At 60.3% G+C, this 115,343-nt stretch carries 102 protein-coding genes and 1 pseudogene (2 of these 103 running past the window's edge); 51 read left to right on the top strand and 52 right to left on the bottom strand.

What is annotated here, in order from left to right:
• A protein-coding gene (locus tag KCG45_RS09655) for a hypothetical protein (protein WP_218317037.1) crosses the window boundary here: on the bottom strand, positions 1-312 show its 5' portion. Its footprint begins 429 nt before the window's first position; only the first 312 of its 741 coding nucleotides appear in the window; its start codon is at positions 310-312; its stop codon lies off the left edge, out of view.
• Between the two features lie 167 nt (positions 313-479).
• A complete protein-coding gene (locus KCG45_RS09650) occupies positions 480-692 on the bottom strand; it encodes a hypothetical protein (RefSeq protein ID WP_218317036.1) in 213 nt (70 codons plus the stop codon).
• A gap of 399 nt (positions 693-1,091) precedes the next feature.
• On the opposite strand from KCG45_RS09650, the gene KCG45_RS09645 reads away from it, so the two are divergent.
• The gene (locus KCG45_RS09645; protein ID WP_218317035.1) at positions 1,092-1,955 is read left to right on the top strand and encodes a queuosine precursor transporter; all 864 of its coding nucleotides are present in this window, start codon (positions 1,092-1,094) and stop codon (positions 1,953-1,955) included.
• On the opposite strand, the gene KCG45_RS09640 is transcribed toward KCG45_RS09645, so the two are convergent.
• From KCG45_RS09640 to KCG45_RS09590, 11 genes are all read right to left on the bottom strand, one after another.
• Positions 1,946-3,529, bottom strand: a complete 1,584-nt coding sequence (locus KCG45_RS09640) for a Ppx/GppA family phosphatase (protein ID WP_218317034.1) — start codon at positions 3,527-3,529, stop codon at positions 1,946-1,948. The two genes, KCG45_RS09645 and KCG45_RS09640, sit on opposite strands and share 10 nt — an antisense overlap.
• Entirely contained in the window at positions 3,526-5,733 is a 2,208-nt protein-coding gene (locus KCG45_RS09635; RefSeq protein WP_218317033.1) for an RNA degradosome polyphosphate kinase, read from the bottom strand. The genes KCG45_RS09640 and KCG45_RS09635 overlap by 4 nt, the downstream gene beginning before the upstream one ends.
• 142 nt (positions 5,734-5,875) lie before the next feature.
• The gene (gene virB11 / locus KCG45_RS09630) at positions 5,876-6,904 is read right to left on the bottom strand and encodes a P-type DNA transfer ATPase VirB11 (protein ID WP_218317032.1); all 1,029 of its coding nucleotides are present in this window, start codon (positions 6,902-6,904) and stop codon (positions 5,876-5,878) included.
• 24 nt (positions 6,905-6,928) lie between these two features.
• Positions 6,929-8,062: a TrbI/VirB10 family protein gene (locus KCG45_RS09625; protein WP_255548115.1), complete on the bottom strand. Its 1,134-nt coding sequence runs from the start codon at positions 8,060-8,062 to the stop codon at positions 6,929-6,931.
• A 37-nt stretch (positions 8,063-8,099) separates the two neighbouring features.
• Positions 8,100-8,909 carry a TrbG/VirB9 family P-type conjugative transfer protein gene (locus KCG45_RS09620; protein ID WP_218317031.1) on the bottom strand — a complete coding sequence of 270 codons (810 nt, stop codon included), beginning with the start codon at positions 8,907-8,909 and terminating at the stop codon, positions 8,100-8,102.
• Positions 8,906-10,099, bottom strand: a complete 1,194-nt coding sequence (locus KCG45_RS09615) for a TrbL/VirB6 family protein (RefSeq protein WP_218317030.1) — start codon at positions 10,097-10,099, stop codon at positions 8,906-8,908. The genes KCG45_RS09620 and KCG45_RS09615 overlap by 4 nt, the downstream gene beginning before the upstream one ends.
• Complete coding sequence (locus KCG45_RS09610) at positions 10,096-12,543, bottom strand: VirB4 family type IV secretion/conjugal transfer ATPase (RefSeq protein WP_218317029.1); 2,448 nt, start codon at positions 12,541-12,543, stop codon at positions 10,096-10,098. The genes KCG45_RS09615 and KCG45_RS09610 overlap by 4 nt, the downstream gene beginning before the upstream one ends.
• 41 nt (positions 12,544-12,584) lie before the next feature.
• Positions 12,585-12,869, bottom strand: a complete 285-nt coding sequence (locus tag KCG45_RS09605) for a VirB3 family type IV secretion system protein (protein ID WP_218317028.1) — start codon at positions 12,867-12,869, stop codon at positions 12,585-12,587.
• 9 nt (positions 12,870-12,878) lie between these two features.
• Positions 12,879-13,190, bottom strand: coding sequence for a TrbC/VirB2 family type IV secretion system protein (locus KCG45_RS09600; protein ID WP_218317027.1), 312 nt, complete (start codon positions 13,188-13,190; stop codon positions 12,879-12,881).
• 42 nt (positions 13,191-13,232) lie between these two features.
• Entirely contained in the window at positions 13,233-13,811 is a 579-nt protein-coding gene (locus KCG45_RS09595) for a lytic transglycosylase domain-containing protein (RefSeq protein ID WP_369410772.1), read from the bottom strand.
• A 342-nt stretch (positions 13,812-14,153) separates the two neighbouring features.
• A complete protein-coding gene (locus KCG45_RS09590) occupies positions 14,154-14,552 on the bottom strand; it encodes a tetratricopeptide repeat protein (protein ID WP_218317026.1) in 399 nt (132 codons plus the stop codon).
• 326 nt (positions 14,553-14,878) lie between these two features.
• On the opposite strand from KCG45_RS09590, the gene KCG45_RS09585 reads away from it, so the two are divergent.
• Positions 14,879-16,438 carry a beta-helix domain-containing protein gene (locus tag KCG45_RS09585; RefSeq protein ID WP_218317025.1) on the top strand — a complete coding sequence of 520 codons (1,560 nt, stop codon included), beginning with the start codon at positions 14,879-14,881 and terminating at the stop codon, positions 16,436-16,438.
• A gap of 120 nt (positions 16,439-16,558) precedes the next feature.
• On the top strand, positions 16,559-19,261 hold the full coding sequence (locus tag KCG45_RS09580; protein ID WP_218317024.1) for a TonB-dependent receptor domain-containing protein: 2,703 nt from the start codon (positions 16,559-16,561) through the stop codon (positions 19,259-19,261).
• Positions 19,262-19,306: 45 nt separating this feature from the next.
• On the opposite strand, the gene KCG45_RS09575 is transcribed toward KCG45_RS09580, so the two are convergent.
• Positions 19,307-20,329, bottom strand: coding sequence for an aldo/keto reductase (locus KCG45_RS09575; RefSeq protein ID WP_218317023.1), 1,023 nt, complete (start codon positions 20,327-20,329; stop codon positions 19,307-19,309).
• Between the two features lie 441 nt (positions 20,330-20,770).
• On the opposite strand from KCG45_RS09575, the gene KCG45_RS09570 reads away from it, so the two are divergent.
• On the top strand, positions 20,771-21,025 hold the full coding sequence (locus KCG45_RS09570) for a cold-shock protein (RefSeq protein ID WP_218317022.1): 255 nt from the start codon (positions 20,771-20,773) through the stop codon (positions 21,023-21,025).
• A gap of 116 nt (positions 21,026-21,141) precedes the next feature.
• On the opposite strand, the gene KCG45_RS09565 is transcribed toward KCG45_RS09570, so the two are convergent.
• The 4 genes and pseudogenes from KCG45_RS09565 to KCG45_RS09550 all read right to left on the bottom strand — a co-directional run.
• Entirely contained in the window at positions 21,142-21,396 is a 255-nt protein-coding gene (locus KCG45_RS09565; protein ID WP_218317021.1) for a hypothetical protein, read from the bottom strand.
• Between the two features lie 108 nt (positions 21,397-21,504).
• Entirely contained in the window at positions 21,505-22,023 is a 519-nt protein-coding gene (locus KCG45_RS09560) for an SET domain-containing protein-lysine N-methyltransferase (RefSeq protein WP_218317020.1), read from the bottom strand.
• A gap of 10 nt (positions 22,024-22,033) precedes the next feature.
• Positions 22,034-22,237 (bottom strand): hypothetical protein, encoded by a 204-nt coding sequence (locus tag KCG45_RS09555; protein WP_218317019.1) that lies wholly within the window; start codon positions 22,235-22,237, stop codon positions 22,034-22,036.
• Between the two features lie 250 nt (positions 22,238-22,487).
• Positions 22,488-22,655, bottom strand: a pseudogene (locus KCG45_RS09550) (SDR family oxidoreductase); the annotation flags it as partial.
• A 98-nt stretch (positions 22,656-22,753) separates the two neighbouring features.
• Between KCG45_RS09550 and KCG45_RS09545 the strand changes: the two are divergent.
• Positions 22,754-24,376, top strand: a complete 1,623-nt coding sequence (locus tag KCG45_RS09545; protein ID WP_218317018.1) for a PQQ-dependent sugar dehydrogenase family protein — start codon at positions 22,754-22,756, stop codon at positions 24,374-24,376.
• Between the two features lie 316 nt (positions 24,377-24,692).
• Here the strand turns inward: KCG45_RS09545 and KCG45_RS09540 are convergent, their stop codons facing one another.
• The 3 genes from KCG45_RS09540 to KCG45_RS09530 form a co-directional block, all read right to left on the bottom strand.
• Positions 24,693-25,439, bottom strand: a complete 747-nt coding sequence (locus tag KCG45_RS09540; RefSeq protein ID WP_218317017.1) for an SDR family NAD(P)-dependent oxidoreductase — start codon at positions 25,437-25,439, stop codon at positions 24,693-24,695.
• A 43-nt stretch (positions 25,440-25,482) separates the two neighbouring features.
• Positions 25,483-25,986, bottom strand: coding sequence for a hypothetical protein (locus KCG45_RS09535; RefSeq protein WP_255548114.1), 504 nt, complete (start codon positions 25,984-25,986; stop codon positions 25,483-25,485).
• Positions 25,987-26,191: 205 nt separating this feature from the next.
• Complete coding sequence (locus KCG45_RS09530) at positions 26,192-27,334, bottom strand: acyl-CoA dehydrogenase family protein (protein WP_218317016.1); 1,143 nt, start codon at positions 27,332-27,334, stop codon at positions 26,192-26,194.
• A gap of 234 nt (positions 27,335-27,568) precedes the next feature.
• On the opposite strand from KCG45_RS09530, the gene KCG45_RS09525 reads away from it, so the two are divergent.
• Both KCG45_RS09525 and KCG45_RS09520 read left to right on the top strand, forming a co-directional pair.
• Positions 27,569-28,909, top strand: a complete 1,341-nt coding sequence (locus tag KCG45_RS09525) for a DUF418 domain-containing protein (RefSeq protein WP_218317015.1) — start codon at positions 27,569-27,571, stop codon at positions 28,907-28,909.
• Positions 28,910-29,039: 130 nt separating this feature from the next.
• Positions 29,040-29,642, top strand: coding sequence for a hypothetical protein (locus tag KCG45_RS09520; protein WP_218317014.1), 603 nt, complete (start codon positions 29,040-29,042; stop codon positions 29,640-29,642).
• 78 nt (positions 29,643-29,720) lie between these two features.
• On the opposite strand, the gene KCG45_RS09515 is transcribed toward KCG45_RS09520, so the two are convergent.
• The 4 genes from KCG45_RS09515 to KCG45_RS09500 all read right to left on the bottom strand — a co-directional run bounded on the left by KCG45_RS09515 (position 29,721) and on the right by KCG45_RS09500 (position 33,491).
• On the bottom strand, positions 29,721-30,536 hold the full coding sequence (locus tag KCG45_RS09515) for a ferredoxin--NADP reductase (RefSeq protein WP_218317013.1): 816 nt from the start codon (positions 30,534-30,536) through the stop codon (positions 29,721-29,723).
• 142 nt (positions 30,537-30,678) lie between these two features.
• Positions 30,679-31,374, bottom strand: coding sequence for a 4-helix bundle domain-containing protein (locus tag KCG45_RS09510; protein ID WP_218317012.1), 696 nt, complete (start codon positions 31,372-31,374; stop codon positions 30,679-30,681).
• A 2-nt stretch (positions 31,375-31,376) separates the two neighbouring features.
• Entirely contained in the window at positions 31,377-32,411 is a 1,035-nt protein-coding gene (locus tag KCG45_RS09505) for a Fe(3+) ABC transporter substrate-binding protein (protein ID WP_218317011.1), read from the bottom strand.
• Between the two features lie 60 nt (positions 32,412-32,471).
• On the bottom strand, positions 32,472-33,491 hold the full coding sequence (locus KCG45_RS09500; RefSeq protein ID WP_255548113.1) for an ABC transporter ATP-binding protein: 1,020 nt from the start codon (positions 33,489-33,491) through the stop codon (positions 32,472-32,474).
• An 89-nt stretch (positions 33,492-33,580) separates the two neighbouring features.
• On the opposite strand from KCG45_RS09500, the gene KCG45_RS09495 reads away from it, so the two are divergent.
• The 5 genes from KCG45_RS09495 to KCG45_RS09475 all read left to right on the top strand — a co-directional run bounded on the left by KCG45_RS09495 (position 33,581) and on the right by KCG45_RS09475 (position 39,062).
• On the top strand, positions 33,581-35,206 hold the full coding sequence (locus tag KCG45_RS09495; RefSeq protein ID WP_218317010.1) for an ABC transporter permease: 1,626 nt from the start codon (positions 33,581-33,583) through the stop codon (positions 35,204-35,206).
• A gap of 86 nt (positions 35,207-35,292) precedes the next feature.
• The gene (locus KCG45_RS09490; protein WP_218317009.1) at positions 35,293-36,294 is read left to right on the top strand and encodes a magnesium chelatase ATPase subunit I; all 1,002 of its coding nucleotides are present in this window, start codon (positions 35,293-35,295) and stop codon (positions 36,292-36,294) included.
• Positions 36,291-37,982, top strand: coding sequence for a magnesium chelatase subunit D (locus KCG45_RS09485; RefSeq protein WP_218317008.1), 1,692 nt, complete (start codon positions 36,291-36,293; stop codon positions 37,980-37,982). The genes KCG45_RS09490 and KCG45_RS09485 overlap by 4 nt, the downstream gene beginning before the upstream one ends.
• On the top strand, positions 37,979-38,875 hold the full coding sequence (gene bchO / locus KCG45_RS09480) for an alpha/beta fold hydrolase BchO (protein ID WP_218317007.1): 897 nt from the start codon (positions 37,979-37,981) through the stop codon (positions 38,873-38,875). The genes KCG45_RS09485 and bchO overlap by 4 nt, the downstream gene beginning before the upstream one ends.
• Positions 38,876-38,888: 13 nt before the next feature.
• Complete coding sequence (locus KCG45_RS09475; protein WP_218317006.1) at positions 38,889-39,062, top strand: hypothetical protein; 174 nt, start codon at positions 38,889-38,891, stop codon at positions 39,060-39,062.
• A 3-nt stretch (positions 39,063-39,065) separates the two neighbouring features.
• Here KCG45_RS09475 and KCG45_RS09470 read toward each other — a convergent pair whose 3' ends face one another.
• Both KCG45_RS09470 and crtD read right to left on the bottom strand, forming a co-directional pair.
• Positions 39,066-39,890 carry a carotenoid 1,2-hydratase family protein gene (locus KCG45_RS09470; RefSeq protein WP_500794279.1) on the bottom strand — a complete coding sequence of 275 codons (825 nt, stop codon included), beginning with the start codon at positions 39,888-39,890 and terminating at the stop codon, positions 39,066-39,068.
• 14 nt (positions 39,891-39,904) lie between these two features.
• The gene (gene crtD, locus KCG45_RS09465; protein WP_369410770.1) at positions 39,905-41,476 is read right to left on the bottom strand and encodes a 1-hydroxycarotenoid 3,4-desaturase CrtD; all 1,572 of its coding nucleotides are present in this window, start codon (positions 41,474-41,476) and stop codon (positions 39,905-39,907) included.
• A 254-nt stretch (positions 41,477-41,730) separates the two neighbouring features.
• Here crtD and KCG45_RS09460 point away from each other — a divergent pair, with 254 nt between their 5' ends.
• The 9 genes from KCG45_RS09460 (at position 41,731) to pufM (ending at position 50,219) form a co-directional block, all read left to right on the top strand.
• Positions 41,731-42,723: a methyltransferase gene (locus KCG45_RS09460; RefSeq protein WP_255548112.1), complete on the top strand. Its 993-nt coding sequence runs from the start codon at positions 41,731-41,733 to the stop codon at positions 42,721-42,723.
• A gap of 129 nt (positions 42,724-42,852) precedes the next feature.
• Positions 42,853-43,788, top strand: coding sequence for a chlorophyll synthesis pathway protein BchC (gene bchC / locus KCG45_RS09455; protein WP_218317003.1), 936 nt, complete (start codon positions 42,853-42,855; stop codon positions 43,786-43,788).
• Positions 43,785-44,774 (top strand): chlorophyllide a reductase iron protein subunit X, encoded by a 990-nt coding sequence (locus KCG45_RS09450; protein WP_218317002.1) that lies wholly within the window; start codon positions 43,785-43,787, stop codon positions 44,772-44,774. The genes bchC and KCG45_RS09450 overlap by 4 nt, the downstream gene beginning before the upstream one ends.
• A gap of 96 nt (positions 44,775-44,870) precedes the next feature.
• Positions 44,871-46,319 carry a chlorophyllide a reductase subunit Y gene (gene bchY / locus KCG45_RS09445; RefSeq protein ID WP_218317620.1) on the top strand — a complete coding sequence of 483 codons (1,449 nt, stop codon included), beginning with the start codon at positions 44,871-44,873 and terminating at the stop codon, positions 46,317-46,319.
• Positions 46,316-47,785: a chlorophyllide a reductase subunit Z gene (bchZ, locus tag KCG45_RS09440; RefSeq protein ID WP_218317001.1), complete on the top strand. Its 1,470-nt coding sequence runs from the start codon at positions 46,316-46,318 to the stop codon at positions 47,783-47,785. The genes bchY and bchZ overlap by 4 nt, the downstream gene beginning before the upstream one ends.
• A 141-nt stretch (positions 47,786-47,926) precedes the next feature.
• Entirely contained in the window at positions 47,927-48,079 is a 153-nt protein-coding gene (pufB, locus tag KCG45_RS09435) for a light-harvesting antenna LH1, beta subunit (RefSeq protein ID WP_190786688.1), read from the top strand.
• A gap of 86 nt (positions 48,080-48,165) precedes the next feature.
• Positions 48,166-48,360, top strand: coding sequence for a light-harvesting antenna LH1, alpha subunit (gene pufA / locus KCG45_RS09430; protein WP_190786687.1), 195 nt, complete (start codon positions 48,166-48,168; stop codon positions 48,358-48,360).
• Between the two features lie 97 nt (positions 48,361-48,457).
• Entirely contained in the window at positions 48,458-49,294 is an 837-nt protein-coding gene (gene pufL, locus KCG45_RS09425) for a photosynthetic reaction center subunit L (RefSeq protein WP_218317000.1), read from the top strand.
• A 1-nt stretch (position 49,295) separates the two neighbouring features.
• The gene (gene pufM, locus KCG45_RS09420; RefSeq protein WP_218316999.1) at positions 49,296-50,219 is read left to right on the top strand and encodes a photosynthetic reaction center subunit M; all 924 of its coding nucleotides are present in this window, start codon (positions 49,296-49,298) and stop codon (positions 50,217-50,219) included.
• A 156-nt stretch (positions 50,220-50,375) separates the two neighbouring features.
• On the opposite strand, the gene KCG45_RS09415 is transcribed toward pufM, so the two are convergent.
• From KCG45_RS09415 to KCG45_RS09385, 7 genes are all read right to left on the bottom strand, one after another.
• The gene (locus KCG45_RS09415) at positions 50,376-50,630 is read right to left on the bottom strand and encodes a hypothetical protein (RefSeq protein WP_218316998.1); all 255 of its coding nucleotides are present in this window, start codon (positions 50,628-50,630) and stop codon (positions 50,376-50,378) included.
• A 58-nt stretch (positions 50,631-50,688) separates the two neighbouring features.
• On the bottom strand, positions 50,689-51,171 hold the full coding sequence (locus KCG45_RS09410) for a TspO/MBR family protein (protein WP_218316997.1): 483 nt from the start codon (positions 51,169-51,171) through the stop codon (positions 50,689-50,691).
• Positions 51,172-51,181: 10 nt separating this feature from the next.
• The gene (locus KCG45_RS09405; RefSeq protein WP_218316996.1) at positions 51,182-52,378 is read right to left on the bottom strand and encodes a geranylgeranyl diphosphate reductase; all 1,197 of its coding nucleotides are present in this window, start codon (positions 52,376-52,378) and stop codon (positions 51,182-51,184) included.
• A complete protein-coding gene (locus KCG45_RS09400) occupies positions 52,375-53,748 on the bottom strand; it encodes a BCD family MFS transporter (protein ID WP_218316995.1) in 1,374 nt (457 codons plus the stop codon). Before KCG45_RS09400 ends, KCG45_RS09405 begins: the two co-directional genes overlap by 4 nt.
• Positions 53,748-54,650 carry a chlorophyll synthase ChlG gene (gene chlG, locus KCG45_RS09395; protein WP_218316994.1) on the bottom strand — a complete coding sequence of 301 codons (903 nt, stop codon included), beginning with the start codon at positions 54,648-54,650 and terminating at the stop codon, positions 53,748-53,750. Before chlG ends, KCG45_RS09400 begins: the two co-directional genes overlap by 1 nt.
• Before the next feature lie 215 nt (positions 54,651-54,865).
• Complete coding sequence (gene ppsR / locus KCG45_RS09390) at positions 54,866-56,296, bottom strand: transcriptional regulator PpsR (RefSeq protein WP_218316993.1); 1,431 nt, start codon at positions 56,294-56,296, stop codon at positions 54,866-54,868.
• Positions 56,297-56,308: 12 nt separating this feature from the next.
• Positions 56,309-57,220 (bottom strand): cobalamin B12-binding domain-containing protein, encoded by a 912-nt coding sequence (locus tag KCG45_RS09385; protein ID WP_218316992.1) that lies wholly within the window; start codon positions 57,218-57,220, stop codon positions 56,309-56,311.
• A 241-nt stretch (positions 57,221-57,461) separates the two neighbouring features.
• Here KCG45_RS09385 and bchF point away from each other — a divergent pair, with 241 nt between their 5' ends.
• Genes bchF through hemA form a run of 14 tightly spaced genes read left to right on the top strand, consistent with a single transcriptional unit; the run spans position 57,462 to position 73,010 of the window.
• Complete coding sequence (bchF, locus tag KCG45_RS09380) at positions 57,462-58,010, top strand: 2-vinyl bacteriochlorophyllide hydratase (protein ID WP_218316991.1); 549 nt, start codon at positions 57,462-57,464, stop codon at positions 58,008-58,010.
• Positions 58,007-59,299, top strand: coding sequence for a ferredoxin:protochlorophyllide reductase (ATP-dependent) subunit N (locus tag KCG45_RS09375; protein ID WP_218316990.1), 1,293 nt, complete (start codon positions 58,007-58,009; stop codon positions 59,297-59,299). The genes bchF and KCG45_RS09375 overlap by 4 nt, the downstream gene beginning before the upstream one ends.
• 3 nt (positions 59,300-59,302) lie before the next feature.
• The gene (gene bchB, locus KCG45_RS09370) at positions 59,303-60,871 is read left to right on the top strand and encodes a ferredoxin:protochlorophyllide reductase (ATP-dependent) subunit B (protein WP_218316989.1); all 1,569 of its coding nucleotides are present in this window, start codon (positions 59,303-59,305) and stop codon (positions 60,869-60,871) included.
• Complete coding sequence (locus tag KCG45_RS09365) at positions 60,861-64,487, top strand: magnesium chelatase subunit H (protein WP_439648926.1); 3,627 nt, start codon at positions 60,861-60,863, stop codon at positions 64,485-64,487. The genes bchB and KCG45_RS09365 overlap by 11 nt, the downstream gene beginning before the upstream one ends.
• 16 nt (positions 64,488-64,503) lie before the next feature.
• Positions 64,504-65,400 carry a ferredoxin:protochlorophyllide reductase (ATP-dependent) iron-sulfur ATP-binding protein gene (gene bchL / locus KCG45_RS09360; protein WP_218316988.1) on the top strand — a complete coding sequence of 299 codons (897 nt, stop codon included), beginning with the start codon at positions 64,504-64,506 and terminating at the stop codon, positions 65,398-65,400.
• Complete coding sequence (gene bchM, locus KCG45_RS09355) at positions 65,400-66,119, top strand: magnesium protoporphyrin IX methyltransferase (protein WP_218317617.1); 720 nt, start codon at positions 65,400-65,402, stop codon at positions 66,117-66,119. The genes bchL and bchM overlap by 1 nt, the downstream gene beginning before the upstream one ends.
• Positions 66,116-67,579, top strand: a complete 1,464-nt coding sequence (locus KCG45_RS09350) for a BCD family MFS transporter (RefSeq protein WP_439648917.1) — start codon at positions 66,116-66,118, stop codon at positions 67,577-67,579. The genes bchM and KCG45_RS09350 overlap by 4 nt, the downstream gene beginning before the upstream one ends.
• Positions 67,580-67,625: 46 nt before the next feature.
• Complete coding sequence (gene puhA, locus KCG45_RS09345; RefSeq protein ID WP_218316987.1) at positions 67,626-68,426, top strand: photosynthetic reaction center subunit H; 801 nt, start codon at positions 67,626-67,628, stop codon at positions 68,424-68,426.
• Positions 68,417-69,115, top strand: coding sequence for a photosynthetic complex putative assembly protein PuhB (gene puhB, locus KCG45_RS09340; RefSeq protein WP_369410769.1), 699 nt, complete (start codon positions 68,417-68,419; stop codon positions 69,113-69,115). The genes puhA and puhB overlap by 10 nt, the downstream gene beginning before the upstream one ends.
• The gene (gene puhC / locus KCG45_RS09335) at positions 69,112-69,594 is read left to right on the top strand and encodes a photosynthetic complex assembly protein PuhC (protein ID WP_218316986.1); all 483 of its coding nucleotides are present in this window, start codon (positions 69,112-69,114) and stop codon (positions 69,592-69,594) included. The genes puhB and puhC overlap by 4 nt, the downstream gene beginning before the upstream one ends.
• On the top strand, positions 69,594-69,911 hold the full coding sequence (locus KCG45_RS09330; protein ID WP_218316985.1) for an O2-dependent cyclase accessory protein: 318 nt from the start codon (positions 69,594-69,596) through the stop codon (positions 69,909-69,911). Before puhC ends, KCG45_RS09330 begins: the two co-directional genes overlap by 1 nt.
• Positions 69,908-70,969, top strand: coding sequence for a magnesium-protoporphyrin IX monomethyl ester (oxidative) cyclase (gene acsF / locus KCG45_RS09325; RefSeq protein WP_218316984.1), 1,062 nt, complete (start codon positions 69,908-69,910; stop codon positions 70,967-70,969). The genes KCG45_RS09330 and acsF overlap by 4 nt, the downstream gene beginning before the upstream one ends.
• Positions 70,963-71,766 carry a putative photosynthetic complex assembly protein PuhE gene (puhE, locus tag KCG45_RS09320; RefSeq protein ID WP_218316983.1) on the top strand — a complete coding sequence of 268 codons (804 nt, stop codon included), beginning with the start codon at positions 70,963-70,965 and terminating at the stop codon, positions 71,764-71,766. Before acsF ends, puhE begins: the two co-directional genes overlap by 7 nt.
• A gap of 23 nt (positions 71,767-71,789) precedes the next feature.
• Positions 71,790-73,010: a 5-aminolevulinate synthase gene (hemA, locus tag KCG45_RS09315; RefSeq protein ID WP_218316982.1), complete on the top strand. Its 1,221-nt coding sequence runs from the start codon at positions 71,790-71,792 to the stop codon at positions 73,008-73,010.
• A 111-nt stretch (positions 73,011-73,121) separates the two neighbouring features.
• On the opposite strand, the gene KCG45_RS09310 is transcribed toward hemA, so the two are convergent.
• The gene (locus tag KCG45_RS09310; RefSeq protein ID WP_218316981.1) at positions 73,122-73,715 is read right to left on the bottom strand and encodes a plastocyanin/azurin family copper-binding protein; all 594 of its coding nucleotides are present in this window, start codon (positions 73,713-73,715) and stop codon (positions 73,122-73,124) included.
• Positions 73,716-73,964: 249 nt separating this feature from the next.
• Here KCG45_RS09310 and KCG45_RS09305 point away from each other — a divergent pair, with 249 nt between their 5' ends.
• Complete coding sequence (locus KCG45_RS09305) at positions 73,965-74,759, top strand: DUF1499 domain-containing protein (protein ID WP_218316980.1); 795 nt, start codon at positions 73,965-73,967, stop codon at positions 74,757-74,759.
• 4 nt (positions 74,760-74,763) lie between these two features.
• Here the strand turns inward: KCG45_RS09305 and KCG45_RS09300 are convergent, their stop codons facing one another.
• Genes KCG45_RS09300 through eda form a run of 5 tightly spaced genes read right to left on the bottom strand, consistent with a single transcriptional unit; the run spans position 74,764 to position 80,635 of the window.
• Positions 74,764-75,369 carry a CDP-alcohol phosphatidyltransferase family protein gene (locus KCG45_RS09300; protein WP_218316979.1) on the bottom strand — a complete coding sequence of 202 codons (606 nt, stop codon included), beginning with the start codon at positions 75,367-75,369 and terminating at the stop codon, positions 74,764-74,766.
• Between the two features lie 12 nt (positions 75,370-75,381).
• Positions 75,382-76,716, bottom strand: coding sequence for a NupC/NupG family nucleoside CNT transporter (locus KCG45_RS09295; protein ID WP_255548110.1), 1,335 nt, complete (start codon positions 76,714-76,716; stop codon positions 75,382-75,384).
• The gene (locus KCG45_RS09290; protein WP_218316978.1) at positions 76,680-78,818 is read right to left on the bottom strand and encodes a dihydrolipoyl dehydrogenase family protein; all 2,139 of its coding nucleotides are present in this window, start codon (positions 78,816-78,818) and stop codon (positions 76,680-76,682) included. The genes KCG45_RS09295 and KCG45_RS09290 overlap by 37 nt, the downstream gene beginning before the upstream one ends.
• A gap of 45 nt (positions 78,819-78,863) precedes the next feature.
• Positions 78,864-79,985 carry an FAD-dependent oxidoreductase gene (locus tag KCG45_RS09285; RefSeq protein WP_255548109.1) on the bottom strand — a complete coding sequence of 374 codons (1,122 nt, stop codon included), beginning with the start codon at positions 79,983-79,985 and terminating at the stop codon, positions 78,864-78,866.
• 11 nt (positions 79,986-79,996) lie between these two features.
• Positions 79,997-80,635, bottom strand: a complete 639-nt coding sequence (gene eda, locus KCG45_RS09280) for a bifunctional 4-hydroxy-2-oxoglutarate aldolase/2-dehydro-3-deoxy-phosphogluconate aldolase (protein WP_218316977.1) — start codon at positions 80,633-80,635, stop codon at positions 79,997-79,999.
• A 268-nt stretch (positions 80,636-80,903) separates the two neighbouring features.
• Between eda and KCG45_RS09275 the strand changes: the two genes are divergently transcribed.
• The 3 genes from KCG45_RS09275 to KCG45_RS09265 are packed head-to-tail and all read left to right on the top strand — an operon-like array spanning position 80,904 to position 85,200.
• Positions 80,904-82,691 carry an ABC transporter transmembrane domain-containing protein gene (locus KCG45_RS09275; RefSeq protein WP_218316976.1) on the top strand — a complete coding sequence of 596 codons (1,788 nt, stop codon included), beginning with the start codon at positions 80,904-80,906 and terminating at the stop codon, positions 82,689-82,691.
• Positions 82,688-83,731, top strand: a complete 1,044-nt coding sequence (locus KCG45_RS09270) for an HlyD family secretion protein (protein ID WP_218316975.1) — start codon at positions 82,688-82,690, stop codon at positions 83,729-83,731. Before KCG45_RS09275 ends, KCG45_RS09270 begins: the two co-directional genes overlap by 4 nt.
• A gap of 2 nt (positions 83,732-83,733) precedes the next feature.
• Complete coding sequence (locus KCG45_RS09265; protein WP_255548108.1) at positions 83,734-85,200, top strand: TolC family protein; 1,467 nt, start codon at positions 83,734-83,736, stop codon at positions 85,198-85,200.
• A gap of 15 nt (positions 85,201-85,215) precedes the next feature.
• Here the strand turns inward: KCG45_RS09265 and KCG45_RS09260 are convergent, their stop codons facing one another.
• Genes KCG45_RS09260 through KCG45_RS09240 form a run of 5 tightly spaced genes read right to left on the bottom strand, consistent with a single transcriptional unit; the run spans position 85,216 to position 89,985 of the window.
• Complete coding sequence (locus KCG45_RS09260) at positions 85,216-85,800, bottom strand: nucleotidyltransferase family protein (protein WP_218316974.1); 585 nt, start codon at positions 85,798-85,800, stop codon at positions 85,216-85,218.
• Positions 85,793-86,737 carry an XdhC family protein gene (locus KCG45_RS09255; protein ID WP_369410768.1) on the bottom strand — a complete coding sequence of 315 codons (945 nt, stop codon included), beginning with the start codon at positions 86,735-86,737 and terminating at the stop codon, positions 85,793-85,795. The genes KCG45_RS09260 and KCG45_RS09255 overlap by 8 nt, the downstream gene beginning before the upstream one ends.
• Before the next feature lie 19 nt (positions 86,738-86,756).
• Positions 86,757-87,215: a c-type cytochrome gene (locus KCG45_RS09250; protein ID WP_218316973.1), complete on the bottom strand. Its 459-nt coding sequence runs from the start codon at positions 87,213-87,215 to the stop codon at positions 86,757-86,759.
• 25 nt (positions 87,216-87,240) lie between these two features.
• Entirely contained in the window at positions 87,241-89,490 is a 2,250-nt protein-coding gene (locus tag KCG45_RS09245) for a xanthine dehydrogenase family protein molybdopterin-binding subunit (protein WP_218316972.1), read from the bottom strand.
• A 3-nt stretch (positions 89,491-89,493) separates the two neighbouring features.
• Positions 89,494-89,985, bottom strand: a complete 492-nt coding sequence (locus KCG45_RS09240; RefSeq protein ID WP_218316971.1) for a (2Fe-2S)-binding protein — start codon at positions 89,983-89,985, stop codon at positions 89,494-89,496.
• 87 nt (positions 89,986-90,072) lie between these two features.
• Here KCG45_RS09240 and KCG45_RS09235 point away from each other — a divergent pair, with 87 nt between their 5' ends.
• On the top strand, positions 90,073-90,411 hold the full coding sequence (locus KCG45_RS09235) for a tRNA-binding protein (RefSeq protein ID WP_218317612.1): 339 nt from the start codon (positions 90,073-90,075) through the stop codon (positions 90,409-90,411).
• Here the strand turns inward: KCG45_RS09235 and KCG45_RS09230 are convergent.
• The 3 genes from KCG45_RS09230 to KCG45_RS09220 all read right to left on the bottom strand — a co-directional run bounded on the left by KCG45_RS09230 (position 90,408) and on the right by KCG45_RS09220 (position 97,187).
• Positions 90,408-92,372, bottom strand: coding sequence for a tetratricopeptide repeat-containing sulfotransferase family protein (locus KCG45_RS09230; protein ID WP_218316970.1), 1,965 nt, complete (start codon positions 92,370-92,372; stop codon positions 90,408-90,410). The genes KCG45_RS09235 and KCG45_RS09230 overlap by 4 nt on opposite strands.
• Before the next feature lie 78 nt (positions 92,373-92,450).
• Positions 92,451-95,111, bottom strand: a complete 2,661-nt coding sequence (locus tag KCG45_RS09225; RefSeq protein WP_218316969.1) for a TonB-dependent receptor — start codon at positions 95,109-95,111, stop codon at positions 92,451-92,453.
• 351 nt (positions 95,112-95,462) lie between these two features.
• Positions 95,463-97,187 (bottom strand): BCCT family transporter, encoded by a 1,725-nt coding sequence (locus tag KCG45_RS09220; protein ID WP_218316968.1) that lies wholly within the window; start codon positions 97,185-97,187, stop codon positions 95,463-95,465.
• Positions 97,188-97,436: 249 nt separating this feature from the next.
• Between KCG45_RS09220 and gdhA the strand changes: the two genes are divergently transcribed.
• Positions 97,437-98,792: an NADP-specific glutamate dehydrogenase gene (gdhA, locus tag KCG45_RS09215; protein WP_218316967.1), complete on the top strand. Its 1,356-nt coding sequence runs from the start codon at positions 97,437-97,439 to the stop codon at positions 98,790-98,792.
• 32 nt (positions 98,793-98,824) lie between these two features.
• Here gdhA and KCG45_RS09210 read toward each other — a convergent pair whose 3' ends face one another.
• From KCG45_RS09210 to KCG45_RS09200, 3 genes are all read right to left on the bottom strand, one after another.
• Complete coding sequence (locus tag KCG45_RS09210; RefSeq protein WP_369410767.1) at positions 98,825-100,036, bottom strand: Nramp family divalent metal transporter; 1,212 nt, start codon at positions 100,034-100,036, stop codon at positions 98,825-98,827.
• A 3-nt stretch (positions 100,037-100,039) separates the two neighbouring features.
• Positions 100,040-103,681 (bottom strand): hydantoinase B/oxoprolinase family protein, encoded by a 3,642-nt coding sequence (locus tag KCG45_RS09205; RefSeq protein WP_218316966.1) that lies wholly within the window; start codon positions 103,679-103,681, stop codon positions 100,040-100,042.
• Between the two features lie 155 nt (positions 103,682-103,836).
• Entirely contained in the window at positions 103,837-104,508 is a 672-nt protein-coding gene (locus KCG45_RS09200; protein WP_218316965.1) for an OmpW/AlkL family protein, read from the bottom strand.
• Positions 104,509-104,676: 168 nt separating this feature from the next.
• On the opposite strand from KCG45_RS09200, the gene KCG45_RS09195 reads away from it, so the two are divergent.
• The 10 genes from KCG45_RS09195 (at position 104,677) to KCG45_RS09150 (ending at position 114,828) form a co-directional block, all read left to right on the top strand.
• Positions 104,677-105,468, top strand: a complete 792-nt coding sequence (locus KCG45_RS09195; protein WP_218316964.1) for a helix-turn-helix domain-containing protein — start codon at positions 104,677-104,679, stop codon at positions 105,466-105,468.
• A complete protein-coding gene (gene ccoN / locus KCG45_RS09190; RefSeq protein WP_218316963.1) occupies positions 105,468-107,123 on the top strand; it encodes a cytochrome-c oxidase, cbb3-type subunit I in 1,656 nt (551 codons plus the stop codon). The genes KCG45_RS09195 and ccoN overlap by 1 nt, the downstream gene beginning before the upstream one ends.
• Positions 107,124-107,134: 11 nt before the next feature.
• Positions 107,135-107,899 (top strand): cytochrome-c oxidase, cbb3-type subunit II, encoded by a 765-nt coding sequence (gene ccoO / locus KCG45_RS09185; protein ID WP_255548107.1) that lies wholly within the window; start codon positions 107,135-107,137, stop codon positions 107,897-107,899.
• Positions 107,896-108,060: a cbb3-type cytochrome c oxidase subunit 3 gene (locus tag KCG45_RS09180; protein WP_218316962.1), complete on the top strand. Its 165-nt coding sequence runs from the start codon at positions 107,896-107,898 to the stop codon at positions 108,058-108,060. Before ccoO ends, KCG45_RS09180 begins: the two co-directional genes overlap by 4 nt.
• Positions 108,050-108,985, top strand: coding sequence for a cytochrome-c oxidase, cbb3-type subunit III (gene ccoP, locus KCG45_RS09175; protein ID WP_218316961.1), 936 nt, complete (start codon positions 108,050-108,052; stop codon positions 108,983-108,985). Before KCG45_RS09180 ends, ccoP begins: the two co-directional genes overlap by 11 nt.
• On the top strand, positions 108,972-110,546 hold the full coding sequence (gene ccoG / locus KCG45_RS09170) for a cytochrome c oxidase accessory protein CcoG (RefSeq protein WP_218316960.1): 1,575 nt from the start codon (positions 108,972-108,974) through the stop codon (positions 110,544-110,546). The genes ccoP and ccoG overlap by 14 nt, the downstream gene beginning before the upstream one ends.
• Positions 110,543-110,995, top strand: a complete 453-nt coding sequence (locus KCG45_RS09165; RefSeq protein WP_218316959.1) for a FixH family protein — start codon at positions 110,543-110,545, stop codon at positions 110,993-110,995. The genes ccoG and KCG45_RS09165 overlap by 4 nt, the downstream gene beginning before the upstream one ends.
• Positions 110,992-113,127: a heavy metal translocating P-type ATPase gene (locus tag KCG45_RS09160; RefSeq protein WP_218316958.1), complete on the top strand. Its 2,136-nt coding sequence runs from the start codon at positions 110,992-110,994 to the stop codon at positions 113,125-113,127. Before KCG45_RS09165 ends, KCG45_RS09160 begins: the two co-directional genes overlap by 4 nt.
• Complete coding sequence (ccoS, locus tag KCG45_RS09155; RefSeq protein WP_218316957.1) at positions 113,124-113,276, top strand: cbb3-type cytochrome oxidase assembly protein CcoS; 153 nt, start codon at positions 113,124-113,126, stop codon at positions 113,274-113,276. Before KCG45_RS09160 ends, ccoS begins: the two co-directional genes overlap by 4 nt.
• Before the next feature lie 241 nt (positions 113,277-113,517).
• On the top strand, positions 113,518-114,828 hold the full coding sequence (locus tag KCG45_RS09150; RefSeq protein WP_218316956.1) for a radical SAM protein: 1,311 nt from the start codon (positions 113,518-113,520) through the stop codon (positions 114,826-114,828).
• 18 nt (positions 114,829-114,846) lie between these two features.
• Here the strand turns inward: KCG45_RS09150 and KCG45_RS09145 are convergent, their stop codons facing one another.
• A protein-coding gene (locus KCG45_RS09145) for a capsule polysaccharide biogenesis protein (protein WP_218316955.1) crosses the window boundary here: on the bottom strand, positions 114,847-115,343 show its final stretch. Its footprint extends 685 nt past the window's final position; the window shows 497 of its 1,182 coding nt (coding positions 686-1,182); the start codon falls outside the window, past its right edge; the stop codon is at positions 114,847-114,849.

The following is a 115,343-nucleotide window of genomic DNA, read 5'->3' as shown; positions in this document are numbered from 1 at the left end:
GACGGCTCTCTCGGAGAGGCCAGCACCACTGACATCCCCCTTTTCGAGCGCCTCAATCCCATAACTGGCTTTGTTGTAGATCATCGCCAAGCGAGATGCAGGTGCAGCATCGCTCGGTTCCAGGCCGATAAGGTTGCTGCCTTCTTTGACGACAACAGACCATTCGATTTTCGCGCCGTCTCCAGCCTGATCCTGCGTAATCTCGCGGACGTAACCAAAGAAATTCCTGACAGCCGCAACAAAGTCATCGGGCGAGATTTCTCCTCCAATGTCCAATGTCAAATCTGTAGGTATATCAGTGGCTTTTGCCATGCGTCCGGTGGACCTCCTGCAAGATTCTACGCGGCGAGTGAGTCCCTGTAAAGCAACCTCTTGCCGACAATGCCCTGAAGAGAAACGGTAGCCCTGTCTGTATCCGAACGACGACGGTACCGAGCATTAAGCCAGATCGCTCGTCCATCGTGCCGTGCTTTCTCATTTTAGTCGACGCGCTGGTAGCCCGTCGCAGCAAATAGTTCCTCAGCGTCGTATTCGCCTTCAAATGCGATGTAGACCCAGTGCTTGCCGTCATGGTCGGACACAGTCACATCCACCGGACCAGTTGCATGGGCATCGGGCATCATCTTGAAACTCTTCGCAGTCTCCTGAGCTTCGAATTCGTGCTCGCATTGCTTTCGGTAAAGTTGCTTCATCCGACAGGTCGTCCTTAGCTTCTTGGTGACATTGATCAGCACAAACCATGGGAAGCGGTTTTGAATAAATCACGAGCCCTCGGTGCGATCCTGCCTAACGAGTAATTCACGTATAATGACCACCAAATGAGCGCCGGTCAAACACGCGTTCTACTGTCAACAACTACTTCAGAAACTCTCAATTTTTCTACGAGGGTAAAATTTATCCTTTAGAATCAGTGACTTAGAGCTGGTCACAATATGGTCACACTCCAACTTTTTCTCTATATTTTTCAATATCTTGTGTCAGTCTTCGTGAGCTTAGAAGTCTCGCGCTCTATCCAGATGAGCTACGGGCGCGCGCCGATGCTCCAATAGCGCGCTTTGCCGGGCTTTCAAATCGCGCTAGGGCCGCGGCTTATGGATAAGCCTGACCCAGCCGCATTTTTCGATGACGATCCAAGTGACGGGATTGTCGCAACCAGCAGCGCGCCGGTGGCTTTCCGCTATTATGATTTCGTGATGGCGGCTTTCGTCGCGATCCTTTTGCTCTCCAACATCATCGGCGCGGCCAAGCTGACCTATGTCGAGGTGGACTGGTGGCCATCGGGCTGGTGGCCCGCCGCCGATGGAATCTTCATCTATGGTGCAGGGATCCTGTTCTTTCCGCTCGGTTATGTCATCGGCGACATACTGACCGAAATTTACGGCTTTGCACGCGCGCGCCGCGTCATCTGGACTGGCTTTGCCGCGATGATCTTCCTCGCTTTCATGAGTTATGTCGTCGTGAGCTTGCCCGCCTTCGATCAGTGGACCTGTTCAGCCTCCGACAGTTTGGAGATAGCAGGCAATACGCAGAGCGTACCCGGATCCATCTGCCAGCAAACCTACGAATCGGTTTTCGGAAGCACGTGGCGCATCGTGTTGGCCTCGATCACGGCATTCTGGGCGGGTGAGTTTGTGAACTCGTACGTGATGGCCAAGATGAAAGTCTGGACTAAGGGAAAGGCCTTGTGGACACGGACGATTGGATCGACGGTCGTAGGTCAGGGCGTTGACAGCCTCATCTTCTATCCGATCGCTTTTTACGGGATCTGGACGACCGAGGCAGTTGTGACGGTGATGGTGACGAATTGGTTGCTCAAGGTCCTTTGGGAGGCAGCGCTCACGCCAGTGACCTATGCGGTAGTCAATCGCCTGAAGAAAGCTGAAGGCATCGATCTGTTCGACACTGATACCGACTTTTCGCCATTCTCAGGAAAAGAGCGGCGCGATCAGGACTGAAGCGCCTGGGCTGCGAGCTCAGACAGATCATCGGTATCAGCGTGTAGTTCACCGTCCGCCACGATCTCGACCGTCCAATCAAGGCCCAGCCGACCTGACAGCAGCTTCATATCCTTCTCCGTCGGAAGTCCGCAAAGCGCCGCGTGACTTTCTTCGAGCCGCAGGACGAGATCATCATCGCGCACGATCAGGCGGCTGACCTGCAAGGACCGGCGTGAATTCGCCCCCAGCCGCCGTGCGATGCGCACTGCCAGTCCCCAGCAAATCGCCTCCTCAAGGGCTTCCTCACTCGCCAGCTCGCCGACGTTCGCCGGAAGGTCGAGATTGTTGCCATTGGCAGCGATCGCTGCCGCCAGCATGGCGCGTTCTTCGCTCGATACCGCGATCCACCGTTTGTGAAGCGCCCATTCCAGCGCTTGCGGATGCCGGATATTCGGCTCGATCTGCATCGACGCCAGCGCGAGCATCGTCGCGGCCAGGCGCAACCTTTCGCTGCCATGCTTTCGAGCGGGTGCCGCATCAACGGTCCAACCGGCAATCTGCGCGGCCAAGGTCGGCGGCGCGCCGCGCTGCGCCGCGAAGACGCCGACCCCAGCGAGAAGCGGATCCTGTTTCTTGCTGTGATCCGGAAGCCTGTCGTAAAGGAGACCTTCACGCAGGCCCCATGAGGAAAAAACCAACTCGCTCGGTTCAATACGGGACAAGAGAGCTTGAAGGAGGATTGCCGCGTCGGGCAGTTTTTCCGCCCGCATCGATGAAATCCTGTCGCGATCCTTCAGGCTTTCCGGTGTTTCCGCCGCAAGCGCCTTGGCCAGATTGTGCGCTTGTTTGCTGTTTAGCTCGAACCCGTGGGGATCGGAGAGCGGGTGCCCTTCTTCCTGCATCGCGTAAACGGCCATACAGCGCCAGGTTCCTCCCACGAGATAAAGCGGCTGCTCTTTGCCGATGGCATCACCAAAGTCGGCCGCGCCCTTCTTGAGGACTTTTTCGAGCGATTTGCGCATAACGGAGTCGCCAGACTTCTCGTCCCGGTAGTCGGGCAGGCGCAGCGTTCCTAGCGGGAGTGAGATCGCACTGCCGGGCACGCCCTGTTCTATTCCGATCAGTTCGAGGCTTCCCCCGCCCAAATCCGCGACTGTTCCTGTCGCACCGGGAAAGGCTCCTGCCACCCCGCTCGCGCTCAAACACGCCTCTTCCTCTCCCGAGATCACTCGCGGATCAAAGCCGAGCTTGCGCAGCTCGGCGACGAATTCACCGCCATTGCTGGCGTCGCGTACAGCCGCGGTCGCGACGGTTTCGACGTCATCGATCCCGAGGTCGTCGAGCAACAGCGCGAACCGACGAAGTCCGCGCATCGCGAGTTCCACTGCCTCATTCGCAAGCACCCCTTCGCTGGCGATATCTCGGCCCAGCTTGGCCGTGACCTTCTCGTTCAGCAAAACGGTCGGAGCGCGCATGGTCCCGCCATAAATGACCAGTCGCACGGTGTTCGATCCGATATCGAGAATGGCACGTTTCGGCACGTAGCCTGCGAAGGTGCCGTCGCGGTCCGCCCGCTTCTTCTGGTAGCTCATCCTGAACGGCCTTTGCGCAGCGACAGTTTCGGCACCGCGCCTGCTTCGAGCGCGCCTCCGCGACCGGAAAGGGATGGGTTGGTCATGAAATACCGGTGGCAATTAAAAGGCTTGCCGTCGGTTTCCACTCGCGAATAGCTGCCGTCGGAATGGAGCCACCAGCTTTGGTCGGTGTCCAGCATATTTGCCAGCAACACCTGCTGGAGCACCTGATCGTGAACGGTGCGATTGAGTATTGGAATGAGGCTTTCCACACGCCGGTCCAGATTGCGGCCCATAAGGTCTGCGGACGAGATGAACACAGCAGCGTTGGGTCCGGGCATGGGCCGACCGTTGGCGAAGGCATAGATCCGGCTATGCTCTAGGAACCGGCCGATGATCGATTTGACCCGGATGTTCTCGCTCACACCCGGAACACCGGGACGCAGACAGCAAATGCCGCGTACGACAAGCTCTACCCTGACGCCCGCATCGCTCGCTGCATAGAGCCGGTCGATCATTCCCTGATCGGTGATCTGATTGCACTTCATCCAGATACCAGCAGGCTTACCTTTCGCGGCATTGGCGATCTCTGTATCGATCCGCCGATAAAGCTCCTCTCGAAGGTTCAGCGGGGCGATCGATATCAGCTCAAGCGCGTCGGGTTCGACGTAGCCGGTAACAAAATTCATCATCTTGGCGGCATCGCGGCAAAGCTTGGGGTCCGCGGTAAAAAATGAGAGATCAGTATAAATTTTTGCCGTCAACGGGTGATAGTTCCCGGTTCCGAAGTGACAATAGGTCCGGAAACCGTCGTCCTCGCGGCGGACGACCATCGCGACCTTTGCGTGTGTTTTCCAATCGGTGAAGCCGTAGATCACCTGGACACCTGCCCTCTCGAGCTTAGTCGCCCAAGTAAGGTTTTGCTCTTCGTCGAAACGCGCCTTCAGCTCGACCACGGCGGTCACCGATTTGCCGCGCTCCGCAGCGTCGATCAAAGCGTTGATGACGGCCGACTGTGATCCCGCGCGGTACAGCGTCTGCTTGATCGCGACCACATCGGGGTCCTCGGCGGCTTGTCGGATGAAATCGACCACCACTTCGAAACTCTCATAGGGGTGATGGATGATGATGTCTTTTTCGCGGATGGCCGAGAAAGCGTCACCGTCATGTTCCCTGATGCGCTCGGGGTAACGCGGTGAATATGCATCGAATTTGAGGTCAGGCCGGTCTTCGTTGACGATCTCGGCCAGGCCGTCAATCCCGATCATTCCATCGGTCTTGATGACCGCCGCCTCATGGACGCCCAATTGTTCGAGCAGAATGGCCTCGGCCTTCGGATCGAAGTCGTCTTCCAGCTCGAGCTGGATAACCTGCCCTCGCCTGCGGCGCTGTATCGCGCTGCGGAAGGTCCGTACGAGGTCTTCTGCCTCTTCTTCGATTTCAATATCGCTGTCGCGCAGGACGCGGAACAGTCCGTCGCCTTCGATTGTGAATCCGGGGAAGAGTTTACTGGCATAGCGCTGGATGAGGCTGGCGATAGAGATGTAGATCGCCTCGCCATTATCGCCCGGTCCATTGGGTACACGGACAAACCGGGGCAGTGCGCTGGGGATCAGGATCATTTCTATGATCTGGTCCTGATCGGCGTCGCGTGTCAGTGTAAAAAGCAGCCCCATGCCCTCGTTCTGAACGAAGGGGAATGGGTGTGCCGGGTCAAGCGCCTGGGGCGTGATGACCGGCAGGATTTCTTCAAGGAAGAATGATTTCAGCCATTCGTGTGCCGCCGGATCGACCCGCTGTTCATCGGCGACATGGATGTCCGCTTCGGCAAGGCGCTGGTGAAGATGACGCCAGATGTCCTGCTGCCACGTCGACAGCATGGCCAGCTTCTCACGAATGGCAGAAAGTTGTTGGGTCGGTGTTCGCCCGTCGATGGAAGGTTTGTCTATTCCGCGCTGCGCCTGGCCCACCAGCCCGGCCACGCGGATCATCATGAATTCATCGAGATTGCTTCCGGAAATCGAAAGGAACCGCAATCTTTCGAGCAAGGGATATTGGCCGTTGCAAGCTTCGGCCAAGACCCGCTCGTTAAATGACAGCCATGACAGTTCGCGATTGAAATATGGGTTCTCCTGCTGGGCACTCGCATCCGGTTGGATGGGAGGCGCAGATGCACCCGAACCGTGTTTCGCAGGGTAATCTATAATCGGCGTGCTGCTCATCGCTCTGTTGGTGCGTCCTTATCACCGGGTCATCTCGCACTGCGCCCCAAAGGCTCAGATTCCGACACGCGTGCGGTGTAAATCACCAAGCCCGCCTTGTCACAAGAAACTCAACGATCAGAAGGATTGAAGGTTGCCGGCTTCAGACCAGCGACTGGCTGTCTGCAATCTGCGTAATGCCGCGTTTGCCGTTCGCATCGCGGCCCAGCTGGACGATCACATCGATTACGCTGGCTGAATACGCAATCGTATCCGAGCGACTGAGCCCGATGCCGGTCTGCATAACCATCAGCGACAATTGTTCGAGCGCACCGCGAAGCGAGTTTGCGTGGATCGTCGAAAAGCTTCCCGGATGTCCGGTGTTGATGGCCCGCAGGAACGATACGCTTTCCGCTCCGCGAAGTTCGCCAAGGACAATTCGGTCGGGACGCAGCCTGAGCGCTGCCTGCAGCAGCTCGTTCGCCGTAACTTTCGCTTCGCCGAGTTCCCCCTTTACCGCGACAAGTCCAACCGAGTTTTCGCCCGGGGATTTCAGCTCAGGCGTATCCTCGACCAGGACGACCCGCTCATGCCGAGGGATTTCGCCGAGCATGGCATTCAGGAAGGTTGTCTTGCCCGTGCTGGTCCCACCCGAAATCAGGATTGTCCGACGATTTCGGATCGCCTCACGCAGATAGACAATCGGTTCCGCCTGCGCGTCCGGCATGACGATCTTGGCTTCTCCCGTGAGCGGGCCGCTGTCATACGCATCCAGCGGAAGATCGAGCCGCCGATGACGCCGGATCGCCATGACCCAGTGTTTCCGGCTTGCGGGAGGACCGCAGAACTGGATACGCGCGCCATCGGGCAGTGTTGCACCCAGCAGAGGGTGTTCGCGGTTGATGCCCTGATGGGACACGCGGGCGACCTGCTCCGCAAGTCGCTGTATTAGGCGGTCATCGATTTCCGGGGTGATTATCCGTTTGATACCCGGATCGGCGGCGTCTTCCACCCAGACCTCGCCCGGTCGATTGACCATGATCTCCGTGACTGTGTCGCGGTCCAGCCAGCGACGGAACGGCTCTAGATAGGATTCAAGGTAGACGCTGTGTTCGCCTCCAGACTCGTTCCCGATCGAATCGGAATTGCCCCCGTTCGCGGCGGAAGAGAGAGGATGGATATCAGCGGTCATCAGCTTTGTACTCAGGCAGTCACGTTACTGCGTGACCGGAGTGAAATCGAGATCGCGCGCGGTAAATACGCGGATCGGTTCGCCCATGCGCACACGGATCGTGGGACCGATCTGTCCGTCTTGCTGTGCTGCAATGCTCGCGGCACCTTGCCCCGCTCCGCCCAGGACGACCGACGCGCCGCCGGTCCCGATCGCGGAAAGTCCGCCAATGACAGAAAGCAGCATAGCCGATCCAAACCGGCGGAAGAAATGGTTGTCGACTTCGCCTGCAAGCCCGGTTGTCCCGTCGAACGCGACAGCAGGCGACGCGATGTCAATCGATGCGCCGTCCGGCCTGATGAGCCGCTGCCAGATGACGTAAGCGCGTTTCTGGCCGTTTTGCACGCCCGACTGATATTGCCCGATCAATCGCGAAGACCGCGGCACCAAAACCTTGGTCCCGTCGAAACTGCGAACGTCCTGGCTGACCACCGCCCGGACATAGCCGGGCACATCGGTGTTGATCGCGGTCTCGAGGATTGCCGGGATCAAGGTGCCTTGGGTGACCGTCGTCGAAGGATTGGTCATCGCGCGCGCTTGCGCAGGCGCGCCGCCAACCCCGCCGATGCGGCTCGCAAAAGCCGCAGCTGCGCCCTCGGCGCCGCTGTCGCCCGTGCTTGGGACACCGGTGCTGGAGACGGCCGCTGGAGCTTCTAACAGCTGCGCACCTTGGGCAGCCGTGCTGGCATCGTAGATCATGGTGGGGCTGGCATAGGGGTTCGTCGCAGCCACCCGCGTCGCATTCGGATCATTGGCAAGGATCGGTGCGGGCGCAGGATCGGGGCGCGGCGTCATTTCCTGCGGAGCGACAACGGGTGCGACCCGCACGGGCGCGACCGTCTGAGGAGATGGAGCAGGGTCAGCTGTCACAACGGGTTGCTGGTCCGGAATTTGCGCCGATTGCATCGCCCAAAAAGTGGTTGCGCCCAGCAGGCCGACGATTGCAACGCCCGCTGCCAGCCCGAACCCATCGGACTTCGCCTTGCGATCGACAATCGCCGGAAAGCCATTTCGGCTGGCGAGGTCGATGATCTCTGCAGATTCGTTCTCGCGCGGGTCGACGCCGCTTACGCCTTCGCTGCTGCGTGCCTTGGGCGGAAGTCGCATTGCCAAACGCATCACTTCGTCTCCATTTCGGTGTCTCTATCTGTCGTCATCATAATCCCGTCACCCGTTCCGGCACGAGCCCCGCAGGCCGCGCGCTCGTGCGAACAGGGCCGTTGTTCGTCAAGGTGGCTGCATCGCCGCCTGAGCGCAGGATGATCCGCTGCGGCACCGTGTCGAGTACCACGGTCTCGCCGCGGACCGTGAAATTAACCGGCCCCTCCTCGCCATCGTGATTGGTCACGAGGATGGCAGGGATGGGGGTGCCCTCCGGCCATGTCAGAAACAGTGCCTCGCCATTGTCGTAGGCACGCACAGGGATCAGATCGCGATCACCTTCGGATGCCCATGCGAAATTGAGGTCTGCCGGATCTGCCACCGCATAAGGATCGGTAGCCGCCGCCAGCTCTGTCGGATTAGCCGCAGCGCGCGCGGCCTCTGCCTCGGCTGCGAGACGCGCTTCTTCGGCGGCCTGCTCAAGTTTCGGGTAGCGGAACTGCAGAACATAGAGCGGCGCGTTGCGTGGGCGCGCGACAAGATCGAAAAGGTATGTGCGCTTGCTGGTGACCACCGTCATGTTGGTCTTGGCGTTCGGCGCGAGCGGCTTCACGAACAGCAATGACTGCGCCTTGTTGGGCTGAACCTGCCACGCCTGGCTATCGCCGATGGCGACGTTTTCAATCGCCTCATCGGGAGCGAACTTGATCGTGGTCTGGACTTTAACGCGGCCATTGATTTCCACCACAGCCGCCTCGTCGTAGACGAGCGTCTGTAGCCGGTCGTCCTGCGCCAATGCCGGGCTCGCGGTGGCGAGCGATGCCGCGCATAACAAGGAAAGCCGAAAGAGGTCGGCGCGGGTCATTCCATATTCTCCGTTTTTCTCGCGGTTTGCGCGTTTCCATCGCGCTGCGAAGGCGAGCGGAAGCGATTGCCGATTCCGCGTGTGCGTGAACCGGCAGGTGTCAAAGGTGCCGACTGGCCGCTGCCGGATGAGGTCGCGAATACTTTGGTTTCCCGGACATTCGCGGGACGAGCTCCGCCGACATCGTTTGCCGCAGTAACAGTAGCCTGGGTCGCCACATCCGTTCGGGCACGACCCGTTGGCGCGCCAATCGATTGCGCTTGAACAACTGTGGGCTGTATCGGAGCCGCAATGGCCGGCGCTTGAAGCGAACGCGCGCTTTCAGCGCGATACTCTTTTGCCGGCGCAAGCCCGAACACCTGCCAATTCGATACCATGGTGCTGGAAACCTTAAGCGCCATCAGCATCAGAGCCATGTGGACGGCACCGACGAGGAAAAACGCCATGGCGGCCTGTTGATCGATTTGACCGGGCATCGCGACGAGTGTGGCAAGGATCGGGACCGCCATTTCCAGCATGATCGATCCGCCAAGGACCGCGAAGAGAGGCGTCAGCGCCAGCATCGTCACGCCTTTCAGCCAACCGGTAAACAGCCCGCGTGTGCCATTGAATAATGCAAGCACGACAAAAATCGGGCCAACCGCGAGCAGCAAGGCGAGGCCGATGCGCGCGGTCACGAGCAGCCCGACCGTTCCCAAGAGTAGCAGCATCGCGCCTAGCCACATCATGCCTTCAGGAGAGAAAGCGCTGATATCTGTCGAGTTTCCGCTCGCTTCCTGCACGGCGATGAAAACGATATCTAGCTTCTGCGCGAAGGTCGCTGTCGCCGATCCGCTTGTATCGGTCAGTATACCTGCAATCTGATCCGGTCCGCCAATGAACAGATTGTAGAAAACCGATGAAAACGCAGCGAAACTGGTGGCGAACGTAAGAACCAGGCCGAGGGTCATTAATTTTGGCACAAGTGCGCGGATCGAAAGGTTCGATCGGCCGAGCATCAGGCTGATGCCGAAAAACGCAACATACAGCACCAGCATCAATGTCAGGGCGAGCGCCAATTGGCCGTCGCTGCCGAACAATCTGCTAAATGCCTGCTCGCTGACCTGTGATGCGATGCAATCGACAGCGGCCAGCGCCGCTGCGACACCGGTCCCCATGTCCTGCGCGGCAAGATCGCATGTGGTGGTCATTCCGCAGCCTGCCAGAACGGCAAGGGAACGCCGTGCTCGTCGACTTCGCCCGAGCCATCGGGCCATGCGGAGCCGGTAAGCGCCGGGTACCACTGCGATGGATCATCGCCGACCGCTTCGCGCAGCAGATCGAGCCTGCGAACCGACGCTTCGCGCCCGGAAAGAACTGTCAGCACTTCGGGTGCGCCCGAAAGGTCCAGCCGCACAACCACGCTCGCGTCGGGTTGACGCACAAGGAAGCAACGGGAGTGCGCGGGCAGACTGCGGATTAGCGCGAATTCGTGATCGGTCAGGCCGAAGCCATCGCAGTAATCCTCAGGCCGCGCACGGCTATTGGGCATGAAGATCATCGTCGCCGTCTGTTCGACCAATGCCGTAGAAATTCGGCTTTCCAGCGCATCCTTGGCTGATTGCGTCGCAAACCCGACCAGGGCGTTGCGCTTCCGCAAGGTCTTGAGCCAGTCGCGAATACGCGCCGCGAAGACCTCATCGTCGAGCGCTTTCCAACCCTCGTCGATCAGGATCATCGTCGGCTTTCCATCCAGACGCTCGTCAATTCGGTGGAACAGGTACATCATTACCGGCGTACGCAGGCGCGGGTTTTCGAGCAGAGCGGTCATGTCGAACCCGAGAACGCGCTGGTCCAGATCCAGTGCGTCGTGTTCGTTGTCGAACAGCCATGCATGTTCGCCGCTATCGCCGGCGGCGCGGCCGATCCACGCGCCCAGCCTGTCGGCGAGATCACCAGGCTCGGGACGCTTCGCGCCTGCCAGCAATTCCTTGAAATGACGAAGGCGGCGCAGCCTTGCATCGTTCTGATAAGCGGCATCGACTGCCGAGTTGATGAGCGCGAATTCCTCAGGTCCCTCTGCTTTCAGGAGGACCCCAAGCCAATCGCGCAGAAAAGCCTTGTTGGCAGGGGTATTGGGCAGCGCGAGCGGGTTGAAACCGGTCGGCTCGCCCGGGCAGATACGGTCGTAACGACCGCCAATCCCGCGGATGAAAAGCTCGCCGCCGCGATCCTTGTCGAACAGAATTGTGCGCGGTTTGAATTTCTGAGCCTGCGCGGCGAGGAAATTCATCACGACCGTCTTGCCCGATCCCGAGGGGCCGATGACCGAGAAATTGCCGAGATCACCGTGGTGGAAATTGAAAAAGAACGGCGTCGCGCTGGTCGTCTCGAGCAATGTAACGGCATCGCCCCAATGGTTGCCGCCAGCCTGCCCCAATGCAAAGCCGTGGAAGCTACCGAAGCTCGCCATATTGGCTGATGAGATCAGCGCCCGGCGCACGATATACTCTTCGTTCCCGGGGAATTGCGCCCAGAATGACGGCTCGAGATTGGTGTCTTCGCGAACGGCGATGGCGCCCGTATCGGCAAGCGCGGCTGCGCATGCCGCCGTGGCGTCGTCCAACTGGTTGAGCGTTCCTTCGCGAACAAGCACGGTGAGATGATGATCGCCAAAGCCGACCGCTCCGTTTCCGAGCGCATCGCGTGCGGCCATCATGTCAGCGCGCTCTGCCGCGGCTTCCTCGTCCACTGAACGCGACCGACGCAACGCCAGATCGATCCGCTCGCGCGCCGTGGTGCGCTCATTCGGCGCATAACTTTCCGTCACGATCATTTCGTAAGGAAGGCGCAGCAAAGGATCGAGCAGTCCGGGAGACGTTGCTTCGGGATAGTCTTTCAAGCCGAGGATCGCGGAGAACTCGGGCTCACCCGAACCGCGCAGTTCCATGGCGTCCAAGCCGAAGCTGGCGCGGCGATAGGGCAGCATGTGGCCGATATCGGTTTCTTCGTGCGGGCGGCGCACCGGCCGCATCTCGCCATTATAGATCGCCGATAGCAATTCGAGCATCTCGGAATTGGTCCCGCCGCCATGGCTCGCATAATCGGAAAGCACGCTTGCCCCGTATGCGGAAAGGGACGCGACAAGTCCTGTCGCCGCCGCTTTCAGGCTGCGTAGATCCTTCGGGTCAGCCTGCGGCTCTTCTGTGCTCCTGCGCTGCCAGAACTTGCCCACCCGTTCGGGAAGGCCCGCCTTGCCCCGCGCGGGTCTCCGGATGAGCGTCACGAACTGGTCGTTGATGAAGAGCGATCCGCCAGCAAGCCGTTCTTTCCAGCGATCATCGATATGCCGGGAAAGCGGATCGTCGAATTCGGCGTCCAATTCCACTTCGACGCGGCGCCTTATTACGTGGTGATACAGCACGAAGCGCGCATCGAGCGTTGATCGCAGCATCACTTCTCGCGTTGCTGCATGCGCGCTCAACGCGTCGGAATCCTCGGTCTCGAACAGAAGGCCGGGAACCTGGATCGCGGTCATCACCGATCCATCGCGCAGCAAAACGGTGCTCTCGTCAATCAGCCGCGCATACGGCAGACGATCGCCGGCACGCGCCTCCTTGGCGCTCCACGATGCTGGTCCGATCCATTTCTTCATCTCGAACGGCCCTCCTTCGGGTGGCCATTGGTCACTAAAAATTAGGGGGTGTAGCTGTTACAGCCCCAACGTTTGTAATTCGGCACCCGGGGACATTTCGAAACCTTGGTAATCCAGAGGTCGAAAATCCGTGGCTCTCTAATCGAAGCGAAATAGCCGATCGCATGCATGACGGCAGGCACGGGCAGTATCCACCAACTCTTCAGGATGAGGAACGCGATCGTTGTCACCATCAGATTGATGATGAAGAAGTTCATCGTCACGCCCGCAAACATCTGCGGACGGGTCAGCGCGCGGTGGACCGGATGACGGGAAAGATCGCTCATAACGGTTCGCTATCCCGCCGCCGACTGGATGCCGGCCACGATGGTTGTGGCACCAAACAGAATGAAGACGCCAACGATGACCGTCGCACCGAAACGCCAGTTCATGCGCCCGGTAAGCATCATGAAGCCGATGGCCGCTACAGCCATAACTGCGACGGTCGTGGCCACCGTGCCAAGCAATGTCCCTTGGAGCCAAAGCAACGCATTGTTGATCGGCCCCGAACCGGCGGGATCGGCGCCTTGCGCAAAAGCGGCAGTCGGCATCGCGAAGGCCAAAAACCAAACAGCCGCGCGGGCTGGCAAGCTAACAATCGAATTCATCAAGTCCCCATTTCCGTACATGTCGCCACGCTTCGGTCCGCACTATGGCGCATCCGGGCGCGAATGATCTGAAAGACGGCCGATAATGGCCGCCACGTAATGTTTGGTTTCGCGGATGTTCGGGATGCCGCCCGCACGGATGACTCTGCCAGGGCCAGCATTGTACGCCGCAAGCGCTTTTTCCAGATCGCCATCGAACCGGTCGAGCTGCTCCCTGAGATAACGTGCTCCGCCTTCGAGATTCTGGACAGGGTCTGCGGCATCGACACCCAGATAGGCCGCGGTGCCCGGCATCAATTGCGCGAGACCACGCGCACCGGCATGGGATACGGCGTCCTCGCGCCAGCGGCTTTCCTGCCAGACGAGCGCTTCGAGCAGGCTCGCGCTCAAATCGAACCGCTCCGCCAATTCCTGAATTGTGCCCGCGTAATGAGCAGGCACCTGGGATGCGTGCCGCACGGGATCCGCAACAATGCTGTCGGGAAGGTTGACCGCGCCGGCCTCGATAGTCACCACTTCAGGAATTGCCACGGACCGCTCGGAAGCGAGTTTGCCGGCAACCCAGCGGGCGCCGTTTCCATCGACTTCCATTACATCGGCCTTCGCTTGGCCGGCAGTCACTGCGATCGATGCAGCAATGCAAATTTGGCTCGCTCTCGCAAGAATCATCCTGAGCCCTCCAGCACCCCCCTTTGGCTATTCTAAGTGACAGACGGGTGACAGTTCCAAGTGATCAAGAGAGGCAAAGCTCGGTCAGATCGATGGATAACGGCGCATAGCCACCAGCATCCTCGGCACCCCGCCGCCAGACCACTCAGGTCATAAAGCGAGCATTTGGCCCGGAAATGGTAAACGTGCGCTTAACAGCACATGCTGGCCGCTGAAGCGAAGTTCGCAAGTCCGCCCAAACGTTTCGGGGCACTCCGCTTGCACGGAATGCCCCGAAAACGGCGGACGAAGTTGTTATTGCCGCAGGGCAGTCCGGCTCGAGAGGCGGAGATCCCCTGCTTCGAGCATGCGCAGCGCCTTGCGAGCGAGCCTGCGCGAATCCGTCAGATCCCCGTCTGCTGTTTCCAGCTCGATCGGTTCCGGTGTCGTCAAGGCAGCCTTAAACAAAGCGCGCGCTTTGACGTCATCGCCGCGATGGGCATGAGCGATACCGAGATTGATAAGCACAGCCGGATCATGAGGGTTCGCGTCGAGCTCACTCTCCAGAACTTGCATGGCTTCCACGCCCTTGCCCTCGGAAAGCGAGGCTGCGCCCAGCTTTGCATCGGGTTCAGCGCCCAGCTGCGAGGTCGCAGGTGCACCAACGACCGGGTTGGCCGCTGCGATAGCGAGCGCGATAGCTGTGAGTGTCATTCCATGTCTCCCATCTCGTGTTCGAGTAATGTGAAACAGATTTCATCAAAATGCAACATAATTGAAACATTGTCATTTTTGAGCCATTTTTCGGTCTAAGACCATGACCTCGCTACCTTTTTTAACGGCAGCATTTCCGAGAATACGGCGCACTAACCACGCATTCTGAAAATTCTTGTCACATTTGAGTCGCAAACCAAGAATTCGTCGCGTTTTGCCACGGTACCGTAATCCTGCAAAAATTCTGTCATGCGCGGCCCCTAGCGCGGCCCCTGAGAACGCAACCGCGTTCATCGATTCTCGGTTTTTTGAGGGGACCGCTCGCTGTGAAAACGATCCAACATACGTTCATCCTTGGTGCCAGCATGATTGCGTTGGCTGGCTGCGGCGCGGATGAAATCGTCTCGCCCGGAACAAGCGGTGACATCATAATAGAAAATCCGACTCCTGCGCCTGCGCCCACTCCGACGCCAACGACCGGCGGAGGCGTCACGCCAGCGGCGGGCTGCCCCACGATCAACACCGCTGGCGGCCTAACCGATGCCGGCACTATCAGCGGCCCCACCGGCGAATACCGGGTATGCCAGCTTCCCTCGACTTTCGATGTCGATGACAATCTGCCTTTCGTAAATGGTCTTCTTTACGAGATCGTCGGCCGCGTGAATGTCGGGACCGACCAGGGTTTCAACAGCACAGGCACCGATGTGACCGTTTCGATCGAGCCGGGCGCGATCCTCTTCGCACAGGCCGAATCGTTCTTCGTCGTGAACCGCGGCAACGCGATCGAAGCCAACGGCACGGCAACGATGCCGATTGTCTGGACCAGCCGCGACAATGTTCTCGGCCTGAGCAACGACAACAGTCAGGCACAATGGGGCGGTGTCGTCCTTCTGGGCCGCGCCCCGGTTTCCGACTGCGCCGACCAAACCTTCAACACCGCGGCGAACCCGACTGCCAACCCGCAATGCGAACAGCAGCTCGAAGGTACGGTCGTCGCCACGCCGTTTGGCGGCACCGACAGCGCCGACAGCTCGGGCTCGATAACGTTCAACCAGATCCGTTTTTCCGGCTTCGAATTGCAGCAGTCGAACGAGCTTCAATCGCTTACAACAGGCGGGACGGGATCGGGCACGGTCATCGAGAACCTCCTGTCGTTCAACAGCTCGGATGATGGCCTCGAATTCTTCGGCGGCTCGGTCAATGCCCGCAATATCGCCGTGATCGGCGCCTCGGACGACTCTCTCGATGTCGACAGCGGAGCACAGGCCAATCTGGAAACAGTGGTGGTGGTGCAGCGGACCGGCACCGGCGACAGTCTGATCGAATTCGATTCTCCTGACGATCTTGCCGACGGGACGCCTGGCAATGCTCTTCCCCAGTCGACTCTGCAGGTGAACAACTTCACTTTCATTCAGCAATCGTCCTCTTCCGGCCAAGCCGTCCGTGCACGTGGCGGTGCAGCGCTGGGGCTGACCAACGGCGTCATCGATGTCGACACGGACGAAGATGTCTGCATTCGCATCGATGAACAGATCACGCTGAATGCGATCATCGGTTTCGATTCCATCGTGTGCGATGGCGTGACCCGTCCGGTGCGCGGCGATGCGGGGGTCTCCGACCCTGAGGTGCAGGCTGAGGTGGACGCCGGGACCAACAACGATCTCACGTTTACGCTCTCGCTCACGAATACATTCGTGAACGGTGCCAATGAGAATGCCCATCCGGTGTTCGATGCGACCGCACGGTCCTCGTTCTTCTCAACCTCGACTTTCATCGGGGCAGAGGACGACAACGTCGCCGACAATTTCGGCGACTGGACCTGCAATTCATCGATCTTGGATTTCGGCAGCGCGACGGGCGCTTGCACATCGCTGCCGGTTTACTGATCGCGCCGTAACGCTTTTCGGGGGAGGCGCTGCGAACACCGCGGTGCCTCCCCTACGCAAATGTATCGAGCCATCCCAGGCTCACCAGGTTCAGGGCCTGAAACGAAGGGGTCTAATTCTATGTCGACTGGCAAGCGTCTTGCAGGACTGCTGCTTTTTTCAACCTCGCTGACATTTCCGGCTGCCGTTTACGCGCAGTCCAATGACACAAGCGATCCGCAGCAGGCCGAAGACGACCTGATCGAAGACGTCGATGGCGTGCAGGAACAGGACGAGGTGGAACAGCCGGACATTTCGGTTCCCGGAGGCGGAATCATCGTCACCGGACGTCGCAACCGCAATCCGGAACGATCTTCGACACAGGTTCTGAATGTGCTTTCGGAGGCGGACATTGCCCGCACCGGCGAAAGCGACATCGCAGGCGCGCTTGGCCGCGTGACCGGCCTTTCCGTGGTCGGCGACGGCCGGGTTTTCGTTCGCGGCTTGGGAGATCGCTACTCGCTCGCTCTTTTGAACGGGCTCCCGCTTCCCAGCCCGGAACCGCTCAGCCGGGTCGTACCACTCGATATCTTCCCGACCAATGTTGTTGCGTCTTCTTTGGTTCAGAAAACCTACTCGGCCAATTACCCTGGCGAGTTTGGCGGCGGTGTTATCAACCTCACGACCAAAGCAGTTCCTGTCGAGGACTTCCTCAATGTCAGCTTTTCGGTCAGCGGCGACACTGAAACGACATTCGAAAATGGTCTGACCTATTTTGGCTCCGATCTGGATTCGTTCGGCTTCGACACCGGCAACCGCGACATTCCCTCCAACCTTCAGGCATTTCTGGACAGCGGTGAGCGCATCGGCGCGGTTCCGCTCCAAATCAGCGAAGGCATTGCCAGTCAGCTGCTGCCGGTCAACCTCGTCACTTTGCAGCAGGAGGATTCGCAGCGCCCGAACTTCTCCGGCTCACTTAGCGGGGGTGCGTCCTTCGAACTGGGCGGGGATACCTATCTCGGCGTGATCGCGACCGCTTCGCTGAAGAACAGCCTGCGCAATCGCACCGTGATCAGCCAGGGCGGCAGTTCTGACCTGTCCGAACTGTTTCAGGATTTCCGCACCTTCATCACCGATGAAAATGTCCTGTTCAACGCGCTGCTGTCGTTGGGTCTCGATACCGGCCCTCACACGATCCGCTGGACCAACCTTTATATTCGCGACACGCTGAAGACTGCTCGGTTCGAGGAAGGGACCGATATTCTTCCCGGCTTCAGCGGCTTTGACTTCCAGAACCAGCAGACCGCCTGGTTCGAACGCCAGCTTATCGACACACAGCTCGTGACCGAATTCGATTTCGGCAACATCGATGTCGACTTGCGCGGCGGTTATGCCCGAACAGATCGTGAGGCACCGTTCAACACGACCGTCAGCTACACCCGGACGAACATCCCCGGCGATCCGTTCGGCGATCGCTTCGTTGCGTATTTCAACCAGCTTTCCGACGCCGGGATTACGACCGTCGCATTCGACGATCTTCAGGAAGAGCTGTATTTCGGCGGCGCCGATCTGTCTTACGAGGTAGCGGCCAATTTCGAAGTGACCGTGGGCGGCGCGTATTCGGACACGACCCGTCGGTCTTCCAGCCGGGAATTCCGACCTTTCATCACCGGCGACGTGCTCGGCGATGAGATCGTCCCCGCACTCGGTCTGCGCCGACCGGGAGACATTCTCAACGACGCAACACTCGCAGCGTTCAACGTCACCCTCACCGAAGCATCGCCCTTTCCCGTTTTCGACGCCGGGATCGAGATCGTCGCGGGCTACGGACTGTTCCGCTGGCTTCCGACCGATACGCTCACCCTGGAAGCAGGCGTCCGCTACGAAGATGCAGACCAGTTCGTCGCGCTCGACCAATCGATCTTCATCACTCCGATCGCCGGCGCAACGCCCACCAATCTCGCCAACGATTACTTCCTTCCCGGCGGCACGATCACCTGGGAGCCGATCGACGACCTGCAATTGCGGCTCTCCGCGTCCCAGACCATCGCCCGCCCGCAGTTTCGTGAACTGGTCGAGCAAACCTATTTCGATCCGGAATCGAACCGCCGGTTCCGCGGCAACCCGCTGCTCGATGACAGCGAACTGACCAACGTGGAAGCGCGCGCCGAATACTATCTGAACGGATCGAACCGCGTCAGTCTTGCAGGCTTTTACAAGGAGATCGACAACCCGATCGAAAACACGCTGATCTCGGCATCGGGTCAGGTCCTTACCAGTTTCGCCAACGCTCCTTCTGCTGAATTGTACGGGGCTGAACTCGACCTGGTTTACAGTTTCGATCTCTACGATCTTGGCGGAACCTTCTTCGAAACGAAGCAGCTCCTGCTGCTGGCCAACTACACCTACACCCAGTCCGAAATCGCGGTGGGACCGGACGATATCTCTCCGACCACTTCGAATCCGAGCCAGCTTTCCGCCCTCATCTTCGATGACGGTGCGCCCCTGGTCGGTCAATCGGACCACGTCGCCAACGTGTCGCTCGGGATCGAGGATACCGAAAAGACCCAGCAGCTGACCGTGCTCGTGAACTATGCGAGCGAGCGCGTTACCCTGCGCGGCGGAGCCCTGCCCGATGTGGTGGAGGATCCCGGCATCACCGTCGATCTCGTCGCCCGGTCGGAAGTGGGCGCCTGGGGTGTGCCGCTGGAGCTCTCCTTCGAGGTCCGAAACATCTTTGGCCGCGACAATTTCGAGTTTCAGGAACTCGGAGAGAACCGGATCGAGATCAACACGTTCGACGTGGGCACCTCGTTCTCCTTCGGCGTGAAGGCAGAATTCTGATCCAGGTGCAGCGGCGCGGTGCGTTCGGGAATTCGCGCCGCCCGCTTACTCGCCCAAAACACTGACCTGATCCATGGCCGGCGCGGGCATCCCCATGCCGGTCGGCCATTTGGGGCGATAGGATTTCTCAAGCAGAGCGACCTCATCATCGCTGAGCGCGATGTCCAGCGCAGCAACCGCATCCTCGATATGGTGCGGCTTGGTCGCACCAATGATCGGCGCGGTAACTGCCGGATGGGTGTAGTGCCACGCCAGCGCCAGGCTTGCCATCGTGTCGCCGCGCTTCTCCGCCAGATCGGCCAATGCCGATACGACAGCGTTGTCGGCCTCGTCCTCCTTGTACAGCATCTTGCCCACACTGTCGGTCTCGCTCCGCACCGTCTCCTCGCCGAGCGGCCGCGCCAGCCGTCCACGCGCAAGCGGACTCCACGGGATCACACCCACCCCTTCCTCCTCGCATAGAGGAAGCATCTCGCGCTCCTCCTCGCGGTAGAGCAGGTTGAGCTGGTTTTGCATCGCAATGAAGGCCGTCCAGCCATTCGCCCGGGCGGTCTCCTGCGCCTTGGCGAACTGCCACGCATACATGGACGACGCGCCGATATACCGGGCCTTGCCCGCCTTCACGATGTCATGCAGCGCCTCCATCGTCTCCTCGATCGGCGTAGCCTCATCCCAGCGGTGGATCTGGTAAAGATCGATGTAGTCCATGCCGAGCCGGGTCAGGCTGTCATCGACCGCCTGCATCAGCGCCTTGCGGGAATTGCCGCCAGCATTGGGAGCCTGCCGCCACGGAAAGTAGGCTTTGGTCGCGACCACAATCTCATCGCGGCGCGCCATCTCGCCGAGCAGCTTGCCGGTAATCTCCTCGGACGTGCCGCCCGAATACACGTTAGCCGTGTCGAAGAAGTTGATGCCCGCTTCCAGCGCCTTTCTAAAGAAAGGACGGCTCTCCTCTTCGCCCAGCAACCAGTCACCGTGCCAGCCTTTGGTCGTGTCACCATAACTCATGCAGCCAAGACAGAGCCGCGAGACCATCAGGCCGGAATTTCCGAGACGGGTAAATTTCATAACGTATCTCCGTGATAGCGGAATATTTCCTACGAGGGTGACAGATTTGACAGGGTGTCAAGCAAGGAATCCACGATCAAATATCTGGTTTAGTTCAACAATTGGCCCATTTCGCCAGGGTGACACTTTTCCAACTCGAACCGTGTTTCGTAGTCCACTAGCCTGAATTATGGATCGCACGAATGCCCCATGTAGGAAAGTCATGCGCTTTGGTTAGCACACCGTACTGTTAGCGACCCGATTGCGGACAAGGTGTCAGACCCAGATATAAATCGCCCGACAGGTTGTAGGTGGCCTCGGTCAGCCCCATCTAAATGTAAGCTTCCAGTCGCAATCGACGGTCACCGCTCCCACATTTGGCAGCCCCATCCTTCAGTTCCGCCTCTTAGTCGCAGCCGGGTCAATTCTGGCGCGCTGCACACTCGTCCGAAGGAATCACGCATGACACATTATGGCAAGATCAAAAGCTACGACAGCAGCTCGGGAACCGGCGCAATCACCCCCGAAAAGGGTGGCGACGTCCTTCGGTTCAAGAAGGCCGACCTTCAACAGGAAGGCCAGATGCCTAAGGTCGATCAGCGTTTCAGTTATGAAACCAGCGAAGTCGACGGTGGCAAGAAACATGCTGTGAACCTGCAGCACGAGCAGGGCGAAGGCGCGAGCCATAAGAACCAAGCCAGCCAACAGCAGGGCTGACACCGAACACACAGGGCCGGGAGCTTAACCACTTCCGGCTCACGAAATGCAGGGTGCATCTGCAACGACGCGACCCGAAGGAGAGTCTGAGGCAAGTTGCCTTCCGACCTCTGACTTTAGCCTCCGTCGCCAGTCGACGGGGGCTCTTTTTCGGGCAGGACACGCTGATGGCGAGCATGAGCCAGAGCATCCCCAAGGTTTGTGTAGCGATAAGCGCCCACCTGATAGCTCCCGACCAGCGTGAGAATAACGCCCATCCCACGAAGCTCAGCCATGTCTTTTGCCAATGCCTCACATTGAGAAATATCGACACCGCCGCCTTCACCCAACATGTGGGGGTGACAGCGCGGAAGGAAATTGTCTGGGATCATGATGTGTTTATCCTTTCGAGGCGAAAGCTCTACGCTTCCCAGCCCGAAAACGTGCGCCTTGCGTGTCCATCAGTAGCGGCCTGGATCGCACGCATATCGGTCTTGTAATCACGCGGAGGTCTGGCTCGCGAAACCCGCATATGCGCGTTCTTCCCGAGCGGCTGCGGTATCCTCGACGTCCATCTCGATCAGGTAGGGCGCGACGAATCCGGCGTAGTCTTGCTTGCGTTGTTGAGGCAGGTCTTTCCAACCGGTGATCGACCCACGACAGTTTGCGTGCCCGCATCCGCATGGGCCGGCGAAATGTTCGATCCGGTAGTTGCGCATCGCGTAATCGTATGTGGCCTCGTCTTCAACCGCGATGTCGCGCATGGCCACGATGTCATGGCCGCCTGATTCGTTGAGTGCGATGCCGCAATTCGGATCGCACGAATGGTTGAACTTGGAGCCCAATCCCTTGTGAAATCCAAATCTGGTCTTGCTGATCTGCGAGGCATGCGAGTGATTGGCTATCGGACTATCATCGAGCACGCCGACGTAGAGAATGTCGCCTTTGCTGAATGATCCCAAGGCAAAAACCCCTTGCCCGCGCCCGTTCGCAGTTCGCTCTTCGATAACAGTCTTCATGTGAGATCCCTCAATCGGCAATGGCGTGACGAGACCAAGCGGCATTGGCCCTGATCCTTGCGACAGGGTATTGCGCGACACCGAGTTGCTGCCGAGCTTTTTGAATCAGGTTTTCGTGATGATCGACGCAATCGCGTCGCACAGCCCTGGCTTCTGCCGCTGCGGCATTCATCAAAGCGATCTGGTGGTCATAAAGCAGTCTGTTGAGGCTCAACTTGCGTTCTCCCTAATGCGGGAGCGCAATTGTCTCTCAGTCGAGGGGCGCATTGAAAAGTGCTCTCGATGGTTACGAGATGGTGATGACCGCCATGATCTACAAGCTACGGGCAGTCAGAATTTGTACGCAATGACTGCACGCTCAGACGTGCGCTTCCACCGGCTTCCGTCCATTTCGCAGCGGTAAGCAGTCGCACAAGGCCTGACTGATGGGTCGATCTCGACCGGATGCAAGCACAACCTGCAAATTAACTCAGCGTCAGTCCGCCATCAACCACGATCGTCTGTCCGGTGATGTAGCTCGCCAGCGGCGAGGCGAGGAACAGGGCCGCGCCCGCCATATCCTCTGGGGTGCCCATCCGCCGCAGCGGGATCGAACTCAGCGCACCTTCGCGGCGGTCGGGATGGCGGCGAGTGTTTGGTCATCACCTCGCCCTACGCGACAATGTGAAAGTAGGAAAATCGCGCGGCGGTTTTCGATGTTGATCTCAGTTATTATCGCTTAGCGCTTGGCTTGCCAAAAATCGCCAGCGGTTTGTGCTCGCTTCTCCTGTTGCGAACAAAGGGTGAGAACGGACATTTGGTGACTAGTGTTCGATCTCTTTTTATTTATAACGACCTGTCAATCGTGAATTTTCTTGGGGTCGTTTCCATGTCTTTCTTCCATTTATCTGACCAGCGCGTGCTGGTCGGCATACTTGTGCCAATTTCTCTTATGTTGGGAGCATGTGGGGGTGGAGGGAGCTCGTCACCTAGCCCAACCCCAACCCCAACCCCTGTGGCGACCGCGCCGACTTTCACATCTTCAAGCGCGGCAAGTGTAGTCGAAAACACCGACGGCACCTTCTACACCGCGACGGCTAGCGATCCGCAAAACGATCCGCTCACATTTGATATCTTCGCAGGAGTGGATGCCAGCGCGTTTGTCATCGATAGCAATGGTAGTCTACGGTTTGTCGAGGTTCCCAACTTCGACCTGCCGAATGATGCGGATCTCGATAACACTTACGAAGTCACCCTTCGAGTGCAAGCCGGTGGGGAGCAAGCTACTCTCGCGCTTAGCGTTGAAGTCACGAATGATCGTGAAGGGATCGTCGTTCGACGCGTGGCTGATGGGATCGTTGATCCGGTAGCTATGGCTCAGATCGCAGGTGAACCGATCTTGCTTATTGCTGAGCGCAATGGACGGGTTTTGAGGTTCAACCAGGACGACAACTCGGTTGTCGAGGATATATTCATTCGGGATAACAGGCGTCCTGGCGAAATCCTTGCGATCGGTGCCGCCTTCTTCAGTACCACTTATCAGAAGGGCATCTACATGGTCACGCACAGCCCCACTGATGGGCTTATGCTGCAAGCCTTTAATGCGGATCGCGGCACCACGGGATTTGCGAGGTTGGCCGACCCTTGGACTGAGCCGACAACGGTATCTTTCATCTACCAGCCAGAGGTTTTGATTGCGATCGGTTCTCCAACGCAGACGGACGCGCAAGATCCGTCTACAATGTATGGCAAGCTTGTCCGACTGCCATTCGTTGACCCTTTTGCTGGAGCCAGCCTTCCGAGGAATATCCTGATCCGGCCTGAAGTCATAGGTGATGGGATGCAACGTCCTGGAGGTTTCGCACTTCCAGATTCAGACAGTCGTGTGGTCGACTCTGATCTCTCTATACTTGCGGATCGCGGCTCTTCGGTCTTTCATGAGCTAACAGTTTTCGGGCCGAACTGGAGACCTTTGGACTTTGGTTGGCCTAACTTCGAGGGTTCGGAGGCTGTTACCGCAGACCCACCCGATCAGATTAATGGTCCAAATCTCATCTACGAGGTCGGCGATGGACCCAAGCAGGGCGAAGGGGTGATCGCGGGGCAATTATTTCGAAGTTCGTTCGATCCCGCATTCGGCGACTCGTTTGTCTTTTTCGACGTCAACGGGACTGTATTCTCGATCGAGTCAGAGAAGCTGGCCGATGGGTTTCTTCACAGCGCCGACGAATTCGAAGACAAGACCCAAGACTTCCAGCCGGATCAAGGCGAAATTGGAACCTTGGTAGGATATGGCGCAGGAATTGCCTCTACATTCTTCTATCTCTTAGATAGCGATGGTGAGCTTTTCGAAGTGTCTCAAGAAACGGATTAATCTCCAGCATAACGAGATGCTCCTAGAATAGCTTTCCGATATGGCGCTAAGACGCTTGATGCATTTTATCCGCATATTCTGCTCTTAGAGCTTGAATGAGTAGCGGCCTCAATTAGCGCCGAAGTCAATCCAGCAAAGTGCTTGTCACTATGTCCGGGTTTGTGAAGCTTTTCGCATAGACACCATCCACCTTGCAGTCCGAAACTGGGTCGGAAGCTGTGATTAGCCGATTATGAAATCTACGACGGCTTTGGTTCCGTATGGATTCAGAGGCGCGCCTGCCTCTCCCCGCATAAATCCAATCAACCGAAGTCCCTCAGCTCAGCGTCAGCCCGCCATCGACCACGATCGTCTGTCCGGTGATGTAGCTCGCCAGCGGCGAGGCGAGGAAAAGGGCCGCGCCCGCCATATCCTCTGGGGTGCCCATCCGCCGAAGCGGGATCGATTGCAGCGCACCTTCGCGGCGGTCGGGATGGTCCGTGGTCACGCTCGTCAGCTTGGTCGGAACAAGACCCGGCGCAATGCCGTTTACGCGGACGCCGTCTCTTGCCCACGCTTCGCCGAGCGTCTTCACAAGGCTCGCCGCTCCCGCTTTGGACGCGGCATAGGCGGGCGTACCGATGGTCGATTTGAACGCGGCCACAGATGACACGATGATCATAGCGCCGTCGCGTTCTGCCAAGCCGGAATGGAAAGCGCGGGCGACGTCCATCACCGAGTTCAAGTTGACGTCGACGACGTCGTCCCACCCCTCGCGCTCGAATTCCTTGCGCTTGTACCGGACGATGCCCTGGCTCTGAACGAGCACATCGACCGGGCCGACGGTTTCGGCCAGTGCGGCTGCCGCACCGCGATCCATCACGTTGAGGCAGTGATAGGAAAGCCCGCGAAAATCGCTGTCTTCCGCTTCCAGATAATCGCCCGCATCGGGCCGCGTGCCGGTGACGATCACGTCAGCGCCGCTCGCGCGAAAGCCCTGCGCGATGCCATTGCCGATCCCGCTCGACCCGCCGATGACGAGGACGCGCTTGCCAGTAAAATCAAGAGGGTTGGTCGTCATCATAGCGCTCCTTTTGCCTCTTCGCCCCGGTCACTCGGACCGGCGATCAGGATTGGTAGTACACAAGCGCCGACATACCTAGCCAGGTTGTAAACATCACCAGATAAGGCCAGCGACTTGGCCAAAGCCTTGCGACCAGCAGCGTGGCCGCGCCAGTTCCGCCCAAAGCGAGCAACGCCGCCCATGCCGCGAACATGCCGATGCCTGTGAACGCAGCTTGGATTGCCATATTTGCCCATTGAGCGGGCAACAGGGCCAACAGCCAGTCCGGCAATGCGTCCGGCTGCGCTAAGGCGGTGAGCACGATCGCGGCCTCGCCAGCGACTACGAATACTGCGATCCACCATCCCTTGCCGGGCGTACTCTTGGCAAACAAAGCGCCCCGTGCTGCGAAACTGATACTCGCCACAAATACTGCCAGCCCGAACGTCAGCAGATTTGGCAGCTGCGGCAGTCCGACAGTTTGTGCCAGAAGCAAAAGAGCGACGACGGTCGCCAGGGCGAGAAAGACGCCTATCGCAAAGCGGCCGGTCGCTGCCGCGGCGATCATTCCGGATCCCATCAGACCAATGGCAATTATCGGGCCAACCCCTGAGGCGACCGGCAACGGAGAAGCTTCGTGCGAAACCAGCAGTATTGCCGCAGCGGGAGCCACAATACCGATCAGCACCACGCAGGCCCAGGCCGGCGCGGACCAACCCAATGGGGCAGGTTTAGACAAAGAGCTTATCGGACCGATACCGGGTTGAGCAGGCTCAAATCGAGCGACTCACCACTTCCTTCATGATCTCGCTGGTACCGCCATAGATGCGTTGGACGCGTGCATCGCGCCACAGCCGCGCGATCGGGTATTCGTTCATGTAACCCGCACCGCCATGCAGCTGCAGGCAGGCATCGACCATCTCCCACTGCATTTCGGTGTGCCACAGCTTGGCCGCGCTAGCCTCGTCCGTGGTCAGTTCGCCGCGCAGGTGCCGGGCGATGGCCCAATCGAGGTGCGCCCAGCCGACTTGGAGCTTCGCCTTCAGATCGGCGAGCGTGAACTTGGTGTTCTGAAACTCGAACACGGTGCGCCCGAACGCCTTGCGGTCCTTGGTGAACTTCACCGCTTCGTCGAACGCGCGCTGCGCCCCGCCCTGCGCACTGACGGCGATGCTGAGACGTTCCTGCGGCAATTCTTCCATCAGGTGGATGAAGCCGCGTCCCTCGCCGCCCAAGATGTTGGTCTTGGGCACGCGCACATCCTGGAAAAACAGCTCGGACGTGTCGGCGGAGTGCTGCCCGATCTTGTCGAGATTGCGCCCCCGTTCGAACCCCGGCGTGTCGGCGTCTACCAGCACGAGGCTAGTGCCTTTCGCCCCGGCGGTAGGATCGGTCTTCGCCACGACGATCACGACATCGGCGTTCTGGCCATTCGTGATGTAGGTTTTCGAGCCGTTGACGACGAGGTGATTGCCATCCGGAATCGCAGTGGTTTTCACACCCTGAAGATCGGACCCTGCACCCGGTTCCGTCATGGCGATGGCGGTGATGATATCGCCCGAAATCATACCGGGGAGATATTTCGCCTTCTGCTCGTCGCTGCCGAGCCGTTCGAAATAATTGACCGTGATGTCGTTCTGCAGGGTGAAGCCCGCCGATGTGCCGAGATAGGCGAGTTCTTCGGCGAGCACGCAATTGAACCCGAAATCGAGGCCCAGCCCGCCATTCTCCTCGGCGACAGTGGGGCACAGCATGCCCGCCTCGCCCAGTGCCTTCCACGCCTTGCGCGGGACTACGCCCTCTTCCTCATGCTGGTCGAGATACGGCTCCATATGCTCGGACAGCACTTTGCGAACGGTATCGCGAAACGCCTCGTGGTCTTCGTTGTAGGCGGTGCGGTACGAGGTATCGAGCATGCAGATTATCTCTCTTCCAAAAATTGGGTTTTCTTCTGGAACGGATTGAAGCGCGTGGGGCCGCGGGGGTCAAGCGCGAAAGGTGCAACGTTGGCGATCAAAGAGGACAAAGCGCCTCAGCCAGTTGCATCGAGCGCAATCAGCTATACACAGGGAGCGACTGAACGCGCAGGCCACCTGCCGCCTTCAGGTTTCATGGGTCGCACATGAAAAGCCAGACCTTGGGGGGGTACGATGGCCAGCAGTGCGACCGCATTTGAAGATCGAAAATTCGACGCCGCAACACCGGACATGGCGCCTGCCAGTCCGACGTCCAGCCGCATTGCCGCGCTGGATTTTGTGCGGGGAGCGGCGCTGTTCGGCATCCTGCTGATGAACATCACCGGCTTCGGATTGCCGAATGCCTACAGCAATCCGATGAATGCGGGAGGCGCAGAGGGCGCTAACCTCCTCTCCTGGATCATCATCCAGATCGGTTTCGAAGGGACTCAGCGCGGATTGTTTTCCATGCTGTTCGGCGCGGGCGTGATCCTGTTCACGAGCAGGCTGGAAGCGAAGGGCCGCTCCGATGTGGCAGACATTTACATGCGGCGAAATCTGTGGCTCGCGGCGTTCGGCCTGGTGAACGGCTATCTCCTGCTGTGGAGCGGAGACATCCTGTTCTATTACGGATTGACCGCTCTGCTGATCTTTTCGTTCCGCAACATGATGCCGAAATGGTTGCTGCTGATCGGAGCGGGGGCTCTGCTGTTCAGCGCGGCACTCAGCGTGAAAAGCGCAACGGGCATGATGGACGATTACAACACGTTTGCCGCGTCGCAGGTCAGCGGCGCACAGCTTACGGATGAGAGGCAAGAACAGGCGGAAAGCTGGGAAAAAGCGGTAGCCGATCACGAGCAGACAGAGGAAGAACGGCAGGCCTACACAGCCGCGCGCACTGGCGGATATTCGAGTGCATTCTCACAGGTCGCAGCCGAAACCGGGCAGGCGCAAAGCTGGGGTTTTTATCGCTACATGGCCTTCGACGGGTTCGGCATGATGCTGATCGGCATGGCGTTGTTCAAATGGGGCGTTTTCACGCTTGAAAGGTCGCAGCGCTTTTACTGGGGTCTCGTCATCGTGGGCTATGGCATCGGATTGACCACAAACACGCTCGAAACGCGATGGGTGATGGAGAATGATTTCAGCCTGCTGGCCTTCAACCAGAGCTGGGTGACATATGATCTTGGCAGGCTGGCGACGACTGCAGGCCATTTGGGGCTGCTGCTGCTGATCGCGCGATCGCGCGTGTTCCCGCTGCTCCAGCATGCGGTGGCCTCAGTGGGCAGAATGGCGTTCACCAATTACCTGACGCATTCTGTCGTCTGCGCGATCTTCTTTGTCGGCTTTGGGTATTTCGGTCAGCTACAACGGTTCGAGCTGTACTATGTCGTCCTGATCGTGTGCGTCGCGCAATTGATCCTCAGCCCCATCTGGCTCAAATATTTCAAGATGGGCCCGCTCGAATGGCTGTGGCGCTACCTCACCTACATGGAGGCCCCGGCGATGAGGAAGAGGGCAATGGCTACGGCATAGTGATCGCGAGGCGGCGGGCGCTTCGATTGCATGCGAGCTTGTGGAATAAGGGGTTTGCTCCAGTTGCAAGCGCTGGTCCTTTCCCGAAGCTTTGCTAGGGGTGCCGCTGAAAGGAAGCAGCTGCCGCTCAATGACTGTTCCTCCCGAAATCACGCATTACTACTCGCGCTCTGACCGCCCGTTTCAAAACTTGAGTGATTTGCCGCCGGGCGAGCTGGCAGAAGTCCTCGCGGCCTTGAACGAGCGCAAAGCGAACAATCCGGATTTCAAGCGGGTATTCGGCGGTCGTTACATGGATTTACGGAGGAAGACGGAACGAAAACTACTACGTCTCTTCAAGGAACGCGGTGGCAAACCGGGCAGGCAATCGCCGCACTATTTTGTCTTGGGCGAATGCGCGTGGTTTTCCGGTCTATATCCTGATCCGGAGGCCGTAAAACTCGATTGGCGCACGCTAGCGCGAGAGCAAGTGAGTTTCACTTACCCCGACAGTTTTATCTCCATGCGGCTGGGAGCTGAGTTTGGCCTCCCGCCCGAACCTCTCAAGCCCTACCACGAAAAAGTGTTTCTCCTTGATGAGCTGGAGGACGTCGTCGCCGAATTCGGACTCCCCAATGGTGCAGAAGACGACGAATACGACGGTTATCACAAGCGAGAATTCGAGAAGTACATTGAAGTGCAACTCTGGAGCGACCGCCCGGTCGTAGACATTTTGCAGCGCCGCAATCGATAACATAGGATCGATCGCCAGCCCGTCTGGCAATTTGAGAGGTGACAGCCTCTCGGTCTTGAGACCTATCGGGCTCGCGCCTTACCCTACGAAAGCACGCTCAATCACGAACTGGCCGGGTTTGTTGTTTGCGCCTTCCTCGAATCCGCGGTTTTCCAGGTCGGCGGCGTGGTCCTTGATCATGGCCATTGATCCACACAGCATCACCCGGTCATCCTCCGGCACGAATTTCTGCGGGCCCTTGCTATCCTTGAACAGGTCGCCGCTGTCGAGCAGCGTCTGGATCCGGCCTGTTGTCCGGAATGCTTCACGGGTCACCGTCGGCACATAGATGAACCGTTCGCGGTCTTCGTCTTCAAGCAGCGGATCGCCTTCGAGCTTCGATTCAAGTAATTCGCGGTACGCCAGCTCATCCTTGTGACGGACCGAATGGACGACGATGACCTCGTCATACATCGCATACACTTCGGGATCGCGCACCAGGCTCATGAAAGGCGCGAGGCCGGTGCCGGTCGAAAGCATGAAAAGTCGCTTGCCCGGCAGCAGCGCGTCGGTGACGAGCGTGCCGGTCGGCTTCTTGCCGAGATAGATAGGATCGCCCACCTTGATATGCTGGAGCCGTGAAGTCAGTGGGCCGTCCTGCACCTTGATCGAGAGGAATTCGATTTCCTCGGCATAGCTGGGGCTCGCCATCGAATAGGCGCGCAGCAGGGGCTTCCCATTGTCGCCCGGCAGGCCGATCATCACGAACTCGCCCGAGCGAAAGCGGAAGCTCGGCGGGCGGGTCATCTTCAATGAAAAGAGCGTATCGGTCCAATGGTGGACGTGCGTGACGGTTTCTACCGAAAGCGCGCCGCTTTCCTGAAATTGCTCACGATCGGTGATGGGCTGGTTCAAAACTTGGGCCTCGAATGTGAAATGTTCGCCGCACTTCGCGCGGCAATATCGGGGGCGCAAATGGACGTTTCGCGCCGCTGCATCAAGGTAGTTTAGTAATAAGGGTTGAAAGTGCGGCTTGCCGCTGCGGCCCTAAGTGGAGTCAGGGAAGGCGTGATTTCACTCGCTCTGCCTGATTGCTGATTGCCTCTGAACTGGCAGGATTATCGGGTAAGGTCGGCGCGTTCTCCGGCCACAGGGCGATCAGGGCGTCAAGCTCGGGCATCACTTCGCTGCGCTGTTCCGTAGGGAGGTCCTGCGCGAGCTGCCGCGCGACGACGGCGAAGCCCCAGGCGTCCTGGTACTCGCCCGCGTCTGTCACAGCGCCATCCGTCACCCCGACGCCATATTCCTCGACCGCAAGGTCCATGAGATACTCGATGAGCGCGCCCGTCTCTCCGCCGGCAGCCGCGCGCATATCGGCCAGATTGGCCTCGACTTTTGCCAGCTGCGGCTCGATTTCTTGTGCGGGTCGTCCTGCGTCCAGCGCTTGGGACACGGCTTCGAACGGCGCGGGGTCGAATCCGATCGCGTCCAACCCTTCGCGCTCCTCAGCGTAGCTTTCCGAGACTGGGTGCAGCAGATGCGGACCGCCCTCTGCCCCTTCGCCGGCACGGTAAAGCGCTATGCCTGCTTCGACATGGCCCGCCATGAATACCAGCCGTTTGGCCAGCTCATCGCGATCGGTGGAGACTGGTGTCTCTTGCGCTGTGTCGGCGGACTGTTCAGCAGCGCAACCCGTCACCGCCAAGGCTATGGCGGCGGCAAGCGCGCGTCCAAACAGCCTCGCGGATCGCACGGTCAGTTCCACCCGGCCCGGTCGAATATCTCCACAGCTTCACGCTGATTCTTGCCGATCTCAGCCGCGTTCAAAGTGTCGGGTTTGAAATCGCCGAGCATTTCGACCGCCGAGTTTGCTTCGAGGCCGCTGACTGCCGGGTATTCATTGTTGCCATCGGCAAAGTACCGCTGCGCGCTTTCCGAGGTCAGGTATTCGAGGAAACGGATGGCGTTTTCACGGTTGGGTGCGGTCTTCACCACCCCGGCACCGCTGATGTTGATGTGGGTGCCCGCGCCGTCCTGATCGGGGAAGATGACGCCAAGATTATCGAAGATCGCTTTTTGGTCTTCACCTCCACCTGCAAAGCGTGCGAGGTAATAGGTGTTCACAACCGCAATGCGGCATTCGCCCGATGCGACAGCCTCGATCTGCGCGGTGTCGTTGCCCTGCGGATCGCGCGCGAAATTCGACACGACGCCTTTGGCCCATTCCTCGGCCGCTTCCTCGCCGCGATTGGCGATGATGCTGGAAAGCAGCGAAATGTTGTAGATGTTGGACGACGAGCGAATGCAGATTTCGCCCTCGAATGCAGGATCGGCGAGGTCGGCGTAGCTTTCCAGTCCCTCGGGCTCGCCCGCATCCCTGTTATAAATAATCACCCGGGCGCGGGTCGACAGCCCGAACCAGAGATTGTCCGGATGACGAAGGTAGATCGGCAGACGCTCGGCGAGAATTTCGCTTTCTACCGGAGAGAGCACTCCAGCCTCTTCTGCGCGCCAGAGCCGTCCGGCATCGACCGTGATGAGAATATCGGCCGGTGAGAATTCGTCTTCGCTCTGGATCCGTTCGATCAGGGCGTCGGCTTCCGCCTCGATCAGGTTTACCTCGATCCCGGTCTGCGCGGTGAAGTCTTCATAGAGCGCAAGATCGGTGTCGTAGTGGCGCGAGGAATAGAGGTTCACCACCCCGGCATCGGTTTCCGTATCCGCTTCTTCCCCCGACCCGCACGCTGTGACGGCGAGCGCCAGCAGGCCGGCCACAATACTCTTTTTCATCGAAAACCCTTCCATCCAAGTTTTGCGAGTGATTATCATTATTACAGGATCACGCAAGCGCTAAGTGCGCGCAAATGCGCGAATGCTGTTCGGTTTAGGGGTCACCTTGTACCGCGTTCCGGGTGCAGCGGCGGTGCCGGTTTCGACCGTGATTTCCTGACCGTCCTGCGCTGAAAGCAGCACGCGGAAATCAGCGCCTACCGGGTGAATGTCACGCACCGCAAGTCCAGCGGGATCAGGCACGATGTCGAGCCCGTTTGCGAACAACAGCAAATCCAATTGCGCCGTATCCGGCAAATCTCCTGCAACCGTATCCTGCAACCATGTTCCGAACGCCGTCCGCAGGCCAGCACCGTCGCGCTCCGCCGAGACGACCTGCGCACCGCCGAAGATCGCACCGACAGATGCAGTCGCCGGCGCCTGGTGCAGTTCATCGGGAGTGCCGAATTGCACGATCCGCCCCGCTTCCATCACCGCGATCCGGTCTGCGATATCGAGCGCTTCGGACGGATCGTGAGTGACCAGCACCGTGGTCGCGCCCTGCTCGCGAAGGAGGATGCGGCAATCGCGGCGCAGGCGGCGGCGCAGCACGATATCGACGCTCGCGAATGGTTCGTCCATCAGCAACACCTGCGGGCCAGGTGCCATCGCTCTTGCAAGCGCGGCGCGTTGCTGTTGCCCGCCGGAAAGCTGGTGCGGATAGCGCGCACCCAGCCCCGTCAGCCCCGCGTGATCGAGCCAGCTTTCCACTTTGCCGATATCGTCCCGGCCAAGCCCGAAACCGATATTTTGCGCGATCGTCATGTGCGGGAAGAGCGCGCCGTCCTGGAACACCAGCCCGACGGGGCGCTTCTCCGGCGGCGGATTGCGGCTCTCGTCGGCAAGCACTTCATCGCCGAGCCGCACCAACCCCCGCTGCACCGGCAATAATCCGGCAGCAAGGTTCAGCAAGGTTGACTTTCCGCAACCCGACGATCCAAGCAGGCAGGTGATCTCACCCGTCGGTGCGGTGAAGCTGACGTCTTCAAGTGCCTGCACTGAACCGTAAGCATGGGCAATATGGCGAAATTCGAGGCTCAATTGTGGGTTCCGGCTAAAATGGATGCGCGCACGTGGTAAGCCGCCTTAGGCAAGTTGACGCGTCCGAAGCAAGCACGCCTCGCGCTTCGATGCGAAGCTGGAGCGTGGATGGCTGGCTGCTATCGGCGGTCATCGTTGCGGCGCTCGCCGCACTGCCGATCATCGCGATCCTTGCCTCCGCTCCCAGCGGGGGGATGGAAGCGCTGTCGCATCTCGCGGGATCGGTCCTGCCGCGGTACGCGGGTAATACGCTGTTGCTGATGCTGCTCGCTGGCGGCCTGGCATTGATGATCGGCGCAGGCTGCGCCTGGCTGGTGAGTGCGGCGGAGTTTCCGGGCCGTCGTTTGTTGAGCTGGGCCCTCGTCCTTCCGCTGGCGGTGCCCGCTTATATCGGGGCGTATATTTACGCAGACCTGCTTGATTTTACCGGACCCGTCCAATCGGGCCTTCGCGCGCTCACCGGCGCGCAAGTGGGCCAATACTGGTTCCCGCAAGTGCGCTCGCTGGCGGGCGGCGCCTTCGTGCTCGCAATCGTGCTCTATCCTTATGTCTACCTGCTCGCCCGCGCTGCCTTCGCTACGCAAAGCCAGTCTCAGTTCAAGGCCGCGCGCAGCCTTGGCGCGTCCCCTTCGCGCGCGTTCTTCCGCGTTGCACTTCCTGCCGCGCGGCCTGCCATTGCAGGGGGATTGGCGCTGGTCCTGATGGAAGTGCTCGCCGATTTCGGTGTCGCCCAATATTTCGCCATCCCGACTTTCAGCACAGGCATATTCCGCAGCTGGCTGCTGATGGGGGACAAGCAGGTCGCACTGAAACTCGCAGCGATCATGCTTGTGTTCGTGATCGTCCTGATTGCGCTGGAGACCGCGACCCGCAAGGGGCGGAGCGACAGCCAAGACGGTCTTGCGAGAGGCACGGCCGGGCCGTTGATCGCGTTGTCTCCCATGGGCAAGGCCGGAGCGGCGCTGGCCTGCATCCTGCCCGTTCTCCTCGGTTTCGTCATTCCCGCTGCGCACTTGCTGTGGCTATCGGCAAGCGATGTCGCGCTTCAGGCAGCGGGCGGGCTCGGCACCTATGCCAGCGGAAGCCTGTGGCTGGGCCTAGCGACTTCAATCGCATGTCTGCTTACGGCCCTGCTGCTTGCCTTTGCGAAGGCGCGCACCACCAGCCGCGCGGTCAAAGGGACCATTCGCATCGCGACTCTTGGCTATGCGCTGCCCGGCGCATTGCTGGCGGTCGGATTGCTTGCGCCTCTGGGAGCTGTCGATGTCAGCCTTACGCGCTTTGCCCGCGACAGCCTGGGTTATGACGGCGGGTTGCTGCTCACCGGTACAAGCATCATCCTAATCTACGCGCTATCGGTTCGGTTCCTGACGGTGGCGTACAATTCGGTCGATGGCGGCCTGTCGAAGATCCCCCCCTCGCTCGACGCGGCGGCCCGGTCGCTGGGTGCAAACCCCGCGCGCGTCCTTGCCCGCATCTATGTGCCCCTGCTGCGGCCCAGCCTTTTGGGCGCGGCAGCGCTCGTCTTCATCGACACAGTCCGGGAATTGCCCGCGACCCTGATCCTGCGCCCGTTCAACCTCGAAACGCTGGCGACGCGCACTTACCGCCTTGCGAGCGATGAACGGCTGGTCGAAGCCTCGATCCCCGCTCTCATCCTGCTCGCCGCAGGTCTTCTGCCCGTGCTGCTGCTCAATCGGATCGCGAAACAATAGTCAGGCCCGAGTGTCAGGGCGAATTGTCACCTCAAATCGTCAGAGGCGCTTGTCCAATCGCGCAGCAGCGTTCACAAGAGCCCGCAATGGCTAGGTTTCCTTTTTCTGCAATCGTCGGTCAGGACGAGATGAAGCAGGCGTTGCTGATCGCGGCCGTCGATCCGAGCGTCGGCGGGGTGATGGTTTTCGGTGATCGCGGGACGGGCAAATCCACCGCAGCGCGAGCGCTCGCAGGGCTATTGCCGCAAATTTCCGCAATTGCGGATTGCCGCTATGGCTGCACCGGGGAGCAGCGTGGCACCTGCCCCGATCCGTGCACATCGGGCCGGGTGCGCAAACGCGACGTCCCGTTTGTGGATCTGCCGCTTGGCGCGACCGAAGACCGCGTGATCGGCTCGCTCGATCTGGAACGCGCATTGAGGGCAGGTGAGAAGGCGTTCGAACCGGGACTGCTGGCAAAGGCGCATCGCGGGTTTTTGTATATCGACGAGATCAACCTGCTCGAAGATCACCTTGTCGACCTGCTGCTCGACGTCGCCGCATCGGGCGAGAACGTGGTCGAGCGCGAGGGGTTATCGGTGCGCCACCGGGCCAAGTTCGTCCTGATCGGCAGCGGCAATCCCGAAGAGGGGGAATTGCGCCCTCAGCTGCTCGACCGGTTTGGCCTCTCGGTCGAGGTGCGCACGCCCGAAGACATCGAAACGCGCGTGGAGATCATGCGGCTGGTCGCGGCGAACGAACGCGATCCCGCAGGCTTCGCGGAAAAGTGGGCTGGCGAGGACGAGAAAACCCTTAAACAGATCGCACGCGGAAAAGCGAAACTGGCCAAGCTGGAGCCGGGCGAAGACGTGCTTACCGACGCGGCGCAATTGTGTCTTGCGGTCGGGGCTGATGGCCTGCGCGGCGAACTGACATTGATGCGGGCGTCGCGGGCGCTTGCCGCGCTGGACGGCGCGCGTTCGGTCAAGCGCGAACACCTCATCGCAGTAGCGCCCTCAGCGCTGCGTCACCGGCTGCGGCGCGATGTGCTCGACGAAACCGGATCGACCGCGCGGATCACCCGCGCCATCGACGAATTGTTCGGATGACACCGGCGGACCCGCCCGATCCCATTCAAGATGCCGCCCTGGCGGCGCAATTGCTCCTAATCGCTCCCGCATCGTTCGGGGGCATGGCGCTGCGCGGATCGAGCCCCGCGCGCGATCTGCTGGTCCAGGCAATGGGCGAGTCTGGAGCGATCCGAAAGCTTCCCGGCCATATCGATGACGAGCGATTGCTGGGTGGAATAGACATCGCTGCAAGCCTTTCGGCAGGCCGCCCGATCAAGCAATCCGGCCTGCTGGCGGAGGCCAAGGGCGGCTTGCTGCTTGTGCCCATGGCGGAGCGGATGGGCGACGCCATTGCGGGCAGGCTCGCCCAGGCGCTCGATCAGGGCGATATCTCGCTTATCCTGCTGGACGACGGACGAGAGCCCGATGATTCGCCGCCGGCAAGCCTGATGGAACGGTGCGCGTTTCACTGCAACCTCACCCATTCGCGCGCAGCTACTCCGATCAACCTGACTGCAAAAACCGCACTCGATCTGGGTGCGGTGGACCCGCTCGAAGATGAAGCGCTCGAGGCGCTGGCCGCGACGGCTGCAGCCCTTGGAGTGCATTCCCTGCGTCCGCTGCTGGCGGCGGGCCAGGCGGCAAGAGCGCATGCGGCCCTCACCGGGCGGCGTGTTCCTTCACAGACTGATCTTGCGGTTGCTGCGCGACTGGTGCTCGCCCCGCGCGCCACGCAGCTTCCTCCCGCCGAAGAGCACCAGCAAGAGGATACCCCCGCTGACCCGCCGCAGGATCATGGCGATGAGCGGGAGGACACGGACAGCAAGCGTCCAGATCAAACGCTTGATGAAATGCTGGTCGAAGCCGCCGCAGCGACGATCCCGGCGGACCTGCTTGCGCAATTGGCGAAGGGTCAGGCACCGCGTAAATCATCGGGAAGCGGATCGGGTCAAAGGCGCAAATCGGGCGTTCGCGGAAAACCGCTGAGCGCCCGGCCCGGCATGCCGCACGGAGGCGCGAGGCTCGCCCTGATCGACACACTGCGAGCCGCCGTGCCGTGGCAGGCAATCCGCCGCCGCGAACAGCCCGGCGCGGAGCGCAACGCGATCCTCACGCGCAAAGATGATCTCAGGGTTCGCCGGTTCGAGGAAAAGGCCGCGCGCGTCACGATCTTTGCCGTCGATGCCTCAGGCTCTGCGGCAGCTGCCCGTCTTGCCGAGGCGAAGGGAGCTGTCGAACTGATGCTGGCTCAGGCCTACGTCACCCGCAGCGAAGTCGCGCTGATCGCGTTTCGTGGCGATAATGCGGAGTTGCTGCTGCCTCCCACACGCTCGCTAACGCGGGCGCGCCGGGCGCTCGCAGAGCTGCCGGGCGGAGGCGGCACACCGCTGGCGATGGGATTGAACGCTGCGCGCGAGGCCGCGATCAGCGTGAGGGCGCGGGGGCGCACCGCCAGCCTCGTGTTCCTCACCGACGGGCGCGGCAACATCGCTGCTGACGGTGCACCGGGCAGAAAACAGGCGAAAGAAGACGCGGAGGCCGCTGCCAAGGCAATTGCCCGCGAGGGGATAGATGCGCTCGTGGTGGATATCTCCGCCCGGCCCGGACCCGACGCTCCCGCGCTTGCGGATCTGATGCAGGCCCGTTTTCTGGCGCTGCCGCGCGCCGATGCAAAATCGCTGCACGGTGCGATCTCCGCGATGCAGCCTGCACGGTCAGCCGCATGAGCCGCGCGCTCCGATGGGACCACGAAGGGCTGATCTGGCCGCACCGCGAGGCGAGCGAATTCGTGCCGGTCGGCCGAACCCGCTGGCACGTCCAGCGAATGGGCGATCCGGAAAGTCCGCTTCTATTGCTGCTCCACGGCACCGGTGCGTCGGTGCATTCCTGGGGACCGTTGATGCCGCTGCTGGCGGAAACGCATCATGTCATCGCCCCGGACCTGCCCCGCCATGCATTCACGGCGGGACACCCGCCCGATGACATGTCGCTTCCGCGAATGGCGAGCACCCTTGCGCGTCTGCTGGATACACTCGGTGCCGCCCCCTCTGCGATAATCGGCCATTCGGCCGGCGCTGCGCTGGCCCTTCAGCTGGCGCTCGACCATCAGTATTCAGGGCCGATCATAGGCCTCAATTCAGCGCTTCGCCCCTTCCCCGGCCTCGCCGCCCAGCTCTTCCCCGCGGTAGCGAAGCTCCTCTTCGTCAATCCGCTCGTGCCCCGTCTCTTCTCAGGGGCAGCGGCGCTATCCGGCGATACCGACCGGTTCATTCTCCGGGCCACCAATTCGCAGATCGGTGCCGATGGCCTCGCCTGTTACGAAGCGCTGCTGTCAAATTCCCGCCACACTAAAGGCGCGCTTGCGATGATGGCGAACTGGGATCTGCCCACGCTGCGCACGCGGATGCGATCGGTCTCTAATCCCGTGCTTATGGTGCATTCGGACAAGGACGCGGCGATCCCCCTCGATTGGGCGCAGGAGGCGCATGGATGGCTGCCCGACGCTGCCCTCGAAGTGATCGAAAATCTCGGCCATCTCGCGCATGAGGAAGCGCCGGATCAGGTGATGGCGCACATCTCCCCCTTCCTCGCCGCGCATGCTATGGCGCCGGCGACCTAGCGAGGACCGGCAGATGGATGACAATTTCGGCTGGATTGAGATCGTTTTCTTCTATGGAATCGCGATCAGTTTCGGCCTGTGGCAGTGGTGGAAAATGGACCGTGACCTGAAACAGATCCGCAAGGAAAAGGCCGAGGCCGAAGCTGAAGCTGAGGCTAAAACCAATGCGGATACGCCGGAGGAGTGACGGTCAGCGTTTTTGCCGCGGCATCCGGTATGGCAGCATGAACTGCACCAGTGGCGAAGCAAAACGTCGCATATCGAGGCTTTCCTGCACCGACACCACATCCTCACCGTAAAGCCTGGAGGCCAGCTCCGACCGTGCATAGAACGGAGTATCCTCCCACGTGCGGCTGACTTCCGCAAAGCCGATTTCGGAGCGCGTTCGGCGCGCAATGCCCCATCGGCTGCTGGGCAAGTCGGCGGATGGCGGCAACTGGGCTTCATCGGGAATTCCGTCCGCGCCGAAACGGATTGCGCTCGCGAAAACGGATCCGTCGCCGCGTTCGCCTTCATAGCATACCACCGCCCCGCTTTTCATGTGCGCGCGCGACCAGTGCCATACTCTGAAACCGTTTTCGAGCGGCTCCGATCCGCGGTTGTGATCGAAATAGCCCGCCCCACTCCAAGATACGGCCGGTTCTTCCATGGCGACCTCGATCCGGGCGCGCGGCGCCATGCAATGCCAGATGTGGTTTTCGCTTGGGTCGAGCGCGAAACATGCGGGATTGAGCGCTTCGGGAATGACCCGGACCTTGCCCCGAACCGGCCGGCGAAAGGGATTGAACAGCCGCTTGTCGCGCTCCTCGATCGTGATCTCCAGCGCGTCGCCCTTCCATTCGACATGGCTCGGGCCGATCTGAAGGTTGGTCACGTCGCGTGACACCTTGCCAGAGGGCCGCTCCGTCATCGCCCAGCGTGCGCGCGGGCCATACAGCGCGACGTTGAGCGAGCAATGGTTGAGCGGGTCGTTCCTGCCGCTGCGCTTGTAATAGGGAGAGAAAACACTCCCCAGGAAGGCGATAATCGTCAGCCCGTGCTGCCCGTCTTCGCTGATCGCATCAATGTACCACCAGGTGTAGCCGCCCGGTGGAATCGCCGCATCGAAGCGAGGTCCCGTTCGATCGTTCGCGCTGCCAGCAGTCCTGACAAGGCAGCCATCGGGACTCCGGCCGCTGGGTGTGTCGCCCCGCCCGCGCAATACAGCCCCGGTATCTTCGTTTTCGGGCCCTGCCGCTGGAAAGAGGCCGCCCAGCCGTGCGACGCTCTGCCATAAAGGGCGCCGCCCGTTGCCGGGAACAGCTCCTCCCACGTCTCCGGCGTTGCCAGTTCGTGCGGCATCGGATCCTCCAGTGTCAGCCCGCATCTTCGAAGGCTGCTCCTCATGGCGAGTGTGCATGTCTCGATCTCCTCGGCTGAGTAGTGGTGGGTGTCCCCATTGGCAGGGGCGTTGACGATGATCTGGATGCGCTCGCGGGCATTCTCCCGCGCCGGCAAGGGCGCGCGCTCGCTGGCGCTGCGGTCCTGCGCGCAGAGGTAAACGGTGGGGTCGGATGGCGGTCGGCCGGCACCGATGTCTGCGAATTCCCCCGCGTAATCGGGCGAAAAGAACACGTTGTGATGGCTCAGATCGAAGCCCGCCGTTTCGGCATGGGCGAACCAGACGAGCGCCGAAAGCGAGCGTTTGCTTTCCGGCATCTTCGGCACCGACTGCGCCGCATGCTCGCCAAATTTGCCTCCGGCGAGCGCAGCGGGATCGGCATTGGAAATCACGATGCTGGCCGGGACCGTATCCCCGCTTGTCAGCCTTATGCCGCCGACCCGCCGCTCCTCGATCAGGATCTGCGCCGCATTGGAACCAGACAGGAACCTCACGCCCTTTTTCTCGGCCAACGCCCGCAGAGCATTCGCGAGCGCGCTGATGCCGCCATCGATCAACCAGACGCCTCGCGCCTCAGTATGAGCGATCAGCATCAGGGTCGCAGGGGACTGAAACGGATCGGACCCGCAATAGGTCGCATAGCGACCATAGAGCTGCTGCAGGCGCGGATCGGCGAAATGTTCGCCCAGCGCCTTCCAGAGATTGTCGAACGGTCGCATTGCCATCGCGTCACCGATGCGGTGGAGGCCCATGCGCCACATCATCGGCAGCGGGGTCGAAGACTTGTCCCCCCGCAGGAAAGGTTCGTCGAGCACCTCGTAAATGCGGCGCGCCTCTTTGCGAAATGCGCGATATCCGGCGGCGGCATCCGCTCCGGCAAAATCGCCGATCGCCTCTTCGCTGCGGACGGGATCAGCAAACAGATCGAGCCGCTCAGCGTCATCCCAGGCGTGGCGGGCGATCACTTCGGCGCGGCGCACACTGATGTAATCCTCGAGTCGCGCACCGCAGGTGTGGAATATCTGGTCGAAGACATCGCGCATTGTAAAGACGGTCGGACCGGCTTCGATCGCTTGCCCGTCGACCGCAACGGTTCGAGCCTTGCCTCCGACCCACTGCTCTTTCTCGATTACGGTGACGTCATGCCCGCGTGCAGCGAGCATGGCCGCGCTGGCAAGCCCGCCCATCCCGGCACCGATAATCGCGATCCTTTCTCCCACCGCTCTCCCCTGAGCTGCGCGCATTCGCCGCGATAGCTGCGGCCTTCAGCGGACAATATCATTGACCTTACCCTATCACCTGTCCAATCATTTGGACATATGAGATGTCAAAACGCTCAAAAATGATGGCAGAACCGTCATTCAAGGTCCGCTGGATCGCGCGCCGCAACGCCATATTTGCCAGCTCTCGATTTCAATACTGGGCCGCGCGAATCCCTTTCATCCGATCGGTCGCTCGCACCCGCGCAACACAGATGTTCGATCACCTCGTCGGTTTTTCCTATTCGCAGGTCTTGCGCGCAGCCGTCGAAAGCGGACTGCTCGACCTGCTGGCCAAGGGGCCTGTGAGCGCGGGCGAGGTCGCGCAGGATATCGACCTGAGCGAGGATGCTGCGATGCGCCTGCTCAAGGCCGCACGCGCGCTCGACCTGGCCGAGGAAGCGCAGTCGGACGGGTGGATGCTGGGCCAGCAGGGAGCGGTGCTTCAGGCTGATCCCGGCACGCAGGCTATGATTCGCCATCACCGTCTCCTCTACAGCGACCTTGCCGACCCGATCGATCTGCTGCGCCGCAATCGCAAGGAACCGACGGCGCTGTCGCATTACTGGTCGTATGCGGGGGCGCTGCACGGGGCGGCGGAAAGAGGCGCGGAAACGCAGGAATATTCCGAGCTGATGGCTGCATCGCAGCGCTTCGTCGCCGACGAGGTGATCGGCGCATTCCGGTTTCCCAAACAAGGCAGCCTGCTCGATGTGGGCGGCGGGCATGGCGAATTCATCCGCCGCGTCGGTGCCGCCTATCCACATATACGCCTCGGGCTGTTTGACTTGCCCGAAGTGGCCGAGGCCGCTCGCGGGCCTCTCGCACAATCGGTCGGGGCCGAGCGGCTGACCTGTCATCCCGGCAATTTCTTCGAGAACGGGATACCTCAGGGATACGATATCGTTTCTCTGATTCGAATCCTGCACGACCATGATGACGAGCCTGCAATGGCGCTGCTCAGGAATATCCGTGCCAGCCTCTCTCCTGGCGGCAGGCTGCTGATCGCGGAACCGATGGCGGGCATTCCCGGAGCGCTGGCCATGGGCGACGCGTTTTTCGGCCTTTATCTGTGGGCGATGGGATCGGGCCGCCCGCGATCCCCGGACGAGGTTGCGCGCATGCTGCGCGCGGCCGGATTTTCGCGCACTCGGGTCGTCCCGACTGCGCAACCGGTAATCGCCAGCTGCATTGTCGCCCATGCCTGACGGTCGGGTGTCCGTCTAAATTGACACTCATGCTTGTAAAGCGTACCACACACTTGGAGAAAGTATCTCTTGCCACTGACCGAGTCGCGAATATCGGACCGGTGAGAAGCAGAGGGGGAAGTGCTGAGGATGAACTCACTGGCTGTCATACTCGAAGGACCCGAGCGCCTTGCGCTGCGGGAGCTTGAGTTGACACCGGCAGGCTCCGGCGATGTCGTGATCGAGATCGCATGGAGCGGGATCAGCTCCGGCACCGAAAAACTGCTGTGGACGGGCCGGATGCCCGATTTCCCCGGCATGGGTTACCCCCTCGTCCCCGGATACGAATCTATCGGCCGCATCGTCGATGTGGGCAGCGATGCGAATGGCCGGATCGGCGACTGGGTCTTCGTACCCGGCGCGAATTGCTACACCGATGCACGCGGACTTTTCGGCGGCACCGCAAGCCATGTGGTCGTCCCGTCCGCACGCGCCTTGCCAGTGCCCGAGCGCCTCGGGCAGTCGGGCGTGCTTTGCGCCCTTGCCGCGACAGCGCTCCATGCCATCAATGGCGGCACTCCGCCTGATCTCATCATCGGCCACGGCGTCCTTGGCCGATTGCTTGCTCGTCTGACCGTCGCGTTGGGAGCATCGGCACCGATAGTTTGGGAAACCAGTGAGGCCCGTCGCTCTGGCGCACAGGGTTATGATGTCGTCGCTCCCGATGCCGACGAACGCCGGGATTACCGATCCGTTTATGATGCGAGCGGCGATGCCGCGATCATCGATGCCGCGGCACCGCATCTCGCGAAAGGCGGCGAGATAGTGCTGGCGGGCTTCTACGCCGAGCGAGTCAATTTCGCCTTCCCCGCAGCCTTCATGAAAGAAGCGCGCCTTCGCATCGCTGCCGAATGGCAACCTGCCGACCTCACCCAGACACTAGACCTGATCGAAGCGGACAAGCTCGATCTGTCGAACCTCATCACGGATGCGCGACCTGCCACTGCGGCAGGCGAAGCGTATCCGCAGGCTTTCAACGACCCTGCCTGTCTCAAAATGGTTCTCGATTGGAGCACCGCTGCATGACTATGTTGGACGCCCAGACTGCAAGTTTGCGCGATGAAGCTGCCCAGGAACCCGACCCGGTTCACACCGGCGAGGTAACCAGCGAAACGCAGGTCATCGCGATCTACGGCAAAGGCGGCTCGGGCAAGAGCTTCGCCCTTTCCAACCTCAGCTACATGATGGCGCAGCAGGGCAAGCGCGTGCTGCTGATCGGCTGCGATCCGAAATCGGACACGACCAGTCTGCTGTTCGGCGGCAAGTCTTGCCCCACGATCATCGAGACCTCGTCCAAGAAGAAGCTGGCAGGCGAAGAAGTCACCATCGAAGACGTGTGCTTCCAGCGCGACGGCGTGTTCGCCATGGAGCTTGGTGGCCCCGAAGTCGGTCGCGGCTGCGGCGGGCGCGGGATCATTCACGGGTTCGAACTGCTCGAAAAGCTGGGCTTCCACGAATGGGGTTTCGACTACGTCCTCTTGGATTTCCTGGGTGACGTTGTCTGCGGCGGGTTCGGCCTGCCGATTGCGCGCGACATGTGCCAGAAAGTGATCGTGGTCGGTTCGAACGACCTCCAGTCCCTCTATGTCGCGAACAACGTCTGCCACGCGGTCGAATATTTCCGCAAGATGGGCGGCAATGTCGGCGTGGCGGGCATGATCGTGAACAAGGATGACGGCACGGGCGAGGCGCAGGCTTTTGCCGAGGCGGTCGATATTCCGGTTCTGACCGCGATCCCGGCAAACGAGGATATCCGCCGCAAGAGCGCCAATTACCAGATTATCGGTACCCCCGGCGGTGAGTGGGCAAGCCTGTTCGAAGACCTTGCGACGAATGTCGCCGAGGCGCCTCCTAAACAGCCCACACCGCTCGATCAGGACGGCCTGCTCAACCTTTTCTCTCCCGAAGACACGGGGCGCGACATCAAACTGGTCCCGGCAACGCAGGCCGACATGCGCGGCGGCGTCTTCGAACAGAAGCCATCACTTGAAGTGATTTACGACGAGGTCTGATTGACGGAATTTGCTGCCTCCGACGCGGAACGCACCCCCGACCGGATCGAGCTCGATACCGGCAGCGGTGACGGTTGCCATGGCGGCAAGGACCGTATGCAGGAGGCCGCCCGTGCTGCGGGCAAGAGCGAGATACTCGACCAGTACGCCGCCGATTACCCGGTCGATCCCGAGCGGGGTCCACACGATCAACCGCAAAGCATGTGCCCTGCCTTCGGGTCGCTCCGAGTAGGGCTGCGGATGAAACGCACGGCGACCGTGTTATCGGGAAGTGCTTGCTGCGTTTACGGACTGACGTTCACCTCGCACTTTTACGGCGCGCGGCGGACGGTTGGCTATGTCCCGTTCTCCTCGGAAACGCTGGTAACCGGCAAACTGTTCGAGGATATCAAGGAAGCGGTCGAAGACCTCGCCGATCCCGAACATTACGACACGATCGTGGTCACCAATCTTTGCGTGCCCACTGCGAGCGGCGTCCCGCTGCGGTTACTGAAGAAACAGATCAACGGCGTGCGTATCATCGGCATTGACGTCCCCGGGTTCGGCATCCCGACCCATGCCGAGGCGAAAGACGTTCTTGCCGGCGCGATGCTGAAATATGCGCGCGAAGAAGTCGCCGCCGGCCCGGTTGCCGCTCCCAAAGAGCGCTCGGACAAGCCTACGGTCGCGCTGCTTGGCGAAATGTTCCCGGCAGATCCGGTGGTCATCGGGCAGATGCTCGAACCGCTTGGCCTCGCCGCAGGTCCGGTCGTTCCGACGCGCGAATGGCGCGAATTGTATTCCGCGCTCGATTGCTCCGTGGCCGCCGCGATCCATCCGTTCTACACCGCGAGCATCCGCGAATTCCAGGCGGCAGGCCGCCCGGTGATCGGCTCGGCACCGGTTGGCGTCGATGGTACCGCCGCTTGGCTGCAAAGCATCCGCGATGAGCTTGGCCTGGCGCAAGAGGCAGTCGACGGCGTCAAAGACGCGATGACCGGCGCTATCAAGGGGGCGCTGGCCGCCAATCCGATCAAGGGTCGGATCACTGTTTCGGGCTATGAAGGATCCGAATTGCTCGTGGCGCGGCTGCTCATCGAAAGCGGCGCGGATGTGCCGTATGTAGGCACGGCCTGCCCTGCAACGCAGTGGTCGGATCAGGACCGCGAATGGCTCGAGGTGATGGGCGTGCGGGTGAATTATCGCGCCAGCCTCGAAGAAGATATTGCAGCCGTCGAGGAATTCCGCCCCGATCTCGCGATCGGCACCACTCCAGTGGTGCAGCATGCGAAGGCCAAGGCTATTCCGGCGCTCTATTTCACGAACCTCATCTCGGCCCGCCCGCTGATGGGTCCGGCCGGCGCGGGAAGCCTTGCGCAGGTCATCAACGCGGCAATGGGCAACAAGGCGCGCTTCGACAAGATGCGCGACTTCTTCGAAGGTGTCGGGACTGAGCACGCCGCGGGCGTCTGGGAAGACACCCCTGTCGACCGGCCGAAATTCCGCAAGAAATACGCGGCTCTCAATGAAGCGGCGCGCAAGGCGTCCGAGGCGGTGGGCACATGACCCTAGTCCTCGACCATGATCGCGCAGGCGGATATTGGGGCGCCACCTACGTCTTTACGGCGGTGAAGGGCCTGCAGGTCATCATCGATGGCCCGGTCGGATGCGAGAACCTGCCCGTCACCTCTGTGTTGCACTACACCGACGCCCTGCCCCCGCACGAGCTTCCGATTGTCGTCACCGGACTCGGCGAAGAGGAACTGGGCAAGACTGGCACAGAGGGCGCGATGAAGCGCGCTTGGGAAACGCTCGACCCCGAACTGCCTGCCGTGGTGGTCACCGGTTCGATCTCGGAGATGATCGGCGGCGGCGTGACGCCCGAAGGCACCAATATCAAGCGTTTCCTGCCTCGCACGATCGATGAAGACCAGTGGGAAAGCGCCGACCGTGCGCTGACATGGCTGTGGACCGAATTCGGCCCCAAGAAGGCTCCCAAGCCCAAGGACCGCAAGGAAGGCGAAAAGCCGAAGGTCAACATCATCGGCCCGAGTTACGGCATGTTCAACATGCCATCCGATCTTGCCGAGATCCGCCGCTTGGTCGAAGGCATCGGCGCGGAAGTTGGCGTCGTCTTCCCGCTCGGCTGCCATCTTGCCGACATCCGCCAGCTGGGCATGGCAGACGCCAATGTCTGCATGTACCGCGAGTTCGGCCGCAATCTTTGCGAAACGCTGGAGCGGCCGTATTTCCAGGCACCGGTGGGGCTGTCCTCGACCACCAGATTCCTCCGCGCACTGGGTGCAGAGCTGGGGCTGGACCCGGAACCGTTCATCGAGCGCGAGAAGCACACCACGATCAAGCCGCTGTGGGATCTGTGGCGCTCGGTCACTCAGGATTTCTTCGGCACCGCCAATTTCGGGATCGTCGCCAACGGCACCTATGCGCGCGGAATGCGGCACTTCCTCGAAGAGGACATGGGTCTGCCCTGCGCCTTCGCCTATTCGCGCGAGCCGGGCGTCAAACCGAAAAACGAAGACGTGCGCGCGGCGATCCATGCCAGCCCGCCAATGGTGCTTTTCGGCAGTTACAACGAACGGATGTATCTCGCCGAATGCCCTAGCGGCTTCGGTCCGACCAGCACCTTCATTCCGGCAAGCTTTCCCGGGGCAGCAATCCGCCGCCATACGGGCACGCCCTTCATGGGATATTCGGGCGCGACCTATATCGTGCAGGAAGTCTGCAATGCGCTGTTCGATGCGCTGTTCCATATCTTGCCGCTCGGCACCGATATGGACAAGGCAGAGGCAACCCCGGCCCGGAGCGAAACCGAGGTCTCTTGGGACGACGCAGCGAAAGCCAGGCTCGACAGGCTGGTTGAAGCGCAGCCGGTCCTCATCCGTATCTCCGCCGCCAAGCGCATCCGCGATGCGGCCGAGCGCACCGCACGGGTGCGCGGACAGAGCGCAGTCACGCCCGACTGTCTCGACGATCAATTTTCTGGGGCGCAGCTAGAAGGGGAGACCGCATGAAGCGTCATGCAAATCTCTTCGCTGTGCCCGGCATCCAGATTGCCCATTTCAAGGGCACACCAAATCCACGTGGGGGATCACGCGGGGATGCCGACGGAGGCTTCGGCCTTCACTCCAACCAACTGATACGGAGACATTTCTATGAATGATCCTGAACGCATTGGGACTCACCTGACGCCTGAAGAGGCAAAGGAGATCCACAAAGGGTTTATGGGCACGTTCACGCTATACGTGGCGATCGCTGTCGTGGCGCACGCACTCGTGTGGTTCGATAAGCCCTGGTTCCCGATTTAATCCGCCGCTTGCTCCGCCAGGGATCGGGGAGAGATCCACGAAAACTGGCTGAAATACGCAACTGAAAATCTCAAAGGAATTTCATCATGTGGAGTATTTGGCTTCATTTCGACGTCCGCCGCGTTCTTGTGGCTTTGCACGTCGGCCTGGCTGTTCTGGCCTTCTCGATTCACTTCATCCTGCTCAGCACGGATCGCTACAACTGGCTCGATAACTCGACCACTGGCAATCCGACTGCGACCGCTGTGATTGAATCATCGGAAGCGCCGGTAGCCCTATAGCGGCCACTAAAGATGCGAGGGGGCAGGTTCGCCTGCCTGCCTCCTACTTCTTTCGGTAAAACAACAGAACCCGCCATCAGGCGGGAAGGATGGACCTATGGCGCTCCTTAGTTTCGAGCGGAAATACCGCGTGCGCGGTGGAACATTGATCGGCGGCGACCTCTTCGATTTTTGGGTCGGCCCGTTTTATGTCGGATTCTTTGGAGTCTTGGTGGCGATCAGCGCGCTTCTTGGAACGATGCTGATTTTTGCTGCGGCCATCGAAGGTCCGACCTTGAACCCCTGGCTGATCGACATTCAACCACCAGCCATTGAAAACGGCCTGGCATTCGCGCCCTTGTCAGAGGGCGGGTATTGGCAGGTCATCACTGCTTGCGCGATTGTCGCGTTCTCCTCCTGGGTTCTCAGGCAGGCGGAAATCTCCCGCAAGCTGGGGATGAGTTTGCACATCCCCGTCGCGTTCAGTTTTGCAGTATTCGCTTATTTCACGCTGGTCGTCATTCGGCCTGTCTGGATGGGCGCGTGGGGATACGGCTTTCCCTACGGTATCTGGTCGCACCTCGATTGGGTTTCGAACACCGGGTACATGTACGCAAACTTCCACTACAATCCGGTGCACATGCTGGCGATCACGTTCTTCTTCACGAACTGCCTCGCCCTGGCTCTGCATGGCGGCCTGGTGCTTTCAGCAGTCAACCCGAGCGACGGGACCGACGTGAAGACGCCGGAATACGAGGATACGTATTTCCGCGACTTCATCGGCTATTCGGTCGGCACGCTCGGCATTCACCGCGTGGGCCTCTTCCTTGCACTCAACGCAGGGTTCTGGAGCGCCATCTGCATCGTGATTTCAGGAACCTTGTATGTTGGCAGCTGGCCGGAATTCTGGGATTTCTGGAGAAAGATCCCGATCTGGGAAGGAGGGCCGATCTGATATGGCTACCTATCAAAACATTTTCACTCAGGTGCAGCTAAAGGGTCCGCCCGAAATGGGCGTACCGCTGCCGCCGGGCGAAGACATCCGCATCCCGTCCACCGGATACAATTACTGGCTGGGCAAGATCGGACAGGCGCAGTTCGGACCGATCTATCTGGGCACGCTAGGAGTGATCTCGCTGGCTTTCGGGGCAGCTGCGATCATGATCATCGGTCTCAATTTCTGGGCCGAGGCAGGCTGGAGTCCGCAGACTTTCATGCGCGAGCTGTTCTGGCTCTCGCTTGACCCTCCGGGACCGGAGTACGGCTTCAGCCCGTTCGTGCCGCTGAACGAGGGCGGTTGGTTCATCCTGACCGGCGCGTTCCTCACCATCTCGGTGCTTGCTTGGTGGGCGCGGACCTATCGCCGGGCGAAAATGCTCGGCATGGGCATGCACATCCCGTGGGCTTTCGCGAGCGCGATCTGGCTGTTCCTGGTGCTGGGCTTCATCCGCCCGCTCCTGCTCGGCAGCTGGGCCGAGGCGGTTCCTTACGGTGTGTTCTCGCACCTCGACTGGACGAACAATTTCTCGCTGATCCACGGCAACCTGTTCTACAATCCGTTCCACGCGCTTTCGATCGTATTCCTTTACGGTTCGGCCGTGCTGTTCGCGATGCACGGTGCAACTATCCTTGCGGTGGGCCGCTATGGCGGTGAACGAGAGATCGAACAGATCACCGACCGCGGCACAGCCTCGGAACGGGCGGGTCTGTTCTGGCGCTGGACCATGGGTTTCAACGCCACGATGGAATCGATCCACCGCTGGGCCTGGTGGTTTGCGGTGCTTACAACCTTCACGGGCGGCATTGGCATTCTGCTGACCGGAACGGTGGTCGATAACTGGTACGTATGGGCGCAGGAGCATTACTACGCTCCCAAATGATGCGCCCGGGAGGGTAGAGTGACAGAGCTCCGGCACATGCTCTACCCGTCGGCATAAGAAAAAGCCCGGCCCGCGATATGCGGTGCCGGGCTTTTCATTTGTGCGGCGATGACCGCCGTTGAGATTCGGCGCTACTCGGTGCGCACCGTGTCCAGGTCAGCGGTGAGCTTTCGCCCGCATTCGCAGATCGAACAGGTGAAGCGGGAGCGACAGGGCAAGCGGCGCTGCGACCCAATACCACTCCGCACCTACCAGAGCTGCGCGCAAGCCAAGAACAATCAGCACGGCAGGTCCAAGCAGCCCCGCGATTTCTGCCCAGCGCCAACCGCGCAGCCTCAGCCAAAGCGCTTCTCCGGCCAGTACAAGGAGGATCAGGTCTCCCGCATGTCCGGATTGGAAAAACCAAGCCATTAACCGTTCCTGCCTGATCCGCTGCGCTTACGCCGCGCCTTGGCAGCACAGCCTTGCGTCAACCGAATGGACCGTTGAGATCGATGATTGCCCAATTCAGCGCGCCTGCAATGCCGACCCATATCAGGTAAGGAACCAGCAGCGCCGCTGCGAGCCGCGAGAACCGCCCGCAATAAACAATGAGCGCCAGGATGGAGAGCCATAAGAACACAAGCTCGATCATAGCCCAGTCTGGCCGCTGCAAGCGAAAGAACAGCAGGCTCCAGGTGATGTTGAGGAAGCCATTGAGCGCGAACAGGCTGATCACCCATTGCGCGCTCGCGCTATTGGGAGCCGCACGCCACGCGGTGATGCCGGAAACCCAGATCAGAGCGTAGATGATCGTCCAAACAATCGGGAAGAGCCCGTCGGGCGGGTTCCAGCTTGGTTTCTGAAGCCCCTGATACCACGGCCCGAGATCGGTGATAGTCGCGCCCAAAGCCGCAACGCATCCTGCCGCGATGGTCGCGACCAACACTGTGAGAAACCAGCTGCCCTTCATGGGATGGATCTTAGCGCGTGGCGGCCCGCATTCCCAAGAGGTGCGCGCAATCTTTCAAGAAGATTTTTACATGCGCCATCGGTTTCTTGCGCACCAGCTTCTTGTTCATATACGCCTGCCACGTGAGTTGCTGCACATCCTTGTCGTCGCACATCGTCACGAAACGCTCGCGGCGCTTGTCGCTCGAATACCAGAAATACTGCATCATCCCGAGGATCCAGAACACCCGGCCATGCTCTTTCATGAAACGGCTGCGCGCGCGTTTGAGCGCTTTGGCCTCTCCCGTTTTCAGGAATTCGCTCGCGGCATCGGCAACATAGCGTCCGCCGGTCATCGCGTAATAAATCCCTTCACCGGATGCAGGAGCGACGATGCCCGCCGCATCACCGGCGACGATGACATCCTTGCCATTGTCCCAGCGCTTGAGCGGTTTGAGCGGGATCGGCGCGCCTTCGCGGCGCACGGTTTCACACCGCGTCAGGTCCAGCTCGGTGCGCATTTGCGAAACCGCCCCGCGCAGCGAGAACCCCTTGTTCGCACTGCCCACGCCGATGCTCGCCGTCTCGCCGTGCGGGAACACCCAAGCGTAGAAATCGGGCGAGAGCTTCCCTTGATAGAACACATCGCAGCGATTGGCGTCGAAAGCTTCGCCGTCATTGGCGGGCGACTTTATGATCTCGTGATAGGCGAAGACGCATTTCACCCGCTCCGCACCGGGAAGACACTGTTTGGCTACCGATGACCGCGCTCCGTCGGCTCCGATAATGCAGCGCGCACGCACTCGCTCGATCGGCCCGCCGCGCTTCCTCCGGAAAGTCACGAGCGGATGGGGATTGTCATCGCGTTCAACCTTTTCGAAAACCGCGCTGAGGCGTTCTGCACCCGACATACGCGCGCGTTCGCGAAGCCATTCATCGAATTCGTCGCGATCGACCATGCCAACATAGCCGATCTCACCGACCGGCATGTCGACCGATCGCCCGGACGGCGCGATCATGCGGGCACAGCGCGCGCGCGCAACGAGCAGGCTTTGCGGGATGTCGAAATCCTCGAGCATTCGCGGTGGTACGGCACCGCCGCACGGTTTGATCCGCCCGCCTCGCTCCATCAGCAAAACGGAATGGCCGGCCAGAGCCAGGTCTGCTGCGGTGGTCGCCCCGCACGGTCCCCCGCCCACGACAACTGCATCATAGATTGTCTCGTTCATGCGAACACCTCTCCCTCGCCTGCTGTTTCCAGGCCCCTCTCGTTTTGATGTGCTGTCTGCGCGCCCGCGCTGGTGGCGCGAACCGCGAGTATGGCGGCAAGCACGAATAGCGCCGCTTCAATGGCGAAAATTAGCTGGAAAGCACTGCCGTCAGTGGCGAGCGCACGGCGTGCGGCGTCCACGCCGAGGGCGCCGATCAATCCACCGAGGCCGAATGCAATCGCCTGCGCCGCGCCCCAGACGCCCATGCGGACGCCCTCGCGGGTTTTCTTCCCCGCGCCGGCCAGGCCCATCATCGCACCGATGGCCGCGACAGCGAACAGCCCGTTGCAGAAACCAAGCGCGAACACATTTGCCGCGATCGGCCAGCCCGGACCGACGATGGCGGCCATCGAGAGACTCGTCAGTGCGAGCGCGGAGCCGAGGCAGCCGAATACGATCCAGTGTCGAAGCTCAACCGGCATCCGCCCGGCAAAGGCGCTGCCGCCAATGCCTGCAACGATCATGCCTGCCAGCACTCCGCCGCTCTGCATTCCTCCGAGCTGGGTCGACTGGCCCGGCGTCATCCCGAATACCAGTCCCGCGAACGGTTCGAGGATCAGGTCCTGCATGTTAAACGCCATCATCGAGACGAAGATGAATACGGTGAAGCGCCGCGCCGCTTTCTCGTGAAGGATTTCACGCAGCGCTTCTCCAAAACTGGGCGAAGGTCCCGCTTTCGCGGTTTGTGCGAAATCGTGAGCGCCGATCCCGCCGCGCGGCTCCAGTCGGAACACCGCCAGCGCGGTCACAGCCACGCAAGTCATCAGCAGGCCCGATGCCACGATGAACAATCGCTCGGGAGAATATGGCTGCAAGAGTGCGCCAACCGTAATGGCGGAAACAACGATGCCGGCGACCATCATGATCCATGTGACGGCAGCAGCGGCAGCGCGGCGTTCGGGCGCTACGCCGGATGCGAGAAGCGCCAGCGCGGATGTTCCGCTCGCACCGACGCCAATTCCGATCAAAGTGTAAGCCAGCACGCCGAGGATCATCGCGGCCGTGAAATCGTCACTCATCAAAAGAGTGCTCTGCACCGCCATGATCGCACCGACAGCGAGGACCATGATACCACCGACGATCCAAACGGCTCGGCTTCTGCCCTTATCGGATCCGTGACCCCAGAGCGGGCGGCACAATTGCACCGCATAATGCCAGCCGACGAGCCCCGCTGGAATTCCCGCAGCCAGCGCGTATTCGACGACCATCAAACGGTTGAGCACCGTCGTCGTGAGCATGACCATCGCGCCAATCGACGCCTGGACAAGTCCGATCCGAACTATTGCAAGCCAGCCCAGGCCCTGTGTCGAGGCGCGCGCTCCGGCCATCACAGATATCCACCAAGGCCAAGCGCGGCAGCGAGCATGCCGAACACGTAGAGGGTCACGCCGACGGCGTTGTACCACGGCGCATATTTCTTCGGATCGCGCAGCAGGCGCGGCATTGCGGTGAACTGTGCGGCCAACACGCCGCCAACCAGCACCGCCGAGATGACATGGCCCCACCGCGCCAACAGCGCGATGACGATGATCTGTGCCACCGCCATGACTGCGCAGGCGAATCTGGCGGCACCGGCCACTCCCATCGTCACCGGCAGCGATTTGAGACCGGTTGCACGGTCACCTTCGACTGCCTTGAAATCGTTCAATGTCATGATGCCGTGCGCGCCGAGGCTATATAGCACCAGCACGATCAGAACCTGCGACGACGGCAAAGCGCCCAGCATCACGGTCGCCCCGGTGAACCAGCTCAGGCCTTCATAAGTCAGTCCGACCACGGCTGGGCCGGTCCAGCCGCTCGTCTTAAACCGGAATGGCGGTGCACTGTATCCCCACGCGAGTGCGAGGCCGACCAGCGCGGCGATAAACACCCAGATGCCGAGCATCCACGCGACGGCCGCGGAAATGGCCGTCCCGATGAGAGCGATATACAGCCCCCAGCGCCCTGCAATCCGGCCTGATGGAATGGGGCGGTTCGGTTCGTTGATGGCATCGACATCGCGGTCGAACCAGTCGTTCACCGCCTGGCTCGTCCCGCATACCAACGGTCCTGCAAGGAGAATGCCGCCAAGTACGAACAGCCAGCGGCCATCGAGCCCGACGCCGGACGAAACTGCACCGCACATGAATGCCCACATGGGCGGGAACCACGTGATTGGTTTCAGGAGCTGGACGACATCGCGGAGCGCCGGAATCGGCGCAGGGCGAGTCGATACCGCGGAGCGTTCCATGGATGAAGGCTATGCCTGACAGTCGTGGGCGTCAAATTAAATTGACACTATTCGCCCTCGATTGCGCAAAACTCATCAGACTTCGCACTATCGGGGCTTTTTGCCGTCATGCGGATGTTGACAGGGAGGTGTCGCGTCAGCGTGACGTCTTGGGCGCTGCGCGCATGGCAGCCCTGGCCATTTGAGGTTTTCGCCTGACTGTATTTCGGCGTGCCTCAGCCGCCTTCGTCAGGGTCGGATGGCAGGTTGCCCAGGCCATAACGGTGCAGCTTAGAATAGAGGCTCTGGCGCGACAGCCCCAGGATTTCCGCCGCCGACGCACGGTTGTCTGAAGTGTAGTTCAGGGCGGCTTCGATGCACAGTCGCTCGATCAGGTCCGTCGATTCCCGAACGATGTCCTTGAGCGACATACGGCCCACAAGATCGGTCAATTGCTCGACCGAGCGCGGCAGATCTTCAGCCCCGGGCGGCAGGTCGCGCAACCGCCGACCGATGGGCCTGATGACGAAGGCATAGAGAGATTCGTCCCCGCTGCTGCGAACAGCCGAAAGCTCGACAGGCTCGCCGTCGGGCTCTCCGCCCGCCCGCAGCACCGTGCTCACGTTTCGCGCGGCTCCGTGTTGATCGATCTGCCCCTCGATCAGATCGAGGTCGATGCCCGGCCTGCCGATCGTCTCGGACAGGTGCTTGCCGCGGAGCTGGTCGACGCTTGCCGCGTGGACCAGTTCGACGAAGGCGTGGTTTGCGCTGATGATTTCAAGATTGGCATTTGCCATGACGAAGGCATCGGGCATGCAGTCGATCAGGTCGAACAGCGGCGAATCCACCTTGTCGTCGCTATCGCCCGATGGCGTCAGTCTCAGCAGCAGGAACTGCCCTCTGTCCTGCGTGAAACCGGTGATTGCGGCGTTTACGAGCCGCGATCCTTTTGCCAGCCGAAGCTCGATCGGCGCCACCGCGTCGGAGGCCATCGCAGATCCCGCAAGTGCCTGAAGCGCATCTCGCGAGCTTTTGTCCATCAGGCTCGGCAGCTTCTTTCCGGGCAGCGAGCCAGCCCGGTACCCTGTCATCGAATGCGCAGCCGGATTGGCTTCCCTGATCCGCAGCGTCGATGCTTCGACGATCAGCACCGCTTCCGAAGAAAGTTCGAACAGCATCCGATAGCGGGCTTCGAGTTGGCGCATGCGCAGATAATCGCGCTCCAGCGATTGCTGGACCTGGAGCAGGCGCTGCTGATGCCGCCCCGCGTCACGCAAATCGCGCCCGAAAGCGATGCGATGCTCGCCGCCATTCACGCTCAGCACCGCATAGCGGATCGGTACATCGCCCTTTCGCGTGGGATGATTGACCTGCCGCCAGTGCTGCACCTCGCCGCGGCGTGCGGCGGCCAGCATTTCCATGACTTTGGACCGGCTTTCCTCGGTGACGGTCTCGATCCAGTTGGTTCCGACCCAGTCGTCCAGCTCGGGGAAATCGGAGGGATCGAAGGCTGCGTCGAGGATCGTGCCAGCATCGTCGAGTACCAGCGTGACGTCACCGGCCACCATGGCCAGTTTCATCGCGGCGTCGGCGTCGAGGCTGTTGAAGAGTTCAGCCGCCTTGCCGAATGGGTGCTTGCCTTCGATACTGTGCTTACGTGTTAGCATTCATGGTCCCGGTTAGCGCATAGCTTGCGCTCGCACTGGCTTCGATCGGACCAGTCTGTCGGCCTCCTCAAGCGCATCACGAGCGTCGGCGCCGGTCCCATCGGCTCCCACTTGGGCGACAATCGAATGATCGTCATTGATCATCTTGCCGCCGATTAAAACGGATAGGTGCGGATTTGCTGAAACGCTTCGCATGGCTGTAATCAAACTGGTGATCGTCGCGCTAGGGCAGTGCCGGGAAACGGTCAATCCTGCCACGTCGAAGTGGCTGCTGGCCAAGCGGTCCAGCAGCTCCCGGCGCTCGCCATTGGGCAGCGCCTCGCTGTGCCATCCGGCGCGCGAAAACACCTCGTCGATCATCAGCGCACCAAAACTGTGCTGGTCGCCGGGCATGGCCGAAAACAGCGCACGGCGTTGATTTGCCTTATCTTCCAAAGGCGGTGGAGGAACGCGTGAGGCAAGATCGCGCATGACTTCCTGCAACCGCCAGAGCCCCATCGTCACGTCGACGAAATCGCATTCGTCGTTTTCCCACATGTCACCGAGTTTTCTTGCGGCCGGCGCGAGCAGATCGAGATAGATGGTCTCGACGCTTACGCCTGCATCCAGAAACCGGTCGACTTCCTCGATCAGATTCGCAGCTTCAAGGCTCATCGGGAGCTTCGCAAAATCGCTGGCGTCGGAAGACGCGATCCCGACATCCCGGCCAGCACGGCTGGAAGGTCTTCCGGACGCGTGGGCCATGAGCAGACGCGGAATGATCTCGCCTTCTATAATGGCGTTGATTGAATCGTCGGATAAAGCAGCTTCGCGTTCATCGCGTTCGGCCTGTGCTGTTTTTCGCAATCCCAATGGATTTGAGATCACTTTTCGTAGCGCAGCCTGACCTGCCTCGAATACGCCATTCCCCTTGGTGTTCGCCATCAGACCCTCCAGTCTCCCGGTCCACAATGCCGGGAACGGCGCGGATCGCGTCGCTGCTGATGGAGCCGGAAGATGTCCAGCCTCTCTCCCGCCAGCGACTCAGGCTTACCCCTTTTTCAAACAATGAGCAATCATCCCTGCCGAACCAGGATGTCAACAAAACAAGACGTCAACTTTGATTGACACTTTACGTTGTCATGGAGTAGTTATCGAGTCGTGAGGGAAAGGTAGTCTCGAAGAGATGACTTGGCAGGATCATGCATCCCCAGTCGCCTCCGCATCTGAGACGCTGCGGACAGACGACAGTCCAGGGATTAAGGGAGCGCTCTATTCTGCGGATGAGCGGCAACGCCGTGACGAGTCTGTCTGGACCATCGTTCAAGGTGTGCTTGCCCCGCTGCAATTCCTCGTCTTCATCGCCAGCCTCGCGCTTGTCACCCGCTATTTGATGACCGGCGAAGGCGCATTCGCGGCCGACCTTTCGATCGTGGTCAAGACGCTCGTCCTCTACACCATCATGGTCACCGGCTCGATCTGGGAAAAGGTCGTGTTCGGCAAATGGCTATTCGCCCCGGCGTTCTTCTGGGAAGACGTGTTCTCGATGCTCGTTCTGGCGCTTCACACGCTTTACCTCGTGATGTTGCTGGGTGCGATCGGCACCGTTGAAGAGCGTATGCTCGTCGCGCTGGCCGCCTACGCCGCCTATGTGGTGAACGCCGTGCAATTTCTTCTCAAGCTGCGCGCCGCACGGCTTCAGGCAGCCTCCGAACCTCAGGCGGTTCCGGCATGAGCGCGGCTTCTACCCTCACTGGCTGTGCCCAGCCGACTACCACTGAGCAGCGCCCGATCCTGCGGGAACGCGGCCAGCGCGAAGTGTTCTGCGGGCTTACCGGTATCGTATGGCTCCACCGCAAGATGCAGGATGCCTTCTTCCTGGTGGTTGGCTCACGGACCTGCGCACATCTTCTGCAGTCTGCAGCAGGCGTGATGATCTTTGCCGAACCGCGCTTCGCGACGGCGATCATGGAAGAACGCGATCTTGCCGGGATGGTCGATTGCCAGGACGAGCTCGACCGAGTGGTCGGACGGCTGCTGGAACGCCGACCGGACATCAAGACCCTGTTTCTGGTCGGTTCCTGTCCTTCCGAAGTCATCAAGCTAGATCTTGCCAAGGCTGCCGAGCGTCTTGGCGCGCAGCACATGCCCGCGGTTCGAATCCTCAACTATTCGGGCAGCGGGATCGAGACGACCTTTACCCAAGGCGAGGATGCCTGCCTCGCGGCGCTGGTGCCGGAAATGCCTGCAGCCGCATCGGACGCAGCGCTGGACCTACTGATCGTGGGATCGCTTCCCGACATCGTCGAAGACCAATTCCTGCGTATCTTCGCAGAATTGGGTATCGAACGTGTCGGTTGCCTGCCTGCCCGCAATGCCCGCGATCTTCCCTCCGTCGGTCCGAACACCCGCTACCTTCTCGCTCAACCCTTCCTCGCAGAAACGGCGATGGCTCTTGAAGGTCGCGGCGCGAAAAGGCTCGATGCATTGTTCCCGTTCGGCGCAGAGGGCACGACCAGCTGGCTCAAGGCTGCTGCTGTCGCCTTCGACATAGACGAAATGCACTTCAACCGCGTGATTGCGCCCGGCCGCGAGCGCGCCAAGCGCGCGATCTCGCATGCCAAGGCGCAACTCGAAGGAAAGCGCATCAGTTTCCTGCCGGACTCGCAGCTCGAAGTGCCGCTTGCCCGTTTTCTCGCGACCGAACTGGACATGATCCCTGTCGAAGTGGGTACGCCTTATCTGCACCGCAGCCATTGCGCTCAGGAGCTGGACCTGATCCCGCCGTCGGCCCGTATCAGCGAAGGCCAGGACGTGGACCGTCAGCTCGACAGGGTTCGTGCGGACAGGCCTGACCTCACAGTTTGCGGTCTTGGTCTCGCCAATCCGCTCGAATCCGAAGGGCTCAGCACCAAGTGGGCGATCGAACTCGTCTTTTCGCCGATCCACGGCTTCGACCAGGCCGGCGACCTCGCCGAACTCTTTGCGCGCCCGCTCCGGCGGCGCGACGTGCTGGAGGTATAGGCGATGCAGCTATCCGTCTGGACCTATGAGGGACCTCCGCATGTCGGCGCGATGCGCGTCGCAACGGCGATGGAAAAGCTGCACTACGTTTTGCATGCCCCGCAGGGCGACACCTATGCGGACCTGCTTTTCACTATGATCGAGCGGCGCGGCAAACGCCCGCCCGTCACCTACACGACATTCGAAGCGCGCGATCTCGGCAAGGATACGGCCGAACTTTTCCAGACTGCCGCACGCGAAGCGGCCGACCGGTTCAAACCACAGGCGATGATCGTCGGCGCGTCGTGCACCGCCGAGCTGATTCAGGACGATCCTGCTGGCCTGAGCGAAGCGATGGACCTGCCCTGTCCGGCGATCCCGCTCGAACTGCCAAGCTATCAGCGCAAGGAGAACTGGGGCGCTGCCGAGACGTTCTACCAGATCGTCCGCACGCTGGCCGACAAGTCGATCACGCGGCCTGAGCGCGAAGGCAGAGCGGCACGCGCCAACATCCTCGGACCATGCGCTCTCGGCTTCCGCCACCGCGACGACCTGGTCGAAATCCGTAAGATCCTCGATGCGCTCGGCGTGGAAGTGAACCTCGTCGCCCCGCTGGGCGCGACACCGCAAGACATCACGCAGATCGGCGCCGCCGATTTCAACATCGTACTTTATCCAGAGATCGCTGACGAAGCGGCACGCTGGCTCGAAAAGACATTCGGCCAGCCCGCCATTCGCAGCATCCCTATCGGAGTGGGGGCCACACGTGCTTTCATTACCGACGTCGCCGAGTTGGCAGGTGCAGATCCCACGCCTGCCCTCGGCGACAATCATTCCCGGATGCCCTGGTGGAGCCGGAGCGTCGATTCGACCTACCTCACCGGCAAGCGTGTCTTCATTTTCGGCGATGCTACGCACGCCGTCGCCGCTGCCCGGATCGCTCGCGACGAGCTCGGTTTCGAGGTCTGCGGTCTCGGCTGCTACAATCGAGAATTCGCCCGCGAGATTCGTGCTGCTGCGAAAGAACACGGTGTCGAACCGCTGATCACGGACGACCATCTTGCGGTTGAAGACGCGATTGCGGCGGCATCGCCCGAACTGGTGCTTGGCACACAGATGGAGCGCCATATCGCCAAGCGGCTTGGTCTTCCATGCGCGGTGATCTCGTCGCCCGTCCACGTTCAGGATTTTCCCGCACGGCATTCCCCGCAAATGGGTTTCGAAGGCGCGAATGTGATCTTCGATACGTGGGTGCACCCACTGGTCATGGGTCTCGAAGAACACCTGCTCACCATGTTCCGTGAGGACTTCGAATTTTCCGACGAGGCGGGTGCATCGCATCATGCGGCGCATTCGCCCAGGCCGACGATGGCGCATGCATCGAACGTCGACGCCGATCTTGTCGAAGAGCCGATCCTCGCTGCCAATGACGGTTCGCTATGGACGAGCGAAGCCGAGCGTGAATTGAAGAAAATCCCGTTCTTCGTGCGCGGCAAGGCCCGCCGCAACACAGAGGCTTTCGCACTCGACCAAGGCCGGGCGGAAATCGACCTTGAGACGCTCTATGACGCGAAAGCCCACTATGCCCGGTAGTGCGCCCGCCTCGATTATGGCGCACAGGACTGCGCCGGTCCGGGTCGTGATCGTCACTCTCGACAATCATCTGAAGGGTGCGGTCGAGCGTGCAAGCAGCGCGCTCTCGCGAGAAAACATCTCGCTCAGCCTGCATGCCGCCGCCGATTGGGACCGCGACACAGCTTCGCTCGAAACCGCGAAGCAGGCGATCGAGCAGGCCGACATCGTCATTGCGACCATGCTGTTCCTCGACGACCATTGCCGCGCCATCATGCCGACACTGGAAGCGCGCCGGGAACATTGCGACGCGATGGTTTGCCTGATGTCCGCAGGCGAGATCGTGAAACTCACTCGCATGGGGGGCTACAGCATGGATGCCCCTGCCAAGGGTCCACTGGCGCTGCTCAAGAAACTGCGCGGGTCGAAAAAGCAGGGGGCGAGTTCCGGCGCGGGCCAGATGAAGATGCTGCGACGTCTTCCGAAAATCCTGAAGTTCATTCCTGGCACTGCCCAGGATGTGCGCGCCTATTTCCTTACGATGCAATATTGGCTCGCGGGTTCAGACGAAAACGTGATCGCGATGGTGCGTTCGCTGATCGATCGGTATGCGGCGGGCGAGCGCGCAGGACGGCGCGGGATCACCAAGGCCGAGGCCCCGCTCGAGTATCCCGAAACCGGGGTCTATCACCCGCGCAGCAAGCAGCGCATTTCCGAAAGCCTGCGCGTTCTGCCTCGCGACAAGGCTCCGGGCGGGACTGTCGGCCTGATCCTGCTTCGCTCCTACCTGCTTGGCCACGATAGCGGTCATTACGACGCCGCCATCGCATCGTTCGAAGCGGCCGGCATGAAAGTCGTCCCCGTCTTCGCCAGCGGGCTGGATGCGCGTCCGGCGATCGAGAAATTCTTCCTCGACCAGGATGGACAGCCGGTGGTCGATGCCATCGTCAATCTGACCGGTTTCTCACTGGTCGGAGGCCCGGCCTATAACGATGCGGAGGCTGCCCGCGCAGTCCTGGGCACGCTGGATGTTCCATATCTCGCCGCACACGCCATCGAGTTTCAGACGATCGAAGAATGGCGCGAACGCCCGCAAGGCCTCCTGCCTCTCGAAGCGACGATGATGGTCGCCCTGCCCGAGCTCGACGGGTCCATCGTACCGAGCGTCATCGGCGGACGGGCCGGCGAAGGCGCCGTGTGCAATGGCTGCGATCGTCGGTGTGAACGCCCGGCGTCGGATCATTTGCGCCCCATGCAGGGCTGCCCCGAACGCACCGAGGCCCTCGCCGCGCGGGTCGGCAAGCTGATCGAACTGCGCCGCAGCGAGCGGGCGGAGCGCAAGCTTGCCGTCGTCCTTTTCAACTTCCCGCCGAACGCGGGGGCAACGGGAACAGCGGCGTTCCTGTCGGTCTACGCCTCGCTCCATGCAACGCTGAGACGGCTCTCGGCCGAGGGTTATTCCGTCGATGTGCCGGAAACGGTCGATGCGCTGCGCGACATGCTGCTCAAGGGCAATTGCGAACGGTACGGCGCAGACGCGAATGTCGCGGCGCGCATCGCTGCCGACGATCACGTCCGGCGCGAACCGCATCTGGCAGAGATCGAAGCGCAATGGGGCCCTGCGCCCGGCAAGGCGCAAAGCGATGGTGGCCACATCCAGGTACTGGGACAGCATTTCGGGAATGTGTTCGTCGGTATCCAACCTGCATTTGGTTACGAAGGCGATCCCCTGCGCCTCTTATTCGAAGGCAATTTCGCCCCGACCCACGCCTTCAGCGCATTCTACCGCTGGATTCGCGAAGATTTCGGCGCGCACAGCGTGCTGCATTTCGGAACGCACGGCGCGCTCGAATTCATGCCAGGCAAGCAGGCGGGCATGACCGGCGATTGCTGGCCCGACCGGCTGATCGGCGATCTGCCGCATTACTATCTCTACGCCGCCAACAACCCTTCGGAAGGCATGCTGGCAAAGCGGCGTTCCGCGGCGACGCTGATCAGCTACATGACGCCGCCGCTCGCGCAGGCCGGACTTTACAAGGGGCTGACCGAGCTCAAGGCCAGTGTCGAGCGCTGGCGGATCACCGCGGACGATGGCGAAGGCCATTCGGAACGCGCCGATCTCGCCGAGATAATTCGCGACCAATGCGATGCGCTGGACATCGAATGCGGCGACATCGGCGACCTTTCCGGCAGGCTCTACGAACTCGAAGAAACGCTCATCCCGCATGGACTGCATGTCCTAGGCTCCAATCCCGAAGGCGCGCAGCGCGAGGACATGCTGGACGCCATGCTCGAAGCGTCGAGCGACGATGACGCCGATCGCGGGAAACTGGGTGAAAAACTCGATGCGAGCGACGAACTCGGTTCGCTGATCCACGCACTCGATGGCGGATACGTCCAGCCTGCACCGGGCGGCGACATCGTGGCCAACCCCGATGTCCTTCCGACCGGCCGCAACATCCACGGCTTCGATCCCTTCCTCATTCCCAGCGCCTATGCCTGTCAGCAAGGGCAGGATCAGGCGGAGCGGCTGATCGCCCGTCACGTCGAGAGCGGGAAACCTTTCCCCGAGAGCATTGCGATGGTGCTTTGGGGCACGGACAACATGAAATCCGAAGGCGTCCAGATCGCTCAGGCGATGACGCTGATGGGAGCAAAGCCGCGGCGCGACAGCTATGGTCGCCTCTGCGGAGCCGAGCTGATCGCGCTCGAACAGCTGGGCCGTCCCCGCATCGACGTCGTGATGACGCTTTCCGGCATTTTCCGCGACTTGCTGCCCCTGCAAACACGCATGCTTGCCGAAGCAGCTCTGCTCGCGAGCCAGGCGGATGAGCCGGCCAATGCCAACTTCGTTCGCAAGCACAGCCTCGCCCATCAGGAAGCGCATGGATGCGACCTCGAAACGGCGGCTCTACGGGTCTTCTCCAACGCCGAAGGCGCATATGGCGCGAACGTCAATCAGATGATCGATGGCGGCGTTTGGGCCGACCCTGATGAGCTTGCCAACGCATTCGAAATCAACAAGGGCTTTGCCTACGGCGTGCACGGCGCGCCCATGCAGCAGCGCGAATTGCTGCAAAGCGCGCTCAAGGACGTCGAATTCACATACCAGAACCTCGAAAGCGTCGAGGTCGGGATCACCGATCTCGATCAATATGTCGACGGACTTGGCGGGGTGAGCCGTTCGGTCGCGCGGGCGAAGGGCGAAGAAGCGCCGGTCTACATTCTCGATGCCACGCGCGGGAACGCGAAAGTGCGCACGCTGTCCGAACAGATCGACCTCGAAACGCGCACGCGCACTCTCAATCCGAAATGGTTCGAGGGCATGCTGGATCACGGTTTCGAAGGGGTCCGGCATATCGAGATGCATGTGACCAACACGCTCGGCTGGTCCGCAACGACCGGTCAGGTGCAGCCATGGGTCTACCAGAAGATCAGCGAGACTTTCGTGCTCGATGAGGAAATGCGCCGACGCCTGGCTGAGCTCAATCCAAAAAGCTCCGCTCGCGTCGCGGGCCGGCTGCTCGAGGCGTGCGACCGGCATCTGTGGGAACCCGACGAAGAGACGCTCGCCGCCTTACGCGAAGCCAATGACGAACTCGAAGACCGCCTCGAAGGCGTTTTCGTGGCCGAATGAAACAAGGGATTATTCTATGAACCTGCACACTCCGAAATCCGGCTTTAGCCCACCCGATGGTGAAGGTTCGGTGCAGGTCCAGCTCGACCCGCACGATGCTATCAAGGGTGCGAAGGTCTTTGCCGTCTATGGCAAGGGCGGCATCGGTAAATCGACCACGTCTTCAAATCTCTCCGCCGCGTTTTCGAAGCTCGGTCACCGCGTGCTGCAGATCGGCTGCGATCCCAAGCACGACAGCACCTTCACCCTGACCAAGAAGCTGATGCCGACGGTTATCGACGTGCTGGAGACAGTCGAGTTTCATTCCGAGGAATTGCGGCCTGACGACTACATGTTCGAAGGCTATAACGGCGTTATGTGCGTCGAGGCCGGCGGACCGCCCGCAGGCACCGGCTGCGGTGGTTATGTCGTTGGCCAAACGGTCAAGCTGCTCAAACAGCATCACCTGCTCGAAGACACCGATGTCGTAATTTTCGATGTTCTGGGCGATGTGGTGTGCGGCGGATTTGCCGCCCCGCTCCAGCACGCAGAGCGCGCGCTGGTTGTCGCAGCAAACGATTTCGACAGCATCTTTGCCATGAACCGGATCGTTCAAGCCATCGGAGCGAAAGCGAAAAACTACGATGTGCGCCTTGCCGGTGTGGTTGCCAATCGCTCGAAGGAAACGGACGAGATCGATCGGTTTTGCGAAGAAATCGGCATGCCGCGGCTCGCGCATTTCCGTGACGTCGATGCAATCCGGCGGTCACGCCTCAAGAAATGCACCCTGTTCGAAATGGAAGACGCGCCTGACGTCATCCAGGCACAGGACGAATATCTGCGGCTGGCCGCCATGCTTTGGGCCGGGGTCGAACCGTCGACGGCCCAGCCGATGAAAGACCGCGACATCTTCGATTTTCTGGGGTTTGAATGATGGCAACACGATCACCGTCCGCGTACGAAGCCGGTCCCTATGCCGAGCGCCGCGAAGCGCTCGCGACCTATTTCGACAGCACCGCCAAACAGGCATGGATCGACCTCACATCGAATGCCAAGGTCAGCGGTATTCGCGCGACCGTTCGCGCGGGACGCGAACAAATGCGCGCGACGCTGCTCGACTGGCTGCCAGCCGATCTGCGCCGCACCCGCGTGCTCGATGCAGGCTGCGGCACTGGCGCGCTCTCGATCGCAGCCGCGTGCCGGGGCGGCGAAGTGACCGGCATCGATGTCGCGAGCGGGCTGGTCGACGTGGCCCGCGAACGCACGCCGAGCTTCATCGGACATGGGCGGATCGACTGGATGGCGGGCGACATGCTCGACCCTTCGCTCGGCACCTTCGCGCATGCTGTCGCGATGGATTCCTTGATCCATTACGCACCCGAAGATCTGGTCGATGCCGTGGAAAAGCTGGGTGAGCGCACGACGCATTCCATACTATTCACCTTTGCGCCGCTGACCCGGCTGCTCGGTGCGATGCACACGGTTGGCAAGGTCTTTCCCAAGAACAATCGTTCGCCCGCCATCGTGCCGGTGTCGGAAACCGAACTGCGCGCGCGCCTTGGCCGGCTCAGCGGTTGGAAAATCGGCCGCACGCAGCGCGTGTCGAGCGGGTTTTACACCAGCCAGGCACTAGAATTGGTAAGGCGTGGATGAGCAGCTCGCCCCGCCCTCCCTCCAACGCCTCAGCCGCCAAGGCTCCGGCCAATTGGACTGAATTCGCGATGGCCATGCTGCCTTTCGCGGATGCAGCGAGCGCCGACCTGCCGCTTGGCCGGTTGCTGCGGCTTGCGCTGTTCCAGTTCAGTGTGGGGATGGCAACGGTTCTCCTCAACGGGACGCTCAACCGGGTGATGATCGTCGAATTGCAGACGCCTGCATGGATCGTCGCGACATTGATCGCCATCCCGCTGCTGGTCGCGCCGTTCCGCGCGTTGATCGGGCACAAGTCGGATACGCACAAATCGGTGCTCGGGTGGCGCCGGGTCCCTTACATCTGGTTCGGATCGCTGCTGCAATTCGGCGGACTGGCGATCATGCCTTTTGCCCTACTGCTGTTCGATAACCCGGACCGGTTCAACATCGCGGTCGTCGCGGCTGCGGCGTCTTTCCTGATGACCGGTGCCGGATTCCATATAACGCAGACCGCGGGCCTCGCGCTCGCCACCGATCTCGCGCCGGAAGACAAGCGGCCCCGCGCCGTCGCGCTGCTATACGTGATGCTGCTGATTGGGATGATGTTTTCCGCTTTCGTGATCGGCGGCCTGCTGATCGAATTTACGCCGACCCGCCTCGTGCAGGTCATCCAGGGCGCAGCGGTTCTCACAATGATCCTCAACGTCGTCGCGCTGTGGAAGCAGGAAGCGCGCAATGTCGAAGTTACCGCGCCAGGTCGTGTAACACCGGATTTCCGTGAGCTGTGGCAGGCTTTCGTGAGAGACGGACGCAACGCGCGTCTGCTGACGGCGATCGGCATCGGCGCGGCCGGCTTCGCGATGCAGGACGCGCTGCTCGAACCATATGGCGGCGAAGTGCTTGGCCTGTCCGTCGGTGCAACCACCAGCCTCACCGGGGCGTGGGCATTTGGAGCGCTGATCGGTTTTATGCTTTCGGGCCGGATGCTGTCGCGCGGAGGTGATCCGCTACGCATCGCCGGGCTCGGCCTCGTAACAGGCGTTGCTGCTTTCCTCATCATCCTGTTTGCCGCACCCTTCGCATCGCCGGTGATGCTCTTCATCGGAGCTGCCGCCATCGGTTTGGGCCTCGGCCTGTTCTCGGTCGGCACACTGATCGAGGCAATGAACCTCGCCGAAAGCGCTTCCGCCGGTCTTGCTCTCGGTGCATGGGGCGCTGTGCAGGCGACCTGCGCGGGCGCCGGTATCGCCATTGGCGGGGCGCTGCGAGACACGGTCTCGGCGATCGTCATGAACGGCGATCAGACCACCGTAATCTCCACGCGGGCGACGGGGTACACCTTCGTCTACGTCATCGAAATCCTGCTGCTTATCGCAGGCCTCGCCGCGATCGGACCGCTCGTCGGTAGCGCTCGCAGATCCGCCACAGAATTACGGGAGGGCGCGGGCCAGCCGTTCGGCTTGCGCGAGTTCCCGACATGAATGCGGCCGCCGCTTCAGCCGCACTTAATACCGAGAGGAACGTGTAATGAATAACACTTACATTGTCGGGACATTCGATGTTGCCGAACTCGCTTTCCTTGCATTCTTCGTATTTTTCGTCGGATTGGTGATCTACCTCAATCGCGAAAGCCGCCGCGAAGGATACCCGCTCGAGGATGAATTCACCGGGAAGGTGCAGGCCGGACTGCCGCTTTCCGATGCGGGTAAGAAGACGTTCAAGCTGCCCCATGGGCGCGGCGTATACGTGCCCGAAGATGTCGCGCGCGATCCCGTCGAAGTGCCGGGTGTTCGCACCTTCCGCGCCGGCGGTGCGCCCTACTCCCCGACCGGCGATGCCATGAAGGACGGGTTCGGCGCAGCATCGTATGCCAATCGCAACGACTATCCCGACCTGACATTCGATGGAAACCTGCGCATCGTCCCTATCGCAGACAGCCATGACATCGTCATCGCGCCCAACGATCCCAATCTGGTCGGCTGGCCGGTCATCGCCGCCGACAAAAAGGTCGCAGGCACCGTCAGCGATATCTGGGTCGATCAATCGGAACACATCATCCGCTATCTCGAGATCACTACCAACGCGGGGACGAAAGTCCTTGCGCCGATGAATGTCGTGGCGGTCCAGACCAAAGGGCTTCTCACCGGCATCCTTCCGGATAATCCCGAGCAGGTCGAAATCAGCGCGATCACTTCCGAGCAGTTCGAGGCGGTTCCGGGGCTCGCGAAGCCCGGCCAGATCACCCGGCTCGAGGAAGACAAGATCATGGGCTATTATGGCGGCGGTTACCTGCATGCCACAGCGGAACGGAGCGAACCGTGGCTGTGAACACGCCTCCTCCTGAGCTCGATGGTCCGAGCGCCGATGGTGATCCCATGGGCACACCAGCCGCAGATGAGCGGGTGCTGTGGCAGGGGCGCCCGGACCTTCCGGTCCTTGCCCGCACCGCGTTTCACACCCGCACGGTCGCGATCTATTTCGCGGGCCTCGTTGCGATCTCGCTGGTGTTCGGCAACACGAGCGCTGCGATTGTCTGCACCGTGCTGGGCGTGGCCGCGATTGCGATCCTGCAAGGGCTGGCCTGGCAGAGCGCGCGCAGCACGCTTTACATCCTGACCGATGCGCGGTTGATCATGCGGATCGGCATGGCGATCGAAACGCGCATCAACATTCCGCTGAAGCATATCGGCGCGGCGCATTTGAATGACCGAGGCAAGGGGCGCGGTGACATCGCGCTCGAGCTCAACGGTGAGCGGATGCTGGGCAATCTGCTGCTCTGGCCGCATGCACGTCCGTGGAAGTTCACGAAGCCGCAGCCAATGCTCCGTGCCATCCCGGATGCGGCCAGCGTCGCGAGCATGCTTTCGGATGCCTGCGCGAATTTCTCTGCCATCGAGCGCAATTTGACCGAGATCAAGGAAGAGCGAGCCGGAACCGGTCAGCAGGTGAACGGCCCTGCTGCACCCGCGCATAACGGAGCGGTTCAGGATCGCGGTTTTGAAGGAGCGCCTGCATGATCGTCCGCGAGTACGAAGAAGACGAAATCACCGTCCATAAACTGCCACTCATCATGATGGGCAGCGTGGCGGCGTTCTGCCTGGTGCTGACTGCGGCGGTCAGCCTCGGCTTCGTCGATCGTACAGCTGTCGCGAATGACGTGCGCGCTCAGGAAGGCATCACATCTGCCGAAACCCGCAGCCTCAAATTCTACGACGAGGCCGACGGGTCGGTCCGGGTCGAGGATGCGATGAGCGGCGAGGAAGTGGCGCGTTTCGGGGTCGGCCATGGCGGTTTCGTACGTTCGAGCCTGCGCAGCCTCGTGCATGAGCGCCGCATCAGGGGCATCGGCTCCGCAACTCCCTTCGACCTTGTTCGATGGACTGACGGATCGCTTTCCCTGCGCGACAGCACGACGGGTGAAAGCGTCGAACTGGCCTCATTCGGGTCGGACAACCGGGCGGTGTTTGCCGCCATGCTCAAAGAGGAGATGCGTTGATGGGATCCGGCGCCACTCAAACATCCACAGCACGGGCAAGGCGGTTCGACACGCCCTGCACCATTTCAGTCGAGCAAAGCTCGGAACATTTCCACGCGCATGTCGAGCTCGACGGCGAGGTTGAATTGCAGCCCGGTGACAAGGTCCGCGTCCATGGCGATCCGATCACCATTCCTTTTGGTCACAGCGCCGTGTTCGAACGTGCAGCGACGGTGACGCGCGCCGGACCAGTGGAGCGCGCCATGACCAGGCTGGCCGCGTATTTCGATCTCAAGGAATTGTACGAAGTCAGCTTCAATCCAGGGAGGATCAAATGAACGCTCACGCTCCAATGACCAGCGAAGACGCGATGGAGATTGCGACCCAGGACACCATCCTCACACCGCGTTTCTACACCACCGATTTCGATGCGCTCGACGCGATCGATGTGTCGCTGGTGCGTGAGGAATGGGACCAGCTTATCGCCGATATGAAAGGCGATCCGAACAAAACGCACTTCAAACACAATGACAGCTTCGCCGGAATCATAGAAAACCTCGAGCCGGAATTGCGTGCCGAGTTCACCGATTTTCTGGTCAGCTCCATGACATCGGAATTTTCGGGCTGCGTGCTGTACGCCGAGATCGCCCGTCGCACGAAGAACCCCGACGTGAAACAGTTGTTCAAACTGCTGGCCCGGGATGAGAGCAGGCATGCAGGCTTCATCAATGAATCGCTCAAGGACGCAGGGATCGGTGTCGATCTTGGATTCCTGACGAAGACAAAGAAGTACACCTACTTCAAACCGAAATTCATCTGGTATGCGGTCTATCTCTCCGAAAAGATCGGTTACGCCCGTTACATCACGATCTATCGGCACCTCGCCGCCAATCCGCAGCACAGATTCCACCCGATCTTCGACTGGTTCGAGGAATGGTGCAACGACGAGTTCCGCCACGGCGAAGCGTTCGCGATGCTGATGCGTGCCGATCCGCAGCTGCTAAAAGGCCACAACAAGTTGTGGATCCGGTTCTTCCTGCTTTCGGTGTACGCGACGATGTATGTGCGCGACCATGCCCGCCCGGTTTTCCACAGGGCGCTGGGCGTCGACCCAACCGAATATGACTATGAGGTGTTCAAGGTCTGCAACCAGATCAGCCGCCAGGTCTTCCCGGTCGAACTCGACATAGACAATCCCGCCTTCCGCGCGAATATGGAGGCGCTGCGCCAGGCAGCTCTGCGGATCGAGGCTGGCAAGGAGCAGGGCGGCATTGGCGGCCTCGCAAAACGCGTCAGCGGGACGGTTGGCGCAGGCTGGAATTTTGCAAAGATGTACTTCCAGCGCACCAAGCCGAACACCCTCCCGCAATCGATCCGGCTGCAGCCTGCATGGTAAGCTGGAGCGGCCATATTGTTCCGTTCATCGTGACGGTAGCGATCTGGTTTGTCGCAACCGGGCTCATTGCCTGGGCCGACAACCGCGAGCGCGCGACATTTTCTCGCAGTCTCATGATCGGCGGAGCATGCGGCATTGCCGGGCTCATCACGATCCTAATCGCTTCGCAGTCGGCGGAGCTTTGGGCGGTATACCTCGCATTCGTCGGTGCGCTGATGGTGTGGGGCTGGCATGAAATCGGCTTCCTCACCGGCGCGGCTGCCGGTCCGCGCCGCGTGGCCGCCGATGCAAGCCTTCGCGGTGCGCGGCGTTTTGCGCAGGCCAGCGCAACAGTGATCCATCACGAGGTCGCACTGGCATTGACCGCGCTCCTGCTGATTTCGCTATCGTGGAATGCACCCAACCAGATCGGAGCGACGGTATTCGTGTTGCTCTTTGCGCTGAGACTTACGGCGAAGATCAATATGTTCGTGGGCGTACCCAACTCGACCGCAGAAATGCTCCCGCTGCACCTCGCCTATCTCAAAACGTATTTCGGCCGGAACCGCATGACGGCGCTGCTCGCCGGCTCAATTCTGGCCATCACCGCTGTTGGCGCCTGGTTCGGTTCGCTCGCGCTTGCCGCCCCGGTCGGCAGTGCGGAAATGGTCGGGGCAAGCCTGCTCACGACTTTGTGTTTTCTGGGAGTGCTCGAGCACATGTTTCTCGCGCTTCCGTTTAGGGACGGAATGCTGTGGGGCTGGGCTCTGCCAAGCCGGACCACAAGTAATCGGTCAAAACCGGATCTGGGGTTATAAGAATGCAAGCAGAGGGAAATCCGATGGATTACGAAGCGTATTTCGCAAGCGAGCTGGACGGCGTGCGCGAAGAGGGACGCTACCGCGTCTTCACCGATATCAAGCGGCATCGCGGCAAGTTTCCGCATGCGACGCGCTTCGTCGAAGAGGGTACGCAGGCTGTCACGGTTTGGTGCTCCAATGATTATCTCGGCATGGGGCAGCACCCGACAGTGATCGAGGCGATGCATGATTGCCTGGATGAATGCGGTGCCGGTGCTGGCGGCACGCGCAACATTTCGGGTACCAATCATTACCATGTCGAGCTTGAGGCCGAGCTTGCCGACCTTCATGGCAAGGAAGCCGCTCTGCTGTTCACGTCGGGCTACGTCTCTAACTGGGCTGGCCTCGGCACGCTCGCTTCCAAAATCCCCGGATGCGTGGTGTTCTCGGACGCTCTCAACCATGCCTCCATGATCGAAGGAATTCGCCACAGCCGCGCGCCTTACAAGATCTGGAAACACAACGATCCGGAGGATCTCGATCGGATGCTGTCCGAATTCGGACCAGAAGTGCCAAAACTTGTCGCGTTCGAAAGCGTGTACTCGATGGACGGGGATATTGCCCCGATCGCCGAGATACTCGACGTATGCGAGAAACATGGAGCGATGAGCTACATCGATGAAGTGCATGCCGTCGGCCTGTATGGCCCGCGCGGCGGCGGCATTGCCGAGCGCGAAGGCCTGATGGACCGGATCACCGTGATCGAGGGAACATTGGGCAAAGCATTCGGCGTGATGGGCGGTTATATCGCGGCCAGCAGCAACCTCGTCGATTTCGTCCGCAGCTTCGCGAGCGGATTCATCTTTTCGACCGCCCTGCCCCCCGCCGTCGCAGCCGGTGCCGCCGCGAGCATTCGTCATCTCAAGGCCAGCGACGAGGAACGCGACGCGCAAAAAGACCGGGTGCGCCAGGTGCGCCGCAAGCTCGATATCATGGGCATCCCTCATCTCGACAATCCCAGCCACATCATTCCTGTGATGGTCGGCGATGCGCACAAGTGTAAACGCATCAGCGACTGGCTGATGGATAATCACGGCATTTATGTGCAGCCGATCAATTACCCCACCGTCCCGGTCGGGACGGAGCGGCTGCGGTTGACACCCTCGCCCGTGCACAGCGATGGTGATATCGATGCCCTGATCACTGCATTAAGCGAGATCTGGTCGCAATGCGAGTTGGCCCGCATGGCGACAGCCGCCTGATCATGCGAACCTAACACCGCGTCAAATCCGACATTTCGGCAATAGAAAAGGGCGGCGTGGAATTCCCACGCCGCCCTTTCTGTTTGGCCTAAGCCGCTAAAGTCGAAAGACTTAGCCGCCGAGCATGCCTTCGGATTCGGCCTGCTCGAAAATCTCGTTGAATTCACGTCCAGCAAGACCAGGATGGCTCACGGCTTTCGCGGAATCGAGATTGTCGGTCATCCCGTCGCCCTCGACAATGATCATACCGATCATGCCGGCTGCGTAGTGCGGGATGCACTGGTAACCGTAGATGCCCGGTATCGGCAGGACGTAGGAAACTTCTTGGTTGATCTCGCCTTCCCAACCGCGTGCGCCTTCGGGAATCATGCCGTCGATCGAGGACGACTGGTGGGTCGGGTCGGTCGGGATGAAACGGACCGTGTCACCGACCTGCGCCGTGATCAGGCGGGGTTTGAACACCTGCAGACCGCTCGAATCGTCGGGGTCGCGCGTATACATGTTGATGTCGATGACCGTGCCGTTCGCTTCCACTTCTGGCTCGGTCGGAGCAGCTGCCGTTGCTGGCGCTGCCGCTTCCACTTCGGCCGGTGCTGCAGCGGTTTCTTCAGCTGGTGCGGTTTCTCCGTCGGTACGGCCGCCACAGGCCGAAACCGTCACAAGACTTGCCAGCGCGATCGCGCTCATCAGGGTAGTACGCTTCATGTCTGTCTTCCTCTTTATGACTTCAAACCTGCACGAGGGCAGGCATAAACCAGTTCTTGCGGCAGTAAATTCGTGGAGTGGCACGGTTTTTCTCTCGCGCAGTCCGTCCCTTCCGCGTGACCTCAACGCACGAGCAGCATTCAGTTTCCCAATAAAGTTCCTCTCCTGCGGGCGACCGCTACCCTACGCCAAGTTCTTGCATAAAAGTTCGATCATTGCCAACCGCTGCCCGCTCGCTAAACAGGCCCCATGAAAAAACTATCGCTAAATAGGCTGATCGCTGCGCTGATCGTAATTGTGCCCATCTATTTCATGGTGGCGGCACTGGGGACGAAATTCGGTCTGTGGAGCTGGCAATTCAGCTTGGGTACTCTGATCAGGGACGGCGGCCCCATTCTGCTCGGCCTGACCGCCATCATATCCCTGATCGCGCTGATCCTTGCCGTGGTGAAGAAACCCCGCAAAGGCTGGCTGCTCCCCGCATTCGGGATTGCCGTGCCTGCTGCAATCTTCGCCATGCTCGCGACGACCGGATCGACGGCTGAAGAAAATCCGATCCACGACATTGCGACCGATACATCGAACCCTCCCGAGTTTTCGGCTGCAACAATGCAAGATCGCGAAGCGTTCGGCGCAAATCCCCTTAGCGATTACCAGACGCCGTTGGGCGATCTGGAGATGTATAGCGGTGCGGCGCCCGAGCTCGCGATCAAATCGCACGCGCAGATCATCAATGAGACTTATGCGGATCTCGCGCCACTTCCGCTTGGCGGAGCGAGCAAGGCCGATGCGATTGCTGCTGTCGCGGCGGCAATGGGCAATCTGGGCTTTACCGACATACGCACTGATGCCGATACCGGGCGGGTCGAAGGCGTGGCCGAGACCTTCTGGTTCGGTTTCAAGGACGATGTCGTCGCCCGTATCGGAGAAAACCAGATCGATTTCCGCTCAGTCAGCCGGGTCGGGCGAAGCGACCTGGGTGCCAATGCAGCCCGGATCGCCGAACTGCGAGAGCGAGTGTCCAATCAGATCGGCCAGCGCTGAAACATCAGTCGCTGAATTGGATGATCGCAAGCGCGCTGCGCTGGATCACCGTCAGTACGCACAGCGCGGCATATCCGTAGGCAAGCACTGCGAACCATCCGGGGAACACGCACATCGCGATAAAGATCACGATGGTCTCGGTGCCTTCGGCCAATCCAGTCGAGTAGAAAAAACTCTTCTTTCCATGTGCGTCAGTCTCTTCCCCCCGATTGCTCGCGATGACGGCGAAGGCGAGGAAGCTTACCCCGGTTAGCACGAAGCTGGCGACCAGCACCAATGCGGGCAGCGTGTTGCTCTCGGCCAGCACTCCGAAGCCGAGCGGAATTGACACATAGAACGCGAAATCCGCAACGATATCGAAGTAACCTCCCAGGTCGGTCGGGCCTTTGACCCGTGCCACCGCACCATCGAGCCCGTCGGATATCCTGTTGGCAATGATCAGCGCCAGGCCTGCCCACACATGCCCGAATGCAATCGCAGCCGCCCCTGAAAGGCCGAGCACAAGACCGGCGAATGTCAGCATATTCGCGCTGATGCCCGCGGATGCCAGAGCATGGCCGATCCGGTTCAAAGGGGGATCGATCAGCGGTCTGAGCTTCGCATCGAGCATTATCGTCGAACCCTATCTTCCGATCGTGACGAGGCCGATCCATGCCCCCGTCATCGCCGTTGCGATATTGCCGGCGATCCAGCTCTTCATACCGAGACCAGCCGCCTCCGCACGGCGCTCCGGGCAGAGCGTACCGATGGTCGAGACGAGCAGCCCTACGCTCGCGAGATTGGCCACCCCGCACAAGGCATATGTCACGATCAGCAGGCTGCGCGGGGCGAAGGTCCCTTCGGGCAGAGCTGCAAGTTCCAGATACGCCACGTATTCGTTGAGGATGGCCTTCGTCCCCATCACTCCGCCCGCGGCCTGAGCTTCCGCCCAAGGGATGCCGATGGCCCACATCAATGGAGCAAATATCCAGCCGAATATGCGTTTGAGCGTCAGCGGCTGCTCGCCCACCAGCGGCAGGAGCGCGAGTATTTGATCGGTCAGAGAGACCAGTGCGAACACCACGATGATGACCGCGATGACCGCGAGGAACAGCTGCATTCCGTCCATCGTGCCCTTCACTATTGCGTCGATGCTGCTTTCGTATCTCAACCCCGGCTCGCCGCGCTCGTCGTCGGAGTTATCGGTGTCCGTGGCGACATCATCCGGCGTTCCCGGTACCATCAGCTTTGCGATGAGCAGCGCTGCCGGGAGCGATACGAGAGACGCGGAGATCATGTGCCCGACAGCGTCGTCGACCGTCTCTCGCAACGTGGTGGCATAAAGGATAAGGATCGCGCCGCTGATGGTCGACATTGCGAGCACCATGACCTGAAACAGTTCCGCGCGGCTCATCCGCGCGAAATAGGCCCGCACGACCAGCGGGCTTTCTACCACTCCCAGAAACATGTTCGCCCCGCCCGATAAGCCGACCACGCCGCTAACTCCGAGCGACTTGCGAAGCAGCAAAGAGAGGCCGTTCACAAGCCAGCGCAGGACGCCCCAGTGCCACAGGAGCGCTGCAAGCGCGCTGAACACTATCACCAGCGGCAATATCTGAAACGCGATGATAAGCGGGGGATCGACGCCCTCTTTCAGCTCGAAGGGGAGAGGCGCCCCGCCGAGATACCCGAACATGTATGACGATCCATCGAGCGTCGCCCGTTCGATCGCCGCGACACCTTCATTGGCGAGCGTCACGATGTCCCAGATGTAGGGTACGCGCACGATAGCCAGCGCCAATACGCCTTGTAGCGCGAGCGCGCCTGCCATCCAGATCCAACCTGGACGCCCACTGCGATCCTCGCTCAGCGTCCACGCGATTAGCAGCAGGAGGGCGAGGCCGAATATACCGCGCAGCTGATCGAACAGTTCCAAGGCTGCTATCCACGCCGCCAGGAATGGTATTTCTCGACCCATTTCAGCAGCTTTTCGGGCTTGTTCGCGCGCTTCCAGTTGCCGGCAGCAAACTTGTTGGCCTCAGCCATGGTGGGGTAGGAATGGATCGTGCCAAGGATCTTGTTCAAGCCGAGCTTGTGCTTCATCGCGAGCACGTATTCGGCGAGCAATTCCCCGGCATGGGCTCCCACGATGGTTGCACCAAGGATCGTATCCTTGCCTGGAACCGTCAGCACCTTGACGAAACCCTTGGTATCGCTCTCGGTAATCGCCCGGTCGAGATCGTCGAGCCCGTATGTTGTAACTTCGTAGTCGGTGCCCTGCTCCTTCGCCTCGGTCTCATTCAGTCCGACGCGGGCGAATTCCGGATCGAGGAAGGTCACAGCCGGGATGACGCGGTAATCGGCCTTGAATTTCTTGAACTGGCCGAACAGCGCATTGACGCTGGCGAACCAGGCCTGATGGCTGGCTGTATGCGTAAACTGGTAGGGCCCGGCCACATCACCGGCGGCGAAGATGTTCGGGAATTTCGTCGCCAGGAACTCATCCGTGTTCACAGTCTTGTCCGTGTCGACTCCGATGTCCTCCAGGCCGAAACCCTTCAGCCGAGCCTTGCGCCCGACGGCGACGATCAGGGTATCGAACGGGATGGGGCTTTCGCTGCCGTCCGCTTCGGCGATCAGCGTGCTCCCTTCAATGCGGACAGCCTTGTGACCGGTAAGGACTGACACGCCTGCGCCTTCGAGCACGGATTTGGCCAGTTCCGATACCTCTGCATCCTCTCTGCCGAGGACGCGGTCAGCCATCTCGACCTGAGACACATCCGATCCGAGCCGGGCCAGCGCCTGCGATATCTCGCAACCGATCGGCCCGCCTCCGAGGACAGCGACGCGCGCAGGTGGAGCATCCATTTGCGCGAATGCATCCCACATGGTTTCGCTGGTCAGGTAGCCGCTTTCCTCGATCCCGTCGATCGGTGGGACCACTGGCTCAGCGCCGCTGGCGATGATGATGCTGCGTGCGGTGAGACGCTGCGACTGACCATCGTTCCCCGCAATCTCGACCGTCCAGGGGTCGATGATGGTGGCGTATCCCTTCACCACATCGACTCCGAGATCGGTATACCGCTCCACACTGTCATGCGGCTCGATGGTCTTGATGATGTCGATCACGCGGGCAATTGTTTCGCGGAACGGCACTTCGGGTTCGACCGGTCTCAATCCGTATCTGTCGGCATTCCGCATGGTCGATGCAACCTTCGCGCTCTTGATAAGCGCTTTGGACGGGACGCAGCCCGTGTTGAGGCAATCGCCGCCCATCTCGTTTGCTTCGACGAGCGTAACCTTCGCCTTTACCTGCGCAGCAATATAAGCGGATACGAGCCCCGCAGACCCCGCCCCGATCACGATGAGGTTACGGTCGAAACTCTTTGGCCTGGTGAAGGCCGCATACACCTTACGCCGCTTGATGATGCCGATGATGCCCTTGGCGATCCAGGGCGCAATGCCGAGCAGCACGAACGAGCCGATCACGCCGGGCGATGCGATCCCCGAAAGGCTGTCGATCTGCGCCAGTTGAGTGCCTGCATTGACGTAGACAATCGTGCCGAGCAACATTCCGATCTGGCTGACCCATGCAAAGGTCCAGGTCTTTATCCGGGTCAGCCCCATGACAAGGTTCACCACGAAGAACGGGAACAGCGGGATCATGCGGATCGTGAACAAATAGAACGCGCCGTCACGCTCCAACCCGTCATTGATGGCTTTCAACCTTTCGCCAAAGCGGCTCTCGACACTGTCCCGCAAGACATAGCGCGATGACAGAAACGCTAGAGTCGCGCCCAATGTCGAGGCGAAGGACACGAGAATGGTCCCGACAACGAGGCCAAACAAAGCGCCCGCCGCGAGCGTCAGGATGGCCGCGCCGGGGAGCGAGGCCGCCGTAACTCCGACGTAGATCGCGAAGAAGCCAGCGAGGACGAGGGCCGGATTTTCCTGGTAGAATTGGTCAGCATCACTCGCACGCTGCTTGATCGCTTCTATCGTCAGGTAACTGCCGAGATCGAACAGGAAATACGCCGCAATGAGCGCAGCGATTGCGGCGATGATGATGGTTTTCTTCATTCGATACCCCTGATGGCGGGCGATTCGCCATGTTTGCGCCAAGCGTTACATGTTTCCGCCAAGGCGCGCATATTTTGCTATCCAGCGGGTGTCGATCCAGTGTTTCAGACGCCCCATCCATCGTCCCTGCGCTGCGACGTGCCCGTAACTCGCGATGGCAGAACCGTTGCCGGTCGACATCAGATAGAGGTTTCGCCCGCGCGGCCGATAGCTGCTACGCGGCTCCTGATTATCGAGGATTGCCCGCAAAGTCTGCGCCAGCACTGGCCCTGCATAAACCGCGTGAACGCCCGAATGGGCGACTTCGATATCCATGCGCCGAGCTACATCACCCACAGCAAGCATATGAGGGTGCGAAACGGATCGCTGGAACTCATCGACGGCGATCAAACCGTCTGCATCGCATTCCAGCCCGCTTTGCCCGGGCCACTCCGGCGCCGCGCTCCCCAAGGCCGCCACGATTAAGCCGACAGGCTCCAGCGATATCCCGCCTGCCACGAGCGCTTCGTTCCGGATCACCGCATTCTCGGTGATTACAGAGATCTGCTGCCGTTCCAGTTCGGCCAAGACCTTGCTTCGGACGGCACGTGACATTTCTGGTAGAAGTCCATCGCTGCCCGTCACCAGGCAGACCTCGGAGCGTCCGCTTGCCCCTTCCCTGTTGCGGAGAGCAAAAGCCAGCTCGACGCCGCCAGGACCACCGCCGATGACGCCAATTTTCGCCGGACCGCTTTGGTTCAGTTGCCATGCCGCGAATTGCTCTACGAACCGGTCGATAGGCCTGACGTCAATCATGCGCGGGTCGTCGCCGAGGACGGATTGAGCGCGCCCTGTTCCGCCCGTGTCGATCGAAGCGATGTCGAATGCGATCGCGCGATCACCCCGCGTTCGCGCAATCCGTTCATGGGGATCGATAACAGCGCACCAGTCGAGGACCAGCTCTACCCCTGCCTGCCGCGCGAGCGATGCGATGTCGACAAGCCCTGCGTCACGGTCGTACTGGCCGCTGATCCAGCCGGGCACCATGCCGGAATATCGCAGGGTCGGATGCGGCGTCAGAAGCGTGGCTCGATCTGCTGGCAGCCCATGCTTGATCCAGTCGGCCAGCACCGCGACATGGGCGTGACCGCCTCCTATCAGCAGGACGTGTTTCTTATTTGCAGACAATGCAGGGCGGCTCAGTCGCGGACTGACCGAGCCAGATCAATGGCCTGCCGCGCCAGTGCCGTAACTGCGCCGAAGTTCCCGCCAGCAACCGCATCATTGGGCGTGAGCCAGCTTCCACCGCATGCCAGGACATGTGGGAGTGCAAGGAAATCTGGCAGGTTCGCGGGCGATACACCGCCCGTCGGCATGAAGCGCATTTCCCGGAAGACAGAACCTAACGCCCTGAGCATCGGAACGCCGCCCGCAAGGCTCGCTGGGAAAAATTTCACTTCGCGCAGTCCGAGAGCGTACGCGCGCTGGACTTCTCCGGCCGTGACTGTGCCGGGAAAGAAGGGCAGGCCTTCATCGAGACAGTACTTCGCGATATCGTCGACGAGACCGGGCGAGACAATGAACTGCGCCCCGGCTGCATGAACCTGGCGCGCCTGATCGAGCGTCAGCACGGTGCCCGCGCCCACAATCAGATCACCGCCCGCATCGACAATAGCCTGCATGCCTTCGAGCGCTCCTTCCCCACGCAGAACGACCTCGATCACGGTCAGACCGCCCTCTTGGAGCGCCTGTGCCGTTGCAACCGCCCGATCCGCATCGCTCTCATCAATGAGCGGTACGATCGGCGCAGCCTGCATCCGCTCGTTTAATTCCCGCATATGCTCTATCCTCTTCACGGTTCAGGACATCGATTAAGTTATTTTTATTCGCACTGCAGAAACTTCAATTCGGCACATGATTTGCAAAAGTCCCTGCTTCGCAATTTTTGCCCTTCCGAAAGTCGAATGTGCGGAACTTGTTTTTACACGGAACGTTTGAAGTGCGCTAAGGCAGGCTTTATAGCGCTAGCTCGTCCGGCTGGGATACCGGTATGAGCACAAAGACGAAATTCTTTTTTCGACGCTGAATGGACGGAATTTTTTGGCGATGGCCCCGGCGACCGACACTGCTAGCTACGGCTCCCGACTATCACTGGTGAAGTTTTTCCGCCGGTTTTTCGAGATCTTGAAGCCCGAAGCGAGCTTTTACTGGCTTGCTCTCGTCTATGGGGTAGGCATCAGCTTGCTCTCGCTCGCGACGCCGATCTCGGTGCAGATGCTCATCAACACCGTGGCCAATACCGCGCTAGCAGCACCGCTCGTGATCCTCTCGGTCACGCTGTTCGGGCTCCTTGTCCTGTTCGGGCTCCTCAATGCGTTGCGCATTCATTTAATGGAGCTGTTCGCACGGCGCTTCTATGCCCGTATGGTTGCCGAGATTTCGCTGATCTCGGTCTATGCACAAAACCCGTTTTTCGACGACAATAAACGGCTTGCCCTGTTCAACCGGTATTTCGACGTCATCATCGTGCAGAAAGCGCTTCCGATCCTCTTTATCGGCGGTTTCACTGTCGTTCTGCAGGTAGCGGTCGGGTTCGTCCTGGTCTCGCTCTATCATCCGCTATTCCTGGTCTTCACGCTCGTGATGAGCGCGCTGATCTGGGTGATCTGGCTGGTTTGGGGCAGCCGCGCAGTGCGGACCGGAATCGATCTTTCCCACGCGAAGCACGAAACGGCGGCCTGGCTCGAGACGCTTGGCGGATCGAATGGCTTCTTCAAATCGCAAAGGCGCATCGATTACGCGCTCGACCGCACGGACCATTACACGCACGGATACATCGATCAGCGCAAACGGCATTTTCGCCAGCACTTTGCACAGACCATCGCATTCCTGCTGCTCTATGCCGGCGCGAGCGCGGTGCTTCTCGGCCTCGGAGGCTGGCTCGTCATCCAGGGGCAATTGACGCTCGGCCAATTGGTCGCGGCAGAACTGGTGTTATCGGTCGCGTTTTTCGGCGTTGCGCAGTTGGGCACGTATCTGACCTATTTCTACGATCTATGCGCCGCAATCGAAGAGCTCACCCTGTTCTACGATGTCGAGCAGGAAGAGCCCGCTGGCGACAGTCCCGTCAGCGGTGACGATCACACGCTCAGGTTCAAGAACGTCCGCGGCAAGGCGCGGCATGAAACGGCTGAATTCAATCTCGAAATTCCAAGCGGCTCGATCATGATGGCGGCGGCGAGCCAACCGGGCATCCAGCGGCTCTTTACGAACCTGTTGAGGATGCATGAACTGCCGCAGGGTGGCTTCGCAACAATGGGCGGCATCGATCTGCAGGAGATCGAGGCCTACAATTTGCGCAAGGACGTGCATGTGCTCGAGCGGCCGACTTTCGTCGGCATGACCATCAGGGAATATCTTGGCCTGTCCTGTCCCCTGACCGCTCCGAAACGTATGGTGAAAGCCCTCGAAACCGTTGGATTGACGGAGACGATATCGAATTTTGAAAAGGGGCTGGATACTTCGATCGCATCGACAGGGTGGCCGCTTTCCCCTGTTGAGCTGCAGCAACTCAAATTGGCCAATGCCCTGCTCGAACAACCGCGCATCCTTGTCCTGAGCCAGCTGTTCGACCTGCTCGACGAGGACAATCTCTCACGCGCTGTCACGGAACTTCGCGAGCAAGCCTATTCGACCGTGATCTGCTTTTCGAACAGGCGGATCGATCTTGGTTTCGACAAGTTCCTCTATCTCGAAGCCAGTCAGCAGACCTATTTCGAAAACTTCGATGATTTCTGCATGGCCGTTAATCAGAAACCACCGCGAAAGCCGTCTGGCCCGCGCCCGCTTTCCCCGCCCAGCAACCTCGAAAACAGAGGGATCGCCGGAACATGAGCATTGTCACGCCAACGAAAGAAGATCTCGCGCACTTCACGGCGCTGCAGCAGATCAGGACGCCGCTGATCATGCGGACGGTGTACATCATCGTGCTCACAGCAATCGTCGCTCTTGTCGGGTTTCTGATATTCGTACCGTGGGTTCAGACGACCGGAGGTCAGGGCGTGGTCACCACTCTCAACCCGAACGAGCGCCAGCAGGAAATCAACGCGCTCGTTTCCGGCCGGATCGAAGAATGGTATGTCCGCGATGGGAGCGCAGTGCAGAAAGGGGATCCGATCGCGCGGATTGCCGACATCGACCCGCGACTTGTCGAGCGCCTTCAGGCCGAACGTCAGCAGGTACAGATCCAGCTCCAATCAGCGCAAAACGCGCTGGCGACCGCGCAGATTGATGAACGCCGCATGGCGGAACTGTTTGCAGCAGGTCTGACCGCGCGGCGCGATTTCGAGCAGGCTCAGATCCGCGTCGAAGAAATGCGCGGTCGCGTAGCGGAGGCTCAGGCAAACCTCACCCGCGCCGACACGTCATTGTCACGCCAGTCAGAGCAATTGGTTGTCGCTCCGCGCGATGGCTTCATCCAATCTGTCAACGCGGGCGACGCTGCCACATTGGTCAGCGCAGGCGATGTGCTTGCCTCCTTCGTCCCGGAAAACACCGAGCGGGTGATCGAGATATTCGTCGACGGCCGCGATGTCGGGCTAATCCAGTCCGGCGAAGACGCGCGCGTCCAATTCGAAGGGTGGCCTGCGGTGCAATTCAGCGGCTGGCCATCGGTCGCGATCGGGACATTCGCAGGCACCGTCACGACCGTCGATCAATCCGCGCAGGCCGATGGCCGTTTTCGCGTTCTGATCGCAGAGGATCCAGAGGGAGAGGAACCGTGGCCTGAGGAACGCTACGCCCGGTTCGGTGCCTCGGTGCGCGCCTGGGTGCTGTTGGAGACCGTTCCGGTGGGCTATGAAATCTGGAGGCAGCTCAACAACTTCCCACCCGAATTACCGGTCGCGCCGGACAGCCAGGGCCAGGCTCTCTAGCCATGCGTCACCTCGCTGCATGCGGAATGGCGGCGGCGCTCACTGCGCTGGCGGCGCCTGCATATGCTCAGAATATCGAACCGGTCGGCGACCCTTTGGAAGAGGCGCTGACAACCGGACCGTTGCTGCCGGAAGAAGTGCTGCGCAGTTCGGCCCTGACATTCCCGAGTATCCTTGAAAGCTTTCAAAGAGAGGCGGCCGCCCGCAGCGATCAACTCGCCGCAGATGGCGCTTTCGACCTGATGCTCAAGGCGGAAACCTACGACCGTCTGACCGGCACGTTTTCGGGCGGTTATGCCGAAGTGGGAGCGACACAGCCTCTGCGCCCTTTGGGAGCCGAGGTCTACGGCACCTACCGCCTGTCGGATGGGACGTTCCCGATTTACGAGAACATCTACAACACCAACGAGCTTGGCGAATTCAAAGTCGGCGCGCTGTTCTCCCTGTTGCGTGATCGGCGCATCGACAATCGTCGATTTTCGGTCGAAGACACGCGTATCGCGGCAAGCCAGGCGCGGCTCGATGTCCTGCTCGTGCAATTGAACGTCCAGCACGAAGCGCTAAAGGCGTATTGGCGCTGGGTCGCGGCCGGCAACGAGATACGCGTCTATGAAGAGTTGCTCGAAATCGCACAGGCGCGCACTGTTGGGCTTTCGCGTCAGGTAAGGGCGGGCGCGACACCGCGGATTGCGCTCACCGAAAACGAACAGAATGTCATCCGCAGAAAAACCCTGCTGGCCGAGGCGCAGCGTAATTTCGCAACTGCAGCGAACAGCCTGGCCTATTATCTGCGTGACCGTGCGGGGCGCCTGATTACGCCGACGCGCGAACAATTGCCGAGCACGGAAGTGCTCGACTTGCTTCCCGACATGCAGAGCCTGCTCGCTGCAGGTCGAAGCGACGTTCTGGAAAACCGGCCCGAATTGCAGAACTTTCGCCTCGCAATACAGCGCGCTGCGAACAAGGTTGAGCTGCGCCGCAATGACCTTCAACCGAAGCTTGATCTGAATGTCGAATTGTCGCGGGATTTCGGCGAAATCGGTGACGGCGGCCCGACCTTCGATTCAACTGATGCCATCGTCGGAGTGAAGTTCACTGTTCCACTCCAACGCCGCGAAGCGCGCGGCCGATTGCAGCGGGCCGAGGCCGAATTGCGTGAGATGGAGCTGCGCGAACGCCGTGTGGCCGACAGGATCGAAGTCGAGCTCGATAACATCCTGACCAACCTCAATGCCGCCCTCGAACTCGCCGAGCTTGCCGATGACGAAGTGGAGCAGGCCAGCGCGATGGTCGCCGCGGAACGTAAACGCTTCGATCTTGGTGCGGGCGATTTCTTCTTGGTGAACCTCCGCGAAGAGAGCGCGGCGGATGCGCAAATTCGCGCGATCCGCGCCGATCTTACCGGGAGATTGGCCGCTGCGGGTTACTCTGCAGCCACGATGGACCTAGATGAATTGGGCCTCGAATAGGCGGCAAACACCGGTTTAGCCGTATCGCGAGAGATCTTCGGGCGTATCGATATCGACGAGCCATTCACTATCGCAGTCGACCGTCACTCCGCGCGACAACATGCCGCGCGCGCCGCCATCACCTGGAGATGCGACGAGAGCTTCGAAATGATCGGCCCCGAAAATCGCTGGCGGCGAACGAACGGTGCTATTCGAAGATGCCGCGATACAGCTGCGACCTGCGTCACGGAAGACCTTGATCAACGCTTCGAAATGTTCGCTTGGGATAAGCGGCATGTCGGCGAGCACGATCAGCAGTCCGTCTGCTCGCACTTCCTGTGCAAGCCGCGCTGCGCAGGCAACGGACGTCCCCATCCCGTCACTGGCGCTGGTGTTGCGACAAAGCTCGAAATCCAGCTGCCGCCATTCCTCTGCGCATGGATGGTCCAGCGCATTGCAAATGACCCATGCGCGACCGAATTGCTCCCGCGGAATGGGCCGCGCCGACCGTGCGCCAAGCATCTCCCCTCTAAACCGGGCGGCCAGCTTGTCACGCTCTCCGAACCGCTGCGATGATCCCGCAGCCAGCAAAGCTACAGCGAGGGTGCTGCCATCAGCCAACGGCCGCTCCGAAATCGGTTTCCTGATAGGTTCTGATGATTTCAGCCAATGCCGACAGCGCCAATGTTTGCGGATCGCGCGAAGAATGGAACACGCCAATGGGCGCCTTGATCGCAGCAATCTGAGCGTCGCTTACTCCCCGCGCCCGCAATACCTCGCAGCGCGCCGCATGCGCCTTGCTGCCTCCCATAGCGCCCAAGTAAAAATGGGGAAGCGTCAACGCGCGCTCTATCAGGTCGGTTTCCCAGTCGTGATCGTGGAACAGGAAAGCGAACGCCGTCCACGGGTCGCTGCGCAAAAGCCCGGTTTCCGACGCGCGCTTCAGCCGCGCAACCTCCGTGGATACGCTTTCGAGATCGGCCGCTATCCGATCATCGGGTGTATAAACCTGCGTCCGGCAGCCCAAGGTGTGCGCCAAGCGATCGAGTGCCGCAACGCCCGCGCCGTGACCGATGATCGCGAGCTGCGGCTCTGGCCAGTGTCCGAATACGGCGGTGCCTTCTGCGGCGTTATAGCTGGTTGGATGCCAGCCCGGCGAGTGCTGGGGGCACACCGGCGATAGCGTGACTGAAAAGGGCGCGCGCTGCTGAACGGACTGGAGGCACTTCGCCGCCAAGTCACTATCTCCGAGAGGCTGAAAGTGTAGATCTAGGCCGCCTCCACACGGAAGCTTGATATCGATGTAGGGAGAACCTGCTCCGAATCTTGTGATGCGTGGCTCGCCGAATCGCAATGCATCGATGGCCTCCGCTACAACGGCGGTTTCTATGCACCCACCGGAGAGCGATCCCGCGTAAGTTCCGTCCTCTGCGACGCCCATGATCGTTCCGGGATTGCGCATGGACGACCCCTCGACCCCGCAGACCGTAACCAGCACGGTATTTGCACCACCCGATTGGCGTTCTTTCAGAAATTCGAAAACGTCATGAAAATTCACTTGCGCCGAAATCCCCGACCTATTCGCTCAAATTTGCAAGATAGGCGATAATGGCGGCGCGGCGATCCGGATCATCGACCGCGCCTGCGACCATGATCGTGCCCGGTACTGTGCCGGATGGATCGGCAAGGAACCGATCGAGCTGCGTCTGATCCCACGTGATCTGAGAGGTCGATAACGCTTCCGAATATACAAAATCACTGAGCGCCCCCGCTCGCCTGCCAACGACGCCGTGCAGATTGGGGCCAGCCGATGATGGTTCGCCTGCCTCGGCCACATGGCACGAACTGCACATGGCAAAGGCGGACCTTCCTGCGGCGAGCAGATCGGGCGCGGCGTCTGTCCCACCGCAAGCTAGCAGCGGATCGCCTGGCTCGCGCACCACGATCTGCTCTACCACCGGCTGTTCCTCCGAACCGCCGCATGCAGCAACAGCCGGAGTGAGGAGCAAGGCGTTCAGAGCAGCGCGGTAATGCATCAATCAGATCCCCTGTACCGGCCGATCACGCGAATTGCTTCGCAATGGGAAGCTCCCGAAGCCGCCTGCCGGTCGCGGCGAAGATCGCATTGGTTAATGCAGGGGCTGCGGGCGGGAGGCCCGGCTCGCCCGCACCGCCGACCGGGACATCGCCCGAATTGATGATCGCCACCTCGATATTCGGCACTTCGTTCATCCGGAGCATCTTGTAATCGTGAAAATTGCTCTGCTTCACCGCACCGCCCGCAAGGTCGATTTCCCCGTACATCGCTGCTGTAAGGCCGAAAACGATGCCGCCTTCGATCTGGTTGCGGAAGCCATCGGGATTCATCACGAAGCCCGCATCGCACACCGCCCAGCAATTCGTCATCTTCGGCTTGCCAGCGGTCATATCCACCTCGATCACCTCGGCTGCGATTGTGCCGAAGCTCTCGACTATGGCCACTCCCTTCGCCGTGCCGTTCGCGCGCGGAGCATTCCAGTCGCTGAGTTCAGCGACCTTACTCAGCACCGCTGCGTGGCGCGGCGAGCTCTGAAGCATCGCAAGGCGGTATTCGATCGGGTCCGCACCTGCCGCATGAGCAGCCTCGTCGATGAAACTCTCTACGAACCAGCCCTGCTGCGAGTGATCGACAGACCGCCACGCTGCGAAAGGCAGATGCAGCTCGGATGCGGCCACACGGACCGATGTGTTGGGAATATCGTACATCGCAGGCACGCTGGCTTCCGCCGGATCGTGTCGCTGAGTGAAGACACTGCCATAGGCCATCAGCTTTCCATCCGGTCCGAGCCCGGCCCTGTGCCGGCTGATATCGGCGGGACGATAGACGCCCTTTTGCGTGTCCTCTTCGCGGCTCCAGATCATCTTGACCGGATAGCCTGTCGCTTTCGCGATCCGGACCGCCATGGTCACGTAATCGTTTTCGAGCCTCCGGCCGAAAGCGCCGCCGAGATAGGGGTGATGCACGGTGATATCGTACTTGGACAGGCCGATAGCCTTCTCGATCGCCGTTCGTGCCATCAGGGGGACCTGCGTGCTGGTCCACACATCGCATTTACCGTCTTTGACAAGCGCGGTGCAGTTGACTGGCTCCATCGGTGCATGGGCGAGATAGGGGACTTTGTACTCGGCTTCGATCGCCGTCGCGGCTTCGGAAAACGCCGCTGCGGCATCGCCTCTTGCCGCCACTTCCTCGCCGCCGTCTTCGCCCGCGTGGTCAAGCGCAGCGGCGAAGGCTGCAAATTGGTCTTCGGTCGCAAGAACGGGGCTGTCCGATCTGCTCCAATCGATCTTGATCGCGTTCACCGCCTGCTGAGCATGCCAATAACTGTCGCCGACCACGGCGACGAAATCGCCCATGTTCAAGATTTGCAGCACGCCCGGCATCTCCATGGCGCGCTCGGCATTCATCCGGGTCACGTTGCTGCCGTTCACAGGAGGGCGGACCACCGCAGCATAGCTAAGGTCAAGGCCGTCCGGCTCCGCATCGATGCCAAATTGGGCCGTGCCGTTGATCTTGGCCGGAATGTCTGTGCGCGCCTTGCTCTTACCCATAAGGCGGTATTCGGCAGGCGATTTCAGCGTCGGTGTATGATCCATCGGCTGGTCCGCGGCGGCGCTGGCGAATTTGGCATAGGGCGCAGATTTGCCGGATGCTTCGTGGAACAGGGTGCTGTCGCGCGTGATGATCTCGCCTACCGGCACATCCCACGCCTCTGCAGCTGCACCCTTCAACATCTGGCGGGCCGCTGCACCGGCAATGCGCATCTGGTATTGGCCGGTCGATCTGATGGAGGATGATCCGCCGGTAATCATGACATCTGCAAACCGCCCGATCTGGGTGAAGAGCCCGTCCCATGTGGGCTCGATCCAAGAAGCGGCGTTCAATGTGAACGGCGCGGCGAACATCCGCGCAGTATCGCTGACGACGTAGCTGCCATCGGTCGGCGCCTGCATGACGCGCACATCATCCCAAGCCGCGTCGAGTTCATCGGCGAGCATTTGCGCCAGCACCGAATGCGCGCCCTGCCCCATCTCGCAATGCGGGACGATCGCGGTGACGATGTTGTTCGCGTCGATCTTGACCCAGGAATTGACAAGTTGCTCCCCCGCTCCCGAGGCGACTTTCGGGGCGAGCGCCCCAATCGGATTGCCGGGACGCACGCCAATGCCGATGAGAAGGCCGCCACCTGCCAGCACGCCAGCGCCGATAAACCCGCGGCGGCTCCACTTGGCGAGTTTGCCGCGTTCCTTTTTGGGAGAAAGATCGTTCATGGCTCAGGCCTCCCCCGGCAAGCGTTCGGAAAGCGGTTGCTCGATCCCCGCGGCGACTTTGATCGCGCGGCGAATGCGCGTGTAAGTGCCGCAGCGGCAGATATTGCCGGACATCGCCGTATCGATGTCCTCGTCAGTCGGGGTGGGATTGTCACGCAGCAGCGCGGTCGCAGCCATGATCTGGCCCGATTGGCAGTATCCGCATTGCGGAACCTGTTCGCTGATCCATGCCTGTTGAACCTTGGTCAGCTCGCCTTCGGGGCCGGCGATCCCTTCAATCGTGGTAACTTCGCGGCCCTCCGCCTGTGCGATGGGGGTGGAGCAACTGCGCACCGGTTCACCATCGAGGTGAACGGTGCATGCCCCGCATTGGGCAATGCCGCAGCCGAATTTGGTGCCGTTGAGGCCCAGTTTCTCACGCACGACCCACAATATCGGCATCGCAGGATCGGCGTCGACCGTCACCGGCTGCCCGTTGAGTGTAAAACTGGTCATGAGGAGTGTTCCTGCGCTGTACTGGGTTGCGCAATGCAATCTATCCCACACGGTGACTTATGGGAAGGGCGGCGTTATCGCGGCGCGATGGAACAGACGACTTTTGACACGTTCATGGCGCTGGATATCCGGGCAGGGACGGTGATTTCGGCCGAACCGTTTCCGGAGGCGCGCAAGCCTGCAATCAAGGTGGTGGTAGATTTCGGCAGCGAACTGGGCACCCGCAAAAGTTCGGCACAGATTACCGACCACTACACCCCGGAAGGTTTGATCGGGCGCAAGGTGATGGCTGTCGTGAACTTCCCGCCGCGCCAGATCGGACCGTTCATGTCCGAGGTGCTTGTGCTCGGTTTTCCCGATGCCGACGGAGCGATCGTGCTCGCTGCACCCGGGGACGATGTCCCCGATGGTTCGAGACTGGCCTAAACCAGGTCGCCGAGCGCGTCTTTGAGGGGATCGAGCCACGGTTCGAATGGCTGCCACGCCCCCTGCCCCTTCCGGTTGATCGGCTCGCGCACCTGCTCGCTCGACGCAGTGCGCACCGCCCGGTGGGTCTTGTGAAAATCCAGGCATGCGTCTTCGAATGGAACGCCCAGGAATTCCAGCATTCGCCGGGTTTGTCCTTCGAGATCGTCGAGCACATCCTCGTGCTGAACGCGCAATACCTTGCCCGGAAGCACCGCATCCCAATGATCCATCAGGCCGACGTAATCGGCGTAATAGCGGCCAACCTCATGGAGGCCGTAAGTAAACTCTTGCCCCTCGGCAAAAAGCTGCTTGAACCCGGAAAAACAGCAATCCATCGGCGCGCGCCGGGCATCGATGATTTTCGCATTCGGCAAGATGAGGTGGATCAGGCCGACATGGCGAAAATTGTTCGGCATCTTGTCGATGAAGAACGGCGCGCCTTGCCGGTGAATGCGCGTATTCTCGATAAAGTCTGATCCGAATTTCTCCAGCTGATCGCCGGTCAGGTCATGCAATATCTCCGGATACCGTGATTGCCCGGCTTTGCGTCCGCGCAGACGGTGAGCAAGCGCCAAAATGTTGGGCAGTTCCAATGTACCGTCGATATGGGAATGGCTCGCAAGGATTTGCTCCAGCAAGGTGGAACCGGCGCGTGGTAGACCCAGGATGAAAATCGGATCGGGCGCGCCGTGCCCTTTGCCCGATTGCCGTTCGAACAGGTCGGGCGTGCAAAGCTCTTTTTGTTTGGCCAACTCGGCGGTCATGTCGTCCGCGCTGTAGCGGGTCTGCGTCCGCTTCAGTGCATTGCCACGATCGTAGAAAGCGAAGCTTGCTTGATAATCACCACGATCTTCCAATGCTTTTCCGAGCGCGAAAGAGATATGCACGCGGTCCATGAATGCGAGGTCGGCGCGCGCGGCCTGTTCCTGCATCGCGGCCACTTCCTCGTCTTCGAAGCGATAGGTCTTCAGGTTTGCCAAGGCATACCAAGCATCGCCGTGATCGGGCTTCGCCGCGATCGCATCACGGTAGCTTGCGATCGCTTCGCCCTGTGCTCCGGTCGTCTTCAGCGCATGGCCTTTGCTCGTCAGGTTGGCCGGATCGTTTGGAACTTTCGCGAGCACCGCATCGAACAGCATTAGACCCCGATCGTAATCGCCGGTTTGCATGCTTTCGATAGCCAGCCGCGACTGGAACAGTACGTTTTCCGGATCGCGCGCGTAAAGAGCTGCAGCCTCAGCGCGCGCTTTTTCAAAGTTCTGACGGCGGCGCAGCGCGTCGATGTAATCCAACCGCAGCTGGACATCATCGGGGGCGAACGTGACCGCGCTTTCCAGCAAAAATTCGGCATCGTCCAAAATGCCGAGTTCGATCCCGATCTGGGCAAGCAGCCGCATCCCTTCGACGCTTCGCGGATTTTGCCGCAGGTAATGACGGCAGATCTCTTCCGCACGGATCAAGCGGCCTTCGGCAAGGTGATTGGTCACCGCGACCAATTCACGCGGCAGCTGGGCCAGGCGCTGTTGCTGCGCGAGGGCCGCATTGGCCTCTCCCGTCCTGCCCATCTCCCTCAAGAGCCCCGCCTGTTCGCGCCAGCTGGCCTCAAGTGCCGGATTGAACCGCGTCGCCCGAACAAACGCGGCAAGAGCCGCGGTCTTGTCCCCCTGGGCGAGCGCAAGGTGCCCCTCTTCCTGCCATGCACGGCCATATTCGGGCATCACGGCATGGAGCCGTAAAAGGTATTCGGCTGCTTCACCGAAGCTCTTGAGGTATCGCGAGGCGACTGCCGCGAGATACAGGGCCTCGCCGTCTGCAGGATCGTCCGCCAATATAGCGGTGGCTGCATCGAGCCCGCCGGCAAAGTCGCCAGACTGCATTCTTTGCTGAGCGGTTTTCAGATTGCTTTCGCGCGGCGTCATGGTCGTGTCTTTAACAAGCAAACGGCGGGAGTGAACAGGTTTGCTCACTCCCGCCGCCGCCTTTTCAGTCTGCCCGGATCAATAGTCGAATGACACTCGCATGCCCACGGTCAACGGACGATTGGTGATGATCCGCTCGCGGTCATTGCCAAAGATACCCGATATCTCGGCCCGTTCATCGGAAAGGTTCTCCCCGAACACTTCGAAACCCCAGCGGTCGGCCTTGATACCGACGGCCAGATCGAACAGCGTGTAGCTCTCCAGCTCGATCTTGTTGATTTCGATGATGTCGGTGAACTTCGACCCCGAATAGGAAACCTGCGGCTGGACATAAGCCTCGAGCGTGCTCGAAAGATCCCATTCGTACCGAGCGCGAAGATTGCCCTGGAAACCCGGCGCATAGGCCAGTTCCTCGCCTTCGATCACATCGGTCGTTGGGATGAGCACTTCGGTGATCTCGGTGTCGAGGATCGAGAATGCGCCCGTGATCGTCAGGCCCGGCACCGCATAAGGTGCGATCGTGAAGTCGGCCTCGATCCCGTAAATCTCGGCATCCGCAGCGTTTGACGAGAAGAACAGGTTGGTAATCGACGGATCGAAGATCTGCGTCTGAAGGTTCGAGATATCAACGAAAAACGCAGACCCGTTGAAGCGGAGTTGACCATCGACCAGATCCAGCTTCCAACCAAGCTCGTAGTTCTCCACCTCGTCGGTATCGACTTCGAACGGAACCACGAAGCCTGTCCCCGGTGCAACTGAACCGCCCGGACGGTTGAGCAGTCCAGGACGGAAACCTTCCGAATAGGTCGCGTAAAACAGCAGGTCTTCGGTTGGGGTCACTGTCAGCGTCCCCTTGAAAATCGTGCCGCTGGTCGATGCGGTGTCGGGCGCACGAACAGCGTTGAACACTTGCTGCGCCTGCGAGGCTGAAAGACCAGCCGCCTGGATATCGTCGAGGCTGTCGTTCAGGTCGAAGGTCTGGCGCAGATCGGCATTGCACGATCCGATGAAGGTGAACTCCCCGTCGCCGTCATAAAGATCGCTGATGTCGGTGCCGAATGCGTTCGCATCCTGCGCCGCGCCCGAGTTACAGAAAGAGCCATTCGCGCTTCCCTCGAAATCGACCTCGACGTCGTAATACCGCGCACCGAAAGTAGCGGTCAGCAGGTCGGGCACGATATCGAAACTGGCTTCGCCGAAGATACCAAATTGTTCATCGGTGCGGCGAATGTCATTGCGGAAGATTGTAGAAGCCGGGAACGGTCCCGGATCGGAAACGAAGCCTGACATCTGCGGAAAGTTCGGCGCGAACGGGCCGAACGGTTGAGCCGCGACGTTGCCGGGATAAGCGAAATCGACCCGCTCTTCGAGCGACAGATCAGAATAAAACCCGCCGCCCTGAAACCGGACGCGCCAGTCTTCAGGAGTGCTGAAACGCAGTTCCTGAGTAAAAACCTCGGTGTTGCTGAGCGAGTTCACGAAGAGGTTTGGCGGCTGACATGTGCCGCTCGGATCGGCAGCGCCAGGATAGCTCACCGACCCATCGCAGATGTAGTAAGGAAGGTACTGACCCGCGAACAGGTAATCGGTGTAATCCGCGCGCTGTTCGGATTCGCGGTCTGTGTAGGCACCGGTGTAAATGACATCGAGCATCGCGATGCGACCCTCGACCGTCCAGCTCGTGTTTGAAAAATCATCCTCCAGACGATCTTCCTCGAAGCGCGAGATTTCGAGATCGTCGAGACCGTCGAGCTCGGGATCGGCAAAGAAGACACCGTCGCTTTCGAGACTCTGGCGCTGGTGCGACACCGTCACACTCCAGTCGGGCGTCACTTCCCACAGCCCGCTTACGCGGAAGCCCGTGTACTGGGTGTCGTTGAAATCGTCTTCGGCAATGCCCGCATTGTCGGCATTCAGGAAATTGACATCGCTGAGATCGGCCGTCGACTGGAAGCCGGCGCGGTTGGCATTCACCGGGACGCCGTTTTCGCGAACGAAACCTTCCGGACGGAAGCGCGCACTTTCGCTGAGATTGATAGTGCCAGGGACGTTGTCGATATAGCCGCCCTGGTCATCAAGATAGACCACACCGCGAAGCGCGATTGTCTCGGTCACAGGCACGTTGACCATCGCCTCGCCCTGATAGCTCGCTTCACCGCCCTTGGTGAAGGACACGCCGGTCGAAAACGCCGCATCGAAACCTGAAAGGCTAGGCTTGTTGGTGATCAGGCGGACGACACCCGCCTGCGAGCTTGCGCCGAACAATGTGCCCTGCGGACCTGATAGAACCTCGATCCGTTCCAGGTCGGCCGCGTAAACGTCGAGGTTACGGCCAGGCTGGGAGAGCGGTTGATCGTTGAGATAGAGAGCCACGTTGGGCGCGAGACCGGCTACGCCTGCGACAGTGATGTTGGGCGTGGTCGAGGCGAGGCCGCGAATATAGATCGTGCTCTGCCCCGGCCCATTGCCGCCTGCCGTGACGGATGGAATTTGTTCGAGGTAATCCTCGAACGTATCGATGTTGAGCTCTTCAAGCTGCTCGGCACCGATTGCGGTGACCGAAACGGGCACATCCTGAAGGTCTTCGGTCCGACGCTGAGCGGTAACGACGATCGTCTGCACACCTCCGCGTTGTTCCTGAGCTTGCTCTACCCCGGCCGTCGCATCCTGTGCGACAGCAGGTGATGCAATAGCGATTGCGAGCGCGCTTGCTGACGCGCCGCCGACGAATTTCGACATTAAAAGGCCCCTTTGAGCTTTTTGGATGGTCGCGTCGCGGAACTGCAACGGCGTTACCAAAGAAACGAGCGCAACAATCGTGGCAGTGCGCTCTGTTGGGGCCCGATAACAAGCGAGTTTGGCAGTGGCCACCGGAGCAGGCATGCAGATGGAGAACTAATCAATCGGTGTTGCAATATAACAACATCAAAACATTTCCGAGAAATATTTCAATAAAATAGAAAAAATATTCACAGTAAATGTATATTTATTATTTAGTTATCCGTGAACTTCCATCAACAGAAAAATCCATTATTGTAATATTTTTGATTAGCACTGCAATACTTCTTCTTATTAAGGGAATCTCGCAAGCTATTGTATCGGATATACTTTTCCGTCCCAGTCCTCGCACCCTTCTGCGGTTGTCGGGACACCATGCTTTTTGCGGATCAGGTCGTAGATAACCGCCTTGACGATCGACACGGCCATGGCGAGCACCACAAACGAGAAAGGCAGTGCGCCGATGATCATGGTGATCCGGATCGCATCGATGCCGCCCAGGATCAGCATCGAGCCGACTACGAATGCCAGCGCTATGCCCCAGAAGAAGATGTGATAGCGGCGGCTTCCCTCGTCATCGCCCGCACCGTTAATCGTATTGACGATGAGGATCGCGCTATCCGCAGACGTGATCAGGTAGGTCATCAAAAGCACGACGACGAGCCCCGATACCACCAGCGCGATTTCCGGGCTGAGAAGGACTGCGAGCGTCGCGTAAAGCTGATCGGAGATTGCGGCATTGACGATCGCACCTTCGGCGGCCCCGCTGAGCTCCAGTTCGATGGCTGTCCCGCCAACCATGGCCATCCAGATGAAGCACACGAGCGATGGGACCAATGTCACCCCGAACATGTATTCCCTGATCGTTCGGCCCCGGGAAATGCGTGCAATGAACATGCCGACAAATGGCGCAAATGCGATCCACCACGCCCAGTAGAAGACCGACCAGTCCAGTTGCCATTGCACCAGAGCATCGCCAACCCCGCCCTCATCCGATCCAAACAGCGTCAGCGAGTTTTCCGGCAGCGTGACGATGTAATCCCAAATCCCGACGCCCAGCAGTTTGAGCCCGTAAATGCCGGAGCCTACAAGGGCGAAGAGCCCCAGCAGCGCCAGCGACAACGTCATGTTGATGTTCGAAAGCCATTTGATCCCGCGGCCTACGCCAGAAAGCGCACTGATCGTTGATGCGCCCACGAGAAGCACCAGCGCCATGACAATCGCAACAGGAGTTGCAGACCCGTCCTGGCCTAGTAGCCAGTCCCCGAAACCAATCCGGTGAAGCCCTGCGACAAATTGCTGGACGCCCAGCCCCATGGTTACCGCCACCCCCAGGATAGTCGCGACGACGGCCACGATATCGACAATGTGCCCGGACAGCCCCGACATGCCCTTGCCGAACAATGGGGCGAGGCTTGACCGGATGGTGAGCGGCAGCCCTCTCCTGTGCGAAACATATGCGATAGCGAGGCCTACCAATGCGTATGTGCACCAGGCGCCGAAGCCCCAGTGCAGGAAAGTCCACATGTAGGATGAACGCACAGCTTCAGCCGACTGCGCTTCGACGGTGCCGCGAATGATGTCAGGGTTGTTCGCAAAGTGCGCGAGCGGTTCCCCCGTGGAATAGGTCAGCATTCCAATGCCGATCCCTGCTCCGAACAGCATCGAAACCCACGAAAAGAACGAAAACTCGGGCTCTTCATCGACCGAACCAAGCCGGAGCCTGCCGCTGCGCGGAAAGATCGCGAGCGCGAAACATACGGCGATCAGGCTTGCAACGAGATAGACATACCAGCCGCTGAAGCTGGAAATGATGGTGGAATTCGCAACCTGAAGCGTATCGCCAGCGCTCACCGGGAAGAAGATCGCCCACATGATTATGAGTGACACGATGACCTTCGCCGGGATCGACACCTCGCGGCTGAATCCGTCGTAAAACCCGCTATCGTGGGTCGAGATATGCAGATCGACCATTGGAGGTTCGATCGGAAGCTCATCCGGGGATGAGGACGAAGGCTCAGCGGTCTCGCTGGTCATGAAACATGTCTCTTGGGTCTGCTGACCGTCAGGCCATAGTCTATGATTTCGGCGCGTTCGCAGCGAATAGCCGCGATGGCTGATGGTGCGCGGCGCCGGAAGATGGGCCGACTCCTAAAGACCTGTCCCTCTTTTGCAACCCGGCCACCTTCTCGGTCCCAGCGCCATCCAACTGACGCTGACCCTGCCGAAAAGGGAACGATTTGGGCCATGACCTGTTCTCAAAACTAACCCGTTTGGAGAGAAAATTTGGCCGTATCCGATCACGTCGATATCAACGAATTCATGGAAGGCGTGAAGAAACGCAATCCCGGACAGACCGAATTCATCCAGGCTGTGCAGGAAGTGGCGCAGGACATCTTCGAATTCATCGAAGACAAGGAAGAGTACCACCAGGCGCAGATCCTGCGCCGGATTGCCGAGCCCGACCGCGTTGTCTCGTTCCGTGTTTGCTGGGAAGACGACAATCACAACATCCGGGTGCAGCGCGGCTGGCGAGTCCAGAACAACAACGCAATCGGCCCTTACAAAGGGGGCATTCGGTTCCATTCGAGCGTGAACGAGAGCGTTCTCAAATTTCTCGCGTTCGAACAGACGTTCAAAAACTCGCTCACCGGCCTTCCCATGGGCGGCGGCAAAGGCGGCTCCAACTTTAACCCCAAAGGCAAGAGCGACAGCGAAGTCATGCGGTTCTGCCAGAGCTTCATGACGGAGCTCTACCGCCATATCGGCCCCGACACAGACGTGCCGGCGGGCGATATCGGCGTTGGCGGCCGCGAAATCGGATACATGTTCGGGCAGTATAAGCGCATCACGAACCGCTGGGAGGGAGTGCTCACCGGCAAGGCGATCGAATATGGCGGATCGCAGATGCGGCCGGAAGCGACCGGGTATGGTGCGGTGTATTTCCTCCGCAATATGCTCAGTCACAAGGATGACGACATCGAGGGCAAGACCGCCGTCATTTCCGGCGCGGGCAACGTCGCAACGCATGCGGCAGAAATGATTGCCAAGCTCGGCGGCAAAGTTGTCACTCTGTCGGATTCCGGTGGCTTTATCCATGACCCCGACGGCATCGATCAGGAAAAAATCGACTGGGTAAAGGAATTGAAGAACAAGCGGCGCGGCCGGATCAGCGAATATGCCGACCACTTCACCAACGCGACCTTTCACGATGGCAAGCGGCCCTGGAATGTCGAATGCGACCTTGCCCTGCCCTGCGCCACCCAGAACGAACTGAACGAAGACGAAGCCAAGGCTTTGGTCGACAATGGCTGCATCGCCGTCTCAGAAGGCGCGAATATGCCCACCACACTGGAGGGCGTAAAGGTCTTCCACGACGCCAAGATCATGTACGGCCCCGGCAAGGCTGCGAACGCAGGCGGGGTCGCAGTTTCCGGGCTGGAAATGAGCCAGAATGCCGAGCGCATCAGCTGGAATCAGGACCGGCTGGGAGACATGCTGACCGAACTCATGGAAGGCATTCACGGCAAATGCGTCGAATACGGCGACCAGGGCGACGGATATGTCGACTACGTAAAGGGCGCGAATATCGCAGGTTTCAAAAAAGTCGCTGACGCGATGCTTGCCTTCGGCGTGGTGTGAGCCAAAACGCGTCGGTCAGCTCGCGACGACCCTCACGATAGCGCCGCGAGGATGAGCCGCGCGCCAAGACCGGTCGCAACAAGCAGCACAAACCCGCCCAGCACGTTAGCCATCTTTCCATTGGCGTGGTGTCCCAGGACCGCTTCCTGATTGACGACATACAGCAGAAACGCTGCAACTATCGGCAGCAACAGCCCATTGGCAAACTGCGCTGTCACGATGATTTCGATGGGACGGATGCCGGTCAGCGACAATCCCGCTCCGATCACGATAACGCTCACGCAGATTGCGCGAAATACCCGCGACTTTTGCCCGCCCTCGACCTGCAATATCTCGGTCATCGCATAACCGGTCGCAAGTGGAGCGGTTATTGCGCTCGTAAGTCCTGCCGCGAACAGCCCGATCCCCAGAACATATTTGGAGCCCGAGCCAAAGAGTGGTTCGAACTGCTGCGCGAGGTCGGCGGCGCTTTCTGCGGAAATTCCTGCAGCGAACAGGCTGGCCGCAGCAGTCGAGGCAATGAGGATCGCGATTAGTCCGCCGATACCGATGGCGATCACGGTGTCCGTTCGGACCGCTCCCAAGTCGTCCGGCCCCGACCATCTGTTGCGAACGGCAGTGGAATGGAGGAACAGGTTGTATGGCACGACAGTCGTGCCGATGAGCGCGATCAGGGTCAGCAACGCGCCATCGGGAATCGAGGGGACGAACAGCCCGGTCATCATCGCTCCGAGATCCGGCCGCACGATCGCAAAGGTAGCGATGAAAGATGCGGTCATAGTGGCGACCAGAACCAACAGCACCTTTTCGACCTGCTTGTACGTCCCGGCGAGAAGCAAGCCCGACGCGAGAAGCGCCAATGTGACTATGCTCGCTGCGAACACCGCGTCGGACTCGCCAGCCACTGCAGAGATTCCGAGCGCCGCGCCCGACAGGTTGCCAGCCTCATACGCCGCATTTCCGAGATACAGCGCCAAGCCCACAAGGAGAACGAGCGGCCATTTCCATATCGACCGATCCAGCAGTTCGGAGAGTGTTTCGCCCAGCCCTTTTTGTGTGACCACGCCCAGCCGTGCGGCCATTTCCTGAAGAACTATCGTTGCGAGGGTCGCGAACAGCAGCGCCCAGAGCAGCGCATATCCGAACTCGACGCCCGCGAGAGTGCAAGCGGTCACGGTGCCCGGCCCGATAAAGGCGGCTGTGATGAGCGCGCCAGGGCCGATATTGCGGATACGTTCAATCACGTGTCACTTGGCCCGATCACTCGCGCGCCTGGCAACCGGTCCATATCCACCTCCTGTCGGGGACTGGATAACAATTCGATCGCCTGCCTGCACCTGCGCCGTGTTGCAACCGCCCAGATTGTCCACCGACCCGTCTGCGCGCTCGACCACATTGCGACCCAGCCGCCCCTCTTCGCCGCCAAGTATGCCAACAGGCGCCACTGCGCGATGATCGGACAATATCGAGCAATGCATCGGCTCCAGAAAGCGAATTCTGCGCGAAATTCCGTCTCCGGCGTTCCACTGTCCGCGTCCACCCGAACCGCGATCGATACAGAATTCGTCGAGGACGACCGGATAACGCTGCTCGAGGATCTCAGGGTCGGTCATGCGGGTGTTGGTCATGTGCGTATGCACTGCCGCCGCACCGTCGAAGCCCGGCCCCGCCGGAGCGCCCGAACAAATCGTCTCGTAATATTGATAGCGGGAATTGCCGAAAGTGAGATTGTTCATCGTCCCTTGGCTTGAACCCAGTCGGCCCAGCGCAACAAAGAGCGCATCGGTGACAGCCTGGCTCGTCTCGACATTGCCCGCGACCACGGCTGCCGGAAACCGGGGATTGAGCATCGAGCCTTGCGGTACGATAATGTCCAGCGGCTTCATGCAGCCCGCGTTTAGCGGGATATCGTCCGCGACAAGGCACCGGATCACATAAAGGACAGCTGCCTTCACAACCGCGAACGGGGCATTGAATGCACTGTCCTGCTGATCGCTTGTCCCGGTAAAGTCGATCGCGGCTGTGCCGCTTTTACGATCGGTGCTGACCGAGACCGCGATGGTTGCACCGCTATCGACCTTGAGGGAGAACGCGCCGCCATCCAGCGTGCGGAGCAAGCGCCTTACCGACTGCTCGGCATTGTCCTGGATGTGGCCCATATAGGCGTGGACTGTTTCAAGTCCGTAGGTGGCAACGAGTTTGCGAAGTTCGGCTGCACCCGCAGCATTAGCTGCGATCTGCGCCATCAGATCCGCAATGTTCTGCGCGATATTGCGCGCCGGATATGGGCCGCTCGCGAACGCATCCTCGATCCGGCGGGTCTGGAAAGTGCCTCGCTCAACCAATTTGAGGTTGTCCAGCAAGACGCCCTCCTCGTGGATGGTGCGGCCGTCAGGCGACATCGATCCCGGGGTCAGTCCGCCCACATCTTCGTGATGGGCGCGGCTGGCGACAAAGAACAGAATGCCTTCGTTGCCGTCACCGAAGACCGGCGTGACAACGGTTATGTCTGGCAGGTGCGACCCGCCATTATGGGGGTTGTTCTGAACGAACGCGTCGCCCGGCTCGATGGTCTGTCCGCTCGCAATAACAGTCTGCACACTCGCATCCATCGACCCCAGATGCACCGGCACATGCGGCGCATTCGCGACCAGATTGCCCGAAGGATCAAAGATCGCGCAGGAAAAATCGAGGCGCTCCTTCACATTGACCGATTGCGACGTGTTGCGCAAAACGATGCCCATCTGCTCGGCAATCGACATGTAAAGATTGTTGAAGATTTCCAGCGTCACCGGGTCAGCCGCCGATGATGGGTTCGTGCGAGCCTTCAACTTATCGCTGTCGGACAGGATGAGATGCCCGAACGCGTTCAGCCGCCCTCCCCAACCCGGCTCGATAATGATCGTACCGGTGGGATCGATAATGATGGCCGGACCGACAATGTCATGTCCGTAACCGAGCGATGCGATGTCGAATATGGGGGCGTGATGCCAGGCATCCTTCGCGAAAAAGCGAGTGCTGCCCACCGGTTCGGGGACGTCCTCCCTTCTCACGTGCTGACGCGTTTCTGGGAACGCGACGCCTCCGCTGCTGCACTCGACGATCAGCGTATCGAGCACGACCACCTTGTCAGGCGAGACGAACCCGTATTGCCACCTATGTGCAGCTTCGAAATTCGAACGCATTTCGCAGGGGTCTGTGACGGGGACCGTTATCGCTGTCTCGGTGCCCTTGTAGCGAAGCAAGGCCGTCGCCCGGATCGCCGCTTGCTCGTTGCCAAGCCCCTGATCGACCAGTTCATCGCGCGCCTTTTCGGCCAACTCCGACACAACGCGATCGATGCCATCTGCGATACCGTCTTCAATTTCCAGGCCCAGAACCCGCTGTTTTTCAATCTTGTTCGCGGCGAGGCCCATGCCGTACGCCGACAGAACGCCAGCGAACGGGTGGATAAGTATCGTCCCGATCCCGAGCCGTTCGGCGACAAGGCAGGCGTGCTGGCCTCCTGCACCGCCGAAGCAGTTAAGCGCATAGTCTTTGACGTCATATCCCCTCGCGACCGATATCTTCTTGATGGCCTGCGCCATGTGTTCGATCGCGATGTCGAGGAAACCTTCGGCGACCTGTTCGGCGCTGCGACCATCTCCGATCTCTGCGGCAATCTCGGCAAATCCCGTTTTGGCCGCAGCGACATCGATCGGCTGATCCTGCTTAGGGCCGAATATGTGCGGAAAGTGTTCGGGACTGAGCTTGCCGAGGCAGACGTTGATGTCTGTGACGGCAAGCGGTCCACCATTTCGATAGCAAGCTGGCCCAGGATTCGCTCCGGCGGATTGCGGGCCGACCCGGAACCGCCCATCCTTGTAGCGCAGCACCGAACCACCGCCCGCTGCAACCGTGTGGATATGCAGCATGGGCACCCGCATTCGGACGCCAGCGACTTCCGTCTCGTACACCTTTTCGAGTTCCCCAGCATAGTGCGAGACGTCGGTTGATGTGCCGCCCATGTCGAAACCGATCACTTTGTCGAAGCCAGCTTGCCGCGCGGTTCGAACACTCCCGATGATGCCGCCAGCAGGGCCCGACAGAATGGCGTCGCGCCCACGAAAGCAGCTCGCATCGATCAAGCCGCCCGACGACTGCATGAAAAGCACCTTGCCCGGCTGCCGATCGTCGCCAAAGGCCCCGGAGAACTGCTCGACATAGCGGCGCAGGATCGGTGTGAGATAAGCATCGACGACAGTCGTTTCCGCGCGCGAGACGATTTTTGTCAGCGGACTGACTTCGTGACTGGCTGACACCTGCAAAAAGCCTACTTCACGCGCAAGTTCCGCCAATGCCTTTTCATGCTCGGGATATTTGTAACCGTGCAAAAGCGCGATAGCGATCGATCGGAAGCCGTTCGCAAACGCCGCCTGGAACTTGCACCGCGCGTCTTCGATGTCGAGCGGCCGTTCGATATCGCCCGAGCCTCTGATCCTTTCATCGACCTCGATCACTTCGCTGTACAGCAATTCAGGCTTGCGAATATCGAGCGCGAATGTATCGGGCCGCGCCTGGTAACCGATTTCGATCACGTCGCGGTGACCGCGGGTCGTTGCGAATATTGTCGGCTCGCCCGCCCGTTCCAGCAGGGCGTTGGTCGCCACTGTGGTCCCCATCTTTACAGCGGTGATGCGATCGCTCGGGATTGCATCGCCCGGCGCCAGATTTAGCAAATGCCGAATGCCATGCAGAGCGGCATCGTCGTAGCTGTCGGGGTTGTCGGACAGATATTTGGCGGTGCGTAGATCACCTTCAGGCGTGCAGGCGACGATATCGGTGAACGTGCCGCCGCGATCGATCCAGAACTGCCATTGCTGAAGAGGTGTTTTGCAGCCTGTTGCCATTTACCGGGTAGTGCTCCGCGCCCGAACTCTGCTCCGAGTTCTCCGCGTCATACCCCACCAGCGATCCAAGCCAATGACAAATATCGGGCGCGAAGAAACGCGGCCCCGCGCGCAAGCTGCTCGCGAGGCCGCTCTGCGGCAAAAACACCGCCTTCCTAGAACCGGTAGCTGACGCCCGCGCTCAACAGCCACGGATCGAGATTGTGTTCAGTCTCAATCACCAGCGTGTCGCCGGCAAACCAGCGCGCCGTCGTGTCGATGAAGTAGCGCTTGGCATCCAGGGTGAGGCCGAACCCGGAATCGCCTACCGGAATATCGACCCCCGCCTGGAGCGCGAAGCCGAACTCATCCGACAGGTCGGTATCCGTCACGCCAAGCGGAATGGTCGCCGCGCCCGGCTCGTCGCTCACCCACAGGAAATAGGCTGGGCCAGCCCCGACATACGGTTTTATCCCGCCAGCATCGAAATGGTATTTGGCTGTGATCGTGGCTGGAATAAGCCGAGCGTCGGACACCAATTCCGTACCGGCTGGAAAACCCGACACAGTGTCGACATCGTGCTGCGTGATACCGACTATCGTTTCGAACGACAGATTGTGAGTCACGAAATACTCGATCGATGCTTTCGGGATTACGTTGTCGTTCGCCCTAGTATCAAGGTTGGCGGGTAGACCGATAGCGTCGACATTGACTTCATCGATCTCACCGTCCGGAAGGACGGCAGTGCCCATCAGTTTGATCTGGACGTCGCCGGTTCGATCCTGCGCAGCCACTGGCGAGGCGACCAGTGCGATAGCAGCGCTCGTGATGGATAGAATAGTCTTCATTGTCTTGTCCCTGACAACAGCAGCGGCCGTCCCATACGGCCCAGGATTGTTGCTGTTTCGGGGGCTGAAATAACCGACTGGAAATCACTCTGGCATTGATCTCGATCAAAGACGGACCGCCTTTTCCAGCGCAATCAGCAAGAGCGAACGGACAATCTTGCAAGGCGGATGATGACGGAACTGGCGTCCTTCGACATTTTCATGCGAACAGCATTCGGGGTTGAGCCGGCAGCGCGCGCTGGCCTCCAATTGAAAGCGATGGCGGAGGCGAAATGTTTGGGCCCCCACGAGGAGGCCCCGCTCGGTAAGCGTGAGAGCAATGTGCTTTACATTGGATCAGGCGCGACGAAATTGGCGGCCCGCGCTTCGGATAATCGAGAACAGATCGTCGCCTTTCATTTTGGCGGCGACATATTCTCTGTCCCTGCTGACGATCTCCATTCCTACAGTGTGTCCTCGCTTGAGCCGACGAGTTTGCTGGTCTTTCCGGCGCGGCCGTTCTTTGATTGCGCGTCAAGCGACCCGCGCATTTCACGAGCGCTGCTTGAACGTCAGCGAACGGCCCTGCATCGTTGCCGCGATAAAGCCGTCGCCTTAGGCCAAAAAAACGCGCTCGAACGGCTCGCCGGATTTCTGTTTGCAATGGCCGACCGGATCGGGACAGGGAGTGGTGTAAGACGCATTCTCGATCTGCCGATGTCGCGCCGGGATATCGGCGACTCTCTCGGTTTGACGATCGAAACGGTCAGCCGTCAGCTCGGCGCGCTGCGCAAGGCGGGTCTGATTGAGACCCATGGCCGATCTCGGATCGTTGTTCGTGACCTGAATGATATCGCCCACCTCTCGGGGCATTGCGGAAAATCCGAACGAACAGAACCGATCGAAGCCGATTTTGATCTCGATCAATGTGAGCGCCTGCCCGTCGGAGTAGCGAGACCTCAGACAGGAGGACAATCGTAATGGAAAGCGTAGTAGGCCGGTCCGGCCTTTGGTTCGTGCTGATCATACTGGCACTTGCAGCCTATGTCGGCGCACAGGATCCCGGCTTTGCCGCGCATGCACTTATCATTGGGATCATCGCATTCGGTTTGATGATTGCGACGCTTGCCAGATACGATCCGATGGCAAAGGCGCAGAGCATCTTCCGTATGCCGGAAGGGCCTTCGAGGTATTACGATGACGTGATCCGCTGGGGCGTGATCGCAACTGTGTTCTGGGGCATGGCCGGCCTCCTCGCCGGCTTGGTCATTGCACTGCAACTGGTTTTCCCCGAGCTCAATTTCGAACCCTGGCTCAATTTCGGTAGGCTGCGCCCGCTGCATACATCGGCGGTGATCTTCGCTTTTGGCGGCAATGCCCTGCTCGCAACGAGTTTCTACGTGGTCCAGCGCACCTGCCGCACGACGCTCGCCTTCCCCGGCCTCGCCCGTTTCGTCTTCTGGGGCTACCAGCTGTTCATCGTGCTCGCCGCGACCGGCTACCTACTTGGTGTCACCCAGTCGAAGGAATATGCCGAGCCTGAGTGGTATGTCGATCTGTGGCTGACCATCGTCTGGGTCGCCTATTTCGCGGTCTTCGTCGGCACCATTGTGCGGCGCAAGGAACCGCACATCTATGTCGCGAACTGGTTTTATCTCGCCTTCATTATCACCATCGCGATGCTTCACATCGTCAACAATCTTTCGATGCCGGTAAGTTTCCTCGGATCGCGCAGCTACAGCGCCTTTGCCGGCGTCCAGGATGCGCTGACGCAGTGGTGGTATGGCCACAACGCGGTGGGATTCTTTCTAACCGCAGGCTTCCTCGCGATGATGTACTACTTTGTACCGAAGCAGGCCGAACGCCCGGTCTATTCGTACCGGCTTTCTATCATCCACTTCTGGAGCCTGATCTTCCTCTACATCTGGGCTGGTCCGCACCACCTGCATTACACCGCTCTGCCCGATTGGGCGCAGACGCTCGGCATGGTGTTTTCGATCATGCTGTGGATGCCCAGCTGGGGCGGCATGATCAACGGCCTGATGACGCTCAACGGCGCGTGGGACAAGGTCAGAACCGACCCGATCATCCGCATGATGGTGCTCAGCCTCGCGTTCTACGGGATGAGCACGTTCGAAGGTCCGATGATGAGCATCAAGGCCGTGAACAGCCTGTCGCACTACACCGACTGGACCATCGGGCACGTCCATTCAGGCGCGCTGGGTTGGAACGGCATGATCACCTTTGCCTGCATCTATTTTCTGGTGCCTCGTCTTTGGAAACGTGAGCGGATGTATTCGCTGCGGATGATCAATTGGCACTTCTGGCTCGCGACGCTCGGCATCGTTTTCTACGCTGCCAGCATGTGGGTTGCCGGGATCACACAGGGCCTGATGTGGCGCGAGTATGACGCGAACGGTTACCTCGTGAACAGCTTCATCGACACCGTCACAGCGCTGAAACCGATGTACATGATGCGCGCCTTTGGCGGCCTGCTTTATCTCGCAGGGGCGGCAGTGCTGACCTTCAACGTCTGGATGACCATCGCCGGACGCCTGCGCGACGAAGCCCCGCTCTATCAAGCCACATACGATGCCGAAGCGGACCGTCCGCTCGTGCCGCAGCCCGCTGAATAAGGAACCGATTAATGACTGATCCAATGGTCAAGGAAACGGTCAAGGGCCACAAGCGTATCGAGCGCAACGTGACCCTGATGGCGGTCGCCACGCTGATCACGGTGGCGATTGGCGGCCTCGTTCAAATCACGCCGCTTTTCTACCTCGACAACACCATCGAGAAGGTTGACGGGATGCGCCCCTATACCCCGCTCGAGCAGGCGGGGCGAGATATCTATATCCGAGAGGGGTGCTACACCTGCCATAGCCAGATGATCCGCCCCTTCCGCGACGAGGTTGAGCGGTACGGCGCCTACAGCCTCGCGGCGGAAAGCATGTTCGATCACCCTTTCCAATGGGGGTCGAAACGGACCGGACCCGATCTGGCCCGTGTGGGTGGCCGTTATTCGGACAGCTGGCACGTCCAGCATCTGAACGATCCGCAAAGCGTCGTGCCGCAAAGCATCATGCCGAAATACCGCTTCCTGTCGGAAACGGATCTGCACATCGCCGACGCTAGCGCGATGCTGAATGCTCTCAGTACAGTTGGCGTACCTTATACAGCCGAGGACATCGCGCAGGCAGAAAACGACCTCTATGGACAGGCCGATCCGGACGTCGACCTAGTCGACTTCGAGACTCGTTATCCCAAAGCGCAAGTCCGCGATTACGATGGCGACCCGTCCCGGGTGACCGAGATGGATGCGCTGGTTGCTTACCTGCAGATGCTCGGAACACTGATTGATGTGAACAGCGCCGCTGCTCAGCAGGAGCTTGCCGAGGAGACCGGCCGGTGACCGATTACGAAACCCTGCGGCAGTTTGCCGACAGCTACGGCTTACTGGCGATGGCCATCATCTTCGTGAGCCTGTGCCTGTGGCCCTTCCGCCCCGGCTCACGCGACCGGAATCACTATGCGGCCCACTCCATCCTTGAGGATCACGAAGATGGCGAATGAAATCGGACCCGGTAAACGGATCGACGAACCCACCGGCACCGAAACAGTCGGTCACGAGTGGGACGGCATTGAAGAACTGAACACTCCGCTGCCGCGCTGGTGGCTGTGGACGTTTTACGCAACGGTCATTTGGGCAGTTGCCTACACCGTGTTCTATCCCGCCTGGCCGATGATCGACCGCGCAACCTCGGGTGTGCTGGGATGGTCGAGCCGGGGCGAACTGGCGGAAGACATGACCGCAGCGGACCTTGCCCGGCAGGACGTGTTCGAACGGATCGCCGCGACAGACATCGAGAAGATCGCCTCGTCTCCGCAATTGCAGCAACAGGCTATCGCTGGCGGTGCCGCGGCGTTCCAGGTGAACTGCGTCCAATGTCACGGCGCGGGCGCTGCCGGCATCGCGGGTGGCTATCCCAATCTCAACGATGACGACTGGCTGTGGGGCGGCGACCTCGAAGCCATCGAGATGACACTGCTTCACGGTATTCGCTGGGAAGGATCGAACCAGACCCGGCTCAGCTACATGCCTGGCTTCGATGGTATATTCGATGATGCGCAGCTCGATGCGCTTGTCCAGCATGTCCTTTCACTTAGCGGCAGAGCACAGCCAAGCGCCTCGGGTGCAGAAACTTACACGGTGAATTGCGCCGCCTGCCACCAGCCCTCAGGCGAAGGGGACCAGATACAGGGTGCGCCCGCACTCAACGATGCGATCTGGCTTTATGGAAGCGACCCCGAGCAGATCCGCCAGCAGATCCTCTATCCTAAGCATGGCGTCATGCCGGGGTGGAAGGATCGCTTGGATCCGGCAACGATCAGAATGCTGGCTACCTATGTTCACTCGCGCGGCGGCGGCGAAGCGAGTCCGCAGCCGGCCGAACCGGTAGAAGAGGAAGCAGCGGTCGCGCTCAATGACCAACCCTGATCATCCTGCCGATAGGCATCCATCAAAAGATGCCAAGCCGCCCCGTGACTGGGGCGGTGCGCTGGATGTTGCCGACGCGGAGCCGATTGCCGCCACGCAGCGACATGCTGCCAAGCAACCTGCGCCTGCAACTGTGCCCGAGAAGCTCTACGAGAAGAGCCCGACGGTGCATAACAAGCGGATCGACGGCCCATTCCGACGATTTAAATGGGCAGTGATGATCGTGACGCTCGCGATCTATTACGGGACCCCGTGGATACGCTGGGACCGCGGTCCCCATGCGCCCGACCAAGCGGTCCTGATCGATGTCGCGAACCGCCGGTTCTACATGTTCGGTATCGAGATATGGCCGCACGAATTCTATTACGTTGCAGGTCTGCTCATCATGGCGGGCATCGGCCTGTTCATTGTGACGAGCGCCGTGGGCCGCGCATGGTGCGGATTTGCGTGCCCGCAGACCGTCTGGACGGATCTGTTCCAGCACATCGACCGATTTTTCGACGGAGAGCGCAATGCACGGGTGCGTCTTGATAGCGCGCCGTGGGGCGCCTCGAAAATTGCGCGGCGGGGCGGAAAGTGGGCGGTCTACCTGCTCATCAGCTTCTGGACCGGCGGCGCTTGGATCATGTACTTCGCAGATGCACCCACACTCACCTACGAATTCTGGCGCGGCGAGGCTGCACCGATCGCCTATGCGACTGTCGCCGTTCTTACCGCCACGACATTCGTGCTGGGCGGTTTCATGCGAGAGCAGGTTTGCATCTACATGTGCCCATGGCCGCGCATCCAGGCAGCAATGATGGACGAAAAATCGCTGTTGGTGACATACAAGGATTTTCGCGGCGAACCGCGCGGCAGCCTCAAGAAAGCTCAGAAGAACCCCGATGCGTACGGTGACTGCGTCGACTGTTTGCAATGCGTCCAAGTATGCCCCACCGGCATCGATATCCGCGAGGGTCCGCAGATCGGATGCATCACATGCGCCCTCTGCATCGATGCCTGCGACCGAGTAATGAAGGATATCGGGAGACCGCGAGGCCTCATCGATTATGCGACGCTCGAAGATTGCGAAGCGGAAGCGGCGGGGAAGCCCGCTCGCTCGGCGTGGCGCGCGCTCCTGCGTCCGCGCACCGTCGCATATCTCATGATCTGGGGTGGCATCGGAGGCGCGATGCTGTTCGCCCTCGGCACCCGCACTCACACGGAAATCTCGGTCCAGCCGGATCGCAATCCGCCATTCATGCTGTTGAAGGACGGCTCGGTCCGAAACGCATACACGCTGAAGCTGCGCAATATGGAAAGTCGCCCGCGCACTATGGAAATTGCGCTCATAGACCTGCCAGGCGCCGTTTTCTGGACCGATACGATTTCGCGCGAGGCGGCCGCTCGATCGCAACAGATCGATGTTCCAGCCGATGCAACCTACACCTTGCGGGCCTACGTGCTCGCGCCGTCCGGAACAGAAGAGCAGAACTTCTCCATTGAGGTCACCTCGCTCGACGAACAGCGCGAGACCGACAGCGCTCACACCCTCTTTACCAGCCCGGGAGCCCCGCAATGAAACGTGAATTCACAGGGCGCGATATGACGAAGGTCATGGTCGGAGGGTTCGGCGTAGTCGTCGCGGTCAATCTTCTCATGGCGACATACGCGGTTAGCGGATTTGGCGGAGTGATCGTCGAAAACACATATGTCGCCAGCCAGAAATTCAACGACTGGCTTGGCGAAGCGGAGCGCAGCAAGGCACTTGGCTGGACCGCAGACGTCAGCCGTGACGGCTCCGGGCATTTGAAAGTCGTGGCAGGAGGCGTGCCAGACGGCGTTCTCGTGTCTGCGGAACTTAGGCGGCCCGTCGGCAAGCACGATACCGCGTCGCTCAAATTCGTGCATATTCAGGGGAATGCTGGTGCATTCCGCTCCACCGATCCCGTCGCGCCCGGCCGCTGGATCGTTCGCCTGCGTATGGAAAGCGGCGAGCTCAGATGGACGGAAGAGCGGAAACTGAGATGAATGCGCCCATCGGAATAGTCGCCGACCGGACCTCCGACTTTGTCGATACCAGGCTGACTGCGCCGGGAATTCGCTGTGCCGGGTGCATCGGCAAGATCGAGCGTGAATTGTCGGGCGTCGAAGGCGTTGATTCCGTCAGGGTCAATTTCTCTGCGAAGCGCGTTGCCATCGTGCACGATCCGGAGGTCGATGAGGACCAATTGATCGCCGCGCTGCGCGAAATCGGTTTCGATGCTGCTCCGATCGCTGACAATCCGCTGGGCAATGACGATGCCGAAAGCCGGAAGTTGCTGCGGGCGCTGGCCGTCGCTGGCTTCGGCATGATGAACATCATGTTGCTTTCCGTCAGCATCTGGTCAGGCGCCAGTGGCGCCACACGAGAGCTGTTCCATTGGCTGTCGGCACTGATCGCGCTGCCGGTGATAGCATATGCCGGAATGCCATTCTTCACGTCGGCCTTGATGGCTCTGCGCTATCGCAGGACCAATATGGACGTGCCGATTTCGATCGGCGTGCTGTTGGCAACCGGACTAAGCCTTTACGAGACCGCAACCGGCGGCGGGCACGCCTATTTCGAAAGCGCGGTGATGCTGTTGTTCGTTCTGCTCAGTGGGAGGGCTCTTGATGCGTCGATGCGCAACCGTACTCGAGCAGGAATCGGTGCCTTGCTTGGGAGCATGGGGAAATCCGCGAGCGTCCTTGCGCCGAACGGATCGACCTCACGGGTGCCCGCAAACGAGCTTGAGCCAGGCATGCTGGTACTGGTCGCGGCTGGAGAGGCCTTGGCGGCGGATGGTGAGATCGAGGAAGGCAGCGGAGCCATCGACAACTCGATGCTGACCGGAGAGAGTACGCCGGAGAACGTCACCAAGGGCAGCACTGTCCATGCAGGCGCCATCAATCTCAGCACACCACTGCGGATACGGCTAACCAAGACCGTATCAGATACTGCAATAGCCGAGATAGCACGGCTGATGGACGAGGCAGGGCAATCGCGCAGTCGGTATGTGAGGATCGCCGATCGCGCATCACGCCTCTACGCACCAGCCGTCCACACGCTTTCTCTGCTGGCCTTTGTCGGTTGGATGATTGCAGGGGCCGGATGGCACCAGTCACTAATCATCGCTATCGCCGTGCTTATCATCACATGTCCGTGTGCGATGGGACTCGCTGTTCCCGCCGCGCAAGTCGTCGCTTCCGGCGCTCTGTTGAAACAGGGCCTGCTCGTGAAGGACGGAAGCGCACTCGAAAGACTGGCCGAATGCGACACCGCCCTATTCGACAAAACGGGCACACTCACGCTTGGGGAGCCCCGACCTGACCTCTCGAATCTTGATGCCGGCGAGAGATCCATCGCACTGGCACTCGCCCAGTCAAGCAGGCATCCGCTCAGCCGCGGCCTGACCGAAGCCTTGCACGATTGCGCTGTGCCGCCGGCAGCACTCGAGGATGTTCGCGAGATAGAGGGTCACGGCGTTACGGGCATCTGGAAGGGGGGCGAAGTCGCATTGGAGCGCCCGTCCCACACTGCCGCCGCAATGTCGGTCAACCTGCGGGTGGGCGACATATCGCACCTTGTCCGGTTCGAAGACACTTTACGAGACGATGCGTGTGAAACGATTGCGGCGATGAGGGCTCTTGGGCTGGAGCCACGCATTCTCTCAGGGGATCGCAGCGATGCTGTTCGGACTGTCGCAGACGAGCTGGGACTTGAATCGGACGCAGGCGCGACGCCGCAGAAAAAACTTCAAGCTCTGGAGCTGCTCAAGCAGCAGGGGCGCAACCCGCTTATGGTGGGAGACGGCCTCAACGATGCCCCTGCCCTTGCCGCCGCTCATGCTTCGATCGCCCCTGGCAGCGCCAGCGATGTAAGTCAGCAGGCTGCGGATGCGGTCTTTATCGGCCGCAAATTGATGCCGGTCGCACTGGCGATAAAGGTCTCCAGAAAGACGATGCGGATCGTCCGGCAAAATCTCGGTTTCTCTGTCCTTTACAATGTCTGCGCGGTCCCGCTGGCACTGTTTGGCTTTGTCACTCCGCTCATCGCCGCCATTGCCATGTCGATCAGCTCACTGGTCGTAGTCGCGAATTCACTGCGGCTTGCCCGCTCGGCACGGGTGCCGGGCGCATGACCGGGCTGACGTTCCTCATCCCGATCGCTCTCGGAATGGGCGCAATGGGGCTGGCTGTGTTTTTCTGGGCCATGAAGCATGGTCAGTTCGAGGATCTGGACGGTGCCGCGCAGCGCATCCTGATCGATGATGAAGAGGACGGGGCATGAATTGGCCGGGAACGTCGGGTGTCCTTGCGGTAATGTCGCTGATGATTGGCCATCCATCTGAGGAGGGTAGCGTCTTGACGGCGCAGCTATGCGGCGGGGGGAGCATAACCATTCCACTAGGCAATGGGTCTCCCGACGATAAACCGCCTTGCACGGCCAAAGCTTGCCACGCCGCAAGTTGCCGCAAGTCATTTGATCCAAGTCAACGACGCAACGGACACTTGCCGCCATCACGCTGAGCATGTGGACCTATCATTCTGACCTGCTCGAGAAAGCAGTGCCGCGCTACACCAGCTATCCCACCGCCGCCGATTTCGGGCCTATCAACCCTGGAAGTCTGGGCGAGGCGATTGCACGGGCTGACGGAGACGTTTCGCTTTATCTCCATATCCCGTTTTGTGAGAAGATCTGCTACTACTGCGGCTGTAACACCGGCGCCGCCGGAAGACGTGAGCGGGTCGAATCGTATCTGCAGGCGCTTCTTGCGGAATTGACGAGCGTATCCGGTCTCTTGCCCAAATCTGCGCGGGTACGCCGGATCGCTTTTGGTGGTGGCAGCCCCAATGCGATAGAGCCGCACGAATTTCTGGGCCTGGTCGAAGCGATCACAAGTCAGTTCGCCACCGCAGAGGCTATCTGGTCTATCGAACTCGATCCCCGTTCGATGAGTGGGGAATGGGGGGCGGCGATAGGCCATGCGGGTATTACCCGCGCCAGCATGGGCGTGCAGACGTTTGCTCCGCATTGCCAGAGGGCGATTGGCCGCGAGCAATCGGACGCGCTGATCTGCCGTAGTATTGACTGGCTTCGATCAACCGGCGTCACATCGCTAAACTTCGACTTGATGTATGGATTACCCGGCCAGACGACAGCGGACCTTGAGGACAGTCTTGAGTACACGCGGCTACTGGGGGCCGACAGGGTCGCTCTGTTCGGATACGCGCATGTACCCAATCTCGTACCGCGCCAGCGCATGATTGATGCGACTGCGCTCGCCGACAAGGTAGAACGGTTCGGGATGGCTCGGCTCGGGTACGAATTCTTGACCGGCCATGGCTACAATGCCGTCGGGTTCGATCACTTCGCTTTGCCGTACGACGCCATGGCGATTGCCGCTGCCAACGGTACATTGCGGCGCAATTTTCAAGGCTTTACCGATGACTGTTCCGAAGTAATCATCGGCCTTGGTTCGAGTGCGATCAGCGCCTTTCCGGAGCTGCTGGCACAGAATGAAAAGAATAGCGGACGTTACCGGATGTTGGCGAGCCAGGGCCGGTTAACGGCATCGCACGGAATAAATCGTTCGCTCCGGGATCAGCTGAATGGTGCAACGATCGAGAAGCTGCTTTGCCAAGGCTTGGCTGAGATTACGCTTTGTCAAATGCCGCACGTAAGGGGGCGGCTGGCTCCCTTCCTCGAACGCGGCATGGCTACGATCGATGGGATGAAGCTGAAGATAAATCCTGACGGCCTGCCATACGCGCGCAGCATCGCTGGATTGTTCGACACATTCCGCGACGAAAACACGAAGACTTTCAGCTCTGCAATCTGAGCCTCGGCGTCCCGTTATCTATTCGAGCAAAAGGTTCTTGCCCTCAAACCGCGCGACAGCGTGCCTGACGACCTTGTCGAGCGCCTCGTCAGAGAAGAAACCACCGGGGATCAGACATTTGTCGATCAAAACGCGGCGATAGGCGTTGAACGTCGCCAGATCAGGCGGACTGGCCTCAGTCCAGAAACGATGGATCCCTCCCTGGAACGTGACATCGGCGATATCGTAAACGGCTTGACCAAGCGCCACGACCGGGACGCCCATCGCAAGAGCAAGTGTCCCGCTGGTGCTGTTGATCGTCACCATACCCTTCGCTTGTTCGGCGACCGGCACGATATCGCCCCAGCTCATATAATCCACTCTGTCCGCAACACCGAGCATCGCTGCCATCGAACGCGTTTCCTCGCGCCAGTCGCAAACGCCATTGTCCAGCGGGTGTTCCTTGACCAGAAGCCGCGTACCCTCGGGCGCATTTTCCGCGAATGAGCGGATTACCATCATCAGTGCATCGGTCA

Source organism: Erythrobacter ani, assembly GCF_019204025.1.
Classification (GTDB): domain Bacteria; phylum Pseudomonadota; class Alphaproteobacteria; order Sphingomonadales; family Sphingomonadaceae; genus Erythrobacter; species Erythrobacter ani.
The sequence above is the reverse complement of the archived record's forward strand: the minus strand, read 5'-3'. Positions and strand labels throughout refer to the sequence as shown.

Coding starts and splice junctions, on each gene's coding strand:
- KCG45_RS09300 (WP_218316979.1), bottom strand. CDS start 75,369: ATGCTCGATGCGAAGCTCAGACCGCTGATCGATCCCCCTTTGAACCGG.
- puhE (WP_218316983.1), top strand. CDS start 70,963: ATGGTAAGCTGGAGCGGCCATATTGTTCCGTTCATCGTGACGGTAGCG.
- ccoG (WP_218316960.1), top strand. CDS start 108,972: ATGACCAACCCTGATCATCCTGCCGATAGGCATCCATCAAAAGATGCC.
- KCG45_RS09265 (WP_255548108.1), top strand. CDS start 83,734: ATGCGTCACCTCGCTGCATGCGGAATGGCGGCGGCGCTCACTGCGCTG.
- KCG45_RS09650 (WP_218317036.1), bottom strand. CDS start 692: ATGAAGCAACTTTACCGAAAGCAATGCGAGCACGAATTCGAAGCTCAG.
- KCG45_RS09565 (WP_218317021.1), bottom strand. CDS start 21,396: ATGATCCCAGACAATTTCCTTCCGCGCTGTCACCCCCACATGTTGGGT.
- KCG45_RS09560 (WP_218317020.1), bottom strand. CDS start 22,023: ATGAAGACTGTTATCGAAGAGCGAACTGCGAACGGGCGCGGGCAAGGG.
- KCG45_RS09165 (WP_218316959.1), top strand. CDS start 110,543: ATGAAACGTGAATTCACAGGGCGCGATATGACGAAGGTCATGGTCGGA.
- KCG45_RS09310 (WP_218316981.1), bottom strand. CDS start 73,715: ATGAAGCGTACTACCCTGATGAGCGCGATCGCGCTGGCAAGTCTTGTG.
- bchM (WP_218317617.1), top strand. CDS start 65,400: ATGGCAACACGATCACCGTCCGCGTACGAAGCCGGTCCCTATGCCGAG.
- KCG45_RS09250 (WP_218316973.1), bottom strand. CDS start 87,215: ATGCATTACCGCGCTGCTCTGAACGCCTTGCTCCTCACTCCGGCTGTT.
- puhA (WP_218316987.1), top strand. CDS start 67,626: ATGAATAACACTTACATTGTCGGGACATTCGATGTTGCCGAACTCGCT.
- KCG45_RS09610 (WP_218317029.1), bottom strand. CDS start 12,543: ATGAAGAAATGGATCGGACCAGCATCGTGGAGCGCCAAGGAGGCGCGT.
- KCG45_RS09570 (WP_218317022.1), top strand. CDS start 20,771: ATGACACATTATGGCAAGATCAAAAGCTACGACAGCAGCTCGGGAACC.
- KCG45_RS09400 (WP_218316995.1), bottom strand. CDS start 53,748: ATGGCCGGAGCGCGCGCCTCGACACAGGGCCTGGGCTGGCTTGCAATA.
- KCG45_RS09580 (WP_218317024.1), top strand. CDS start 16,559: ATGTCGACTGGCAAGCGTCTTGCAGGACTGCTGCTTTTTTCAACCTCG.
- KCG45_RS09640 (WP_218317034.1), bottom strand. CDS start 3,529: ATGAGCTACCAGAAGAAGCGGGCGGACCGCGACGGCACCTTCGCAGGC.
- KCG45_RS09490 (WP_218317009.1), top strand. CDS start 35,293: ATGGCTAGGTTTCCTTTTTCTGCAATCGTCGGTCAGGACGAGATGAAG.
- eda (WP_218316977.1), bottom strand. CDS start 80,635: ATGCGGGAATTAAACGAGCGGATGCAGGCTGCGCCGATCGTACCGCTC.
- KCG45_RS09625 (WP_255548115.1), bottom strand. CDS start 8,062: ATGCGTTTGGCAATGCGACTTCCGCCCAAGGCACGCAGCAGCGAAGGC.
- chlG (WP_218316994.1), bottom strand. CDS start 54,650: ATGGAACGCTCCGCGGTATCGACTCGCCCTGCGCCGATTCCGGCGCTC.
- KCG45_RS09205 (WP_218316966.1), bottom strand. CDS start 103,681: ATGGCAACAGGCTGCAAAACACCTCTTCAGCAATGGCAGTTCTGGATC.
- KCG45_RS09460 (WP_255548112.1), top strand. CDS start 41,731: ATGTTCGATCACCTCGTCGGTTTTTCCTATTCGCAGGTCTTGCGCGCA.
- KCG45_RS09305 (WP_218316980.1), top strand. CDS start 73,965: ATGAAAAAACTATCGCTAAATAGGCTGATCGCTGCGCTGATCGTAATT.
- ccoP (WP_218316961.1), top strand. CDS start 108,050: ATGGCGAATGAAATCGGACCCGGTAAACGGATCGACGAACCCACCGGC.
- KCG45_RS09485 (WP_218317008.1), top strand. CDS start 36,291: ATGACACCGGCGGACCCGCCCGATCCCATTCAAGATGCCGCCCTGGCG.
- bchF (WP_218316991.1), top strand. CDS start 57,462: ATGACTTGGCAGGATCATGCATCCCCAGTCGCCTCCGCATCTGAGACG.
- KCG45_RS09535 (WP_255548114.1), bottom strand. CDS start 25,986: ATGATCGCCGCGGCAGCGACCGGCCGCTTTGCGATAGGCGTCTTTCTC.
- bchO (WP_218317007.1), top strand. CDS start 37,979: ATGAGCCGCGCGCTCCGATGGGACCACGAAGGGCTGATCTGGCCGCAC.
- KCG45_RS09375 (WP_218316990.1), top strand. CDS start 58,007: ATGAGCGCGGCTTCTACCCTCACTGGCTGTGCCCAGCCGACTACCACT.
- KCG45_RS09540 (WP_218317017.1), bottom strand. CDS start 25,439: ATGATGACGACCAACCCTCTTGATTTTACTGGCAAGCGCGTCCTCGTC.
- KCG45_RS09160 (WP_218316958.1), top strand. CDS start 110,992: ATGAATGCGCCCATCGGAATAGTCGCCGACCGGACCTCCGACTTTGTC.
- puhC (WP_218316986.1), top strand. CDS start 69,112: ATGATCGTCCGCGAGTACGAAGAAGACGAAATCACCGTCCATAAACTG.
- KCG45_RS09450 (WP_218317002.1), top strand. CDS start 43,785: ATGACTATGTTGGACGCCCAGACTGCAAGTTTGCGCGATGAAGCTGCC.
- KCG45_RS09350 (WP_439648917.1), top strand. CDS start 66,116: ATGAGCAGCTCGCCCCGCCCTCCCTCCAACGCCTCAGCCGCCAAGGCT.
- virB11 (WP_218317032.1), bottom strand. CDS start 6,904: ATGACCGCTGATATCCATCCTCTCTCTTCCGCCGCGAACGGGGGCAAT.
- KCG45_RS09415 (WP_218316998.1), bottom strand. CDS start 50,630: ATGGCTTGGTTTTTCCAATCCGGACATGCGGGAGACCTGATCCTCCTT.
- KCG45_RS09330 (WP_218316985.1), top strand. CDS start 69,594: ATGGGATCCGGCGCCACTCAAACATCCACAGCACGGGCAAGGCGGTTC.
- KCG45_RS09525 (WP_218317015.1), top strand. CDS start 27,569: ATGGCCAGCAGTGCGACCGCATTTGAAGATCGAAAATTCGACGCCGCA.
- KCG45_RS09530 (WP_218317016.1), bottom strand. CDS start 27,334: ATGCTCGATACCTCGTACCGCACCGCCTACAACGAAGACCACGAGGCG.
- KCG45_RS09475 (WP_218317006.1), top strand. CDS start 38,889: ATGGATGACAATTTCGGCTGGATTGAGATCGTTTTCTTCTATGGAATC.
- pufA (WP_190786687.1), top strand. CDS start 48,166: ATGTGGAGTATTTGGCTTCATTTCGACGTCCGCCGCGTTCTTGTGGCT.
- KCG45_RS09225 (WP_218316969.1), bottom strand. CDS start 95,111: ATGTCGAAATTCGTCGGCGGCGCGTCAGCAAGCGCGCTCGCAATCGCT.
- pufB (WP_190786688.1), top strand. CDS start 47,927: ATGAATGATCCTGAACGCATTGGGACTCACCTGACGCCTGAAGAGGCA.
- KCG45_RS09495 (WP_218317010.1), top strand. CDS start 33,581: ATGCGAAGCTGGAGCGTGGATGGCTGGCTGCTATCGGCGGTCATCGTT.
- ccoS (WP_218316957.1), top strand. CDS start 113,124: ATGACCGGGCTGACGTTCCTCATCCCGATCGCTCTCGGAATGGGCGCA.
- KCG45_RS09605 (WP_218317028.1), bottom strand. CDS start 12,869: ATGAGCGATCTTTCCCGTCATCCGGTCCACCGCGCGCTGACCCGTCCG.
- KCG45_RS09620 (WP_218317031.1), bottom strand. CDS start 8,909: ATGACCCGCGCCGACCTCTTTCGGCTTTCCTTGTTATGCGCGGCATCG.
- KCG45_RS09410 (WP_218316997.1), bottom strand. CDS start 51,171: ATGAAGGGCAGCTGGTTTCTCACAGTGTTGGTCGCGACCATCGCGGCA.
- bchB (WP_218316989.1), top strand. CDS start 59,303: ATGCAGCTATCCGTCTGGACCTATGAGGGACCTCCGCATGTCGGCGCG.
- KCG45_RS09600 (WP_218317027.1), bottom strand. CDS start 13,190: ATGAATTCGATTGTTAGCTTGCCAGCCCGCGCGGCTGTTTGGTTTTTG.
- KCG45_RS09290 (WP_218316978.1), bottom strand. CDS start 78,818: ATGAAGAAAACCATCATCATCGCCGCAATCGCTGCGCTCATTGCGGCG.
- KCG45_RS09270 (WP_218316975.1), top strand. CDS start 82,688: ATGAGCATTGTCACGCCAACGAAAGAAGATCTCGCGCACTTCACGGCG.
- KCG45_RS09230 (WP_218316970.1), bottom strand. CDS start 92,372: ATGACGCCGCGCGAAAGCAATCTGAAAACCGCTCAGCAAAGAATGCAG.
- KCG45_RS09275 (WP_218316976.1), top strand. CDS start 80,904: ATGGCCCCGGCGACCGACACTGCTAGCTACGGCTCCCGACTATCACTG.
- KCG45_RS09240 (WP_218316971.1), bottom strand. CDS start 89,985: ATGACCAGTTTTACACTCAACGGGCAGCCGGTGACGGTCGACGCCGAT.
- KCG45_RS09505 (WP_218317011.1), bottom strand. CDS start 32,411: ATGAAAAAGAGTATTGTGGCCGGCCTGCTGGCGCTCGCCGTCACAGCG.
- bchY (WP_218317620.1), top strand. CDS start 44,871: ATGCAGGAGGCCGCCCGTGCTGCGGGCAAGAGCGAGATACTCGACCAG.
- KCG45_RS09590 (WP_218317026.1), bottom strand. CDS start 14,552: ATGACACTCACAGCTATCGCGCTCGCTATCGCAGCGGCCAACCCGGTC.
- KCG45_RS09520 (WP_218317014.1), top strand. CDS start 29,040: ATGACTGTTCCTCCCGAAATCACGCATTACTACTCGCGCTCTGACCGC.
- bchC (WP_218317003.1), top strand. CDS start 42,853: ATGAACTCACTGGCTGTCATACTCGAAGGACCCGAGCGCCTTGCGCTG.
- pufL (WP_218317000.1), top strand. CDS start 48,458: ATGGCGCTCCTTAGTTTCGAGCGGAAATACCGCGTGCGCGGTGGAACA.
- KCG45_RS09295 (WP_255548110.1), bottom strand. CDS start 76,716: ATGGGTCGAGAAATACCATTCCTGGCGGCGTGGATAGCAGCCTTGGAA.
- pufM (WP_218316999.1), top strand. CDS start 49,296: ATGGCTACCTATCAAAACATTTTCACTCAGGTGCAGCTAAAGGGTCCG.
- bchZ (WP_218317001.1), top strand. CDS start 46,316: ATGACCCTAGTCCTCGACCATGATCGCGCAGGCGGATATTGGGGCGCC.
- ccoN (WP_218316963.1), top strand. CDS start 105,468: ATGGAAAGCGTAGTAGGCCGGTCCGGCCTTTGGTTCGTGCTGATCATA.
- KCG45_RS09365 (WP_439648926.1), top strand. CDS start 60,861: ATGCCCGGTAGTGCGCCCGCCTCGATTATGGCGCACAGGACTGCGCCG.
- ppsR (WP_218316993.1), bottom strand. CDS start 56,296: ATGCTAACACGTAAGCACAGTATCGAAGGCAAGCACCCATTCGGCAAG.
- KCG45_RS09635 (WP_218317033.1), bottom strand. CDS start 5,733: ATGAGCAGCACGCCGATTATAGATTACCCTGCGAAACACGGTTCGGGT.
- KCG45_RS09615 (WP_218317030.1), bottom strand. CDS start 10,099: ATGACCACCACATGCGATCTTGCCGCGCAGGACATGGGGACCGGTGTC.
- KCG45_RS09245 (WP_218316972.1), bottom strand. CDS start 89,490: ATGAACGATCTTTCTCCCAAAAAGGAACGCGGCAAACTCGCCAAGTGG.
- KCG45_RS09150 (WP_218316956.1), top strand. CDS start 113,518: ATGTGGACCTATCATTCTGACCTGCTCGAGAAAGCAGTGCCGCGCTAC.
- KCG45_RS09220 (WP_218316968.1), bottom strand. CDS start 97,187: ATGACCAGCGAGACCGCTGAGCCTTCGTCCTCATCCCCGGATGAGCTT.
- acsF (WP_218316984.1), top strand. CDS start 69,908: ATGAACGCTCACGCTCCAATGACCAGCGAAGACGCGATGGAGATTGCG.
- KCG45_RS09200 (WP_218316965.1), bottom strand. CDS start 104,508: ATGAAGACTATTCTATCCATCACGAGCGCTGCTATCGCACTGGTCGCC.
- KCG45_RS09195 (WP_218316964.1), top strand. CDS start 104,677: ATGATGACGGAACTGGCGTCCTTCGACATTTTCATGCGAACAGCATTC.
- KCG45_RS09385 (WP_218316992.1), bottom strand. CDS start 57,220: ATGGCGAACACCAAGGGGAATGGCGTATTCGAGGCAGGTCAGGCTGCG.
- KCG45_RS09235 (WP_218317612.1), top strand. CDS start 90,073: ATGGAACAGACGACTTTTGACACGTTCATGGCGCTGGATATCCGGGCA.
- ccoO (WP_255548107.1), top strand. CDS start 107,135: ATGACTGATCCAATGGTCAAGGAAACGGTCAAGGGCCACAAGCGTATC.
- KCG45_RS09575 (WP_218317023.1), bottom strand. CDS start 20,329: ATGAAATTTACCCGTCTCGGAAATTCCGGCCTGATGGTCTCGCGGCTC.
- bchL (WP_218316988.1), top strand. CDS start 64,504: ATGAACCTGCACACTCCGAAATCCGGCTTTAGCCCACCCGATGGTGAA.
- KCG45_RS09645 (WP_218317035.1), top strand. CDS start 1,092: ATGGATAAGCCTGACCCAGCCGCATTTTTCGATGACGATCCAAGTGAC.
- hemA (WP_218316982.1), top strand. CDS start 71,790: ATGGATTACGAAGCGTATTTCGCAAGCGAGCTGGACGGCGTGCGCGAA.
- KCG45_RS09405 (WP_218316996.1), bottom strand. CDS start 52,378: ATGAACGAGACAATCTATGATGCAGTTGTCGTGGGCGGGGGACCGTGC.